The organism is Microbacterium sp. BR1 (assembly GCF_002812725.1).
Lineage (GTDB): Bacteria > Actinomycetota > Actinomycetes > Actinomycetales > Microbacteriaceae > Microbacterium.
Genome location: NZ_NMUN01000004.1, coordinates 1 through 113652, shown reverse-complemented (window position 1 = coordinate 113652; position 113652 = coordinate 1). Strand labels below are relative to the sequence as shown.

Below are 113652 nucleotides of genomic sequence, written 5' to 3'. Positions count from 1 at the left end.
CGAGCGGTACGAGCATCAGGATCTCGGAGCGCCCGGCCCGCTCGATCAGCTCGTGTCGCGCAGCCTCGCGCGCATCGTGCGCCTGAGCCTGCAGGACGTGTACGAGCGGGGCACCACGATCGAGCGCCGCGACGAGTTGATCGACGGCCCGAGAGAAGGCGGGAAGCTCGAGCCGACGCGACAGCGCCCCGAGCGACTCGCCGAGCGACGACCCGGTGCCGGCCTCGAGAACGACCCCGGCCAGTTCGCGCGACAACTCCCCGCTGCCGATCGATCCGACACGACGAAGCGCATCGAGCAGGCTCTCGCCCGCGGCGAGACACAACCCCAAGAACTCGAGCACCGGCGGGAGCTCCTCCTGGAGCCGCGCCCGCCGGGCCGCGGCGGCGCGCTGCAACAGAACATCGCACAGCACGACCCCCGCCAGCGCCGCGATAGCGGGCACGGCCACGACGACCGGGGTGAACCCCCCGGCGAGCGACACCCCGATCAGCACGACCGAGCCGACGAGCAGGCCACCGATGCCCCACGCCAACTGCCGCGCCCGGAATCCCTCGACGCCACCCGCACGACCGGCCTGCGCCAGCCTCCGCGCGATGGTCGCCGAACCGCCGAAGAGTGCCGCGAACCGGATGCCCGCTGCCGCGAAAGCACGTCCGATGGTCGGTGACGCCCAGGCATCCGTCGTCAGCCACGGGGTCATGCCCCGGGGATCCGTCACGTCGCGCACATACGGCGCGATGCGGCGCTCGAGCGGAAGCGCCCGCCACCGTGGCAACAGTGCGATCAGAAACCAGGCGCCCAGCCCGAACGCCGTGCCGAGCACGACCGCGAGCGCCAGGGAACTGAGCGGAGCGGCGCCGAACACTCCCGCGTTCATGCGAGCCACCGCCGCGGCTCGGGAAGTCGTCCCAGGCCGAGCATCAACCGGTAGGCCAGCAGCGAGACCAGCCCGCCGGCGACCACGAGCGCGATTCCCTCCGGACTCGCGTACGCGCGCGCCCCCTCGGGCCGCAACGACAGCAGCGCGAGGATGACCCAGGGCGCGACGACCCCGAGCAGGGCGGCGCCGCGAATCCACGACTGCCGCGCCTCGACCTCGGCTCGCAAGGCCGCATCGGCGCGGACCGCCGTCGACAGTGCCCGCAGCACCCCGGGCAGCTCGGTCCCGCCGACGTGCCGCGCCATCCGGAGCGTCTCGACGATGCGGTCGGCGATCGGGTCGGCGAGCAGGGCCTTGAGGCGCAGCGCGCTCGAGTCGAAGTGCCCGGACGCCGCCATGTCGCGCGCAAACGTCGCGAACGCGGGACGCAAGAGCGGCGGCGCCGAGACCGCGAGATTCGCGACGGCATCGGGCAACGACATGCCCGCCCGGACAGCCGAGATGAGGTGGTCGCAGACGTCCGACCACAGCCCCCGACGCGAGCGGATGAGTTGGGTGCGCCGACCCCGCAGCCACAGCACCGGCGCCACCCCACCGAACAGCGCCGCACAGACGGCGAGGATCGGCACCCCGAGCAGCAGCCAGGCGAGCGCCGCACCGATGGCCGCCAACAGCAGCGACACGGCGACGACGACGCGTGGTCGCACGTGCGACATGCCCGTCTCCTCGAGCAAGCGAGACAGGGCGCTCGACCCGGCACGCGCTCCCGCGCCCTCCGGTGGCTCGGGGCGCTTGGGCCACAACCACGGCGCGATGGCGAACAGCAGGCCCGCGGCGAGCACCCCACCCCAGAGGAAGGTCACGTATCGCCCCCGACCCGCTCGACCTCGATCGCTCCCCCGACGATGCGCCCGGTCGTCGCGGCGATCTCACTCACCCGACGGCGTCCGTCGGCATCGCGGGAGCAGTGCACGACGAGGTCGACGCCCGCGGCGATCGCGGGCAGGACGAAGGATGAATCGATGTTCCGGCCTGCCAGGAGGGGCAGAGCGGCGAGTTTGGCCAGCGCATCCTTCGCGGTGTTCGCGTGAATCGATGCCATGCCGGGCACACCGGTGTTGAGGGCCAGCACGAGGTCGAGCGCCTCGGCGTCACGCACCTCGCCGACGACCAGACGGTCGGGCCGCATGCGCAGCGCCTCTTTCACGAGGCGCCGAAGCGACACCTCGCCCGTGCCCTCGAGGCTCGGCTGCCGACCCTGCAGCGCGACGATGTCGGGCGCATCGACGCCGAGCTCGAACGTCTCCTCCACCGTGACGACACGGTGATCCGCGGGGCACGCGGCGATCAGGGCCGCGAGCAGCGTGGTCTTGCCCGCGTGGGTAGGACCCGAGACCAGGATGCTTCGACCGGCACCGACCGCCCCGCGCAGCAGATCGGCATCGGCGTGACGGAGCGACCCGAGCCCGACGAGCGCGTCGAGGTCGCGGTAGGCCGGCGTGAACTTGCGGATGTTCACGGACCAATGCCGGCGGGTGATGTCGGGGATCACGACGTGGACCCGCGAGCCATCCGGCAGCGATGCGTCGACGAACGGCTGACTCAGGTCGACGCGCCGACCGGTCGGGTGCAGCATCCGTTCGACCAGGTCGCGCACCTGCTCGTCGGTCAGGCGGACCGCAATCCGCTCCGAGACACCGGCCCGGGCCACGAAGATCCGGTCGGGCGCGTTGATCCAGACCTCTTCGACCCCCGGATCGTCGAGGTATGGCTGCAGCGGCCCGAACCCCGTGACCTGAGCCAGCGCGCCGCGCACGCACGCCGCCTCGTCCTCGACGAGCGGTAGGCCCCGGGCCAGGGCGACATCGTTGTGCCTGCGTACCTCGGCGAGCGCGAACCGATGTGCGGCCGCAGGATCGAGGGCCGGATCGATCCGCTCCGCCCGCAATCGATCCCGCACCCGCGCCGCCACGACCTGCTCTGGAGACGCATCGATGGATGCCATCGCGGCAGGAAGAGCGGGGCCGCGATGGGCGGAATCGAGGGCGGACGGCACCAGGGCATCCTCGCAAGATGCCCGCGGAGGCATCCGGAATTATCCACAGGCGGCCGACGGCACGTCGAGCGCGACGCCTGGGGGTATTGGGATGACCTATATAGCAGGTCGGCAAAGGTCGTTTGCTCTCGGCACCCCTGCGACCTAGCGTCCACAGTGACATCCACAGTGAGACAACGGAAGGACGTCACCCGCGATGCACAAAGCCATGCAACTCGACCATCCCGCTCCCCTCTCCACGCGTCCCCTGGCATGGCGCGATGTCGCCACGCCGGCTCCCGGCCCCGGCGAGCTGCTGATCCGGGTGGCCGCCTGCGGCGTATGCCGTTCCAATCTGCACATGATCGTCGGCGACTGGGCCGGCGCCGGGCTGCCCGCGATCTCGCCGATCGTGCCGGGGCATGAAGTGACCGGCACGGTCGCCGAAGTCGGGCCCGATGTCGAGGGGTTCGCGCCCGGAGACCGGGTCGGAGTGCAGCCGCTCTGGTGGACCTGCGAGGAGTGCGAGTACTGCACGTCGGGCCGAGAGCAGTACTGCCTGCGTCGGCGCATCACCGGCGAGATGGTCGACGGCGGCTACGCCGAATACATGATCTCGACGGCAGCGCACACGTACCGCGTCCCGCCGGAGTTGGACCTCGTGGCGGCCGCACCGCTCTTCTGCCCGGGGATCACGGCCTACGGCGCGATCTCGCGGCTGGACCTGAAACCCGGAAGCAAGCTCGCCGTGTTCGGTCTGGGCGGCGTCGGCCATATGGCGGTGCAGTTCGCGCGACTCGCCGGCGCCGAGGTCACCGCGGTCGCGCGCGGCCTCGACCACCTCGAGGTCGCGCGTGAGCTCGGCGCAGAGCACGTCGTCGATGCGTCACAGGTGGATCCGGCGAGTCAGCTGGCCGGGACGATGGACGCGGCGGTCATCTTCGCGCCATCCGACACCGTCGCGCAGCAGGCGCTGGCCTCCGTCAAACGCGGCGGGACCGTCGTGCTCGGGGTCATCGCCTCGTTCGGCACGATCACCTTCGCCGAGGGCAAGACGATCATCGAGTCGATGCTCGGATCCCGTGCGCAGATGAACGAGGTGCTCGCCCTCGCGGCGGCCGGTGAAGTCCGTACGGTCATCGATGCATTCCCGCTGGCCGACGCCGAGAGCGTGCTCGATCGGCTCGCGGCCGGCTCGCTCCGCTCGCGTGCCGTCCTTCGGGCCTGAACCGCATTCTGCTCAGCCCGCCGACAGCCGATCGGTCAGGGCCGTGATCTGCGCCGAACCGAACGTGATTCCCGGGAACCAGTCGGGCAGCACGATCCGTCCCTCGGCGATGGCCGTATCGAGAAGCCTGTTCATCGTGTCCTTGCCCGCGGTGAGTTCGTAGGTCGCGACATGCGTCGCGTGCGGGGGCAGCAGCGGGTCGACCAGCGATGCCAGCGCTTTCCAACGATGCGCGGCCGCCAACTCCCCGATCTCGACGTTCTCGCGCACGTGCTCGTGGTACCAGGCCTCGAACTCGGCCGTTGAGATTCCCTCCGGCGGGGCGCTGAACACCAGGTACAGACTGTCGGCATCGAGAGTGTGTGCCGAACGAACCTCGTCGATCGCCGCGAGGTCGTATACGGCGAACCGGGTGCGCGCGATGAAGTCCGGGCGTTCGCCCCGTGCGACGACCGCATCCATCAGCTCCAGGGTCTCCGCGTGGTCGCCGTCGACTTCGTAGAGTCCGCAGTACGTGTACACCGTCGGGGATGTCTTGCCCGCTCCGACGCTCGGCTGCAGGGCGTAGAGACGACCCGACGCGACGCCCTCGACGCGGAGCAGGGCATCCATCTCCCCCTCATGCCACGCCTCGAAGTCGGCGGGATCGACCTCCTCCGGGGGAAGCGCGAACACCGCTCGCAGGGGGTTCCATGTGCTCGACATCATCTGTCTCCTTCGACGAGATCTGGGGTGCGGATGCGACCCACCAGGCGTGAGCGCACCGTCCATCGGCATCCGCACCGCCAAGTCACAGGGTGCTGGCTGTGCGCCCCGGGAGCAAAGAGCGAAACCTGTTGTCCTGCTTTTGCTCCGCAAATGGCTGCCCCGGCGATTCCGCACATCGCGGGCAGAGGGCGCCTAACGCAGGATGAGCGGATTGAGGTTGACTCCGTTCGCACCCGGCACCGCGAGGGGGGCCAACACCAGCGCTCCCGCGACCCGCGTGCCGGGTCCGATCTCTGATCGCAGCCGTGCGAAATCGCAGTTGTCCACGAGCGGAAGGCCTATCGCCCACCCGAGGATATGGGCGGAAGCGTGCGCCTCCTTCGCGTCACGCGAGTCCAACATGTCCCAGGCGAGAATCGACACGGGGTGGTCAGCGATCCATCGTGCCGCAGATTCCGCCAGTCCCCCGCCCGCGTCCTCGTCCGTCCCGGGCCCTCCCAACAGATGACCGACGTGCGCCTCGAAGCGGTCGCGTCCCATGTCGACGCAGAGCGCATCACCGGGTTCTACGCGCACCCCGGCCCCCTCGAGCGCCTCTTCGATGTCCGACCCGGTGACGGGGCGGTCGGCCCAGGCCGTGCCCCGCAGAGTCGGGATGTCCACGTACAGGGCCCGCGCGAGGATGCCCGAATCCCCCAGGGTGTCCACGCCGCCCTGGTCGCGCGAGTTCACATAGCGCCCGCCGTAGAACGTCCCGCCGACCGCGACATGGTTCAGCGCGTCGAGATGGGTGTTCTGCAGCCCGTGCGGATCGAGCCGGAGGTGCGACAGCCCCCACCCCAGACCGTCCGGGCTTTCGACGTACTCGGACCTGTGGTCGAACGTGGGGTTTTCGGGTGTGGTGTTGAAATCGTCGGCACGCACCGGGCGCGCCAGGCTGATCGTTCGCCCCGACACGATGCATGCCGCGGCCCGGGCCGCGGCGGCATCATCCAGCAGGTTGAGCGTGCCGCGCGCGTTCGCCGCGCCATAGCGGCGGTTGCGCGAGGCCTCCAGCACCCAGTCGGGAACGATCGCTGAGCGCGAGATCTCTTCGTCGTGATCCATCGCGCCACCATACTGTGCACGAAGAAAACTGTGTGTGCGGTGCATACCACTCTTCGACAGGTCGACGCGAACCGCGGGGATGACAGACTGCCGGGGTGCAAGAGATTCGCTACACGATTCGACAACTGCAGCATTTCGTCGCGGTGGCGGATGCCGGATCCATCAGCCGTGCGGTGGAGCTGACCCACACCTCGCAGCCCGGGATCTCCCTCTCTGTTTCGGAGCTCGAGCGCGGAATCGGCGTCAAGCTCTTCGTCCGACAGCGCACGAAGGGAATGTCCCTCACGCCGGCCGGCACCGACTTCCTGAGGTTCGCGCGCGAACTGCTCTCTGCGGCAGAGATGCTCCAGACACGCATGGATACCGAGAAGGGCAGCTTGAGCGGGAGGCTCCCCATCGGATGCTATTTCACTCTCGAAGCCATGCTGTTGACTCCGTTGATCGCCGGCTTCCACGACGAGGCACCCGGCATCGCCCTGGACGTGCAGGACGGCACGCAGCCCGAGCTCGAGCGAGGCCTGCGAGAGGGCGCGACCGAGCTCGCGATCCTCTACGACGACCATCTCGCCACCGATCTGACCAGCATCGTCATCGATATCGTCCGACCGTACGTGCTGCTGCCGCCCGATCACCGATTCGCGCAGGACGATCAGGTGAGCCTCGTCGACCTGGCGGACGAGCCCATGATCCTCTTCGATAGCGCGCCGAGCAGTCAGAACTGGGAATCCGCGCTTTCGCGCATCGGCATCGAGCCTCGCGTCACGATGCGCACGCGCAATTTCGAGTTCGTGCGCTGCCTGGTCGGGCGCGGACTCGGCTACGGCTTCCTCATGCAGCGCCCCGTCACGGATGTGACCTATGAGGGCACGAGAGTGGTTCCCAAGTCGATCCAGGAGCCCATGCCGACGACATCTGTCGTGCTCGCGTATCTACGGGGCGCACCGCTCTCGCCGCGCGCCCAGCGTTTCATCGAGTTCGCTGTGCAGGAACGCTCCGAGACCCTGCTCCAAGCACACGGCGAGTCCGCCCGGCGACGACCCCCGATCACCAGCGCGTGATCGGGCTCCCGCGGCGCCGATAAGGAAAGCAAAGGTCCCTGTTCAGTAACGCCGTGTTGATGGGGCCCACCGGCCTGATGCAGTCTGAACGCACACCCCATCCCGATGGGGCGAGGGCATCGCCCTCCGGAGTCGCAGATGATTCCGGAGAGCGGCGCGACAACCTCTTTCACCGGAGTCGAAGCTGACTCCGGACGACGCGATGGCGCGCTGCTTGCGTGCGTCACGGAAGGTTTGGAATGACGATGAACCCAGCTCGTGCCACCGGCCCCGGTTCCATGCCGACGCGCTTCGCCACCACCGGCCGGATCACGGCATGACGTCGGTGGCGACCGGCGTCGACCGGAGGCTGCTGCTCAGCACGCAGTCGCTCCGCAAGGCGTTCGGGCAGACCAAGGCGCTCACCGACTGCACGTTCCGACTCGCCGCGGGCGAGGTGCATGCGATAGCGGGCGAGAACGGCTCGGGAAAGAGCACACTGGTGAAGATCCTCAGCGGCGTGCACCAGCCCGACTCCGGTGATATCGACTCGGACGGGACCGCCGTCCGAGGTTTCCGGAGCCCGCGGGCCTCGCAGGAACGCGGCATCGTCACCGTCTTCCAGGAGATCCTGGTCGCCCCCGCGCGCTCGGTGCTCGACAACATCTGGCTCGGGGCGGAGACACCCATCCGCGCGGGGATCTCGTCCGCCGAGAAGAAGGCGACCGCCTCGATGTGGGTCGAGCGGCTGCTCGGCACCTCGATCGATCTGTCGATGCCCGCCGAGGACCTCTCGCTGAGCGATCGACAGGCGTGCTGCATCGCCCGGGCGCTCGTGCGCAATCCGCGGGTGCTCATCCTCGACGAGGCGACCTCGGCACTGGACGTCGGTACCCGCGACCGCCTCTTCGAGATCGTGCGCGAACTCGCCGCCCGGGGCACGGGGGTGGTGCTGATCACGCACCGCATGGACGAGATCGAGGCTATCGGCGATCGCATCACGGTCATGCGATCGGGCGCCACCGTCGGCACCTTCGAGCGCGGAGACTGGCGCCCGAGCCAGGTCGTAGCCCTCATGTCGGGCACGGGTGAACGCGAGCAACGGGAGCGCGCCCGCGATCGGGCTCGCCACCTCGGACCCGTGCTCCTGCGGGCGAAGCAGCTACGGCTCCGCGCCGGAGGGGAGCCGTTCGACGTCGAGATCCGGGCCGGCGAACTCGTCGGCCTCGCGGGGCTCGAGGGCCACGGGCAGGAGGCGTTTCTGGAGGCGTTGCGCGGAACGGGTCCCGCGCGCGGCGATGTCGAACGCATCATCGGCGAGAAGACATCCCCGATCCGCTCGATCTCGGATGCCTCGAATAACGGCGTCGCCTACGTTCCTCGCGAACGCGGCCGCGAATCGATGTTCGGCTGGATGTCGATCCGCGAGAACTTCGGCATGCCGACCCTCGACAAGGACACGGTCGGGGGCTGGCTGCGACCGGCCTCCACATCTCGACGACTGGATCACTACGTCCGGCGCATGGGGATCGTGCTGGGCGATCCCGAAGACCGCATCACGACGCTCAGCGGTGGAAACGCCCAGAAGGTCGTCATCGCACGGTGGCTCGCGGCAGAGCCGAAGGTGCTCCTCCTCAACGACCCGACACGCGGCATCGACGTCAACGCGAAACGAGACCTCTACGAGCTGCTGACAACCCTGGTGACCGCAGGCTTGGCGGTCGTGATGCTCTCGACGGACGTCGACGAACATGTCGACCTGATGGACCGCGTGCTGGTGTTCCGCGAGGGCGAACTCTATCGGGAGATGCCCGCGGCGGAGCTGTCCCGGAGCGCCCTGGTCTCGGCGTACTTCGCGGATCCGGAAGAAATGCAGGGGGGCGCCCGATCATGACCGACACCATCCTGACCACGTCCCGGGCGGGTCGCCGAGGATTCAGCGTCCGTGACTTCCTGCGCCGCAACAGTTACGTCATCGCGCTGCTGCTCGCGGTGATCCTGCTGGTGGCGAACCTGATCATCCAGCCGAACTTCGGCTGGGTCCAGCAGCTCGCGACATTCGCCCCGCTCGCAATCGCCGCTATGGCGAGCACCCCCTCGATCATCAGCGGTCGCGGCGGATTCGATCTGTCGATATCGCCGCTGATGACCTTCTGCTCGGCCGTGTTCATCATCGTCCTCGTGCCGAACGGCCTCGGCGGCATCGAAGCCGTCCCCCTCGTGCTGCTCGTCGGAGCAGTCATGGGCGGGATAAATGGACTGCTCATCGTGCTCCTGCGCGTTCCGCCGATGGTGGTCACGCTGGCGATGTATTTCGTCCTCATCGGCGTGAATCTCAAGTTCATCCCGAACCCCGTCAGCATGACGGGGAGCTGGGTCTCGAGTCTCTCCGGAATGGTCGGCCCGATTCCCGGCGGGCTCATCATGATCTCCATCCCGCTGCTCATCTGGGGCGCTATCGGGTTCATCCCCTACAAGAGGATGCTCTACGCGGTCGGCAGCGACGACGCCGCCGCGTTCGCGAGCGGAGTGAACGTCGCGTTCGTCCGGCTGATGGCTTACGTCTTCGGGGGCCTCTTCGCGGCGATCGGATCGTTCGCCCTGGTCGCGCTCGTCAGCTCTGCGGACGCGGGGCAGTCCTCGTCGTACACCCTGGTCGCCGTCGCCGCCGTCGCGCTCGGCGGGACCTCGCTCGTCGGCGGGCGTGGCGGTGTGCTCGGCTCGCTGCTCGGCGCGGCCGTCATCTACTTGCTGCAGAGTCTGCTGCGCGGGCTGGACGTCAACCCCACCTGGCTGCAGCTGCTCTACGGCGTCGTGCTCATCCTTGCCGTCGTGCTCGGCGCGCAACTGACTCGCAAGAAGAAGGAATCCGCATGAGCTCCTCCATCGCACCAGCGTCGCGAACCGCCTCGCCCGGATTCTCGGGCACGCTCAGACGGGCCGCAGCGATCCAACGCCGATTCCCTGTGCTGCAGGTGCTTGCGCTCATCATCGTCTATGTCGTCGGTGCCGTCACACTCGACGGATTCTTCAGCTTCCCCGCCCTGCAGTCCATCCTCGTGCTGGCGGCGCTCGCGGGATTGGCATCCGTCGGACAGACGCTGCTGATCATCATGGGCGGATTCGATCTGTCGGTATCGGGTTTCATCGTCGCCGGCGCACTCTCGGTCACGAGTCTCAGTTCGATCTACAACGTCGACGTGGGGGTGGCACTGGGCATCACGGTGATCGCCGCGACCCTGCTCGGCGGCGCAGCCGGTCAGATCTGTCATCGACTCAGCATTCCGCCCCTGGTCGTCACACTCGGTACGGGCGCGATCGCTCTCGGTGCCATGCAGATTCAGACCGGCGGAGCCCTCGCGGGCAGCGCACCTCAGTGGCTCTCGATGCTGTCTTCGCCGATCCAGTCCACGTTCGGCATCCCCTTCCCGCCGGTGGTCGTGATCTGGGTCGTCGTGATCATCGCCGTCGCACTGTTCCTGCACCGCACGGTACCCGGTCGGCACATCCTCGCCACCGGCGCCAATCCCCTGGCGGCAGAGAACTCGCTCGTGAAGACGCGGACGGTGTGGACCCTCGTGTTCGCGTTCAGCGCCGTGGCGTCCGTCCTCGTGGGCGTCCTGCTCGCGGGGTTCTCCGGCAGCGTCGACTCGACGCTCGGCAACCCTTACCTGTTCCAGTCCGTCGCGACCGTGGTCGTCGGGGGCACGGTGTTCGGCGGTCCTGGCGACTACACCCGTACGGTCATCGGCACGTTGTTCCTGTCGGTCCTCATGATCGTGCTCATCGGGCACGGAGCCGACACGGCCGACCAGCAGCTGCTCTACGGCATCATCATCCTCCTCGCCGTGACCCTGTACGGACGCGAGCGACGAATCCGAGATCTCGTCTGAACTCGACCCATCCCGATCCCCTCGAAAGCTGCACGCAGCTTTCGTTGCACAACAAACAAGAGAAAGAGAGACAACGGTGTCCTATCAGAAGTCCATCTCGCGTCGACAGACGCGGGCACTACGTCCGGCCGCTCTCGTGGCCATCGCCGGCGTCGCCGTGCTCCTCGCCGGGTGCGGCTCGGGCGGCGCGACGGTCGGGAGCAGCAGTGCTCCCACGAGTTCCGGAATGGCCAGCGAGTGCGGCGAAGTGCCCAACATCCCGCCCAACTTCGTCGACGGCGCCGACGCGGAGCTCACCGACGCCACGAAGGAGCTGTTCAGCGGCTACCCGGGTCCCGTGCGTGTGAGCCCCTACGCGGACATGGAGGCCAAGCCCGGACCGTGGCGCATCGGGTTCAGCTCGTTCGCGCCCAACTCCGCGTGGGTCACCAACCTGTTCCAGGGCATGGAGGATGCGTTCCAGAAGGCCAAAGAGCTCGGTCTCGTGGAAGGCGAGCTGGAGATGAGCATCCTGCCGGACGCCGCGACGCAGACTCCCGCCGACCAGATCGCCGGGTTCCAATCGCTGGTGCGCGACGGCGTCGACGGCGTCATCATGCTTCCGATTGCCGCGGACCCGCTTGCACCCGCGCTCACGGAGGCCGGCGAGGCGGGCATCCCCACGGTCATCATGGGCAACACCAGTCCGTCCGAGTACGCCATCTCGGCCAACCCGCTCAACATCGCGGGCGGCACCGCCGAAACGATCAAGGCCCTCGGCGGCAAGGGTGACATCGTGGTGGTTCGCGGCATGCAGGGCGCCGCCGCCGAGACCTACGGTTACGACCAGATCAAGACGATGATCGATGCGTGCCCCGACCTCAACATCATCGGTGAGATCAACGGCAACTGGAACAACGCGACGACGAAGACGGCGATGCAGCAGTTCCTCGTCTCACACCCGGGCCAGATCGACGGGGTCCTGCAGAACGGCATCATGGCCCAGGGCGTCATCCAGGCATTCGAGCAGGTCGGACGCGACGTGCCCATCGTGAACATGGTCGGCGGCCAGGCAGGCGACCTCTCGTACTTCGCCGACCACCTCGACGAGGGCTACGTCACGGGCGGAAGCGCGTACAACGGCAACCAGCAGGCATGGGCCGCGATGCGGATCCTCCTGAACACACTGGCCGGAAACGGCCCCAAGGTGACGGACATCCCGATCCAGGTGCCCGTGGTCACAAAGGACAACGTCAAGTCGCTCGTGCCCGAGGGCGCAACGCTGAACGACCTCGGGGACCCGCTCGGCTCGCCGAACGACTTCGCCCCGCAGTCGTACCTCGACCAGTTCTTCACCACGACGGGTGGCCCCGGCAAGGACCTCGTCGAGTAGCTCGACGGTGCCGGCGGGTGTCGCCGGACGCGATCGCCGAGATCGCTCCGGCGGCACCCATCTGCTCGGCACCGGCCGCGCTCGCTCAGACATCACCGAAGGAAGACATACCCATGACCGCAATGCACATCAGCGAGAGCTTGCACCACCTGATCGACTCCGACGCCGAGTTCGAACAGCTCGCCGACGGATTCGTCTTCTCCGAGGGACCCGCGTGGAACGACGTCACCGACGAGCTGATCTTTCACGACATTCCAGGCGACGCGCGGTGGCGTTGGACGCAGGCGCGCGGCGCGGAGCTCCTGGAGTCGCCGGATTTCAAGGGCAACGGCGCCGTGTTCGAGCCCGGCGGCGGACTCCTCGTCTGCGAGCAGGTCACGAGCTCCCTCGTGCGCATCTTTCCCGACGGTCGGCGGGAGATCCCGGCGTTCCACTATCGAGGCAAGTACCTGAACAGTCCGAACGACGTCGTCACGCACTCGGACGGAAGCATCTACTTCACCGATCCCAACTACGGCCGCTGGCCGGTGGCCGTCGGTGTCGGGCGCGAATGCGAGCTCGACTTCCAGGGGGTCTTCCGCGTGCCCCCCGGTGGCGGGCCCGTTCAACTGGTCGTCGAACCGGGCGAGTTCGAGCAGCCCAACGGCCTGTGCTTCTCACCGGACGAGAAGACCATGTACATCAACGACCGCACGAATCTGAAGGCGTTCGACGTCGCCACCGACGGCGCGCTGGTGCGCGGGCGCATCGTCTGCGAGGACATGGGGAGCACCGGGATACCCGGCACGGGCAATCCCGACGGGATGAAGACCGACGAGCTCGGAAACGTCTGGTGCACTGCTCGCGACGGGATCTGGATCTTCTCACCCGAGGAAGAACTGCTGGGCATCCTCCCCACCCCGGAGGTCGCGGGAAACCTGGTCTGGGGTGGTGCCGACCTCCGGACCCTGTTCGTCACCATGACGACGAAGCTGTACCGGGTGCAGACGAAGGTCGCGTCGTGTCGACTGCCGTATCACCGACCGGATCGGTGGGACTCGTGAGCGCGACGTCGCAGACCGAGGCGCGAATCGGGCGTCTCGAGGATCTCGTCGAGATCCGCGCGCTGGTGTTCCGGTACCGAGAACACCTCGACCGACGGGACATGGCGGCCTATGCGGCTCTGTTCGCCGCCGACGGCATCTGGTCCGGACGGACGGGCACCGCCCGGACACCGGGCGGCATTCGGGCGATGCTCGAGGAGCGGCTCGCTCCCAATCCGCCCGCACCCGGGCGCACAACCGTCCACTTCGTCACAGAGCCCGTGATCGTGCTCGACGGCGACACCGCGACGGGCGAATGCCTCTGGACCTTGCTGGGGCGCAGCTCGGACGACACTCCCGAGATCATCCTGCTGGGTCACTACGAGGATGAATACGTCCGCGAAGACGGCGCCTGGAAGTTCGCCAAGCGTACGGCGCACGTGGATGTGCCGCGGTGAACCGCGGGAACGCAGAGCGATCGTCGATGGACGCCGAGACGCGTGCTCGACGACTCGAGGACATCGAGCAGATCCGACGACTGACCGCCGCGTACAAGCAGGCGCTGGACGGCAAGGACGTCGTGGCCTACGCGGAGTTGTTCGCCGAGGCCGGCACCCTCTGGTGCACGCCCGAGCTGCAGGCCACGGGGCGGGCAGCGATTCGCGCTCTGGTGGACGGCATGAGCGGTAATCTGCTGACGAACGAGGTCGGCTCCGACTTCCACGCCACGGCGAACGCGCTCATCGAGGTCGACGGTGACCGCGGGACCGGTACCTCGACGTGGCTGTATTTCACCGTCAGCGCCGACGGTGACCCTCGGCTCACCAAGATCGGCCACTACGACGACCACTACATCCGTGAGGACGGGTGCTGGCGCTTCCACCGGCGCGACGCGATCACCGATATCCCATTCGAGTGACCGCTCACGCGCGGCACGCCAACACGAGAAAGAGGAGGACCGCCAGTTGAGTCCGCTCATCAACGACCCGGCGACGTTCGTCGCCGAATCCCTCCGCGGGTTCTGCTCCGCTCATGCCGATCGTGTGGCGCCCGCGCCGGGCGGGGTGGTCAGGCGCGTGCGAAGGCCCGGAAAGGTGGCCATCGTCGCGGGCGGCGGATCGGGGCACTATCCCGCATTCGCCGGCTGGGTGGGGCGCGGTTTCGTCGATGCAGCCGTCTGCGGCAACATCTTCTCCTCCCCCTCCGAGAAGCAGATCCTGGACGTCGTCCGGCTTGCCGACGAAGGGGGCGGGATCCTCTTCGTCCCGATCAACTACGCGGGCGACATCCTCCATTTCGGCGGCGCACAAGACAAACTCCTGATGAGTGGTGTCGACGCGCGCACCGTCGTCGTCGCGGACGACATCGCGTCCGGGACGCCGGATGCACCGGAGGGGCGCCGGGGCATCGCCGGCAGTCTGATCGTCCTCAAGATCGTCGGCGCCGCCGCAGAGCGCGGAGGCGGACTCGACGAGGCGGAGCGTGTCGCGAAGTCAGCCGTGAAGGCGACGAGGACATTCGGAGTCGCCTTCTCGGGATGCACCCTCCCGGGCGCCCCGGCTCCTCTGTTCACCGTCCCGGTCGGCCGCATGGCAGTCGGGATGGGCATTCACGGAGAACCGGGGATCGCCGAGCAGGACATCGGAACGGCGGCGGAAGTCGCGGATGTCCTGATCGACGGTTTGCTCGCGGAACGCCCCGCAAAGGTCGGTCAGCGGCTTGCGGTGGTCGTCAACGGACTCGGCACGACGAAGTACGACGAACTGAATCTGGTGTTCGCCCGCGTGCGTCAGCGTCTCGAGGAAGCCGGGATGAAGCTCGTGGCTCCGCTCGTCGGCGAGTACATGACGAGCCTCGACATGGCGGGACTCTCGGTGAGCATCACCTATCTGGATACCGAGCTCGAGGATCTGTGGCTCGACCCCGTTGACTCGGTCGCACTCGCTCGGCCGCTGCTCGACCCCGAAGCGGGTCGGGAGCCCGACTACCCGATCGACCAGCGTCTCGACTCCGGCGTCGCCGCCGGCACGACGGAGTCGAACCGATCGGCGCGCGACATCGTGCATCGACTGAGCACAGCCTCCGCCGCCATCGAACTCGCCGCGGACGAACTCGGTCGCCTCGACGCGATCGCGGGCGACGGCGACCACGGAATCGGGATGGTCGCCGGTGTCAAGGGTGCGCTGGCGGCGGCGCGGCGCGCCGTCGATGCCGGGGCGGGTGCCGGAACGGCGCTGCGGCTCGCGGGCGAGCGTTGGTCGGCGGTCGCCGGCGGGACATCCGGCGCGCTGTGGGGGGCGGGGCTGGTCGCCGCCGGCGCCGTGGTCGGCGACACGGAAGCGCCCAGCTCGACGACCGTCGGGGCCGCCGTCAGTGCGTTCGCCGTCGCCATCGTCGCACGCGGAGGGGCAGAGCCGGGCGACAAGACCATGGTGGATGCAATCGTGCCGTTCGTCGCAACGCTGCGGGAGCGGATCGACGAGGGTGAGAACGTCCACAGCGCGTGGGGGGCGGCGGCTGCGGCAGCGACCCGGGCAGCCCGAGACAGCGCTGCTCTGTCACCGCGAAAAGGTCGGGCGCGCATTCACGGAGCGCGATCGGTCGGAACACCGGATGCGGGCGCGACGTCTTTCGCGCTGCTGGCTGAGGCCGCTGTATCGGCGCGATAGGAATCGGTCACTCGGGGACGAGCCGTGAACCCCCGCGCCACCTCATGAGCGGCGACGGATGCCGGGACGCGTCCAAGCCGTGACGCCGGCGTCGCGCCGCAGAACGCCCAGGCACGCGAGCGTGAGGGCGAGCTGAGCTATCCCCGTGCCGATGTAGAGCGTCTGCAGCAGCGAAAACACCGGCACCAACGCGACCTCGACATAGATCCAGATCACCATGCCGAACCCCGCGACCGCGTTCGCGAACATAGCGTAGGGACGACGCAACAACAGCAGAACGAACGCCAAGCCCTGCGTCCCGCCCACCACGACCAACAGGATCAGGCCGACGCTCACATAGGTGAACACGCTGTCTTCGATCCACCAGGTCGGCATGCCGAGCGACCACGGCGTCATCAAACCGATCCCACCGACCACCGCCGAAAGCGCGTTGAATCCCGAGACGACCAACAGCAGGATGCGCCACAACCGAGATGTGTCCATGGCCCGACGCTATGCGGTGTTCCCGAACGCGAGTACGGCCGAAGGTCCCGTCCCCCTCGACGCACTCCGATCACGCGAAGCCGAGGAGCGGTGGCAGGGCGAGCACGACGAACGCCGCCCACACGGCGAACACGGGCAGGTACGACGTCTGCCAGCGCACCAGGCGCGACACGGGTGCGCGCCCGATCAGCAGCCGAATCGACAGCCAGGCCGTTACCGCCAGGTTGACGATCAGCAGCGCGTTCAGACCGATCGCGGCGACGCGGTTGGGTGTCAGCCCGAGGTCGCCGATCCGGGCGACGAGCGAGCCGAACACCAGAGCATCCAATACCAGTGCCGCGACGACGGTGACCAGACGGATGACGTCCATCGCACCCGCGCGCGCCGTTTCGGGTCGAGCCGACAGGCCATACAGAACCAGGCCGAGCACGACCAGCAGCAGCGCGTCGAACCCCGTCAGCAGCTCGCGGTCGAACTCGCGACCGATGCCGGCAACGGCATACAGCACCACGGCCACCCCGAGCATCGCGGCGAACAGGGGCGTGAAGATCGCCGTCAGCACGGGTGCGATGTTCTCGATCACGCTCTTCTTGGCCTCGACGAGCCAGGCCGCGACGATCACCGCCGCCGCGCCGCCGGAGGGCAGCGTCCACTTCTCCAGCCCGCTGATCGATTCGGGCGCGATCGGCGAGATCACCAGCACCGTCAGCCCGATCAGCACGCCGCCCCCGAGCGCGATCAGGACGAGGTAGATCGCCCACTCCCCCGTGAACCGGATGAAGTCCATTCGCCGAGCACTCGATCGCCACTCCGCACTGACATAGGCGGCGCCGACGACGAACCACAGAACGACGGGCAGGTGTATCGCTATCAGGGTCGCGGTCGCCGACGAATCGTCGAAGGGGAACACGTTCACGCCGATCGCGAGGACCGCCACGATCGCGCCGATGACGAGAGCCCGCCCGCGCGTCATCCCCCGCGTCCAGGCGAGGTACCCGGCCAGCACCGGCAGCACGAACAGGCTGACGTTCCGCGGGAACCACGACGCCATGCCGCCGCCGCTCTCTGCCGCGACCCGGCCCACCTGGATCGATACGGCAGCGAGCAGCGCGAACGCGATCATCACGGACAGCGGATGCTTCGACCGCCCGTCGCCCGCATCCGCCTCCGGTGCGAGCACCAGGTGCTTCCACAGCCGGTCGCCATGCTCCCGGGCGAACTCGGCGGTCAGACGATCCGCCGCACCGAGGCGTTTGAGCGCGATCAAGAATGCCTCGTCCTCGCTCAGGCCCGACGCGGTGAGGTCCTCCGCCTGATCGCGCAGGTGCTCCTCGAGCTCATCGAGGTCCGCGGCGTCGATCACCCGGCCACGCGCGAGCGACGCGCGCCACTGTTGCACACCCTCGTCCAGCGCACCCACGTCAGGCCCCCGCCATGGCGATGTCGCCCGGTGTGCGGCCCGCGAGCCCGCCCGGAGCGGCGATACCCCAGATGCCGCTCAGCGTGCGGGTGGCGGTCGCCCACTGTCGGCGCTGCTCGACGAGCTGTGCACGACCGGCATCCGTGATCCGGTAGTTGCGGCGTCGGCGTCCCTCGGGCGACACGCCCCACTCGGCCTCGACGTGCCCGAGCCGGTCGAGCCGGTGCAGCAGCGGGTACAGCATGCCGTCCGTCCATTCCAGCTCACCCCCCGACAGCTCGCGGACACGTTTCAGGATCGCGTAGCCATAGCTGTCTCCGTCGCTCAGGATCGCGAGCACCAGCGGGGCCGCCATCGCGGCGACCAGATCTTTGTCGATGTTCATGAGGCCTCCTACCCTCGAAGCACTATACATTGCTGTGCTATGCATGTGGTTCTACGTATCCCGGTCGCCCCTTCCCAGGAACCTGCCGCCCGGGCCGGTAGACTGTTCGGACCCGCGGGAGTGGTGGAATTGGCAGACACGCAGGATTTAGGTTCCTGTGCTTTCGGGCGTGTGGGTTCAAGTCCCACCTTCCGCACTGGGCCGATTCTTCACATCTTCGTGAGGTCGGCGACCCGCCCCAGAACGACGGGAAAGTAACTCGTGCAGCCTGCAGCCCTCATCCCCTGGCTCGACCCCGCGGCGATCATCGACTGGGCGGGCCCTTGGTCACTCGTCGTGGTGTGCTTCATCGTCTTCGCCGAGACGGGCCTGCTGATCGGGTTCCTCCTGCCGGGCGACACCCTTCTCGTCATCGCGGGGCTGCTCTCGCACTCGACGGCTGTCGCACCCAACGGTGTCTTCGGCCTGTCGGTGTGGTGGGTGGCCCTGCTGATCGGCCTGTCCGCGTTCGTCGGTGGTGAAGTCGGGTACTTCATCGGGCACAAGGCGGGTCCCGCCGTGTTCGAACGCAAGGAATCCGGCCTGTTCAGCGTCAAGAACGTCGAGCGCACCAACGCCTTCTTCGAGCGCTTCGGCGGAATCACGATCATCCTGGCGCGCTTCGTGCCGATCGTGCGCACCTTCGCGCCGGTCGCGGCGGGCGTCGGCCACATGCACAAGGGCAAGTACACGCTCTACAACCTGATCGGCGCCATCCTCTGGGGTTTCGGGCTGACGATGTTCGGCTACGTCATCGGATTCATTCCGTTCGTGCGCGACCTCGTGACCGAGTACATCGACGTCATTCTGCTCATCGCCGTGGGCGGCACCGCGCTCGTCACCGCCTACCACTACTTCAGTGAGCGCCGGAAGGCCAAGAAGGCCGCCGCGGCGGGCGAGGATGTCGTCACGGATGCCGTCGAAGCACAGGAACTCGTACTCGAGCCCGAGGTGTTCGACAAGGCCCCCGAGATCGGCCACCACGACACCGACGGCCACCCGCGCCCCGGCGCCTGACGCGCGTCCGCGCCTGGCGCACCCGGCGAGACCGGGTCAGGACGCTCTCGCGGACTTCTTCTTCGCCGCCGGCTTCTCGGCGGGTTTCGACGGAGACTTCTTGGCCGGAGCATCCTTCTTCGCCCCACCGTCCCCGCGCGCGGCACGTGACCTCTCGACGCTGGCACGCAGCGCATCCATCAGGTCGATGACCTCGCCACCCTTCTCCTCGGACTCCTGCTCCCCGAAGGTCGCCGCGGTGTCGAGCGTGTCGCCCTGCTCGATTTTCGCCTCGATCAGGGTCTTCAACTCGCGCTGGTAGTCGTCGACGAACTCGTCCGGCCGGAAGTCGTCGGCGAAACTGTCGACGAGGCTGGCCGACAGCTCGAGCTCCTTGGCAGAGATCTTCACGGGCTCATCGAGCGCAGGGAACGACGCCTCGCGAACCTCGTCGGCCCACAGCAACGTCTGCAGCACGAGCACTTCGCCCCGGACTCGGAGTGCCGCGAGCCGGGTCTTCTGCCGCAACGTGAACCGCACGATCGCCGTGCGGTCGGTCTCTTCCAGCGTCCGCCGCAGCAGCACGTAGGCCTTGGGCGACGACGAATCGGGCTCGAGGAAGTACGAGCGGTCGAGCATGATCGGATCGACCTGATCCGAGGGCACGAACTCGACGACTTCGATCTCGCGACTGCGCTCGGAGGGCAGCGAAGCGATGTCGTCCTTCGTCAGCACCACGGTGTGCTCGCCGTCGTCGTAGGCGCGGTCGATGTCGGCGTACGGCACGACCTCGCCGTCGATCTCGCAGATGCGCTGGTACCGGATGCGTCCGCCATCCTTCGCGTGCACCTGGTGCAGCGACACGTCGTGGTCCTCGGTCGCGGCGTAGACCTTGACGGGCACGTTGACGAGGCCGAACGCGACGGCACCCTTCCAGATCGCTCTCATGGCACCAGTCAACCCGTTCCGCTGTCGCAAATCGACCCCTTGACTCGGGCCCGGCATCGATGTGCGACAGCGGAGAAACTCGGGAGTGCACGGGTACCCTGAGCGCATGGCCGGGGAGCAGGTGGTGCGCGTTGCGGGGCGTCGCCTGCGCGTGTCGAACCTCGACAAGGTGCTCTACCCCGCCACGGGCACGACCAAGGGCGAGGTCATCGCGTATTACACGCGGATTGCGCCCTTCCTCATTCCGCACGTCACCGGGCGACCCGTGACCCGCAAGCGGTGGCCGGATGGCGTGGGCACGGCGGAGCATCCCGAGTCCTCGTTCTTCGCGAAAGACCTGGAGGCCGGAGCCCCCGACTGGGTGCGGCGCACCCGCATCGAGCACTCGGGCGGGCCGAAGGACTACCCGCTCGTCGGCGATGTCGCGACGCTCGTGTACCTCGCGCAGGTCGCGAGCCTCGAGCTGCACGTTCCCCAATGGCGCTTCACGGCGGACGGTGCCCGCGGCAACCCCGATCGGCTGGTGCTCGACCTCGATCCCGGTCCGGGCGTCGGGCTCGCCGCGTGTGCGGAGGTCGCGCGCTGGTGCCGCGACATCCTCGGCGGGATGGGCTGGGACGCCTACCCCGTCACGAGCGGCAGCAAGGGCATCCACCTGTACGCGCCCCTCGACGGCGCCCAGACGAGCGACCAGATCTCGGCATTCGCGAAAGAACTCGCGCGTGCGGTCGAGGCCGATCATCCCGACCTCGTCGTCAGCGCGATGAGCAGGGCCGCGCGCCCCGGCCGCGTCTTCATCGACTGGAGCCAGAACAACGCCGCCAAGACGACGATCGCGCCCTACTCGCTGCGCGGACGTCCTCACCCGACGGTCGCCGCGCCCCGCACGTGGGCCGAACTCGATGACCCGAACCTGGCGCACCTCGAGTTCGCCGAGGTTCTCGAGAGGGTGGAATCGGATGGCGACCCACTCGCCGCACTCGGCTTCCACGCCGGGGGGCGCTCCGCGGACGACGGACCCCTCGCCGTCTACATCGCAAAACGCGAGGCGGGCAAGACCCCCGAACCGGTGCCGTCCAATGCACTCGGGGCGTCCGACGCCTCCGGCGAGCGCCCGCGCTTCGTCATCCAGGAGCACCACGCGAGCCGCCTGCACTGGGATCTGCGCCTCGAGCGCGACGGCGTGCTCGCCAGTTGGGCGGTCCCCCGCGGCATCCCGCCGACCGCCGCCCGCAACAACCTGGCCGTCCAGACCGAGGACCACCCGATCGAATACCTCGAGTTCGAGGGCACCATCCCCGCGGGCGAGTACGGCGCGGGCTCGATGACGATCTGGGACGACGGCCGCTACGACCTCGAGAAGTGGCGCGACGACGAGATCATCGCAACTCTCGAGGGGCGCCCCGGCGGACCCCTCGGAAGGGTCCGGATCGCGCTCATCCGCACGAACGGCAACGGTGAGAAGTCGACCTGGCTGCTGCACCGCATGAAGACGGATGCCTCGGGTGCGCCGCAGCCGGACGGTCGGGCCGTCGTGCCCCTGGACGAGGTCGACGACGAGGCGCCGCACGCGTCGGACGGACACGGGGACGCAGACGCCGTCACAGAGCGGGAGAGCTCGGCCGACGAGCCCGCCGCGCGGGAGGCGCCCACGCCGTCCGCGACCCGCGCGAGCTCCGACATCCCGCCCGGCGAACGGTTCAGCCCGATGCTCGCGACGGGATCCACGCCCGGTCTGGCCGCGGCGGCGATCCGCCGCTGGTCGGCGCGCGGGGGCGCCGCGCCCTGGGTCGAGTTCAAGTGGGACGGCATCCGCGCCCTCGGCGTGTGGGACGGCGCGACGTTGCGCCTGATCGGTCGCCGCGGCACCGACATCACGTCGCGGTACCCCGAGATCACCGCCGAATCGCTCGGCCTGCCACCGGTACCCGCGGTGCTCGACGGCGAACTCGTCGCCCTCGACGACTCCGGACGCCCCAGCTTCTCGCTGCTGCAGAACCGCATGAACCTCGTGAAGGCGAACGAGATCGCCGCGGAGGCCCGCCGCACCCGCGTGACCTTCTACGTGTTCGACCTGATCGAGCACGACGGAGCGGATATTGCGACCCTCCCCCTACGCGAACGCCGCTCGCTGCTCGACCGCGTCGTCGCGGAAGCCCGGCCGCCCCTGTCGGCACCGCCGGTCTTCGACGACCTCGACGCGGCACTCGCGACGGCGCGCGAGTTCGGGCTGGAGGGCGTGATGGTGAAGGATCCCGCGTCGGCGTATCGCCGAGGCATCCGCACGGAATCGTGGCTCAAGGTCAAGCTCACACGGACGCAGGAAGTCGTGATCGGCGCCATCCGTCCCGGCCGGGGTGGCCGGAGTGGGTCGATCGGGTCGTTGCTGCTCGGCGTGCCGGGCCCGGACGGTCTGCAGTACGTGGGGCGGGTGGGGACGGGCTTCAGCGACGCGACTCTCACGCGCCTCGCCGACGCGCTCAGTCCGTTGCGGTCGGACACGAATCCGTTCGTGGGCGTTCCGGCGGCGGATGCCTCGGACGCCCTGTGGGTGCGGCCGGAGCTCGTCGCCGAGGTGGAGTTCGCCGAGTGGACACGCGATGGTTCGCTGCGTCACGCCCGCTGGCGCGGCCTGCGCCCCGACAAGACCCCCGCAGATGTGGTGCGGGAGGCCTGACACACCACCGATTCGGGGTGAGAAGAGGACTTCGGCACCGGATGAGGATGATCGAGCCCCGATGTTCCTCCCCCGGCGCCTAAGTCCTCGGTGGGGGTGCGACTGCGTAGCGCCCGGCGGTGTGACCGGGCTCCGTCAGGCGTGCGCCGCTGTGTCGCGGTCGGCGTAGCCCGCGGGCTCGAACTGGAACGTCGAATGCGCGACGTCGAAGTGGTCGGCCAGGCACGACTGCAGGCTCGCGAGAAGCTCGGCCGCTCCCCCGTGCTCGAGCACGTCGGCGTCCACGACGACGTGGGCGGTGAACACCGGGGCTCCGCGGGTCAGCTGCCAGACGTGCACGTCGTGGACGTCCGCGACTCCCGGCGCACCCAGAATGTGATTGCGGATCTCGGCGATGTGCGTGCCCTGCGGCGCCGATTCCGACAGCACCGAGAACACCTCGCGCAGCAGCCCGATCGCTCGGGGCACGATCATCGCGGCGATCAGCAGCGACGCGATCGCATCGGCCTGCACCCACCCCGAGACGACGATGACGATCGCGGCCACGATGACGGCGGCGGATCCGAGCAGATCGCCCATCACCTCGAGATACGCCCCGCGCACGTTGATGCTGCTGCGCTGCGCCGAGCTCAGCAGCCACAGCGCCACGGCGTTCGCCACCAGGCCGACGATCGCGATGACGAGCATCACGCCGCCCTCGACCTCGGCGTCACCCGGTGCCATCAGTCGCCCAACGCCCTCGATTGCGATCCAGACGGACAGGACGATCAGGACGGCCGCGTTGATCAGCGCGCCGAACACCTCGGCACGCTGATAACCGTATGTCCGGCGATCATCCGCCGGCCGCGACGCAACGGCGTTGGCGACGAGCGCGATGACGAGCGCCGCCGTGTCCGTGAACATGTGTGCCGCATCGGCGAGCAGGGCCAGCGATCCGCTCAGCACACCACCGGCGATCTGCACGACCATGACGGTCGCGGTGAGCGCGAGCGACATCGCCAAGAGTCGACGGTTCGAGGCGTTGCGGATGCCTCCCCCGGCCGGCGCGTGATCGTGCATGCCTCCAGGCTAGGCCCGAGATTGCACCGTTCCGCGCCATTTCGCCTAGCCGGGAATGACTCCGATTCTCATACGCTCGCGCCTCGCCGGATCTCAGACCGAGAGGGTCGACAGCAGCGGCACGAGCGCCAAGAACGCGCGAGCCCGGTGCGATGCCGCATTCTTCTCGGCGGGTGAGAACTCCGCGGCCGAGCGCTCGGCGCCCGACGGCTGCCCGTCCGGGACGAAGATCGGGTCGTAGCCGAATCCGTTCTCACCCGACGGGGCGGAAGCGAGGCGCCCCGACCACCGACCCTCGACCACGTGCTCGGCGGCCGCTTCCCCGTCTTCCGCGGGCACGACGAGCGCGATCGTCGAGATGAACTGCGCGGTTCGGTGCGGATCCGCGACGTCCGAGAGTTGGTCGAGCAACAGGGTGAGGTTGGCCGAGGCATCCTTCGCGTGTCCCGCCCAGTAGGCGGAGAACACCCCCGGCGAACCGCCCAGGACGTCGACGCAGATCCCCGAATCGTCGGCGAGTGCCGGCAACCCGGTATGCGCCGCCGCCGCGCGGGCCTTGATCAGAGCGTTCTGCGCGAACGTCACACCGTCCTCGACGGGCTCGGGTCCGTCGTAACCGATGACCTCGAGGTCGGGACGCGTCTCGCGGACGATCGCGCCGAACTCCTCGACCTTGTGCGGGTTGTGCGTGGCGAGCACGATGCGCCGTGACATCCGCTACTCCGCCGTCGATCCCGCGAGCGCGGCGAGCTGGTGCTCGCGCAGCGATGCGCACCCGGCCACTCCGAGGTCGAGCAGGGCATCGAGCTCGCGCTTGTCGAACGGCGCGCCCTCGGCCGTCCCCTGCACCTCGACGAAGAGGCCCCGCCCCGTCACGACGACGTTCATGTCGGTGTCGGCGCGGACATCCTCGACGTACGCCAGGTCGAGCATCGGCTCGCCGTCGATGATGCCGACCGAGACGGCCGCGACCGAGTCGTGCAGGGGCTGCGAGCGCTGCGCGATGAAGCTCTTGCGCTTGCCCCACTCGATCGCGTCGGCGAGGGCGACGTACGCGCCCGTGATCGCGGCCGTGCGGGTGCCGCCGTCGGCCTGCAGCACGTCGCAGTCGATCACGATCGTGTTCTCGCCCAGTGCCTTGGTGTCGACGACCGAGCGCAGCGCGCGGCCGATCAGGCGCGAGATCTCGTGCGTGCGCCCGCCGATCTTGCCCTTGACGCTCTCACGGTCGTTGCGGCTGTTCGTCGCACGCGGCAGCATCGCGTACTCGGCCGTGACCCAGCCCTTGCCCTTGCCGACGAGCCAGCGCGGCACGCCGTTCGTGAACGAGGCCGTGCAGAGGACCCTGGTGCCGCCGAACGAGATGAGCGCCGAACCCTCGGCGTGGGCGCTCCAGCCGCGCTCGATCGTGATGGGACGCAGCTCTGCGGGGGTGCGCCCGTCGGCGCGCGCGATCTCGGTCATGTCTGTCTCGTTTCGTTCGGAGAGTATGGGTGAGTTGCGGGGTCGTCAACCGACCGACGGCAGGTCGATCGCGCCCGTGTGCACGAGCTGAACGGATCGCACCTCACGACCCATCAGCCGGTTCGCGAGGTCGATGAAGGCCTCCGGTGATCCGCCCGTCGCCTCGTAGACGTGCGTCCCGGGCTGGTCGGACGAGGTCAGCAGGTCACGGGTCACGAGCTGGCGGTAGACGTCGTTGGCCGTCTCGTCATCGCTCGCCACGAGCGAGACATCCGGTCCCATGACGTAGCTGATCGCTCCCTTGAGGAACGGGTAGTGCGTGCAGCCGAGCACGAGCGTGTCGATGCCCGCGTGCCGGAGCGGTGCGAGATACCCCTCGGCGATCTCGAGCAGCTCGGGCGAGCCGGTCACGCCCCGCTCGACGAAGTCGACGAACGCCGGGCACGCCTGCGCGAAGACCGTCAGGGCGTCGTTGAGTTCGAGCATGTCCTGGTAGGCGCCCGAGCCGATCGTGCCCTCGGTGCCGATCACGCCGATACGTCCGTTGCGCGTCGTCGCGATCGCGGTGCGGACGGCGGGACGGATGACCTCGACGACGGGCACGTCGTAGCGCTCCCGGGCATCGCCCAAGACGGCCGCCGAGGCCGTGTTGCACGCGATCACGAGCATCTTCACGCCCTGGTCGACGAGCGAGTCGAGCACCTCGAGAGAGTAGCGCCGCACATCGGCGATCGGCTTCGGGCCGTAGGGCGAGTGCAGGGTGTCGCCGATGTAGACGAGGGATTCGCGGGGCAGCTGATCGCCGATCGCACGTGCCACCGTGAGCCCACCGACGCCGGAGTCGAAGATTCCGATCGGCGCGTCGTTCATGGTTCCCCAGCCTACCCGGGGCGGATGCTCGCGGCCCGCGTCGGTAGAGTGACCGGATGACCGACCCGGCCAGCGGCCACAGCAGCGCCCTATACACCGATCGCTACGAGCTCACGATGGTGGGTGCCGCGCTTCGCGACGGAACCGCCCGCCTCCCCTGCGTCTTCGAGGTGTTCGCGCGCCGTCTGCCGGGTGGGCGACGCTACGGGGTGGTGGCCGGTACCGGGCGGCTGCTCGGGCTGCTGCGCGACTTCCGCTTCGGCGACGACGAGCTGGCGTTCCTCCGCGATGAGCGGATCGTGGATGCCGAGACACTCGCGTTCCTCGAGACCTATCGGTTCCGCGGTTCGATCTCGGGCTACCGCGAGGGCGAGCTGTACTTCCCCGGCTCGCCCGTGCTGACCGTCGAGGGCACCTTCGCGGACGCGGTCGTGCTCGAGACCCTCGCGCTGAGCGTCCTCAACCACGACTCGGCGATCGCGACCGCGGCGGCCCGCATGTCGACGGCCGCGGGCTCGCGCCCCCTGGCTGAGATGGGTTCGCGTCGCGCGGGCGAAGAGTCGGCCATCGCGGCGGCCCGCGCCGCCTACATCGCGGGATTCTCGGCGACGAGCAACCTCGAGGCCGGCCGCCGCTGGCAGGTCCCCACGATGGGCACCGCCGCGCACGCCTGGACCCTCCTGCACGACACCGAAGAACAAGCCTTCCGTGCCCAGGTCGACGCGCTGGGCCCGAGCACGACGCTGCTCGTCGACACCTACGACATCCGCCGCGGGGTCGAGACCGCGATCCGCGTCGCGGGCACGGAGCTCGGCGGCATCCGCATCGACTCCGGAGACCTCCCCATCGTCGCGACCGACGTGCGTGCTCAGCTCGACGCGCTCGGCGCGACCCGGACCCGCATAACCGTGACGAGCGACCTCGACGAGTACGCCATCGCGGCCCTCGCCGCCTCTCCCGTCGACGCCTACGGTGTCGGCACCTCGGTCGTCACGGGCTCTGGCGTGCCCACCGCGGGTATGGTCTACAAGCTCGTGGCACGACAGGACGCGTCGGGCACCTGGATCCCGGTGGCGAAGGCGTCTTCCGCCAAGGCGTCCATCGGCGGCCGCAAGTCCGCCTATCGCACCGTCGAGCACGCCGTGTCGACGAGCGAGCTCGTCATCGCCGATGGAGCTTCCGCCGAGGGAACTTCCGCCGATGGATCGGATGCCTCGGCATCCGTCCCCTCCGGTGCCCGCGCCCTGCAGGTCCCGCTCGTCGTCGCCGGCGAGATCGACACCGCCGCGGAGGGGCCGGAGGGCACCCGTGCCGCCCGCACCCATCACGCCCGGGTCCGCGCCGAACTGCCGCTCCAGGCGCTCGCGCTGAGCAAGTCCGATCCGGCGATCCCGACCGTCATGGTCGGGCGCTAGCTCGATCAGGTCTGCAGCGACTCGTAGATCTCTTTGCACGACGGGCACACGGGGAACTTCTCGGGGTCGCGACCCGGAGTCCACTTCTTGCCGCACAGCGCCCGCACCGGCTTGCCCGTCAGAGCCGACTCGAGGATCTTCTCCTTCTTGACGTAGTGAGAGAAGCGCTCGTGGTCGCCGGGTTCGACGTTCTCTTCTCGTGTGAGCTCTTCGAGCTCACGTTCGAGGGTGGCAAGGCCGCCTTGGTCTGGGGAATCGAGAGGCGTGCTCATGGCTGGTCAGTCTATCGGCGCCAGGCGGCTCGGGGCCCGTCTCAGGCGGTCTCGGCCAGTTCGAGCAGACGGCCGCCGCGACGGCGGAAGAGGGCGCCGCCGATGGCCACCCCGATCACGAAGACGCCGAGTCCGATCCCGAGGCCGAGCCCCAGCGCCAACATCGTCGCTTCCTCGGCGCCCGCCACGGATCTCCAGGTCCAGAGCAGAGCCGGAGCGCTCACGACGATGGATCCGAGCAGTACCGCTCCCTGGGCGATGACGCCCGACGAGCCCGTGCGCTGCGGCTGCCGGAAGGGATTGTCACCCGGACGCGTCACGGCGTACGGTGCGACAACGGAAGCAATGCTCGACAGCCCGAGGCCCGACAGATACAGCGAGGCGCCCGCCCCGATCATGGCCGGGAACACGTCCCAGCTGCCGTGCAGCGCGACCGAGAACACGAGCGCGATGGCCAGCACCGGCGTCGCGAAGAGCAGGATCGGCGCGAGACGTCCGACGCGATCCGCGATGCCGTGCACGTTCGATGCGACGTGCATCCACACGGCGGTCGAGTCGTACGCGACATCGTCGTGCGGCAGCCAGCCGAGGAACAGCGCCGCGAGAAGCACCGGGATGAGGATGGCGATCTCGAGCGGCACACCCGCCACGAGCAGCGGCACGATCGAGATGGCCGCCGCGACCGGCACGATGACCACGTTCATCAGATACCGACGGTCGTGCAGCCAATAGATCATGCTGCGTGCCGCGATGGCACCCCCGGGCGTGCCCGGCATGACGCCGAACCAGCCGAGCCCGGCGTGATCATGGGCGGGGGTGGAGCGGATCGCACCCGAGACCAGCCGCTGCGCCAGCCAGGCCCACGAGAGCCACAGCACGACGAGGGTGGCGACCGCGATGGCGAGCGCAACGGGCGCGTTCGCGTTCGGATCGCCGATCGCCCAGGCGGCGCCGAACGGAGTGAGCGCCAGCACCTCGGCGACCGAGCCGACGGGCGAAGCAAGAGGATCCGAGGATGTCGCGTAGTAGACGCCGACCGGCACGGCACCGACCAGGGCACCCAGCGCGAACAGGCCGACGAGCGACCTGCCGCGTCCCTCGCGGACGGCGATCGCGGCAAGAGCGAAACCCACCCGGCCGGCGAAGGTGCAGGTCAGAACCCCGAGAACGGCGCCCACGATGGCGAGTGCCGGGCTCGCACCGTGCCCCGCCCAGACGACCACGCCGCTCACGGCGAAGACGACGACGAGCGCCAGCGGAGCGCTGATGAGCGAAGCGATCGACAGTGTCGCGATGAGCCCGCGCGGGGCCAGGCCGAAGACCGCGAAGCGGCGGGGATCCAGCGGGTCGGGCGCCCCGGTCAACGCCGGTGCGAGCGCAAAGGCCAGCACGAGGGCGGATCCCGTCCACACCATGACCGTCCCGGTGCGGTCGGGCGAAGCGCCGGACAGCGACAGGATGCCGAGGCATCCGATGATTCCGAGCGCCACCAGCGCGACGAGGCCGGCGACCGCGCGCACGACGTGTGACGAATCGCCGCGCAGCGCGCCGACCAGGAGCGCTGCCCTCAGTCGGAGAACGTGTGCAACCACTCGAGACCTTCCGCATCGTCGACGCCGCCGGAGAGTTCGACGAAGCGCTGCTCGAGCGTCATCTCGCCGCGCACCTCGTCGACCGTGCCCGTTGCCAGCACCTCACCCTCGACCAGGACCGCGACCCGCGTGCACACGCGCTCGACGAGCGCCATGCCGTGGCTCGAGAGCACCACCGTTCCGCCGTGCGCGACATACGTCTCGAGGATGTCGAGGATGACCTGGGACGACGCGGGATCCAGCGATTCGAAGGGCTCATCGAGCACGAGCACGCGGGGCGAATGGATCATCGCGCCCGCCAGCATCACCTTCTTGGTCATGCCCGCCGAGTAGTCCGACACGACGCGACCGAGCGCGTCGACCAGGTCGAACGCACGCGCGAGGTCGCTGATCCGGGACTGCACGACCGAGGACGACAGTCCGCGCAGGACGCCGTAGTAATACAGCAGCTGGCGTCCGGTCAGTCGATCGAACGTCCGCAGGCGGTCCGGCAGAACCCCGATGAGTCTTTTCGCCCGCGACGGATCGGTCGCGGCGTCGACGCCGCAGACCTCGATCGTTCCGCTGTCCGGGCGCAGGAGACCGGCGATCATCGAGAGCGTCGTCGTCTTTCCGGCGCCGTTGGGCCCGACCAGACCGAAGAACGAACCCGCGGGGATCGTCAGGTCGATCGCGTCGACGGCGCGCGTGTCTCCGAACTCCTTCACGACCCCGCGGAGGGCGAGCGCCGGCGCGGCTGACCCCGTCTCGCTCTCGAGGGTCTCGGCGAGGACGTCCGGATCGACGATGGCGAGCGCCGGCGCGGCTGACCCCGTCTCGCTCTCGAGGGTCTCGGCGAGGACGTCCGGATCGACGATGGCGAGCGACTCTTCGTGGCCGATGTCTTCCCTGACGGTCTCATCCGCGATTTCTTCGACGACGGGGTCGTCGACGAAGGGCCCGTCAAGGACAGGGCCGTCAAGGACAGGGTCGTCAACGACAGGGCCGTCAACGACGGAAACATCAGCGACGGTCTGGTCTTCGGCGGGATCGTCTTCGTGAGGCTCTTCGACAGCGGTGTCGTCAACCACGGTGACGGATGCTCCGTTCTCCGCGATCGCGGGCTGCTCGTCGTCCGCGGAATCTCCGGCCGGAGCCGCGTCAGCCTCGGGCTCCGGAAGGAAAAGCGGAGGGAGGGGCGGACGGGGAGGAAGCGCGGCCTTCCCGTCGGACGGCGCCTCGATGTCGACCGCTCCCTCGGGCGACTCCCCAGGAGCAGCCGCCGGGAGAGGCGGAGGCGGGCCGGGGACGGCCACGGGAGGCGTCCGCGTCGCAGCGCTCGGGGCGTTCTTCGCGGTGCGGGGCGCGGCGGGCTTGCGGGGCGTCGACGCGGCGGTTCGCGACACTGCGGCCTTACGGGGCGCTCGCGGAGTCGTCGGCTTGGCCGTGGGGCGCGGCGGCTTCGGCGGTACGTCGGTGACCGCAGCATCCGGTCCCTCCGGCGACTCCCGGGGTGACGCGGAATCGCCGGCCCCCGCGGTCGGACGCTGTGGGCGCGGGGCGCGGGGCGCGCGAGGTCGCGGCGGCGCCTTGGGCGGTGCGGTGGGGGCTCGCTGAGGCTCGGCGGGGGAAGTCGCGGACTCGTCGGAAGGATCCCGCGGGTCAGGCGTCGGAGCGGTCACCGCCCCAACGTATCAACCAACCGGACCGAGACCCGGGGGACGTGCCGGGCATTCACAGGCAACGGTGATCCGCATCACGAAAAGACAACGACGGCAATGCGGTCCTGCGGCTTCCCAGGGTCGATCTGTAGCATGGCCGAAGCACAAAGGCGTGTCGCGCACCTGAATCGACGGTGAACGCACACGAACTTCTGGAGCATCATGAGCCTACGAATTGTCATCCTCGCAGCCGGTATGGGGTCGCGACTCGGTCGCGCCCTGCCCAAGCCGCTCACCGAACTGAGCGACGGCCGGTCGATCATGCGTCAGCAGCACGACAACGTTCGGAGTGCATTCGGCGATGACGCCCGCATCACGACGGTCGTCGGCTACCGCGCCGAGACCATCGTCGAGGCTTTCCCCGACGTCGACTACGTCTACAACGACCGCTACGACCAGACGAACACGTCCAAGTCGCTGCTGCGTGCGCTCGAGAAGACCGGTCGCGGCGGCGTGCTCTGGATGAACGGCGATGTCGTCTTCGACCCGCGCGTGCTCGGTCGCGCGATCGAACTCATCGAGCGCGACCAGTCCTTCGTGTCCGTCAACACCGCAAAGGTCAGCGACGAAGAGGTCAAGTACACCGTCACGGCCGAGGGCTACATCAAGGAGCTCTCGAAGACGGTTCGGGGCGGCATCGGCGAGGCCGTGGGCATCAACTACATCTCCGCGGCCGACAAGAAGGCATTCGTCCACCAGCTGGGACGAGTCGACGACCAGGACTACTTCGAACGCGGCCTCGAGTTCGCGATCATCGAGAACGGGCTTCTCGTCGAGCCCCTCGACATCTCCGACCTGTACGCCGTCGAGGTGGACTTCGCCGAAGACCTCGAGCGCGCCAACCTGTTCGTCTGACCGGCGCGCATCCAGCGCGTCCTCAGCCCCCGCGGATAGGCTCGCGCGGATGGCCGACAAGGTACACAGGATCCACTCCCTGCCGGGCGACGCGCCCTGGCAAGGGGGTCTTCCGCCCGTGGGTTCGGAAGAGCACCCCCGCATCGTCCGCGCCCTCGACCGTGTTCTGGCGATTCAGCGCCCGCTCGTCGTTGCACACATCCGCAGCATCCGGCTGAGGCATCCGAATGCCGCGACCGCTGACATCGTGCGCATGCTGGAACGCCGCTATCTCGCCGCCGTCACCACGGGCGGAGCGGCCGTCGGCGCCACCGCCGTCGTCCCGGGAATCGGCACCGGAGTGACGCTCGCACTGTCGGGTGTCGAGACGATCGGATTCCTCGAGTCGACCACGCTGTTCGCGCAGTCGGTGGCCGAGGTCCACGGCATCGCGATCGAGGACCCCGATCGTGCCCGCGCGCTGGTGCTCACCCTCATGCTCGGCAAAGAAGGCGTCGACCTGGTCGCCCAGCTCGCGGGTCAAGCCGCGGGCAAGGGCGCGGCACGCCCGGCCTACTGGGGGGAACTCGTCACCAAGACCCTGCCGCGCGCCGCCGTCGGCCCCCTCGTCGATCGACTGAAGACCGTGTTCGTCCACCAGTTCGCGGCGAAGGCCGGGGCATCGTGGGTCGGCAAGGCGCTGCCCTTCGGAATCGGGGCGGCCGTGGGCGGCGCGGGCAACAACATCCTGGGGCGTCGCGTGCTCGTCGGTTCGCGCCGGGCCTTCGGCGTCCCTCCCCTCGAGCTGCCGGCGGATCTCGAGCCGAAGCCGGGCGCCCGGCGCGTCGAGCACTCGACGATCGTCGGCGCGTCACGTCTCGGCGGCGCGGTCGCGGGTGCCGTGAGCGGGGTCGTGGGAAGCGCCGCACGCGGCGCCGGGTCGGCCGGCCGCAGGGTTGCGGGCACCGTCGGCCGCATCATGCCCCGACCGAACAAGGCCATCGACGAGAAGAAGTCGGCGCCCGATGGCGCACTCCCGGGAGCGGACACAGGCACAGGCCCACGCACAGGCACAGGCACTGACTCGCCCGCAGGCACAGGCACAGGTACAGGCCCACACTCGCCCGCAGACACAGGCACACCCGCAAATACAGGTACAGGCACAGGCTCGCCCGCAGACACAGGCTCGCGCGCGGACCCAGGCGCGTAGGCGTAAGCCCGCGCATCCATCCTCCCCCGCGCCCGTCGCGGAACGCTGTCCACCGACACTCGTCGGCTCGCGCTGATCCGTGCCCGCGCTGTCCGCGCTCGACCCTAACGTGCCTCGCATGCTGACACCCCTGATCCCCCGTGGCGCCCGGTCCCGAGAGCGCGCCTACCTCGTGCCCTGGCACGTCGAGCGACTGCACGACAGCCACAGCCTCGTCTCAAATGCCGGTGCGACGCCGCTCGACGTCGTGCGGGTATTCGTCCATATCGGATCCGATCACGGCGGCGCCAGACGCATCGAAACCCACCTGTGGGGAGGCATGATGCCCGGTGAAAGCGCCGAACTCTGCCTCTGCGCACTCGACCCGGACGACTGCATCGTCACGGTCGCGTGGTTCCGACCTCACGACGGGCGCGAGTACGTCTGGCGGTACGCCCCCTGAGCGCGCCGGCACGGCGCGGGTCAGTCGTCGAGTTCGGCCTCGTCGACGTCCTCAGGATCGCCGGCGGCGACGGAGCGGGCGTGCCAGGTCTCCCAGTCATCCATGAGTCGCGCGATAGCCGCGCGGAACGTTGCGGTCGGCGCTCCGGGACTCACATCCCCGAAGTAGTGCTCGACCCAATATCCGAGCCGCGCGGCGACGTCCGGGTCGCCCGCGACGCGCTCGAGCTCGGTCACGAACCCGGCCGGGGCGTCGGCGTGCAACCACTCGCAGGCCGCGAGATAGCCGCCGGTGTCGACGGATGCCTCGGGGTCGACCGGCCTCGTGATCAGCAGTGGGCGGCCGGCGGCCAAGCGGTCATAGACCATCGCCGAGATGTCGACGACCGCGATGTCGGCAGCCGACAGCTGCCAGCCGAGTTCGGGCCGATCGTCGTAGACGTGGTGCGCGCCGGCATCCCGCGCGTTGGCGGCCGCGATCGCCGCGATGATGCGCCGGTTCGCCGCGCCGTACTCCGGATCGATGACGCCGCTCCGCGGGTGCGGCCGGTAGATCACGCGGTGACGACCTGTGGCGAGAAGCTCCGAGACGAGGCGTTCGCCGTGGGTGCGGATCGAACCGTAATGGGCCGACGGCCGATCGCCCTCCCATGTCGGCGCGTACAGCACGACGGCGCGATCGTCCGGCGCGTAGGGCAGCTCGCCGGAGTAGTAGTCGGCCTGCGGACGACCGATCGGGACGGTACGCCGGTCGAAGTCGTAGTCCCAGAGAACCCGCGACAACCTCTCGCGCGCCGCGGTGCCCGCGATGAAGGCGTAGTCGTACGCCTTGAACTGGTTCGTCGTCATGTACATCTTGTCGGACTCGCCGTGGTTGATGAACACGTGCCAGCGGTGCCCGTATCGGAACATCTGGAAGTTGCGGGTGTTCTGGTTGACGTAGAGCACGATGCGGATGTCCTGGCCGACCACGAACTCCTCGAGCTTGCGCACGGAGGGCACGTACGCGACGGGCAGCGCACCGTCGGCGAGGATCGCCCGTGCCCCGGTCGCGGACCGCGACAGCACGACGACCGGCCAGGTGGACGCCAGCTCGGCGAGCGGACGGTACCACTGCCTGATCTGGTACATGTTCACATCGCCGTCGGCGAAGTAGACCGCGATGCGGAAGTGATGCGGCGGGTGCGGCGGCGCCTTTTCGATCTCGTGCACGACCGCCCGATGGGCCGTCCGATTCGCCAGGGCGCGTCGCGCCAATGCGGCGAGCTTGCGACCATCCGAAACGAGACCCATCCGTCCACCCTACCCAGCGGGTACTCGGGTCCACGGCGGGCCTCATGACATGATCGACGGGTGCATCAGGACGAACGCGGAGTGGTCGAGAGGACGGATCGAGACGCGTCGGCCGTCCCAGCGGGCTCCGGTGTGTCGTTCGTGATGCCGGTGCTGAACGAACGCCGTTATCTCGAGCGTGCCGTGCAGACCGTGCTCGACCAGGATGTCGACGGGCCGACCGAGCTGGTTCTCGCGCTGGGGCCGTCGACCGATGGAACGACCGAGCTCGCCCGAGAGCTGGCCGCGCGCGACGCCCGCATCACCCTCGTCGACAACCCCGCCGCCGACATCCCGATCGGGCTGAACGCCGCGATCCGCGCGAGCACCCTACCGACCGTCGTCCGCGTCGATGCGCACTCCGAGCTCGCGCCCGATTACACGCGCCGGGCCCTGGAGACACTCGAGCGCACGCGTGCCGCGAATGTCGGAGGCGTGATGCACGCCTCCGGGCGGACCCCGTTCCAGCGTGCGGTCGCGCGCGCCTACAACTCCCCCATCGGCCTCGGGGGCGGTGCGTATCACGGCGGAACCCGCGAGGGTGAGGCCGAGTCCGCGTACCTCGGCGTGCTGCGCCGGTCGGTGCTCGACGAGGTGGGGTTGTTCGATGAGAGCATCCGACGCGGCGAGGACTGGGAACTGAACCTGCGGATCCGAGCGGCCGGGTACCGCGTCTGGTTCGACCCGACGCTCGCTGTGACGTACTGGCCGCGCGAGAGCTGGGTGCGGCTCGCCCGGCAGTTCCGGGCGACCGGCGCGTGGCGCGGCGAGCTGGTCCGGCGCTACGGCAGGCGCAACTCACTGCGTTTCTTCGCGCCCCCGGTGCTCGTGATCGACGTCGCGCTCAGCATCGTCGTCGCCGTACTGCAGGTCACGGGTGTCCTGAGCGGGTGGCCGGGCCTCATCGCATCCGCCGTATACGTGCCAGTCGCCGCGTACGCGGTGCTCATCGTCGCGGTTGCGGTGGGGCGCGGCGGAGGAAAAGGATGGCGCGACAAGCTGTGGACGCTCGCCGTGTTGCCCACCATGCACCTGGCCTGGGGATTCGGCTTCATCGTCGGTCTCGTGCGGGGCGCGCACGAGACGGTCGACACCTCGCGTCTCGGCGACCGCAACACTCCGCTGCCCTAGCTGTTCTGACCTCGACCGTTGTTGATTCGGTCGAGGTCAGCACACCTAGCGCATGCTGCTACACCCGTTCCGAGGCAGGCAGGGCACAGCCCGGTCGCAGCGGGTCGCTTCGGCAGACCCGGTGATCCGGGCGCGGCACCTGGTCGCCGAGACGGGCTCAGTGACCGGGCATGGCACAGCGGGTCACTCCGACGGGCGCAGCGCCCCATGCCTAGAAGGGTGGTGGGTCGGTGTTGGGGGTGAAGTGGACGGCGGGTGGGGGTTTGTCGATGTAGACGTGCCCACCCGGTGAGGTCCATCGAGGACTCCGCCGCCGAGTTGTCGGACGGTCCAGCCTGTTTCGCCTTTCAGGGTGTGGTGTCTCTTGCAGAGGCACGCGAGGTTGCAGGCATCCGTGGGCCCACCCAATGCGTAGTCGTGGGTGTGGTCGCGGTCGCACCGGTGGGCGGGTTGCCGGCACCCGGGGAACCGGCAGTGCTGATCCCTAGCGCGCAGGAACCGTTTCATGTCCGCCGACGGTGTGTATCGGTCGACCGCGAGAACACACCCGGTGATCGGGTCGGCGAGGACCCGTTCCCACCCCGTCGCGTGGCCAGCGAGTTGCCGGGCGGTGGCGGGGTCGATCGGGCACCGCCCGGCCAGCCCCGCGGGCTCATCGGTCACTCCGGCCAACGCGAGAGCGGGAACGGTGACGTTCACGATCCCCCGGATCGCACCCAACCCGCCGAAGCCGTCCGACAGTCCGGCACCGGTTTCGACGGTCGGCGTGGTGGTGAGCAGCATGTCCGCGACCAGGTCCGCACGAATCTGATCCACCGTCCTCACATCACCCGGGTCGGCGTTCTTGATCGCCTTTGCTTGTTGTGTGATCCGGTCGTGCATCGCATGCGCCAACACCGCGGGCTGCACAGAGGTGAACTCCGCCATCCCGTCCCCGAGGTCCCGCACACACGCACCCCGCGACGCACGCGCCTCCCGGTGACGCTCCGCCAACGACCTCGGCTGCAACGACTCCGCCAATCGCGCCAACGCCGACCCGAGCCGCCCCGGTGTCGTCCCCTCCGCCCGGGCCAACGCCGCAGCCTCGAACTCCGACCGCGCCTCCGCATCCACAAGCGGCAGTCCGTGTTCCATGATCACCGCAACATGCCCCGCACCGATACGCCCCGCATCCCACGCGTCGAACGTCGCGGGAAACGCCTCGGCCAACACCGCGGCATCGTTCATGCGGCGCTGCACCGTCCGGTCCGACATGTTCGCCGCGACACCCAACTCCGCCGCCAACGCCCGCACCGGCAACTCCGCCTCACGCGACGAGACCGACACCAACTCCGCAACCCGCCGCATCCCGAGGTCCGCCGCATCCGCCAACACCCGCGCCTGCGCCGCCTGCGCCCGCGCCACCGCCCGGGACGCCTCCGCGAACCGCACCGCCAGGTCACGCGCGGCACATCAACATCCTCATCGGATGCGACACGCATGTTCGAATGCATGTTCGAAACTCTACGGACGACCACCGACATCCGACGCCCGAAAAGCACCGAAATCACGCCAAGACCGAGCGCGAAAGATGAGAGTTCCCACATCTGACGATGCCCAAGCATCGCGGCTGCTCAGCCCCGGTCGACGAAGCCCTGGTCGAGAATCCGGGCGACGACCCGCTCTGCAGCGCGCCCGTCCTCCCGGGCGGTGAACTTCCGCCGCCACGCCCCGTAACGCGTCGCATAGGTCGAGGTCGTCGACGGGTCCTCGATCGCCCCGACGAGATCGTCGAAGGTGCGGACGACCGGTCCCGGCGCGTGCGCCTCGAGATCGAAATAGAACCCGCGCAGCTCCCCGCGGAAGTGCTCGAGGTCGGGCACGAAGAAGTACATCGGCTTCGCCGTGACCGCGAAGTCGAACATCAGCGACGAGTAGTCGGTGATCAGGGCATCGGCCGCGAGCAGCAAGCGCGAGACATCCGGATACCGCGTGACGTCGATGACCCGCGTCCCGGCGGCGTCGCGCCCCGCCTGAATGGTCCGCGAGTGGCCGCGCACCAGGACGAACGCGCCCGTGCGGCGCGCCAGCTCGGCGGGATCGAAGAAGTCGACCATCTGCTCACGGTCATCGCGCCAGGTGGGGGCATAGAGCAGCACGCGTTCGCCTTCCGCGATGCCGAGCTGCGCCCGGACGGCCGCCCCGTCACCCGTCGTGAGGACGTCGTTGCGGGGGTACCCCTCGACCCACACCGGACGGGTGAGAAAGGCATAGGCCTTCCTCATGATGTTCTCGCTGTAGGGATTCGGGGCCAGGAGCACGTTCCAGCGCCGTGACTCCCGCACGACAGCCACGGCGCGACGGGGGTCGAAGCCGGGCCGGTGCAAAGCCAGGCGCTTCAACGGCGTACCGTGCCACGTCTGCAGGACGTGCTGTCCGGGGCGTCGCGCGTAGGCTCGGCGCAACCAGTCGTTGACGACGAGCAGACGTGCCGAGCCGCGGGTACGCCACCACTCGGGGCTGCCCTCGACGACCGGAATCGCCCCGTCGGGTACGGCTACCGAGAGATCGACAACGCTCCAGTACCGGACCACCCCCGGTGCGACACGAGCGAGCTCACGATCAATCGCGAGCGGGTTGCAGCTCGCCGAGCGCCCGTAGAAGCTCTCGAAGAACACCGCATTCTCGAGCGGGGCGGTACGTCCGACGTACCTGCGCGCGAGCGCGTCCTGTCCGGCCCCGGAGTCGTAGGCGGGGTCGACCGGCGGGCCGATCACGAGCGCCCCCTGCTCGCCGTCGAGGGTCGCGCGCAGGCCCGTCAGGATCTCGAGCGGCAGCGAATCCACCACGAGGGAGTCGTCCGCGGCGTCGGGGGTCGCGCGGATGCGAAGGCCATACGTGCCGCTCGGCAGCGGGAGCTCGGGACCGCCCCACCGGGCAGTCGTGAGGCGAATCCGGGCCTTCCAGGTCTTGCCGCCGCCCGTCACGACCGCGTCGACGCGCGCTCGGGGCCCCTCCAGCCACACCGCATCGGGCCGGGGTCCGGTGCCCTGCACGAGCAGTTCGTCGGTTTCGTCGCTCGTGAATCGCGCGGAGGTCATGCTGTGCTCTCTCGGTGCTCGGGGACCCGGCCTCGCAGGCGGGCCCCGTTCAGGATCGCACGGTAGACCCGCGCGGTGTTCTTGCCGTCCCGGTAGCTGTGCATGCGCTCGCTGAGCGCCAGCGAGCGCTCGATGCGCTCGTCGCGCGCTCGCGGGTCGGTGAGGACCGCGTCCAGTTGGTCGATCGTGTCGTCCCACGTGACGCCGGCATCGGGGCCCGCGACATCCGTGAATCGACCGTAGAATCCGCGTCGACGCCCGTACGCATCCACATCGGGTGCGAGATACAGCACCGGAAGAGGGACGAGCGAGGCATCGAACGCCATCGACGAGTAATCCGTGATGAGCGCGGTGAGAGCGGGCAACACGGGCGTCGCGTCGCGCAACCGGGCACTGCCGAGCGGATGCACCCGGTCGGTCTCGAACGGCGGTTCGTAGTCGCCCGCCCCGAGGGGGTGGGAACGCACGAGCAGCACGGCATCGCGAGTCTCCAGCGTCTCGACCAGACGGTGCCACTGGGCGGGTGTCGGGATGGCGGGGTCGGGCTCGCCATCACGCCACGTCGGGGCGTACAGCACGAGGCGGGAGCCCCCGAGAGATGTCAGGCCCGCCCCGGCGAGGGCGTCACGGGCGCGCTCGCGACGCTCATCCGGCGTTCCCGCCGAGAGCACATCGACACGCGGCTCGCCGGTGACGGGTACACGCGAGTCGTTCAGGCCGAAGGCGGACTCCAGCCGCCCACGTACGAGCGGGGACGCCGCCGGCAGCAGGTCGATCTGGCGCGCCGTGGCGCGGTACATCGTTCCGAGCGCGCGACGCAGCAGGCGCGATCCGGGAAGGATGCTGCTGCGGAGCGTCTCGGGAGAGTCGAGGCCGATGCGCTTGAGCGGAATCCCGTGCCAGAGCTGGGCGACGAACGCGCCCGACACCGCGTAGCGGTTGACGTCTCCGAACCCGTGTGTGACGACCACCACACGGGCGCGCGCCGTGCGCCAGAATCCGCGCCACGACATCCGCCTGGCGTGCGGGATGCCGAGGGCCGAGGCATCCGCGGCCTCACGATCCGATCCCGTGAGCCACACCGCCGGACGTCCGTCCGCCGCGACCCGGTGCCAGAGTGCGAGGGCCCCGTCACCGATACCCGCTCCGCAGCCGAAGACCCACTCGTCCCGCGAACGGGGAACGACGAGCGTCGCGAGCCGACCGGCCAGATACAGGGGGATGCGAGCGAGCTTGGCTGCGTTGCCGGCACCGAACGAGAAGGACGCCACGATCCCCTTTCCGCAGGCGAGCCTACCCGGTGGCCCCCGCGGAGCGGAGGATCGACGAGCAGAGCACAGCGCGACGCCCCCGACACCTCTTCACGACAGAGGGTGCCAGGGGCGTCGCGTGCTCAGTGCGCGTGCTCAGTGCTCGTTCACCCGAGTGAACCCAGGGTCACGTCCACGCTCTGCGTCTTGCCGTCGCGGACGAACGTCACGCTCGCGTCGCTTCCGGCCGCAGCCGCACGCACCTGCGCGGTCAGGTCCACCGCACTCGCGATCGGCACGCCGTTGAACGCCGTGACGATGTCGCCCTTCTTCATGCCCGCCGATGCGGCCGCGCCGCCATCGGTCACGCCGTCGATGTACGCGCCCGAGATCGCGGCGCCCTCGACCGAACTCGCCGGAAGGACCGTGGCCCCGAGCAGTCCGTGTGTGGCCTTGCCGTCCGCGATGATCTCGCCGGTCACCCGCTCGACGACGTTCGACGGGATCGAGAAGCCGACACCGATCGAACCCGCCTGCCCCGAGGCGGATCCTGCGGATGCGATCGCCACGTTGATGCCGATGAGTTTGCCTTCGCCGTCGACGAGCGCGCCGCCCGAGTTGCCGGGATTGATCGCCGCGTCGGTCTGGATGACCGCGATGCTGATCTTGCCCGCCGAGCGCCCCTGCTGACCCTGCTGGCCCGGGATGTCGAACTGGAACGGGCCCTGCTGGCCCGGTCCCTGCTCGTCGCCCTGCTCGTCCTCGTCCGCGCCGCCGCCCTTCGGAGCCGCGGACGAAGCGATCTCGATGCTCCGGTTCAGCGCACTCACGATTCCGGTCGTGACGGTGTTCGAGAGCCCCAGAGGAGCACCGATCGCAACCGTCGCGTCACCCACGTTCAGGTCGGACGAATCGGCGAACTCGATCGGGGTCAGCCCCGAAGCATCCTTCAGCTTGATGACGGCGAGGTCGTAGGTGGGATCCGTGCCGACGATCTCGGCGTCGTAGATCTTGCCGTCCGACGTCGTCACCCGGACGGTCGCGTCACCCGTCGCACCATCGAGGGTGACGACGTGCGTGTTCGTCGCCACGTAGCCGTCCTTGCTCAGGATGACACCGGAGCCGCTGCCGCCGGACCCGCCGCCCGACACCTGAATCGTGACGACGCTCGGCAGCACCTTGGCCGAGATCGCGGTCGTGGCGTTGACCTTGTCGGGGTTGTTGACGGTGACGGCCGAGCCGCCCTGAACGACCGTGGTCGAGGGCGCAGCCCACAGTTGCGTGCCGGCGTACGCGCCGCCGAGGCCCGCGGCCCCGCCGACGAGCGCCGCGGCGACGATGAAGCCCGCGACGCGGGCCGCCCCGGACTTCTTCTGCGCGGGCTGGGGGGCCGCAGCGACGGGCGCGGGACCGAGCGGAAGCGTGGGCTGGCTGCCGGTCGGGTGGGCGCCATAGGCCGCCGTTGCTGCCGGGCCGAAGGCCTGTCCGCCGGCGGGGGCGCCGACGTAGGCGGGCGCACCGGTCGGCGCTCCGGGGCTGTAGGGCTGCTGCGCACCCGGGAGCGGCGGCACGGGCGGATAGCCGTTGTGCGCGGACGCTGCGGGCGGAGTGTGCGGGGGCGCTGATGCCGTCTGCTCCTGCGGGGGCGCTGCGTCGTTCACCGGTGTCGCGTCGTTCACCGGTGTCGCGTCGTTCACCGGTGTCGCGTCGTTCGCGGGCATAGCGTCGTTCGCGGGCACAGCGTCGTTCGCGGGCACAGCGTCGTTGGTCGGCGCTGCCCCATTGCTGGGCGTTGCGTCGCCGTTCGGCTGCGCGGCGTCGTCGGTGGGGCTGGTGCCCTGGGTGTCGGTCATCGGTGCTCCTTCGTCCAAATCCCCTTCACTGTGCTCCCGCATCCTGTGCGTTGCTTATGACGCCACCGCATTTCGGCTATGCGAACGTGCTGGCCTAGCCTGGAGGGCGGCGCCCGCACACGGCGTCTACCGAGGAGGCGCGGATGTCCGAGCTCAGGGGCGCATGGCTGCGGACCGCCGCAGGGGCGGGACTGCTCGGCCCAGACGGCTCGGTCGCACAGACGATCTTCGCCGAGATGACGGCGCTCGCGACACGCACCGGCGCCATCAACCTGGGTCAGGGGTTTCCCGACGAGGACGGGCCCGCCGAGGTGATCGAGGCCGCGCGCGAGGCCATCGCCCAGGGCGTGAACCAGTACCCGCCGGGCCGGGGCATGCCCGACCTGCGGCACGCGATCGCCGAGCACCAGCAGCGCTTCTACGGGCTGCACCTCGATTCGGAGCGCGATGTTCTCGTGACGGCCGGGGCGACCGAGGCGATCGCGGCGGCCCTGCTGGCGCTGGTCGACTCCCCCGACGACGAGGTAGTCGTCTTCGAGCCGTACTACGACTCGTACGCCGCGTGCGTGGCCCTGACCGGGGCCCGGCTCGTGTCCGTGCCGTTGCGGTGGCCGGACTTCCAGCCCGACCTCGACGAGGTCGAGCGTGCCGTCACCGACCGTACCCGGGTCATCCTGATCAACAACCCCCACAACCCGACCGGGGCCGTTTTCGAGACGCCGGTACTGCGACGCATCGTCGAACTCGCCGAACGCCATGACGCGATCATCGTCGCCGACGAGGTCTACGAGCACCTGACCTTCGGGGTCGCGCACGTTCCGCTGGCCACCTTGCCCGGCGGCTGGGAACGAACCCTCACGATCTCGTCCGCGGGCAAGACGTTCTCGACGACGGGATGGAAGATCGGCTGGGCGACCGGCCCCGCGCCGCTGGTCACGGCCGTGAACACCGTCAAGCAGTTCCTGACCTACGCGAACGGAGCGCCCTTCCAGCCGGCCATCGCGACGGGTCTGCGGCTGCACGACGCCTTCTTCCAAGAAATCGCCGCGACGCTCGCCAACAAGCGCGACATCCTGGGCGCGGGGTTGCGCGCCGCCGGATTCGCCGTCTCGGAGCCCCGCGGTTCGTATTTCACCGTCGCGGATGCCGCGCCGTTGGGAGTCACGGATGCGGCGGCCTTCTGCCGCGAACTGCCCGAGCTCGCCGGGGTCGTCGGCGTCCCCGTGTCGGCCTTCGTGACGGCGGAGCGTCAGAACGAATACGCGACGCTCGTGCGGTTCGCGGCGTGCAAGCGCGTCGAGGTGCTCGAGGACGCTGCCGAACGGCTGGCAGCGCTCTCCCGCTGACCGGTAGTCGTCAGCGGGGTTCGACGCGGAACCGCCGGAGCGCCAGTGCCGGGTTCGTCCGACGCACGCGTTCGACCGCGGCACGCTCGACGAATCCCACGGCGACATCCGTTCCGGTGCCGACGGCCGCGATCTCGACGCCCTGCGGGTCGATCAGGGCGCTGTGTCCGACGCCGAGGGGCGGCGGATGATCCGCTGCGGCGACGTAGAGCGTGTTCTCGATCGCCCGGGCCTGCAGCAGCGTCCGCCAGTGGTGTTCCTTGAGCGGCCCGCGGACCCACTCGGCCGGCACGAGTACGACATCCGCTCCCGCGTCCGCGAGGAGTCGCGTGACCTCCGGAAAGCGCAGGTCGTAACAGGTCTGCAGCGCGAACCGCACACCGTCGCACTCGAAGGTCTGGGGCTCGACAATCTCGCCGGCCTCGACCCAGTCCGACTCACGCTGGCCGAACGCGTCGTACAGGTGCAGCTTGCGGTAGAGCGCGAGCACTCCCCCGCTGTCCACGGCGACCACGGTGTTCCGGACGCGCCGTTCGTCGTCCGCACGCTCGACCATGCCTGCGACGATGCAGACCTCGTATCGGGCAGCGAGGGCGATGAGCGCGGTCACGAAGGGTCCGTCGACGGCTTCGGCGTTCGCGGCGAGCGAGTCGTCGAACGGATCGACGAAGTAGCTCGAGTACTCCGGGAACAGCACGAGCCTCGCCCCACGGGCCACGGCGGTTTCGACCAGTTCGGCCATGGATTCGAGGTTCACCGCGCGAGAGGCGGTGGGCGCGAACTGCGCCACCGCCACGCCCACGCCCGCCTCGACGGTCGATCCGGTCACGCGGGCCCCTCACCGCGGCTGCGCCAGATCAGCGGCACGACGAGCCAGAGCACCACGATCAGCGCCCCGAGAGACAGTCCGGCGATCAGCGCCGCGTCCCGATCCAGAACGACATCGAAGACGAACGCGACGACACCGACCAGCAAGATCGACACCGTCGCGAGAGCGGTGATGAGCGCCGCATGGCCGTACGTCACGATGAGCCGCTTCTCACGACGACGGAAGAGGAAGCGGTGCAGCGCGACGGGCGCGAGGGCGATGATGGCGCTGAGCGCCGAGGCCACGACCAGAAAGAGGTAGAACGTGCGCTGCCCGTCATCGAGATCGGCGAAAGCCGGCTGGAACGCCAGGGCGAGCAGAAAACCGGTCAGGATCTGGGTGCCGGTCTGCAGAACACGGAGCTCCTGCAGGACCTCGATCCAGTTCCGGTCATACCGCTCGGAGGGTGTCTCGTGCCGCCCGTCGTGGGCGCTTTCCGCGGGATCAGGATCGCCGGATGCTCCGTTTCGCGCTCCGTGCGCGATCCCCTCGGCGTCGACCATCTCCCCATCCTGACGTGCCCCGCGATGCGCGGCAAGCCGCACGGCAAGCGACACCGAAAAGCAGAGAGTCCCGGATGCCATGACGGCTTCCGGGACTCTCTTTTTGTTGCGGGGGCAGGATTTGAACCTACGACCTCTGGGTTATGAGCCCAGCGAGCTACCGAGCTGCTCCACCCCGCGGCACAAGAATCGAGCTTAGCATGCGATCTCGGAGTGGTCGAATCGGGGCCACCTCGGACGCCGATCAGGACCGGGGCTCGAGACGACCGACGCCGTAGCGGCGCTCGGGCGGGACATCCGTCGCGGCACACAAAGCGACCCACACCTCGCGCGGGTCGACACCCGCGGCGATCGCCGCAGCAGCGGTGCGCCCACCGAGCGCATCCAGGCCGAGATCAGCCGTCACGACGGCACCATAAGCGGCGCCGAATTCATCCTCGACGGCGCGTTCGAATTCGCTTCGACGCATCCGGGGGTCAGCGCAACGACAGCTCGGCGTCGACGGACGCCACGAGGTCGTCGGGAACGACATCCGGGAAGGTCTGCAGACCCTCCATGACCGAGATGCGGTCGCCGACCTCGCGCATGATCGTCGAAATGGGCACGTCGAGGGCTTCGGCCACCGAAGCGAGGATCTCGCTCGAGGCCTCTTTCTGCCCACGCTCGACCTCGCTGAGGTACCCGAGCGCAACGCTCGCCTTGCCGGCGACCTGACGGAGGGTCTGACCCTTCTGCAGACGGAAGTCCCGAAGGACGTCCCCGATCTCTTGACGAACCAGGATCATGATGCCCCCTCCTCACTGTCCTCGCTGTGTCCCACCGAGTGGGCCACAATACAACACCGAATGGTGCCAATCTAATGCCCTCCGCTATGCGAAGGCTGGGAATCACCGAATGTAACGGAGACGAAACACGTCCTATTCCCCAGCCGCGCCCGCCTCGCGCGTTTGCCTCACACGGCGAGGAGGGCGCTCAACGCCTGGCGGACGGTCTCGGCGCGGATCGCGTCGCGGTCGCCCCCGAGTCGCAGCGTGAGAACGCTCGACCCGCCCGGCGCACTCACGCCGACGTAGACGGTGCCGACCGGCTGCCCGTCGGGCGAGTCGGGCCCGGCGATGCCGGTCGTGGCGATTCCGACGTCGGCGTCGCGCCCATCCACCACAACGGCGTGACGAACACCCTCCGCCATCTGCCGTGCGACCTCGGGATGCACGGCGCCGTGCTCGGCGAGCAGTGTGGCATCGACGCCCAGGAGCGAGTGCTTGAGCGGGGTCGCATAGGCGACGATCGCGCCGACGACCGTCGCGGATGCTCCGGGCACCGAGATGAGTGCCGCCGCGAGCATCCCGCCCGTGAGCGATTCCGCGACGCCGAGCGTCCAGCCACGCCGTTGCAGGTGTTCGAGGGCCGCCGAGGCATCCGTGCGCCCGCTCTCGGTCACGGTCGGGAGGCTCGCGAACGACGGGCACCGCGAATCTCGGTCACGACGTAGTCGATCCCGCTCGCGATGGTCAGGATGACGGCGATCCACATCGTCACGATGTTCACCCAGACGATCCAGTCCCCCACGACCGACGCCAGGGGCAGCAGGGCGAGCGACAGCGCGACGGATTGGGCGAGCGTCTTGAGCTTGCCCATCCACGCGGCGGCGACCACGTGGTCGCTTGCGACGACCAGGCGGTGCACCGTGATGCCGACCTCGCGGATCAGCACGACGATCGTGACCCACCACGGCAGCTCGAGCAGGATCGACAGACCGATGAAAGCGAAGCCCGTCAGCACCTTGTCGGCGATCGGGTCGAGCAGCTTGCCGAGGTCCGTGACGATCTCGTAGCGCCGCGCGATGTACCCGTCGATACCGTCCGTCGCGATCGCGACGATGAACAGCACCGCGGCCCACCAGCGCAGCGGGCCATCCGCGCCACCGTCGGCGAGCAGCATCCACAGGAAGACGGGGGCGCACAGGATCCGCGCGATCGTGATCGCGTTGGGCAGCTGCCGAGGAACGGCCATCAGTCGCGCCCCGTCAAGCCCCAGGCGTCCTCGTCGCCACCCTCGGCTTCGACGACCGGCAGGCCGTCGTACTGGGCGGCGAGCGAGTCGGCGACCGCGTCGGTGCCGTAGCGCGAGTCCGGCTCGTACCCGGCGGCCGGAGCCGGGGCCGCGACCGGAGCAGAAGCCGAAGCCGCGGGAGCGGAAGGCGCCGCCGGGGCAGCGGGCGCCACGTCACCGCGCAGCATTCCCAGCACCTCGGGCAGCTGTTCCGCGGTTACCAGCACATCGCGGGCCTTGGAGCCTTCCGACGGTCCCACGATCTCGCGCGCCTCGAGCAGGTCCATCAGGCGTCCGGCCTTCGCGAACCCGACCCGGAGCTTGCGCTGCAGCATCGAGGTCGACCCGAACTGGGTCGAGACGATCAGCTCGGCCGCCGCGAGCAGCAGCTCGAGGTCGTCGCCGATGTCGGCGTCGATCTCTTTCTTCTCGGCGACCGCCGCGACATCCGCCCGGTATTCCGGGCGCGCCTGTCCGGTGACGTACGCCACGACCGTCTCGATCTCGCGCTCGCTGACCCACGCGCCCTGCACGCGGATCGCCTTCGAGGCCCCCATCGGCAGGAAGAGTCCGTCGCCCTGACCGATCAGGCGGTCGGCGCCGGGCTGGTCCAGGATGACGCGGGAGTCGGTCACGCTCGTCACCGCGAACGCGAGGCGGGAGGGCACGTTGGCCTTGATCAGACCCGTGACGACATCGACGCTCGGGCGCTGGGTCGCGAGCACCAGGTGGATGCCCGAGGCCCGGGCGAGCTGTGTGATGCGGACGATCGAGTCCTCGACGTCGCGCGGGGCGACCATCATGAGGTCGGCGAGCTCGTCGACGACGACGAGCAGGTACGGGTACGGCTTGAGCACACGCTCACTGCCCGCGGGCAGCTGGATCTCGTTCGCCACGACGGCCTTGTTGAAGTCGTCGATGTGACGGAAGCCGAACGACGCGAGGTCGTCGTACCGCATGTCCATCTCCTTCACGACCCACTGCAGCGCCTCGGCGGCCTTCTTGGGGTTCGTGATGATGGGCGTGATCAGGTGCGGCACACCCGCGTACGACGTCAGCTCGACGCGCTTCGGGTCGATCAGCACCATACGCACCTCGGACGGCTTGGCGCGCATCAGCAGGCTGGTGATCATCGAGTTCACGAAGCTCGACTTACCCGAACCGGTCGAACCGGCGACGAGCAGGTGGGGCATCTTGGCCAGGTTCGCGACGACGAATCCGCCGCCGACATCCTTGCCGACGCCGATCGTCATGGGATGCGTCGACTGTTGCGCGTTGCCCGAGCGAAGCACATCGCCGAGCGTCACGATCTCGCGGTCGGCGTTCGGGATCTCCACGCCGATCGCGCTCTTGCCGGGGATCGGCGCGAGGATGCGGACCTCGTTCGAGGCCACGGCGTAGGCGATGTTGTTGGTCAGGGCCGTGATGCGCTCGACCTTGACTCCCGGGCCGAGCTCGATCTCGTACTGCGTCACCGTCGGGCCGCGCGAGAAGCCCGTGACCCGAGCATCCACGCCGAACTGACGCAGCACCTCGGTCAGCGAGCGCACGACCTCGTCGTTCGCGGCCGATCGCGCCTTCGCGGGTGTGCCCGCCGCGAGGGCGCTGACGGACGGCAGGCGATAGGGCGTCGCGGGGCGGTTGCCGGCGAGCGCCCCGTCCGTGCCGAGCCCCGAGAGCCCCGGCAGCACGCCGTCGTCGATGGGGTCGGCGGAGTCGTCGTGGATCGAGGTGCCGTGGATCGAGGTGCCGTGCTGGCGCGCGGCCTCGGCGGCACGCTCGGCATCGGCGAGCAGGTTCGGGTCGATGACCTCGGTGAGCGCGTCCGGCGAGAACACCGGTGCGGGTGGGACGGGCGGTGCGGTGGCGATGGCCTGCTCGAAACCGCCGTGGGTCGAACCCGGCGTCAGCAACTCGGTGAGGTCCTGCGAACTCAGGCCACCCTCGGGGTCTTCCTCGCGGCCGGTCTTGTTCCTGCGCCACCACGGCGTGCTCGGGTCTTCGGCCTCGGCCGCCGTCTCGGGCTGCCCCGCGGCGGTCTCGGTGCGGGCGTGCTCGCCGAACATCCAGGCGTACAGGTCCCCCAGACGCGAACCGATGCGGTTCGGCGGCGTCTTCGTGATGATCAGGATGCTCAGCAGTGCGACGAGCACGAGAACGATCCACGCGCCGATGGGTGTCAGCGCGAGGGCGAGGGGCTCGGCGACCATCCAGCCGAACAATCCGCCCGAACTGCTGAGCACCGGAAGACCCTGGCTCGGCACGGGACGGTCGCCGGCGAGATGACAGAACCCCGCGCCGGTGAGCACGAGCATGCCGAAACCGATCCCGATGCGTCCGTTGTCATGGACGCTCGCCGGGTGACGGAACAGCCATCCGGCCAGGATCAGCACGAGGACCGGCAGAACGAACGCGAGCCGACCGAGCATCCCCCCGACCGTGTAGTCCGAGATCGTCCGGGCGACACCGGTGCCGATGAAGAACCATTCGATGACACCGCCGAGGATCGCCAGCAACACGAGCAGGAATGGGAAACCATCCCGGCGCTGATCCTTCTCGAGCGTCTCGGGACCGAAAGCGCGGAACAGCCCCCCGACGCCGTGCGCGAGCCCCATCCAGGCACGCGCGACCGCCGGCGGCCTCACGGGCTCGTCGTCGTAGCGCTTGGGTGCGGGCGCGGGCTTTCGCGCGCGCGTCGTGGTGCCCTTAGCGGGCGCGCGGCCGCTCTTGGTCGGGCTGGTGCTCCTGGCCATTCCCCCACGGTACGACTGCACGACGACGTTCGCCCGCAGCGACGCGGCTCGGGCTCAGCCCCGGCTCAGCTCGAACTCAACGGAGTCGCTTGACCATGGTGTCGCGACCGACGCCCGGCTGCGTCACCGCGAACCCCTCGGAACGGTAGAAAACAGCGGCGAAGTTGCCGCGCTCGACATTCAGACTCAGCCGAGCGAAACCCGCCCGGGCCGCCTGCGTCGTGAGCTGCTTCAGCAGCGTCCGTCCCACCCCGTGTGCGCGCCAGATCGGGCGCACGCCGATGATCATCTCGGGAACCCCCGTGCCCACATGGGCGAAAGCGGGATCGGTGCGCGGAAGCATCCGGTACCAGGCGGCGCCGATCGGCGAACCCTGTGGGTCCAGCGCGACGAATCCGGCGTCGCTCGGACGCATCCATCCCGCGACGAACCGGCCGTGTTCTGGTGTGGCCAGAATCTGATGCCGTGGACGCGCGCCGCCCGCGCGCCAATTCACGGCCTCCACGACCATGTCCGCGAGGAATCCGCCATCCGCCTGTGCGGCGGGACGGATGCTGAACGACGCGGGCATGCGGCGAGTGTAGCGGCGCACGAGCGCAGGCGGACACACCGAGACAGGCACAGGTCGGTCAGATCCGCCCGGCTCGGTGCGAGCGCCCGATCCGGTGCGCTCCCGCCGGTGCTACGCCTCGATGACGAGGGGCACGATCATGGGTCGGCGGCGCAGCGACTGGCTGACCCACCGACCGATCGTGCGGCGCACGATCTGCGACAGGGCATGGGTGTCGCGGACGCCCGACTGGGCGGCATCCGCGAGAGCCGCCGCGATCTTCGGCTTGACGCTGTCGAAGACCCTGTCGTCCTCCGCGAAGCCGCGCGCGTGGATCTCTGGTCCCGTGATGATCTTCCCGGTCGCGGCGTCGACGACGACGATGACCGAGATGAACCCCTCTTCGCCGAGGATCCGGCGATCCTTGAGGTCGGCATCCGTGATCTCACCGACGGTCGAGCCGTCGACGTACACGAACCCGATGTCGAGTTGGCCGACGACGGATGCGACGCCGTCGCGCAGATCGATGACCGTGCCGTTCTCGGCGAGGAACGTGCGCTCGACCGGAACGCCGCTGTCTTGCGCGATGCGGGCGTTGGCGGTCAGGTGCCGGTACTCGCCGTGGATCGGCAGCACGTTCTTCGGCTGCAGGATGTTGTAGCAGTAGAGCAGCTCACCCGCGGCGGCGTGGCCCGAGACGTGCACCTTCGCGTTGCCCTTGTGCACGACGTTCGCGCCGAGCTTGGTCAGCCCGTCGATCACGCGGTAGACCGCGTTCTCGTTGCCGGGGATCAGGCTCGACGCGAGGATCACGGTGTCGCCCGGACCGGGCTCGATCTCGTGGTCGAGGTTCGCCATGCGGCTGAGCACGGCCATCGGCTCGCCCTGCGAACCCGTCGACATGTAGACGATCTTGTCGTCGGGCAAATCTCGCGCCTTCTTGTAGTCGATCAGCACACCCTCGGGCACGCGGAGGTACCCCAGGTCGGACGCGATCGTCATGTTGCGCACCATGCTGCGCCCGAGGAACGCGACCCGACGCCCGTGGGCGGCCGCGGCATCCAGCACCTGCTGCACGCGGTGGACGTGGCTCGAGAAGCTCGCGACGACGACACGGCGCTTCGCCTTGCCGATCACCTGGTCGAGGACCGGCCCGATCGAGCTCTCGAGCGGCGTGAAGCCCGGGACATCCGCGTTCGTCGAATCGACGAGGAAGAGGTCGACGCCCTCTTCGCCGAGACGCGCGAAGGCGCGCAGGTCGGTCAGGCGGCCGTCGAGCGGCAGCTGGTCCATCTTGAAGTCGCCCGTGGCGAGCACCAGACCCGCGGGTGTGCGGATCGCGACGGCGAGCGCGTCGGGGATCGAGTGGTTCACCGCGATGAACTCGAGGTCGAACGGCCCGACCCTCTCGTGCTGCCCCTCGCGCACCGTGAGGCTGTAGGGGCGGATGCGGTGCTCTTTGAGCTTCGCCTCGATCAGGGCGAGCGTCAGGCCGGAGCCGATGATGGGGATGTCTCCCTTGAGCTTGAGGAGGTACGGCACCGCACCGATGTGGTCTTCGTGGCCGTGCGTGAGCACGAGGCCGACGATGTCGTCGAGGCGCGACTTGATGGGCTCGAAGTCCGGCAGGATCAGGTCGACGCCCGGCTGGTGCTCTTCGGGGAACAGCACGCCGCAGTCGACGACGAGGAGCTTGCCCTCGAACTCGAAGACGGTCATGTTGCGGCCGATCTCACCGAGGCCGCCGAGAGGGAAGACGCGCAGGGTGCCTTCTTGGAGGGCCGGCGGATCGTAGACGTTCGTGGGCATGCTGCCTCCAGGATGCGCCGAGGCATCCGATCGTGTGTTGTTGTGGTGTGCGCGGCCCGGTGAGGGGTCCGCGGCTGTGGTCTGTGGGTCCGCCCGGCTGGGCGGGTGGTGCCCGTCTCCTGGTCCCGCGGGTCGTGGAATACCGAGGCGGGCGAGCGGGAATCGTACCTAGCGGGTCGTACCGTGGATCTTCGGCAGGGCGCCGCCCGCGGCCGCGTTGCGGTCGGGGCGGAAGTTCGAGAAGTCGGCGCCGGCGACCTCGCGGACGAGGGCGAGCTCGTCCTCGATCGCCGCTGCCTCCCATTCCTCGGGACCGACGAGCGGCAGGCGCACGCGCGGGCTGCCGATGCGGCCGAGGCCGTGCAGGATGTACTTCGCCGCAACCGTGCCCGGCACGAGCGTCATGACGGCGCGAACCAGAGGCTCGAGCTGCTTGTGCGCGGCCGTCGCGGCGGCGAGGTCGCCACGGTTCACGGCGTCCACGATCGTCCGGTACGGGGTCGCGGTGATGTTCGCCGTGACACCGATGAGCCCCGAGGCCCCGATCGCCAGGTGCGGAAGCACGTTCGCGTCGTCGCCCGAGAAGTACATCAGGTCGGTCTGGTTGAGCACGCGGCTCACTTCGCTGAAGTCGCCCTTCGCATCCTTCACGGCGAGGATGTTCGGGTGCTTGGCGAGCCGCAGGATCGTCTCGTACTTGATCTCGACGCCGGTCCGGCCCGGGATGTCGTAGAGGATGACGGGCAGGTCCGTCGCGTCCGCGACGAGGCGGAAGTGCGTCAGGATGCCGGCCTGCGTCGGCTTGTTGTAGTACGGCGTGACGATCATGATGCCGTCGGCGCCGGCCTTCTCGCTCGCCTTGTAGAGCCCGATCGCGTGCGCGGTCTCGTTCGATCCGCCGCCCGTGATGATCTTGGCGCGACCGGCCGAGACGTCCTTGCCGACCTCGACGAGCCGGAGCTTCTCGGCATCCGTCAGCGTGCTGGTCTCACCGGTCGTGCCGGTGACGACGATGCCGTCGGCGCCCGCCGTGATGACGTCGTCGATGTGCTTCTCGACCGCGGGCCAGTCAACCTCGCCGTCGGCCGTCATCGGGGTGACGAGCGCGACCAGCACCTGACCGAAGGGATTGGCGGTGTGCGTCATGGTTCCTAGGTTATCGGGCCGCGGTGTCGTAAGCCCCCACCCCGGAGCGCGTGGACAGGTAGTTCATAGCTCCTTTGCGTACTCGGGGTCGTGCCGTCCCCGGGCGACCAGGACGAATCGGCCCCGAGATCAGCGTCCGCGCTCGCCCACCCGGGCGGCGAACGACGGCGGCACGAACCGCGTCAGAGCCACGAGCGCCTTGTAGAGCAGCGACGGCACCGACACGGCCTTGCCCCGGGCGATGTCGCGCAACGATTCCGAGACGACGTCGGATGCGTCGAGCCAGAGCGCCCCCGGCACCCCCTCGTCGCCGGGCGCGAGACCCATCCGCCCGTGAAAGCCGGTGTGCGTGAAGCCCGGGCACACCGCCGTGACGGTCACCCCGCGCGGCGCATACCGCCCGTTCGCCCACCGGCTGAAGCTGATCAGCCAGCCCTTGCAGGCGCCGTAGGTGGACCGCGGGATGAAGCCCGCGACCGAGGCGACATTGACGATCCGGCCGCTGCCGCGATCGAGCATGCCGGGGAGCGCCGCGTGCATGAGTCGCATCGGCACCTCGACGTGCAGGGCCAGGTGCCGCGCCTCATCCTCGATGTCGTTGCGCTCGAACGCGAGATCCAGCCCGAAACCGGCGTTGTTGACGAGCATCTCGATCGGTCGCGCCGTTTCGGAGAGGCGGGCCGTCACCCTGTCGCGCTGGCGCGGCTTGGTCAGATCCGCGGCGAGCACCTCGTACGAGATCCCGTGGGCGTGCGCGAGCTCAGCCCCCAGGCGCTCGAGCTCCCCGCGATCGCGGGCGACCAACACGAGGTTGGCACCGCGTGCGGCCAGTTGCCGCGCGTACTCGGCGCCCAGCCCCGAGCTGGCACCCGTGATCAGCGCCGTCTTGGCCATGTGACCTGCCCGCGTCTCAGGGCGCGACGCGGCCGTTGCCGTTGAACGATGCGTGCGTGAACGGCATCAGCTCCGCCCAGATGCGCTCCATCTGCTCGGCGACCATCTCGATCTCGCGCTGCGGGAACGACGGGAAGTGCGTGCCCTCGCGCTTGGTGCGCAGCGACAGGAAGTTCATCAACGCACGGGCGTTCATCGTCACGTACATCGACGAATACGTGTTGAGGGGCAGCACGATGCGGGCGACCTCGCGAGCAACGCCGGCATCGAGCATCCGCTGGTACGCCTCGAACGCGTGGACGGATGCCTCGCGCGTGACGGCATCGGTCAGCGCGGTCTGCTCGGGGGTTCCGGCGAGGAACTCGTAGGCGCCCGGCTTGCCGACCTGGATGAGGCGGCGGTCCGCGGCGGGGACGTAGAACACCGGGCGGAGCTCCCGGTAGCGACCCGACTCTTCGTTGTACGACGCGATGCGGTGCCGCATGAACTCGCGGAACACGAAGATCGGCGCTTGGACGTAGAAGGTCATCGAGTTGTGCTCGAAGGGCGAACCGTGGCGGTCGCGCATGAGGTAGTTGATCAGCCCGCGGTCGCGACCGGATGCTTCGGCGCCCGAGGCGGCCTCGTCGAGCGTCTGCTCACCCATGGTCGATACGCGCGCGGCGAACAGCACGTCGCTGTCGGAGGCGCTCGAACGCACGAGCTCGACGGTCATGTCGGAGCGGAACTCGACGGGGGGAACGGTGGACTCGGCGGAGGCAGCGGCATCGGTCACGCGCCCAGACTACCCGCGAGCATGCGTCCGTTTGTTACGGCGGAGCCGTCAAAAGTCGGACGAACGCGGCCGGCCCCGTCGTACACGCCTATCCTGGGTTGCTGTGACTCTCGTTGAAGCCCTGATCGGATTGGCCGTCCTCCTGACGGTCACCGTCGTCGCGGGCCTCGCCGTTCGCTGGAACCAGGGCCGAGCGCGCCACCACGTCCCACATGAGGTCGTGGAACCCGCCCGATTGGGCGCCGACGGCCTGGGCGACGTCGCCACGCTGCTGCAGTTCAGCACCGAGATGTGCTCGCGGTGCCCGGGCGTCCACCGCACGCTGTCATCGGTCGCCGATGCTCGGCCCGGGGTGCGGCACCTCGACGTCGACCTCACGCACCGCCCCGACATCGCCAAGCACTTCCACGTCCTGCAGACCCCCACCACGCTCATCCTGGATCGTGACGGCGTCGTGCAGACCCGTTTCGGCGGCGTTCCGCGGCGCGATGTCGTCGAGATGGAGCTGACGCGGCTCACCGGGGCGCAAACCGAGCCCGAAGCGGAGCCGGAACGTGTCTGATCGACCCGCCACGCCCGCGGGCATCGACCCACGCGGCCCGCGCTTCGCCGCATCCATCACCGCCTTCCTGCTGGCCGTCGCCGTCGTGCTCGGATTGACCGGGCTGTCGACGGCAACCGCTCAGAGCTTCGGATGGTTCGCCTACCAACCCCTCGCGGACGCGACCTTCGTCCCGGGTGCCGGATGGGCCGTCAGCATCGCGTCCGTCGCACAGCGCGCCCTCGACCCCGCGTTCCTGCTGCTGCTCGTGATCGCCCTCCTGTTCCTGTGGGGCGTCCTCTCGCCGCGCACGGCGCCGTGGGGTGTGCTGTTTCGGCGAGTCATCCGTCCGCGCCTGAAGCCGCCCACCGAGCTCGAAGATCCGCGCCCGCCGCGGTTCGCGCAGGGTGTCGGGCTGTTCGTCGTGACGATCGGGCTGATCCTGCACCTCGCCGGAGTCCCCTGGGCGCTGCCGATCGCGGCCGCCGCGGCGTTAATCGCCGCGTTCCTCAACGCCGTTTTCGGGCTCTGTCTCGGCTGCCAGCTGTACCTCGTGCTGCAGCGCGCGGGGATCGTCGGGCGCGCGCGCCCCGCGTTCTAACGCTTCGCGAGCGCCGATCTCTCGCATCCGACTTCGGGCACGGTCGACCCACGAACGGCTCCCCCGGATTAGGCTGACGGGAGAGCATCGTCGCCCCTCACGCGCGACGATGAAGCCGCGCACACCACCCCGGAGGATCCCCATGAGCGTTACGAGCGAAGCCAGCACCGCCTGGAAGGGCAGCCTGATGGACGGGTCCGGAACGGTCGCCCTCGACACGTCCGGCGCCGGAACGTTCGATGTCAACTGGAAGGCCCGCTCGCAGGGATCGTCGTCGGTCACCACGCCCGAAGAGCTCATCGCCGCGGCGCACTCCTCGTGCTTCAGCATGGCTCTCTCGCACGCGCTGAGCGAGAACGGCACCCCGCCCGAGAGCGTGGACACCACGGCATCCGTCACCTTCGTTCCGGGCACGGGCATCACGGGCAGCCACCTCAACGTCAATGCGGTCGTTCCCGGCCTGAGCGCCGAGGACTTCGCCCGCATCGCGCAGGACGCGAAGACGGGCTGCCCCGTCTCGCAGGCGCTCGCGGGCATCGAGATCACGCTCGAGGCAACGCTCGCCTGAGGCGGGCGGACCGGATGTCTCAGCGCGTCGTCATCGCGGGCGCGTCCGGCCTGATCGGCCGCGCCCTCACCGAGAGCCTTCTCGCCGACGGCACTGAGGTGACGACGCTCGTGCGGCGTGAGCCGACGGCACCGTCCGAGGTCGCGTGGCTGGGCGGCGCGCCGCTCGACCCGAGCGTCCTCGAGGACGCGACCGCGGTCGTCAACCTCAACGGGGCGAGCATCGGGCACATCCCGTGGACGCCGTCGTACAAGCGCACGCTGGTCTCTTCTCGACTCGAGGCGACGGGGGTGCTCGCGGATGCCCTCCGCGCCCTCGGCGACGCCGCTCCGGCCCTCGTATCGGCGAGCGCCGTCGGATTCTACGGCTCTGCCCCGGGGCGCGAGTTCCGTGAGGACGCCGGGCCCGGCGGGGGGTTCCTGAGCGACCTGTGCGTCGAGTGGGAGGCCGCCGCGCGGGGGGCCGGGTCGGCGCGCGTCGCGCTGCTGCGGACCGCGCCCGTCGTCCACCCCGAGAGCGTGCTGAAACCCCTCATCCTGCTGACCCGGTTCGGTCTGAGCGGCCCGATGGGCCGCGGGACCCAGGTATGGCCCTGGATCTCGCTCGTCGACGAGGTGCGCGCCATCCGTCACGTCATCGATGCGCAGCTCGAGGGACCCGTCAACCTGTCGGGGCCGACGCGGGCGACCGCGAACGACCTCGGTTTCGCCCTCGCCCGCCGCATGAACCGGCCGTACATCCTGCGGGCGCCCGCGTGGACCCTGCGGGCGGCGCTCGGGCGCGACATGGCCGATGCCGTGCTGCTCGTCGATGCGCACGTGGTACCCGCAGCGCTCGAGGCATCCGGTTTCACCTTCACGCACACCACCGTCGAGGAGGCGGTGGCGGCGGTGATCCCCGCGGCGCGCTGAACCCTCTGCGCGCCGTCGTCAGGTCGTGCTGCGGCGCTCGGCCGATTCGAGCTTGATCGCCTGCCGCACGGCTGACCGCGCGCGCCGTCTGTCTCCCGCGCCGTCGTAGGCCAGGCCGAGCCGGTACCAGGCGCGCCAATCATCGGGTGCGGACTCGACCGCCGCGCGATACCGCGGGAAGAGTGCCTCTGCCTCGTCGCGGTCGACGCGTCCGCTGGGACGCACCGACAACTGCTCTTCGGGCAGTGCACCCTCGCTCTCGAGACGTCGGCCGACGTTCTCGGCCCGAATGCCGAACCAGAGTTCGCGGCCGATCGCCCACGCCGCGATCGCCGGAAGGATGAACAGCGCGAGGCCCATGGTGATCCCGACCGGGTCGCCCGTCGTGAGCAGCAGGATCGCACGCTGAGAGACCAGCACCACGTACAGGACCAGCACCGCGGCCATGATGGCCACGCCGATGCGTGCGTTCACAGTCCGGTGACCCGAGCGACCTGCCCGGGCACGCCGCCGTCGTCGACGGGAGCCTCCGGCTCGTCACCGGGGAGGCGAATGCCGATGTCGATGAAGCGATCCAGACCCACGACGACCCCGCGCACGGTGCGGGCGGCGTCGAGGGCGATGCGGATGCCGGGGGCATATGCCAGCGCCGGATCGACCGTGTCGTGGACGATCTGCAGCGTCTCCCCCGGGCCCGACAGCAGCACCTCTTGGCGCGCGATCACGCCGGGCCGGCGGAGCGAGTGGACGGGGATGCTCGCGACGCGCTGGCCGCGGGCGCGCTGGTCGGTGTGCGGTGCCTCGACCGGGCCGACACTCTCGCGCGCTGCGGCCATGAGCTCGGCCGTGCGCACCGCGGTGCCGCTCGGCGAATCGACCTTGCGTTCATGGTGCGCCTCGACGATCTCGATCGAGGGGAAGAACGGAGCCGCGGCGGCCGCGAGCGCGGTGCCGATGACCGATCCGAGCGAGAAGTTCGGAATGAAGACGACTCCCGTACCCGCCGCCTCGACGAGCGGCCGGACCAGCGCGATGCGCTCCTGCGACCACCCCGAGGTGCCGACGAGGACGTTGATGCCGCGCTCGATGGCCGCGCGGACGACGTCGATCGACACGGCCGGGGACGAGACATCCACGACCAGGTCTGACCCGTCGATCTCGGAGATCTCGCTGCGGGAAGACAGAACGGCGACGACGTCGTAGCCCTCCGTCGCCTCGATGACCTCGCGCACGACGCCGCCGAGCCGACCTGTTCCGCCCACGATGGCTACGCGTGTCGTCATGAGCCCATCCTAGGTTCGGCTGCCGGGGTGGGCGGGACGCCGGGCCGAGGGGGCCGTGCCATCCGCACGGCCCGATGCCCGACACTCCGATCAGGCGCCCCGTTGCTCGGCGCGTCGGGCGAACCGTCGTGCGAACGGCACGGCATTGGGTCGGACCATGGACGGATGCCTCGACATAGGCTCGAAGTGTGGTGCGATTCATCGAGATGGCGGCGGATGCTCCGACCGCCCACGATCTGCTGACCGAGTACTTCGCGGCCCGGGCCGAGGCGTTCCCGGGCGGCGCATACCGGCCGACCTACCCCGATGCAGCGGTGTTCGTCGCCCCGGACGGCGTGTTCCTCGTGGTCGAGGACGAGGTCGCCGAGGCGGGTGTGCGTCCCACGGTCGGATGCGGAGGCATCCGGCGCGTCGCGGACGGCCCGGACGGGGTGCGATTCGAGGTCAAGCACCTGTACCTCGACCCATCGACGCGCGGCCGCGGGTGGGGGCGCCTGATGCTCGACGAGCTCGAGCGTCGGGCCCGCGCCTGGGGCGCCGCAGAGCTCGTGCTCGACACCCACCACACCCTCGCGGCGGCCGGGGGCCTGTATGCCTCGGCGGGATTCGAGGCGATCGAGCCCTACAACGACAACCCGAACGCGACCGTATGGCTGCGCAAGCGGCTCGACTCTTGATGGCGACCGGCTCAGGAACGCCTGTTGGGGCGCGTGGCTCAGGCATCGGGATCGTAGGCGGCGAAGTCGCCGACAACGCGGAAGGCCGGTCCGACCTCCTCCTGGAGATCTCTCAGGAGGGACTCCCCCTCGGCGATCCACTGACGTCCGATCTCAGGATCGGGCCACCTGACCTCGAACACCGGGTCCAGGACGTTCTGCCAGGTGTCGTTCCAGACCCGGAGCCGATACCGAAGCTCGGGTGAGATCGGAACAGCGCGACCGACGACTTCGCGGCGGCCCCACTCGGGGAACACGAGTATCGTCCGCGCTCGCGCTGGGTTCCCCTGTTCCACCGCGCAAATCTACAACGACGAGACGGCCCATCCGGTGGGTGCACCCGACTCGTGGTTGTCCGCCCTCCGCGCCGCACGGGCGGTGAGGGGCGCGGCTATCAGCATCGCGAAGAGAGCGCAGGCGGCGCCGATCCCAGCCCAGACCGGGAGACCGGCCGGGCCACTCGACGCCAATCCGAAGAGCACCCACACTGCGAGGAGAAGAAGTCCCCCGGCCACGACCCCGGCGCCGAGCATCCACCCGACGACGGTGCCGTAGGTCCTCCAGAACATCCCTCGACACTATTGGACGGAGAGTCGACGGGGTGCGACGGCAATGAGAGACCCGACGGCGCGAACGCACCTGCTGCGATCGCGCGGACCGAACGGCGAACGCCCGCGGCGGGATACGGCCACGCCGACGCCCCTCGCGCCAGGGCTCAGACCGGGTGGGTCTCGGGCAGCCCGGTCCGCAGTTCGAACGGCAGGTGCGCGAGGTCGTTGTGCGTGAGCAGCGTCCACGGCCGCCCCTGCTTCTGCGCGATCACCGTCAGGCCGCAGTGCGCCTGGTTGAGCGTCATCCAGCGCCACTCGGGCGCCCCGAGAACCTCGCGAACGAACCAGCTGATGACGAAGTTGTGCGTGATCACGAGCTCGTGCACCTCGCCGGTGCGACGGACGAGGAACTCGCTCACGGCATCCGCCATCTGAGCCCGTCCCGCCTCGATCTCGTCGTCGGTCACCGACCCGAAGAACGGCTCGTACACCCCGGGCGTCTCGGGTGACATACCCGAGGGGACGCAGTCGAAGAGCAACGACGAGGGTTGCGGGGTGATCGCCGGCATCCGCTCCGCCACCATGCGAGCCGTCTCGGTCGCCCGCAACAACGGTGAGTGCCAGACGGCGCTGAGGGGAATTCCGGACAGCCGATCGGCGATCAGGGATGCCTGACGCTGACCCCGCGGAGACAACGGGCCGTCGACGAGCCCGTGCTCTGCATCCTGGTGTTCGCCGTGTCGAACGAGGTAGATGAAATGCGTCATCCTCGCCCACTTCCGTCCCGACGGGCCCCGATGCCACGCCGCTTCCAGCCTATGTCACGAACGGCGTCACCGATGGCGTATGTCACGAAATGGTCTCGGGAGACCCGAAACCGGTGACTCACTGAGCAGCGCGGGACAGCTCGCCGAGGTGCGCGCGGCTCAGCTGGACGCCAACGCCCTGCGCGAGTTCTTCGACGTGTTCTGGTGCGTAGGCGTTGACGATCGGCGCGACCACCGTGCGCTGAGCGAGCAGCCAGGCGACCGCGACCGCGGCGTCGGGCACCGAGAGCTCGAGTGCGATGCCATCCAGCGCCTTCAGCACCCTCTGGCCGCGCCGGTTGAGATATGCCGCAACCTGCATACCACGCGCCGACAGACCGACACGGTCGCGGCTGCGGTGACGGCCGGACAGGAATCCGTGAGCCAGGGGATGCGAGGGCGTGACCGCGATGCCCTGCGCACCGGCGACGAGACGCAGGTCACCCTCGAAGGGCGAGCGGTGGACGACGTTGTAGTGCGCATCGAGCACCGTGAAGCGCGGGTAGCCGGCCGAGGCGAGAATCCGCGCCTCGACGAGACGCTCGGGCGTGAAGCCCGCAGCGCCCAGGTGCCGGACCTTGCCCGAGCCGATCAGCCACTCGGCCGTCGCGAGGGTCTCTTCGAGCGGGACGGATGCGTCGGCACCGTCGAGATAGACCACGTCGATGTGATCGGTCCCCAGACGCACGAGGGATGCCTCGACCGCACGCACCAGGTTGACCGGACCGAGACCGGGGTTGTCGGGGTGCGCGCCGACCCTCACGGACACGACCATCTGATCCCGCGCCTGGCGCGATGCCAGCCACTGCCCGATGATGTGCTCGCTGCGCCCCGCCGAGAACGAGTCGGCGGTGTGCAGAGCGTTACCGCCGAGCTCGACGTAGCGGTCGATGATGCGGTGACTGGTCGCCAGGTCGATGTTCCAGCCGAACTCCGCGCCCCCGAGCATCAGGGGGAAGATGTCGAGACCTGTCTCGCCGAGGGTGACACGCATGCCGTGTCCGATGCTCGGGCCGAGAACGGGGATGGGCGAAGAAGGATGCGGAGCGGGCGGCGAACCCTGCCCTGTCGACACATCGGTGCCGATGCCGAAAAAGCTCATGCTTCCACCCCCTCGCGCGCTACGTGCCACGAGTCGCGACCTTCATGCCTGTGTCGCGCCCCCCGACGCTTTCTTCGAGATTAGGGCAGGCCACCGACCGTGGCGCGCGTTCCGGTGACGAACCTATGAACTAGCCATAACGCTTTGGTCACGACACTGGGCGAAGCCCCCGCACCCGAGAAGGGGTACGGGGGCTTCTTCGATCCGATGCGGATCTGACCGGTGCGGGCCTCGACTAGACGGCAACCTCGGGCGCGCCTTCGGCGGCACCCTGGTCGGCTGCCTGATCGGCCGACTCTTCGACGACCGGCTCGAGCGACAGCTTGCCGCGGTCGTCGATCTTCGTGATCTTCACGAGGATCTTCTGACCGACGCTGAGTACGTCTTCGACGTTCTCGACACGCTTGCCACCGGCGAGCTTGCGGACCTCGCTGACGTGCAGCAGTCCGTCCTTGCCGGGCAGGAGCGAGATGAACGCACCGAAGGTTGCGATCTTGACGACGGTTCCGAGGAATTGCTCGCCGACCTCGGGGTTCGTCGGGTTGGCGATCGCGTTGACCTGCGCGCGAGCGGCCTCGGCCGACGGACCGTCGACGGCGCCGATGTACACGGTTCCGTCTTCCTCGATCGAGATCTGGGCGCCGGTCTCGTCCTGGATGGAGTTGATCGTCTTGCCCTTGGGCCCGATGAGCTCGCCGATCTTGTCGACCGGGATCTGCACGCTGATGACGCGGGGCGCGGTGGGCGCCATCTCGTCGGGAGCGTCGATCGTGGCGTTGATCAGGTCGAGGATGGCGAGACGCGCATCCTTGGCCTGCTGCAGCGCCGCGGTCAGAACCGAGGTCGGGATGCCGTCGAGCTTGGTGTCGAGCTGGATCGCCGTGACGAACTCGCTCGTACCGGCGACCTTGAAGTCCATGTCACCGAGCGCGTCTTCCGCGCCGAGGATGTCGGTCAGCGCGGCGTAGCGCGTCTGTCCGTCGACCTCGTCCGAGACCAGGCCCATCGCGATACCGGCGACCGGGGCGCGCAGGGGCACACCGGCGTTCAGCAGCGACAGGGTCGAGGCGCAGACCGAGCCCATCGACGTCGAGCCGTTCGAGGACAGCGCCTCGGAGACCTGACGGATGGCGTAGGGGAACTCTTCACGCGACGGCAGCACCGGCACGAGGGCGCGCTCGGCGAGGAAGCCGTGCCCGATCTCGCGGCGCTTCGGGCTTCCCACACGGCCGGTCTCACCGGTCGAGTACGGCGGGAAGTTGTAGTGGTGCATGTAGCGCTTGTGCGTGACGGGCGACAGCGAGTCGATCTGCTGCTCCATCTTGAGCATGTTCAGCGTGGTGACGCCCAGGATCTGGGTCTCGCCGCGCTGGAAGATCGCCGAACCGTGCACGCGCGGGATGACGTCGACCTGTGCGTCGAGCGCACGGATGTCGGCGAGCCCACGGCCGTCGATGCGGACACCGTCGGCGAGGATGCGTCCACGGACGATCTTCTTGGTGACGGACTTGTATGCGGCGGAGAACTCGAGCGTTGCGACGGCCTGGAGCTCGCCGGACTCGACGGCCGCGAGCAGCTCGCCCTTGACCCGGTCCTTGAGCTCGTCGTCGGCGGTCTGGCGCTCGACCTTGTCGGCGATCTGGTAGATGCCCACGAGCGGGTCGTAGGCGCGGTGCGCGACGAAGTCGTAGGTCTCTTGGCTGTAGGGCAGGAAGACCGGGTAGTTCGCGATCTCCTTGGCAGCCGTGTTCGCCAGCGTCTGCTGTGCGGAGACGAGCTCGCGCAGGAACGGCTTGGCGGCCTCGAGGCCCTCGGCCACGACGGCCTCGTTCGGCTTGACGGCGCCGCCCTTGATGAGGTTCCAGGAACCCTCGGTGGCCTCGGCCTCGACCATCATGATCGCGACCTCTCCGTCGGGCAGAACGCGTCCCGCGACGATGAGGTCGAAGACGGCCTCTTCGAGCTGCGTGACGGTCGGGAACGCGACCCACTGGTCGGCGTGCTCGCCGTGACCCGGGATGAGCGCGAGGCGAACGCCGGCGATCGGTCCGGAGAAGGGCAGGCCCGAGATCTGGGTGGACGCCGACGCCGCGTTGATCGCGAGCGCGTCGTAGAACTCACCCGGCGCGATCGAGAGCACCGTGATGACGATCTGGACTTCGTTGCGCAGGCCGTCGACGAACGACGGGCGCAGCGGCCGGTCGATCAGACGGCAGACGAGGATGGCCTCGGTGGAGGGGCGGCCCTCGCGGCGGAAGAACGAGCCGGGGATCTTGCCGGCGGCGTACGAGCGCTCTTCGACATCCACCGTCAGGGGGAAGAAGTCGAAGCCCTCGCGGGGGTGCTTTCCGGCGCTGGTGGCCGAGAGGAGCATGGTCTCGTTGTCGAGGTAAGCGGCAACGGCGCCCTGAGCCTGCTGCGCGAGGCGGCCGGTCTCGAAGCGGATGGTGCGGGTGCCGAAGCGGCCGTTATCGAGAACGGCCTCGGCGGATGTGATTTCAGGACCTTCCAAGAGGTCTCTCCTTCTTTGTTTCGACTCGCGCGCCCGTATGGCGCACGAGTGTGTGCGAAGAAGCAGGAACAGGCAGATATGGGCGCGCGGCGCGCAATACGCGATCTAGCCTGCGCTGGCCACCAGTAGAAATCCACCCGGCGCACACGCGACGAGGAGACCACCACAGGGGACCAGCTTTCTGCCGGCCTGCTCCAGGTGCACCGCGGTTCGCGATGCGTATGAAATTGTCTGATCACGCGACGAATGCCGCATTCTCACCCCTCACCCTAGCAGTCGTGGCCTGCGCGTCGCCCGCATGCCGTGCCTGCGGCGTAGGCTTCTCGCGCTACGGTGAGCGCGTGATCACACGTGCGAAGCGCCTGCTGGCGCCCCTGAGCACCCTCCTTCTCGCCGTGGTGCTCAGCACGGGGCTCGCCGCCTGCGCTCCGGGCCTCCCTGCCGCGGACGGCGAGGCGCCCGCACCATCAGCCACCCCGGCGAGCGACAGCGAAACGCTCGCGCTGCTGTTCATGCTCGACGCCGAGGCCGGCACCCTCACCCATTTCGACGGCGCGAACTACGTCCTCGAGCTCACCACCGCCGGCGAGCGGATGATCTGGTTCTCGGACCGCCCGGACCAGAAATCCGGATCTCTCGGCACCGACGAGTTCATCACCACCTGGCCCGCATTCGGATTCGACGAATCCCCACCCAACATCGGCTTCACCGCCAACGGCACCGCCGACGGCGTCTCCATCGTCGCCACCATGACCGAACCCTCCTACGACACCGCCACCGCCGTCTTCACCGCCAACCTCGAGATCCTCTTCGCCTCCCCCAACCACGCCCTCGAGCAAGGCCGAGACACCGCCTACACAGCAGAACAGCTCCCCACCACCCTCACCGACATCGCGATGTTCATCGATGACGCGGCGTTGACCACAACGACGGAGACCTGCGTGACCGACGCCAACGGCTTGACGAAGTGCGACCTGATCTACTCCCAGACGTTCATCCCGTTCGACTCCAGCTTCTGACAGACGCCACACTCCCCCGCAGGCGCGACCCCGCGTAGGCTGGCGGCCATGAGTACCGACGACACAGCGCCCGCCTCGGCATCCGACGATGTCAAGCGCAAGTTCAAGGAGGCGCTCGAGAAGAAGAACGCCCGCCACCGCCAGGGCGAGGCTCACCTGAACGGCGATTCCGCCATCCACGCCACCCAGGGACCCGCGTCGGTCAAGCGCGAGTTCCGACGCAAGAGCGGCTGAGAAGGAGCATCTGATGGTCTTTGAACCCACATTCGAGGAGATCGACGCCGACGCGGCGGCTCGCGACGCGGCTCTCTCGAACAGCGTGGACCCCGAGGCGGTCGTGGACGCGATGCACGCCATAGACCCCGAGGCGCCCGCAGACACGGCTGGCGCCGTTTCGGACGACGACCTGGATGCAGACCTCGAGGGCGAGGCGGACGCCGCACTCGCCACCGAGGTCAGCGCCGATGACCTACCCGCGTACGGCGAGGAGTGACGATGTCCGATCGACGAGAGCCCAACACCGGCGAAGAGCGCGACGCGGTCGCGATGGGCGACGCCCCGAACGACGAGGGAGAAGAGCTCACGGCCCTGCAGACCGCCGAACTCCGGCGTCAGCTCGAGCTGGAACTCGAACAGTACGAACAGGGCATGGAGGGCTGAGGCTCCTCATTCGGGTGAAGCCGGCCGTGCCGCCTCGACGGCGTCGACTCAGCGGAGCGCGTCCTCGATGATGTCGGCCAGCTCGGTCGGCTTCGACAGGAACGGCGAGTGGCTGGTGTCCATCCGCACCGCGGTCGATCCCGAGCGCGCAGCGAGAGCCTCCTGGGCGGGGAGCGGGAACACCGCATCCTGCTCGGTGACGACATAGGTCGTTTCCTTTTCGCGCCACGCGACCGTGGTGACCTCGTCGCTGAAGGCTGCGCTGCTCTGCGCCTTCAACCGTCCCACCGCTTCGGCAGCAGTCGCCTCGTCGACGTCGGCGAAGAAGAGGCCGGTTGCGGGCTCGGCATCCGTCCCCGCCGTCGCGAGCGGACCGTCGACGACCCACCACGAGGGCGCGACGCCGCCCACCGCGCCGAGAAGCGACTCCCCCTCGTCGAGGACGAAGGCCGCGACATAGACGATGTGGACGACGGAATCGGATGTCGCACCCTGCGTCGTGGGGCCGCCACCGTACGAATGGGCGACAACAGCGACCGGCCCCTCGATGTCATCGATCGCTCGCGCGATGGCATCCGCGTCATCCGTCATGTGGAGACCGCGCGGGTCGTCCGCGTGAACCGTCGGCAGGTCGACGGTGCGGACGTCCCAGCCCCGTGAGGCGAGCTCGGTCTGAAGGGGCGCCCAGGCCCACGAACCGTGCCAGGCACCGTGGACCAGCAGAAGTGTGGGGCGTTCGGTCATGGAGTACTCCGTCTTCGTTGTCGGGATGATGCCGCCGAGGGCGGGCGCGATTCGGGCGGCGCCGCTTGAGGCTCGGACATCTAGGGATCAAGATAGGCTCACGCGTCCACGCACACACTGGCGCGGAACGAAAGTCGATGGCGATGAGCGCAATCCCCGTGCCGCACGAGCCCGTGCCGGTCCTTGCCGCGTCGACCACGGATCAACGGGAGTCCGACAGGTTCGACAGTTTTCGCGACGCACTGTGCGATGTCTACCTCGGCATCCGTCCCGAGCGAACCTCCTCGGGGACGTTCGATGCCGACCTCCTCGCCTACGAGTGGGATGGCGCGATCCTCTCGCGGATGCGTGCCCCCGGCCACGAAGCCCGGCGCGACGCGGCTTCGCTCGCCCGGGTGCCGGACGGTGCGCTGTTCGTCAATGTCTCACCCAACTCGTCGTCACGGCTCCACCATCTCGACGAGACCTGGCGGATGCCCGCGGGAGCGCCGATCTTGATCGACAACTCGGCACCGTTCACCCTCCATCTCGACCCCCGGCGGCGATTCCGTCTGTACTCGCTCCGCGTGCCGCGCACATTCGCTGGCATCGAGCCCACCGGCCGCGACATCGCCGAACTGAACCGCCGCCTCGCCGCATCGGGAGAGGGCGCGCGGCTGGGCACGCAGTGCGCGCTGCTGACGGCGGAGTTCGACGCCGGGCGTTGGGAAGCGGCATCGGCCATGACACGAGCGGTCATCGCGATGCTCCGTGGCGCTCTCACCGGCGTGGACCCGGCGACGGATGCGCCGTCCCGGCTCGAGTCCGGCAAGCGCGCCGCATCGACGCGCATCCATGACGCGGACTTCGACGTGCACGAGTTCGCTCGATCCGTGAACGTGTCGGTCCGGACGATCCAGAACGATTTCCGTGCGGCGGGAGAGACGTTCCGGGACTGGTTGCTCGGGGCACGGCTGGACGCGGCTCGGGAACGTCTGCGCTCCCCCGCCTGGCAGGGACGATCGATCGAGGCCGTCGCGGTCGCATCCGGTTTTCGTGACGTCGCACACTTCCATCACGCGTTCCGAGCGCGGTTCGATGCGACGCCCGGGTCGCACCGGCCCTGACGCGTCGTGCGCTGACGGGTCGCGCGAGATGCCTCAGCTCGTCGGTGTGCGCCGACGCGCACGCCCGGGGAGCACGATGTAGTCGGAGTGCTTGGGGTCGAGCCCGTCGCCCGCGGTGCGTCCGCGCATCCGCCGCCACATCCACGGCAGCGCGTGCGCGGTGAGCCAGCGCCCCGCCAGCGCGGCCTCTTCGTCGTCGTGGAAGGACGCCTCGAGCGCCTCGAGCTGTTCCGCGTCGCGGATGCCGAGCACGTCCGCCGCCCGGTAGGCGAGCAGGCGATGACCCGCCGACCGCAGATGCACGCCGTCGTCTGCCCAGAGTTCGAGCTCGGAGATGCGCGGCAGCGCCTCGACATCGAGAAGCAGCGCGCCGGTCGCCCGTGCGATGCGGCGCAGCTCGGAGTTGTAGTGGGCGAAGCGACGCGCGAAAATCCGGGCGGCTCGGCGGTGCGGCAGGAACGGGGTCGCGAGCAGCACATCGCATCCGGCCTCGCGCAGCGTCCGCACGACGGCCTCGACCTCGGCGGCCAGTCGACTCGGGTCGGCACCCTGCTTGACGAGATCGTTGGCTCCGATGAGCACGGAGACGAGATCGGGGCGGAGTGCGAGCGCCGCGGGCAGCTGCCGCTCGACCACATCGCGCACGCGCTTGCTGCGAACAGCGAGGTTCGCGAACCGGAAGCCGGATGACCCGCCGGCGCCCGCCGAGGCGAGGAGCAGCGCGAGGCGGTCCGCCCATCCTCGGTACTGATCGGCCGGGGCGCGCGAGGCGTCGCAGAGCCCCTCCGTGATCGAGTCGCCAAGAGCGACGTAACGGCGCCAGCGGGGCGCCGCCGTCGTCGAGTCGGATGGCGCCGACGGCAGCTCGGGACGGGTGATGCCTCGCGCGAGCAGGGCGTCGTCGATGGGCCGCAGGGTGCGTGCCTCGTCGTAACGGTCGACCAGGTCGCGACACAGGGCCTCCCAGGTGCGGTGGCGCACCCCCTCGCGCGCGGCCACACCGAACGAACGACGCTTCGCCTCGTCGCCCGTGAGGTCGGCGACACGAGCCCGCAGGTCACGCAGGTCACCCGGTTCGTACAGCCACCCGTCGATGCTGCTGCGCACGAGGTCGACCGGGCCGCCGCGGCCCGTCGCAACGACGGGGATACCGCTCGCGTGTGCCTCTTGCACGGTCTGGCAGAAGGTCTCGCTCTCGCCCGGGTGCACGAAGACATCGAGGCTCGCGAGGGCTTCGGCCAGGTCGAGGCCGTCGAGGAATCCGGTGAAGACAGCGGTTGGGAGCGCGGCGCGCAGGCGTGCGCGATCGGGGCCGTCCCCGATGATCACGAGGCGGACTCCGGGTAGGTCCGTGACGGCACGCAGGTCCTCGACCTGTTTCTCGGCCGCGAGACGCCCCGCATATCCGACGAGGATCTCGTCCGGTGCGATCCGGCGCCGCCAGGCCTCGCTGCGGCGCTCGGGGGTGAACCTCTCGGCGTCGACGCCGCGTCCCCACGGCCGCAGCCGGTCGATGCCCAGTGCCTCGAGCTGCGCGATCGCCGCCGACGAAGGTGCCAGCGTCAGGGTCGCGCGACGGTGCAGCCGGGCGACATGACGCGCCACCAGCGGCGCGGCGCCGACGACGCCGTATTTCTCGGCGTAGGAGATGACATCCGTCTGATAGATCGCGACGGACGGCACCCGCAGGGCATCCGCCGCGGCGACCCCCTGCGAACCGAGCACGAACGGCGAGGCCAGGTGCACGACATCCGGGGCGAACTCGCGCAGCAGCCTCGTGAGGTACGCCGTGCGCGCGAAGACCACGCGTACGTCGGGATACGACGGCAGCGGCACGGATCGCAGCAGCTCGGTGCGCACATCCGTGAAGTCGGGCAGCATGGGTCGGGCGCCCGGTTGGACTCCGCCCGGGTGGGGGGCGATGACGAGGGTCTCGTGCCCCTCGCGGCGGAGGTGACGCAGCACCTGCGCGACCGAACCGGTCACGCCGTTCATGTGTGGCAGGGCGGATTCCGCCAGCAGGGCGACTCTCACACGTCCAGGGTGGGGCCCGCGGATCACCCCGACGCGCCGAAACCGCCCCGGGCACCGAGAGTTCACCGAGCGCACGCATCCGCGTCACCGAACGGATGCCGCCGCGTCGTGCACCGCCGGACGCCCCGCACAGGGCGGCGTTCGCTCGCCGTTCATCCGGCCTTGGTACCCACAGGGGGTGATTGACGACGTCCTCGCCGCCGTCGCCGCGAGCCCGTGGGCTCTCGTCGCGATGTTCGGGCTCGTGCTGGGCGACGCGTTCCTCGTCGTGATCCCGGGCGAGACCGCGGTCACGGCGCTGGCCGCGCTGAGCGTCGTGGCCGGGGATCCGTCCCTCGTCGCGATCATCGCCGTCGCCGCCGTCGCCGCGTTCCTCGGCGACACGGTCTGCTACCTCATCGGCCGTCGCGTGGGGCTCGAGAGATGGGCATGGATGCGCCGACCGCGCGTTGCGGTCTTGTTCTCGTGGGCGCGGGCCCGCCTCGAGCGCAGCACGGCCGCGATCGTGTTCACCGCGCGCTTCATCCCCTTCGCCCGCCTCGCCGTCAACCTCACGGCCGGTGCGGGCGGGGTCACGGCCCCGCGGTATCTGCCGCTCGCGGCGCTGGCCGCACTCGGCTGGGCGTGCTACCAGGCGCTCGTCGGCACCGTCGTCGCCACGCTGCTGCCCGGTGCGCCGGTGCTGGCGATCCTGGCCTCGATCGCGGTCGCACTGCTGCTGGGCGTGGCGCTCGACGCCGTGCTCGCCGCGCGCTGGCGTCGCACGCCCCGCGCCTGAGGACGGGTCGGGCCCGAGGCATCCCTCAGCTCCGTCCGCGCCCCCGGCCGAGCTGGAGCCGCCGACTACGCCGGTTACGCACGAGTCAGCCCCCTACACGTGCGATAGGGGGCTGACTCGGCGACGAGCAGCGCTCTCGGGAGGACTCGAGCGAGTCGCGCTACTCCCCCGCGAGGCCGCCGAGCAGATGGCCGAACGAGCGCCCCTCACCGAGGTAGTTGGCAGGGTCGAAGGGATCGGCCGACTCGGCCGTCTCGCGCCGTGCGAGCGCATCGGCGAGCTCACGGGCGGCCTTGTCGATGCGGTCGCCGAGCGGGGCGACGCCGTCGCCCTGTGCTCCCCAGTCGCTCGAGGCCGCGAACACGCCCGTCGAGATGGCATCCGCGTGCAGATACGCGAACAGGGGACGGATGGCGTAGTCGATCGCGAGCGAATGGCGCGGGGTGCCAGCGTTCGCCCCGATCAGCACCGGCTTTCCCGTCAGCGCGTCCGGGTCGAGCACGTCGATGAACGACTTGAACAGGCCCGAGTAGCTGGTCGAGAAGATCGGCGTGACGGTGATCAGCGCGTCCGACGAGACGACCGTGTTGATGGCCGCCTCGAGCGCGGGCGGAGCGAAGCCGGTCAGCAGGTTGTTCGTGATGTCGTGCGCGTAGTCGCGCAGCTCGATCGTGTCGACCGTGGCCTCGATCCCCCGCACCGCGAGCTCGCGGACCGTCGCCGAGGCGAGCCGGTCACCGAGCAGGCGTGTGGTCGACGGGTTCGAGAGCCCCGCGGTCACGACCGCGATCCGACGGGCGGTCATGTCAGACCCCCCGACGCGTCGCGGCGGCACCGAAGGACGACCCCGAAACGACGGGCTCGGACTTCTGCGCGGCGAGCTTGCCACCGGGCACCGGCAGAGCACCCGCTGCGGCGAGCGCGACACGAGCCGCGTGCGTCGGCGCATCCGGCACCTCGGCCGGACGGTTCTTCGCGAGCTCCTTGCGGAGCACGGGAACGACCTCGCCACCGAGGATGTCGAGCTGCTCGAGCACCGTCTTGACCGGGAGTCCCGCGTGATCGATCAGGAACAGCTGGCGCTGGTAGTCACCGAACAGGTCGCGCATGCCCGCGTAGCGGTCGATGACCTGCTGCGGCGAGCCGACGGTCAACGGCGTCATCTCCGAGAAGTCCTCGAGGCTCGGGCCGTGCCCGTAGACCGGCGCGTTGTCGAAGTAGGGGCGGAACTCGCGCACGGCATCCTGCGAGTTGGCGCGCATGAACACCTGGCCGCCGAGACCCACGATCGCCTGCGCCGCGGTGCCATGGCCGTAGTGCTCGAAGCGCTGGCGGTACAGCCCGATCAGGCGCTGGTAGTGCTCGGCCGGCCAGAAGATGTTGTTCGCGAAGAATCCGTCACCGTAGTAGGCCGCCTGCTCGGCGATCTCGGGCGTACGGATCGAGCCGTGCCAGACGAAGGGCGGGACGTCGTCCAACGGGCGGGGCGTCGACGTGAACCCCTGCAACGGGGTGCGGAACCGGCCCTCCCAGTCGACGACGTCCTCGCGCCACAGCTTGTGCAGCAGCGCGTAGTTCTCGATCGCGAGGGGAACGCCCTGACGGATGTCCTGACCGAACCACGGATAGACCGGACCGGTGTTGCCGCGCCCGAGCGTCAGGTCAACACGACCGCCCGCGAGGTGCTGGAGCATCGCGTAGTCCTCGGCGATCTTCACCGGGTCGTTCGTGGTGATGAGGGTCGTCGCGGTCGAGAGCAGGAGTCGCTCGGTCTGCGCGGCGATGTACCCGAGCGTGGTCGTCGGGGACGACGACCAGAACGGCGGGTTGTGGTGCTCGCCGAGGGCGAAGACGTCGAGCCCGACCTCTTCCGCGTGCTTGGCGATCGCGATCGTATTGCGGATCTTCTCCGCCTCGCTCGGGGTCGTGCCGGTCGTCGGGTCCTCGGTGATGTCGCTCACCGTGAAGATGCCGAACTGCACGGCAGGCCCTGCGGCGGGTGTTGTGGTGTTCACGTCCACGATCTTCTCCCTCTGCGTCCGGGTTGTCCGCGGCGCTTCTATTCAAGTGAATGTATCTCGTGTAACGCGCGTCCGTCCAGGTTATTCCCGGGGCGTCGCGAGCCCGCCGTCCGCCGCCCGCCCGACGCTCAGAGCGCGGCGGCGAACATCGCGAGCATGTCTCGCGTCAGCTGATGCGGCGTCGTCTCGCAGGGGCTGTGCCCCGTCGGGTACAGCCGAAGCTCGCCGCCGATCGCGCGCGCGTACTCGGCATGCTCTGTCGTGGGCCAGAGGTCGTGTTCGCCCACCGCAACGAGCTTGGGGATCGGCAGCGCTGCGACGGCTCTCGAGACATCCGGGGTCGTCATCATGAGGCCGACGATGTCGTTCACGCTGTCGCGCCGCGTCAACGCGAACCGCTCGCGCACGAAGGCGATCCGCCGGGGCGGCACGCGGTTGAGGTTGTTGCGGATCCCCCACAGCAGCAGGGCAGCACCCGTGCGCGGGGATGCGCCGGCGCTCAGCCGTCCGATGCGCTTCACGCCGCGGAACACCTGACCCGCCGCGGGGGGTGTCGACAGCAGGGTGAGGCTCGCGAAGAACTCCGACCGCTCGACCAGCACCTGCTGCGCCACGAGCCCCGCGAAGCTGTAGCCGAGTACGTGGACCGGCCCGGACTCATCGAAGCCGTCCTCGAGCGCCGCGATGAAGTCGTCGGCGAACAGGCGGTAGTCGTAGCGGGGTCGCGGCGGGTCGAGGTTCCACGGGCCGGCCTGCCACGACTCGTACTGACCCGCGAGGTCGATCGACTCGACGCGGTAGCCCGCGTCCGCGAGCAACGGGAACATGAGGACGAAGTCCTCCTTCGACCCGGTCACCCCGGGCAGGAGCAGAACACGGGGGCCGTCCTCCGGCCCGAGCCGCACCCGTGCGAGGGAGCCGCTCGGGGCCTCGAGCACGTCGCGTACCGTTCCCTCGGGGAACACGTGCCAATCCACATCGGGGATTGCTCGATCCCGACCGGGCGCGTCATCGATCACCGTCATGAACACCTCACCTCGACGCGACAATACCGGGACACAACCCGCGGCGTGGGTGCGCACCGCCAGGGTAGGGTGGCACGCCTATGAGCGACGCGAGCCCACGCCCCTCCAGCGCCGACGACGGCGCGGGCACGGGCGCGACCGCGAAGCCCCGTTCCCCCGGCGCGTCGAAGCGCGTTCCGTTCTGGGACAACGCCCGCTTCGCGTGCATCGTGCTGGTCGTCCTGGGTCATTCGGTGCAGCGGCTGACCTACGACTCCGACATCGCGCTCACGCTGTACTTGGTCATCTACGCGTTCCACATGCCCGCGTTTGCGATCATCTCGGGTTACTTCTCGAAGGCGGGAACACCGTCGCACCGGCAGATGGCGCGCGTCATCACCGACATCCTGGTCCCCTACGTGATCTTCGAGGGACTCTGGTCGCTGACGAAGTGGATCGTCGAGGGCGACGTCGCACCGGACCTCAGTCAGCCGTCGTGGACCCTCTGGTTCTTGCTCGCGCTCGGGATCTTCCGGCTCGTGCTGCCGTATCTGGCGCTGCTGCGCTGGCCCCTGCTCTGGGCCGTGCTCATCTCGATCGGCGCGGGCTACCTGCCGAACATCGACTCGACCTTCTCGCTCTCGCGCACGCTCGGGCTGCTGCCGTTCTTCACGCTCGGGTGGTGGCTGCGCGAACACGACATCGTGGATCGACTGCGGCTGCTGCGCTCCCGCTCGCCGCTCGTCGTGATCGGGGCGATCGCCGCCCTCGCTCTCGCGGCTTTCGTGGCGTGGTTCTACCTCGACGTGTGGGAGCGGATGAACCTGCGCACGTGGCTCTTCTACGACGACGCCTACGCCGACCTCGGTGGTACCCAGTGGTGGGCGGGTGGGGTGCGGCTCGCTCTCATGGTCGTGGCGCTCGTCCTGAGCGTGGCGTTCCTCGTGCTCGTGCCGCGGCGGAACACGTGGTGGACCCACTTCGGTCAGTACACGATGTACGTCTACCTGCTGCACTCGTTCGTGCTGTACCCGTTCCGCGAGTCCGGTGTGCTGCGCGACCTCGAACCGACCTGGCTGTGGCTCCCGATCGTGGTGGTCGTCTCGGTGCTGATCGCGCTGGGCCTCGCGACGGCGCCCGTGCGGCGCGTCTTCCGGCCCCTCGTCGAGCCGCGGCCGGGCTGGTTGTTCGCCGACCCCGCGCTCGCGGGGCGCGAGGGACGCCGGTCGGATCCCACCGGCTCGCGCCGAACGCCGCCCCCGCCGTCGCGCTAGCGAAAGCTCAGGCGAACAGCCCGGCGCCGACGAAGGATGCCGCAGAGGCCCCCGGCGGGACGGCCCAGATGCCCGACCCGACGTGGCGCACGTACTCGTTCATCGCGTCGGTCGACAGCGCGCGCTGGATCTTCACGAACTGCTCGGGCGAGCGCTGGTACGACAGGAAGAACAGGCCCGCGTCGAGGCGGCCGAGCTGGTTGTTGCCGTCCACGAAGTTGTACCCGCGACGCATGATCCGGACGCCGTCGTTGAGGGTCGGATGCGCCAGCCGCACATGACTCGCGGCGTCGATGGCCGTCCGGCCCGAGGCATCCGTCGCCCGGAAGTCGGGTTGTGTGAATTCGCCGCCGCCCGACAGCGGCGCCCCCTCGCCCTTGGACCGGCCGATGATGCGCTGCTGCTCCGACAGACGCACGCGGTCCCAGGACTCGATGATCATGGCGATCTTGCGCGCGACCAGGTACGAACCGCCCGCCATCCAGGCGGGTTCGTCGGATGCGCCGACCCAGACGTGCTCGTCGAGCCCCGCACGGTCGTTGGCCAGGATGTTGGCCGTGCCGTCCTTGAAGCCGAACAGATTGCGCGGCGTCGCCTGCGAGGTCGTGGTCATGGATGTGCGTCCGAAGCCGAGCTGCGACCAGCGGATACGGGCACGACCGAACGCGATGCGGCTGAGGTTGCGGATCGCGTGGACCGCGACCTGCGGGTCGTCGGCGCATGCCTGGATGCACAGATCCCCGTCGCTGAGCGCCGGGTCGAGGTCGTCGCCGAGGAACGCGGGCAGCCGCTCGAGCCCCGCGGGCCGACGCGCGGCGATGCCGTAGCGGTCGCCGTCCGCGTTCTGGAACAGGCTCGGGCCGACCCCGATCGTGATCGTGAGCGAGCTCGCGGGCAGCCCCAGAGCCTCACCGGTGTCGTCCGGCGGGGCCTCGGGCGAACCGCCGACCGAGCCGGACGCGCTGACGTCGAGACCCTGCGTCATGCGGGCAGCCGCATAGGACCAGTCCTGCAGCAGGCTGACCAGGTCGTCCCGGTTCGTGCGCGCCATCATGTCGAAGGCGGCGAAGTGCAGATGGTCCTGGACGGGCGTGGTGATTCCGGCCTGGTGCGCGCCGAAGAAGACGTGCACACCGTCCGTGCCGCCCGCGGCCGTGGCGCGCGAGATGGCCATGCCCCCGGCGACACCGCCCGCGGCACCGGCGGCCAGGCCCGCCGCCCCGGCTCCGAGCAGGCCGAGCAGGCCGCGGCGCGACAGGCCGGGTCGGGTGTCTTCGGGCAACGGCGATGCCGGGGCGCCCGCGGTGGGGGCCCCGGCATCCGTCCCGCCGACAGGCGGAGTCGTCTCGCTCACATCACTCCAGAACGGTCACCGTGAGCCGCGAAAGCGGCTCGGCGAGCGCGTTGATCAGGTCGGTGAACTCGCGCTTGTCTTCATCGGTCAGCTCACGGTAGTTCACAAAGCCCTCGGCGAGCGATCCGTGCTTGGCGAGGGATGCTTCGAGCGCCGCGTAACCCGCATCGATCTCGTCGACCAGGGCGGCGCCGGCATCACCCTTCGATGCCGCGAAGTCGCGCGCGAGCGAGAATGCCATCTTGGAACCCTCGACGTTGGCGGCGAAGTCCCACAGGTCGGTTCCCGACCACCAGTCCTCCTCGCCCGAGATCTTGCCCGTGGCGACCTCGTCGAGCAGCGCGATGGCACCGTTGCTGAGGCCCGCGACTCCCTGAGCGTCGAGCGCCTTCTGGAAGTCGTCCGAGTGCACGTAGGTGTCGAGCTCCTGGATGTCGGCGACGAGCTCGTCACCGAATGCGGCGCGCTCCTCGGGCGTCGACGGGGTCCAGTTCTGCCAGGCCGGGGTCTCGCCGTCGGCGTTCAGCGCGTCGAGCGCCGGAACCCAGAGGTCCTTCTCGATGCGGTGGAACCCGGTCCAGTCCAGTCCCTCGGCGACGGCGTCGACCTCACGGTAGTCGATGCGCGGGTCGAGGTCGCCGAGCGCCTCGGCGACGGGCTCGATGCGCTCGTAGAACGCGCGCACCTGCGGGAAGAGCGCGCGGGCCCTGTCGTCGTCTGCGGTCGCGTACGCGGTGGTGAACTCCTCGACCGCGGGGACGAGCTTCTCGACCTGGTCCTTCACGAACGCGGCGTACAGGTCGACGGCCTGCTGCTTCTGCTCGGCGTCCGGACCGTCGATCGCGACGGCGTCGCCCGAGACCGAGAATCCGGCGCGGCCCACTCCCTCGCCGACCATGCCCGGCTTGCAGAGCGTGAAGTACTCGCCCGGCTGTGCGACGACGGTCAGGGTGCGGGATGCTCCGGGGGCGATGTTCTCGACCTCGCCGACGATCCGCAGCCCGTCGTCCGCCAGCAGGTAGAACTCGGTGATCTGGTCGCCCTCGTTCTTCACGTCGAAGGCGAGCGTGCCGCTGGCGGCGGTCGCGGCCGAGACATCGCACCCGGCGTCGGTCGACGACACCGTGATCGCGTCGGCGGCGGCGACGTCCGCCTTCGCGACGCAGCCCGCGAGCGCCAGCGCGGCGACTGCGGCGATCGCCGTGGTGGTCAGGCTCTTCGTGATGATCCTGTGAGCGGTCATGGGGCTCCTTGTCGAATGGTGTCGGGTGACGGAGGGGATGTCTGAGCGGCGGGTGTCGCCGAATCCGCACGCACGAGTTCGGGCCGAGGTGCGGGCCGGTGGGCGCGCAGGTTGCGCACGAAGACGAAGGTCACGACCCCGACGTAGGCGATCCAGGCGAACACCTGCAGCCACGACATCTGCGGCGTGAAGCCGATGGTGGCCTGCAGGATCGCGGCGAGGGGGCCGCCGGGGGCGACGACGTCGCTCACGTCGAACGCCCAGCCGAAGGGAACGCCGGCCCAGCCGGTCGCGACGGCGCCCGTGGTGGGGTCGAGAGGCGCGAGCGCCGTGAAGGGGCCGGGCAGGACGCCCGCCTCCTGCAGGTCGTGGACGCCGTAGGCGAGCACGCCCGCGGCGACGACGATCAAGAACGCGCCCGTCCACGTGAAGAAGCGGCGCAGGTCGAGTCGCAGCATTCCGCGCGCGAGCAGCCAGCCGAGCACGACCGCGGCCAGCAAGCCCAGAAGGGCGCCGAGGAGCGCCTCGGGGGCGTTGCCGAACGACTGCACCATCGACCACAGCAGGAGCGTCGTCTCGACGCCCTCACGCGCGACCGAGACGAACCCGATGACGACGAGCCCCCACAGCGAGGCGGATGCGAGGGCTCGATCGACCCCGGCGTGGAGCGTGTTCTTGAGCGTTCGACCGGCCCGCTGCATCCAGAAGATCATCCAGGTGACCATGGCGACGGCGGTCAGCGAAAGCAGTCCGCCGATCAGTTCTTGCGCCACGGTCGTGAGGGCGTAGGCACCGAAGGTGAAGATGGCTCCGAGCGCGAGCGACAGTGCGACGGCCAGCCCGACACCGACCCACAGTCGGGGCAACACGTCCCGACGTCCGAGCTTCGACAGGTAGGCCACGAGGATGCCGACAACGAGGGCGGCTTCCAGGCCTTCACGCAGGCCGATCAGGAATGTGGCGAACACGGTGCTATCGCGCGGCTTTCGGGATTTTCGAGGGGGTCCAGAGTGCTTTCGAGGCATCCGGTTATGAGGTTAGGCAACCCTCACTCAGGGGACGATACTCCCGCAGGGTGACACTTCTCAAATCGGTGCCCGTCCGGGCCGCGAGCGGGCAGAACGAAGGCCCGCCCCACACCGTGGGACGGGCCTTCGAGAAAGCGATTGAACGCTGGTGCGACTTAGCGGCGGAGTCCGAGACGCTCGATCAACGACCGGTAACGGTTGATGTCGATGTCCTGGAGGTAGCCGAGCAGACGACGGCGCTGACCGACCATCAGGAACAGACCACGACGCGAGTGGTGGTCGTGCTTGTGCTCCTTCAGGTGCTCCGTGAGGTCCTTGATGCGCTGTGTCAGCATCGCGACCTGCACCTCGGGGGATCCGGTGTCACCGGGGTGCGTCGCGTACTCTTCGATGATCGCCTTCTTGGCTTCGAATTCAAGCGGCATAGAGGGGATCCCCTTTCTCTTCATTGCGCGGCGCCCATCGCCTGATGCGTGAGCTCTCTTTATCCGCGGCCGATCGAACGGCAACCTCCAGAGTCTACCAGCACAAGGGCGACCCGCGGATGCCTCGCCCCCGGCTAGCCTCGAGGGGTGCAGTTCACCGTCCGCGTCAAGCCCGGAAGCCGAAAGGGTCCTCTCGTCGAGGCATCCGGTGACGACCTGACGGTGTTCGTGCGCGAGCGTGCCGTCGACGGCGCCGCGAACGAGGGCGTCGTGCGCGCCCTCGCCGCGCACTTCGGCGTTGCCCCGCGTGACGTATCGATCCTGCGGGGTCACGCGGCACGCATCAAGCGCGTCGAGCTATCGGGCGTCGACGGGGTCGAGCTGTCGGGCATCGACAGAGTCGAGCGCGACAGGTGATGGCGCGGCTGCGCCGCGACCATTTCATCGACCTGCGCCCCCTGACGACCAGCCCCGCCTTCGCCCGGTTGTGGATCGGGTCGACGCTCGCCGGGCTCGGTGGGCAGCTGACGATCGTCGCGGTCATGCTCCACGTCTTCGAGCTGACGGGATCGACCCTCGCGGTCGCGATGATCGCCGTCGCGGGGCTCGTGCCCATGGTGCTCGCGGGGCTCTACGGTGGCATGCTCGCCGACTACTTCGACCGCCGCGCGGTCGCTTTGATCGCGGCATCCGTCACCTGGGTCTCGACGGTGCTGCTCGCCGTGCTCGCCTGGACCGGCAATGAGACGGTGGCCTGGTTGTTCGTGCTGTCGATCATCAACTCGTCCGCGAATTCGATCGTCTCGGCGACGAAATCGGCCATCACCCCACGACTCGTCGCCCGCGAACTGCTCCCCGCGGCCGCCGCGCTCAACGGCATCACGGTGGGCATCATGGTCATGGCCGGGCCCGCACTCGCGGGGGTGCTCGTCGCGTTCGTCGGCTATCGCTGGACGTACACGGTCGACGTCGTCCTGATGCTGACCCTGTTCCTCGGGCTCTGGACTCTCCCCCGCATCCGTCCCGAGGGTGTCACCGTGCGACCGGGTCTGCGCTCGCTCGCCGACGGGTGGGCGTTCCTGCGCCGGGCCCCGAACATCCGGCTCCAGTACATCCTCGACATCATCGCGATGACATTCGGAAATCCCCTGGCCCTCTTCCCCGCGATCGGGGCCGTGCTGCTCGGCGGCGGGCCCATCACGACGGGCGTCCTGACCGCGTCGGTCGCGGCGGGCGCGTTCTTCTCGAGCCTGTTCTCGGGGCCGATCGGGCGGGTCCGCAGGCAAGGTCTCGGTATCGAGCGGTCGATCCAGGTGTTCGGCGCCGCCACGGCCGCTTTCGGGGTCGTCCTCCTGCTCGGGGCGCTCGGCGTGTTCGCGCCCGCGGATCTGGGTGAGGATGTCGCGAACCTCCCCCTCATCGCGCTCGCGATCCTCCTGCTCGCGGTGACCGGCGCGGCCGACAACGTCAGTGCGATCTACCGCCAGACGATGATGCAGTCGGCCGTGCCGGATGCGATCCGCGGGCGCCTGCAGGGGGTCTTCATGGTGGTCGTGGCGGGCGGTCCGCGTCTCGGCGCCCTCTACGCGGGTACGCTCGCGACCGTCACCGCCCTGTGGTTCCCGCCGCTGATCGGGGGCCTCGTCGTCGTCGGACTGGTCGGGTTCCTCGCGCGCCGCAGCCCGGGGTTCCGCGCCTACGACGCCCTCGACCCGCAGCCCTGACAGCACTCGGAATCGACCGAGCGCGTTGCACGACCGCCGATCGTCGGCGGATTCCGGACGTGGCATCCGCGCACGGGCAGGGACGTCGGACGACAGGGCTAGAGTCACCGAATGAGCACCACCCCTCCCCCTCTCGAGCACCCCAGCGCGCCCCCGACCCGCATGCCGCGCTCGATCGCCGGGCCGTCGAGCGTGTGGGTCGCGGTGCAGTTCACGCTCACCGGCATCGTGTGGGGGTCGAGCTTCCTCTTCATGAAGGTCGCGCTCGAGGGGATGTCACCGGGGCAGGTCGCCTGGTCGCGCCTCGTGCTCGGGGCGATCACGCTCGGGATCTTCGTTGCGCTCCGCCGCGAACGGCTGCCTCGGGTGCCGCGCGTGTGGATGCACATGACCGTGCTGGCGATCACCTTCTGCGTGATCCCGTTCCTGCTCTTCTCGTGGGCGCAGCAGCACGTGACGTCGGGGCTCGCGAGCATCTACAACGCTACGACGCCGATCATGACGGCGATCATGGCTGGGCTTCTCTTCCGCGTCGAGCGACTCAAGGGCATGCAGATCGCCGGCATCGTCGTCGGCATCCTGGGCGTCATGGTGCTGATCGCGCCCTGGGAGGGTCTCGACCTCGACCAGAGCCTCGTCGCGCAGCTCGCGACCCTCGGGGCGACCGCCTGCTACGGGTTCAGCCTCGCGTACATGCGCAGGTTCGTCTCGAACTCGGGCATGAGTGCCCTGGTGTTCTCGTTCCTGAACATCGGGATCGCCGCGGTGATCATGCTCGCCCTGACCCCGGTCGTCGCACTCGGCGAGGTCGCGCTCGATCCGTGGATCGTCGCGAGCATCCTGCTGCTCGGATGCCTCGGCACCGGCGTCGCGTACATCTGGAACCAGAACGCCCTCCGCGCGTGGGGCCCGACGCGCGCGTCGACGGTGACCTATCTCACGCCGGTCGTCGGCGTCGCGCTCGGTCTGATCGTGCTCGGCGAGCCGCTCTCGTGGAACGAACCGGCGGGCGCGGTCGTCGTGTTCCTCGGCATCCTGCTCGCGCAGGACCGCCTGCGGCTGCACCGCCGCGCCTGACGCCCACCACGCACGAGCAACGAAAAAGGGACGGATGCCGGAGCATCCGTCCCTCCTTTCGCGCAGGTGAAGTCGCGACGCGATCAGACCGCGAGCGAACCCTGCAGGTCGAGCTCGATGGTGACGTCCTTGCCGACGAGCACGCCGCCGGTCTCGAGGGCGGCGTTCCACGTCAGACCGAAGTCCTCACGGTTGATGACGGTCTTGGCGGTCGCGCCCGCCTTGTAGTTGCCCCACGGGTCGGTGCCGAAGCCACCGAAATCGAAGTCGAACGTGACGGGCTTGGTGATGCCCTTGATCGTCAGGTTGCCGTCGACGAGGAAGTCGCCGTTCTCGATCCGGACGCCGGTCGAGCGGAACTCCATGGTCGGGTAGGTCTCGACGTCAAAGAAGTCGGCCGAGCGAAGGTGGTTGTCGCGCCCCTCGTCCTTGGTGTCGATCGACGCGACGTCGACCGTGGCCTCGACCGTGGCCTCGAGCGGGTTTTCGGGTGCGGTGAGGGTGGCCGCCTTGACGCCGAAGGTGCCGCGCACCTTCGAGATCATCATGTGGCGCACGCTGAACTGGACCTCGCTGTGCGAGGGGTCGAGGGTCCAGGTGCCCGCCTTGTAGCCGGGGAACTCGATCGCGGTCGTGGTGGAGTCGGTCATTGTGATCCTTCGGTTTTGGGGGCCGGTTCTCCGGCAGTACGGCGGGTGTAACGCGCGAGGACGTCCTGTATTCCCGTGAATGCAATTTTTTCTTGCGCGGATTCGGTTCGTCAAAACGTCCGCACACGACGACGGCGGGCTCGGCTACGCGCGCCGAACCCGCCGTGACGACGAGATGAGGTCAGCCGACCTTGATCAGGTCGATGACGAAGATGAGGGTCTTTCCGCCGAGGAAGTGTCCGCCGGCCGGACCGTAGGCGAGGTGCGGCGGGATGACCAGCTCGCGTCGGCCACCCTCTTTCATGCCGGGGATGCCGTCCTGCCACCCCTGGATCAGACCGCGGAGGGGGAACTGGATGCTCTCGCCCCGGCCCCATGACGAGTCGAACTCCTCACCCGAGTCGAACTCGACGCCCGCGTAGTGGACGGTCACGCTGTCACCGGGCTTGGCCTCGGCACCCTCTCCGACGATCAGGTCGCGGATCACGAGAGTCTCGGGCGCGGGCCCCTCGGGGGCATCGAAGGTGGGCTTTGTGCGGTCTGCAGTCATGAGACCATCCAACCCGACGGCCTACGCGGGGTCAAAGCCGACGCGAGCACTCTTGACACCTTCACAGGGCGGGGGCAGACTCGGGGTAGGCCAACTCAGCGCCCGGTAGACACGCAGGCATCGCCGCGGCACCGGGCGCTGAGTCATTTCCCGGGCACTGTCCGAGCCCTGTCCAGGCACTGGCCGGGCGCTGTCCAGGCACTGTCCGGGCGCTCCTCCCTGCCGTCCGCGGACGGCGAGCCTCGACCCGACGTTCAGATCGAGAGCAGCGACGCCCGCGCGGCCGCCGTGCGCTTCAGCAGCACCGTCTCGTCTTCCGCGGCCGCGGCATCCCGTCCCGAAATCGCGCGCTGGCGAGCAGCGGCGAGTGCGGTGGCGTCGGCTATGAAGGAGCGCATGATCGCAGAGCGGTCGGTCCGGAGGGTCTTCGCCCATCGCATCGCGTCGCGGCGTCCCGACGGCGTCGCGAGCATGTCGACCTCCTGCGCGGTGAACCAGCCGGCGGACGCGTACTCGGCCAGCCGGGCGTGCGTCAGGCGTGCTTCTTCGCGACGGAGCGCCAGGATGCCGATCATGAACCCGATGAACAGCGGCACCTGCAGCGTCAGGTAGAGCGCGAAGAAGTCGCCGAGCATCGCCGAGCCGTTCCAGAAGGCGTGGAGCGCGATGGCGCCCATCAGTCCCAGTCCGAGCGCCCCGACGGCACGTCCGCCCCTCGCACCGCGCCGAGCCGCGAGTCCCAGCGCGAAGCCCGTGACCGCGGTGAACATCGCGTGCGCGAAGGGCGACAGGATGCCCCGGACGAAGAACGTCCCGGTCAGGTCTTCCGCACCCCCGTCCAGGTAGCTGATCGCGAAGTACTGGATGTTCTCGGTGAAGGCGAAGCCCGCTCCGACGAGCGCGCCGTACACGATGCCGTCCACGGGGCCGTCGATGGCGTGACGCGCGGTGAAGAAGATCAGCAGCAGCCCGAGCGCCTTCGCGACCTCTTCGACGACCGGCGCCTGCACGACGTTCGAAAAGAGATCGCGCGCGACGGAGTCGCTGTTGCCGATCAGCAACGTGACGCCGAGGTCCGCGAGCAGCGCGATGCCCACCGAGGCGACCGCACCCCACGCGATGGCGAAGACGACGAGCCCGCGGGGTTCGGGCTCCCACCGGTCGATGATCCTGACGGCGATCAGCACCACGGCGAACGGAACGAGCGCGACGATCATCCCGATGATGGATGCGCCCGGGCCGAGGAAGGTCAGGAAGTAGCCGACGAGCGCGACCAGCAGGACGGCCAGCAGCGCGAACAGCCAGATCGATGCACGCCGCCCCCTGCTCGGCGACGCGGGAACGGACTCGACGGAGGCGAAGACCGGCACGGGTGAGGGCGGAATGTAGGCGCCCGCGGCGTGCGGCGGCTGTTCGAGCGGCGACGCGAACGCGGGGGCGGGCGGAACGGATCCCGCCGAGCGTGGCGAACCGGGGCCGTCGGGCCAGGGCGGGGGCGCATAGGTCACCCGGCCAGCTTATGGCGGCCCTCCGCGGTCGACGGGCCGCTACGGCATGCGGCCGTCGCGGGCGGGTAGCGTGGGAGGGTGCGTTTTGCCCATATCGTGCCCTCCGGGGCGAGCTCCCCCGTCCTTGCCGTTATCGACGGCGAGGACGCGATCGCCGTCCCCGACCTCGTTCCGGACGGCCCCGCCGACCTCCAGACCCTGATCGAATCGGGCGAGGAAGGGCTGAGCCGGGTGCGCCGTGCCGTGGCGGCGCTGACGAGCGAGGCGGCGGACGCGGTGCCGAGGCATCCGCTCTCGAGCGTCGGATTCGCGTCCGCGTCGAACCGCCCGCCGCTGATCCTGGCCATCGGGCTGAACTACACGGCGCACTCGAGCGAGCTGGGGCTCAAGACGGACGCCGCTCCCACGGTGTTCAGCCTCTGGCCGAACTCGCTGACGGGCCACGAGCGCACGACGGCGTGGCCGCGATCGCTCAGCGAGGCCGTGGACTACGAGGCCGAACTGGGTGTGATCATCGGCGCTCCCGCCCGCGACGTCTCACCCGAGGATGCCCTCGATCACGTCTGGGGATACACGGTCGTCAACGACATCACCGCGCGCGACATCCAGTTCTCCGAAGCGCAGTGGTCGCGTTGCAAGTCGTTCGACGGATTCACCCCGACCGGCCCGTTCGTCGTGACGGCGGACGAGATCCCCGACCCGCAGAACCTGCACATCTGGGCCGTCGTCGACGGGCACATGGTTCAGGACGGTTCGACCAGCCAGATGGTCCGCACGGTGGCGACTCTCATCTCGCACCTCTCGGGTACGACGACGCTGCTGCCCGGCACGCTGATCTCGACCGGCAGCCCGGGCGGTGCCGGCTATTCGCGCGACCCGCAGATCTTCCTGCGCGACCGCTCGACCGTGACGGTCGGAGTCGACGGGATCGGCGAACTGACGACGCACTGCCGCATCATCGACTGACGCGCACGATCGATCCACCGGTCGTTGAGCGAGGCGGGAAGCGCGAGACGAGACGACGCCCGCTCCGCCGTCCTGCGTCCGCTCAACGACCGGACGGCGAGTCCTAGCCGCAGGTGATCGTGACGCCGTTGTCGAGCGTCCAGGTGCCCGGGCCGAGGTCGGCGCACTGGCGCAGCAGCTCGGCCGCGCCCGCGGCGAAGATGCTGACGAGGACGATCGCGACGATGATGCCGACAACGGTGAGGACCGCTCCGACGATGATCGCCCACACCGCGGGGGTGTTCTTGTGCCCGGCCTTGCGGCTCTGCACGAGCGCCACGATTCCGAGGATCAGGCCGATGATGTTCGCGAAGAACGCGACGATCAGGGCGACGATGCCGAGCGTCTTGCCCGGGACGGGGGCTCCGGGTGCCGCTCCGGCGGGTGCCGGGGGCGCGGAGGGGTAGGTGGGCGGCGGCGGGGTGTGGTCCGCGGGTGCGTTGGCGTCGGTCATGAGAAATCCTCTCGTCGGTACGGCCTCGAACCTATCGGTTCTCTATGAACACCGGCAACGGCGCGCGTTCATTCATCCGCAACCTGATGTCAGAGATCTTCGGCGGCGACGACGATCGGGATCGCGGCGGTGACGGCCTCGAGTCCCGACAGGCGCGCGGGCGACAGCTGCTTGGCGACCTCTTCCGCCGACATCAATCCCGCCTCGACGACCAAATCGCCGACATTCCGCCCGGTGAGCAGCGCCGCCTTGGCGAGCGCCGCGGATGCCGCATACCCGATGAACGGTGTGAGAGCCGTGACGACCCCGACCGACGACCCGACCATCGCACCGAGCCGATCGCGGTTCGCCGTTATGCCGTCGACGCAGTTGACCCGCAGGGTCCACATGGCCTGACGCATCCACGTGATCGACTGGAAGATCGAGTGCGCGATGACGGGTTCGAACGCGTTCAGTTGCAGCTGTCCGCCTTCGACGGCCATCGTGACCGTGACATCCGCTCCGGCGACCGCGAAGGCCACCTGGTTGACGACCTCGGGGATGACGGGATTCACCTTGCCGGGCATGATGCTGGACCCGGCCTGCCTCGCGGGCAGGTTGATCTCGCCGAACCCCGCCTGCGGTCCCGAGGACAGCAGCCGCAGATCGTTGCAGATCTTCGAGAGCTTGATGGCATTGCGTTTGAGCGACGCCGAGAACGACATGAACGAGCCGGTGTCGCTCGTCGATTCGACCAGGTCCGCCGCGGTCTCGAGCGGCAGCCCCGAGATATGGCTGAGCTGCCGAACGACCGACTGCGCGTAACTGCGGTGCGCGGTGATACCCGTGCCGATCGCGGTCGCGCCCATGTTGATCTCTGTCAGCAGGTGGGCGTTCTCGCGCAGACGGTGGTAGTCCTCGCCGAGCGTCGTGGCGAAGCCGTGGAACTCCTGCCCGAGCGTCATCGGCACGGCATCCTGCAGCTGCGTGCGTCCGACCTTGAGCACGTCGCGGAACTCCGTGGCCTTGGCGAGGAAAGACCTGCGCAGCAGGTCGAGCTCGTCGAGCAGACTGACCAGCGCCAGGCTCAACCCCACCTTGATGGCGGTCGGATAGACGTCGTTGGTGGACTGGCTGCGATTCGTGTGATCGATCGGCGACAGGAACGCGTAGTCGCCCTTGGATCTTCCCGCCAGCTCGAGCGCCACGTTGGTGATGACCTCGTTGGCGTTCATGTTGGTCGACGTGCCCGCGCCGCCCTGGATGACCCCGACCACGAACTGGTCGTGAAACTCACCGTCGATGATGCGCTGTGCCGCACGGTCGATCAGCTCGGCCCTCTCGGCGTCCAATACGCCGATCTCGCGGTTGGCTCGCGCGGACGCCTGCTTGACCATCGCCAGCGCACGCACCAGCTCGGGATACACCGAGATGGGCCGCTTGGCGATCGGGAAGTTCTCGAGCGCGCGGGCGGTATGGATGCCCCAATACGCGTCGATGGGGATCTCGAGGGTTCCGAGGGAGTCGGATTCGGTGCGGGTGGCCGACGTTGCGTCCACGTCGATGTGGGAGGCCATGTGGGTGTCCTTGTGGGTCGATCACGGCGGATAGAGGTGCCCCGAGCCTAACGCGCCGCGCCCCCCGCCCGTCGTGGCGCCGCCGGCAGAGGATTCCGGCGCGGCCGGAGGACTCTGCGCCCGAGAAAGCCCTCCTCCGGCGCAGAAGTCCTCCGCCGACGCGAGCCGACGCTCCTCGAATCAGCGATTCAACGGCGACATGTCGGCGTACCGGTCGCCGACGGGGGCGCCCACGTCGCCGAGCGCCGCGATCTGCTCCGGCGAGAGCACCACCGCATCCGCCGCGACGTTCTCCTCGAGCGCCACGATGCGACGCGTCCCCGGGATGGGGGCGATGTCGTCGCCCTGGGCGAGCAGCCAGGCCAGTGCGACCTGAGCGGGCGTCGCACCGACATCCTGCGCGACCGCTTCGACCCTCTCGACGATCGCGAGGTTCGCGCTCAGGGCGTCGCCGGCGAAACGCGGGTTGGAGCGGCGGAAGTCGCTCTCGTCGAGCTGGTCGAGCGAGCGGATCGCCCCGGTCAAGAAGCCTCGTCCGAGCGGCGAATACGGCACGAATCCGATGCCGAGTTCGCGGACGGTGGGCAGGATCTCGGCCTCGGGATCGCGCGTCCAGAGCGAGTACTCGGTCTGGAGCGCGGTCACGGGATGCACCGCGTGCGCGCGCCGGATCGTGGGGGGCGCCGCCTCCGACAGCCCGTAGTGCAGGATCTTGCCCTCGGTGATCAGCTCGGCGAGGGCACCGACCGTCTCTTCTATGGGGGTCGCGGGGTCCATGCGGTGCTGGTAGTACAAGTCGATGTGGTCCGTGCCGAGTCGGCGCAGCGACCCCTCGACCGAGAGCCGGACGTTCGCGGCGCTCCCGTCGAGCCCGCCCGTGTCATCGACCGTGTGCCGGATCGTGCCGAACTTGGTCGCGATCACGACCTCGTCGCGTCGGCCCGCGATCGCCCGGGCCAGGAGCTCTTCGTTCAGGTACGGGCCGTAGATCTCCGCCGTGTCGAGGAACGTGACTCCGAGCTCGAGGGCGCGGTGAATGGTGCGGATCGCGCCCTCATCGTCGCGGGCCGCGCCGGTGTAGAACGCGCTCATGCCCATGAGGCCGAGGCCGATCCGGCCGATGACCGGTCCATCCGTTCCCAGCGTGATCTTCTTCATGCGTTGGCTCCTCTTTCTTCGTAGATGGCGATCTTGATATCGATGGCGGCGAGGCTCGCCGAGATGTCGTCGAGCTGGTTCAGCACGGCGACGCGGTGCCGCACGAGCAGTTCGCGGCGCGCGTCGACCGTCTCGTCACCGCGCCGGACCAACTCGGTGTACTCGCGGATCGTCGTAATGGGCATGCCGGTCGACCGCAGCCTCGTCAGAAACTGAACCCAGGCGATGTCGGCGTCGCCGTAGCGACGGTGCGACGACGACGCACGCTCGACCGGATCGAGCATGAGCCCCGCACGTTCGTAGTAGCGCAGAGTGTGCGTCGAGAGTCCCGTCGCGGCCGCCGCATCCGAGATCGCGACGCCGTCCCGGTTGGGTGCCGGTTCGTGAGTGAGGGTCATGCCCCCACGCTAGAACTTCGAGCGCACTCGAAGTCAAGCGCTCGGAGCGGCTCCTCGATCGGGCTTGCGCGAGAAGACTTCGAGGCGCTCGGTGGGGGTGAGCCGGGACATCCGCTCGTACCACTCCGGGGCGAAGTAATCACCCTCGGCCGCACCCGAGACAGGTACGACGGAGTGCGTGATCGTGTCGTCGTAGACGTGCACGAGGTGGAACGACTGCCCGGCGTCCATGCCATTGACCGACAGCGCGGGGCGGGCGATGTCCATCGTGTAGCACGTGGCCGCCGCGACGCTCACGGGGACGCCGGCGAAGGTTCCGCTCGTCGAGTAGTGCAGATGACCGGCGAGAATCGCGCGCACGTCGCTTCCCGAGATGACCGCGGCGAGGCGCTCCTGTCGCTGCAGCTCGAGGATCCCGAAGAGCGGCACATGGCTCGGCAGCGGGGGGTGGTGCAGCGCGAGGATCGTGCCGAGCGGCGCCGGATCGGCGAGCCTGTCGCCCAACCAGTCGAGTTGCGCGTCGTCCAGATCGCCGTGATGCCAGCCCGGCACGCTCGTATCGAGGGCGAGCAGGCGCAGCCCCCCGAGATCCCACTCCCCCAGCACCGGATCCTCGCTCGGTTCGAGCCCGAGCAGACCGCTGCGGAGCGCCGGGCGTTCGTCGTGGTTTCCCGCGACCCAGGCCACGGGGCATCCCCACTCCCGCGCCACGGGCTCGATGATGGCGAGGAGCCGCGCGTAGGCGTCGGCTTCGCCGAGGTCGGTCAGGTCACCCGTGAACACGAGCGCATCGGGCGTGAGGCCGAGCTCGACGACCCGGTCCATCGTTCGGCGAAGGTTCGCTTCGGTGTCGTAGCGGCCGCCGAGTGGCACGTTTCCGGCGAGCAGGTGGGTATCGCTCACGTGGATGATCGTGCGCTTCGCGGGCGGGTACTGCCCGAAGGCGACGGAGGTCTCGGTCACCCGCCCAGCCTATGTCGAGGTTCGGACGCGACAAGGCGATATGCCGCCCACGAGAGGTCGCAACATGCCGCGCTCGACAAGTAGCCACGGCATGTTGCGTCCTCTCGATAGGGGCCCCGTGCAATCCGATCGCCCGTCCGCGGCGAATACGGGAGTGCGGGCCAGGGCGGTGCGCGGGGCGGAGACGATCATGGCGAACCCGAACAGGGTGAAGCGACCGGGGACCAAGCGGTTCCTCGCGTGGGCGGCGCTCGCCGGGGTCGTCAGCGCGGCGGTGTTCCTCGCCATCGCCGAGCTTCTCGCGCTGCTGTTCGCTCGCGGAGGGTCGCCCCTGCTCGCGGTCGGGTCGTTCGTGATCGACATCGTGCCGCAGCCCTTCAAGGAGTTCGCGATCGCGACGTTCGGCGAATACGACAAGATCGCGCTCCTCGTGGGCCTCGGCCTCGCCGTGCTGATCGCCTCGGCGATCGCGGGCATCCTCGAACTCGTCCGCCCTCCCCTCGGCGCGATCGCCCTGGGCATAGCGGGCGTCCTGTCCGTCGCCGCCGTCGTGACGCGCGCGGGAGCCACAGCGCTGTCGTGGATCCCCTCGGTCGCCGGCGCCGTCGCGGGCGCCGCGTTGGTCGTCGTTCTGGGACGGATGCTCCGCGCCTGGCGTTCTGGTGTGAACGCCTCGTCCGGCTCGACGTCGGGAGCCGCGGCGGGCGTGGCTCGACGCCGCTTCCTGCTGATCGGCGGCATCGCGGCCGCGGGTGCGGTGGTCGTGGGTATCGGCTCGCGAGTAGCCGGGGCCACGACATCCTCGATCGCGGCGATCCGGCGCGGGCTGAACCTTCCCGCGCCCCGCACGACCGTGACGGTTCCCGCGGGCGCCGAACTCGACATCCCGGGCATCTCGCCCCTCTACACACCCAACGCGGACTTCTACCGCGTCGACACCGCGCTGACGGTGCCGAGCGTCGATCCCGGGACCTGGCGCCTGAGCGTCGTGGGCATGGTCGACACCCCCCTGGAGCTGACGTTCGACGACCTGGTCGGGATGGGCCTGGACGAGTACTCCGTGACCCTCACCTGCGTGTCCAACGAGGTCGGCGGGGACCTCGTCGGCACCGCGAAATGGTGGGGCGTGCCGATCCGCGACGTCCTGCGCGCAGCCGGGCCCGCCGCGGGGGCGGACATGGTGCTCTCGCGCAGCGTGGACGGATTCACCGCGAGCACACCGCTCGAATCGCTGACGGACGACGGGCTCGACGCGATCCTCGCCGTGGCGATGAACGGCGAGGCCCTCCCCCTCGAGCACGGCTTTCCGGTGCGGATGGTCGTGCCCGGGCTGTATGGCTACGTGTCGGCGACGAAGTGGCTCACAGAGCTGAAGGTCACGACCTTCGCGGACGACGAGGCCTACTGGACGCCCCGCGGATACAGCGCCCAGGCGCCGATCAAGATGTCGTCGCGCATCGACACGCCCCGGCCCGGCAACCCGGTCGCCGCGGGACGCGTCCCCATCGCGGGTGTCGCGTGGGCGCAGACGGTCGGCATCGACCGCGTCGAAGTGTCGATCGACGACGGCGACTGGCAGGTCGCGACGCTCTCGACCGCGGTCGGCGTCGACACGTGGGTGCAGTGGTTCGTCGACTGGGATGCGACTCCGGGCACGCACTACGTCACGGTACGCGCGGTGAACGCCGCGGGCGAGACTCAGACGCAGGAGCGCGCCCCGATCGCCCCCGACGGCTCGAGCGGATGGCAGCGCACCCTCGTCACCGTGACGTAGCGCGGGCCCGCTCGGACCGAATGCCTGACCCCTCCCCGGCCACGAAACGCGGCATCGGACCGCCTCCCACGCGCATCGACTGCCACGCGAGCGGCGTCGACGCCCTGCCCGGATGCCTCGGCTAACGTGGGTCCGTGACCCACGACGCCTCGACCACCGAGAACGACCGACCCCAGACATCCGCCCCCTCGGCGCCGCACGTGCCGCACAGCCGCGAGTTCCACGGCGACGTCGTGGAGGATCCGTACGAGTGGATGCGCGCGAAGGACGACGGGGCCGTCATCGCCCACCTCGAGGCCGAGAACGCCTATACGGCCGAGCGCACGGCGCACCTCGCGGGGTTGCGCGAACGCATCTTCGGTGAGATCAAGGAGCGCACGCTCGAGACCGACCTGTCCGTTCCGTCACGCCGCGGCGCGTGGTGGTACTACGGGCGCACGATCGAGGGCAAGCAATACGGCGTGCAGTGCCGCGCTCCCCTGGCATCGCCGGATGACTGGACCCCGCCGCAACTGACGCCCGGCGAAGCCGTACCCGGCGAACAGGTGCTGCTCGACGCCAACGTCGAGGCCGAGGGCAACGAGTTCTTCTCGCTCGGATCGTTCGACGTGTCGGACGACGGACGCCTCATGCTCTTCGGCGTCGACGTGGCGGGCGACGAGCGGTACACGATCCGCGTGCGCGACCTCGAGACCGGAGCCGAGCACGGCGACGAGATCCCCGGAACCTCCTCCGGCGCGGAGTTCTCGCCCGACGGCGCGTCGATCATCTACTCGACCGTCGACGACGCCTGGCGCCCCGACACCCTCTGGCGCCACGTGGTCGGCACGCCGGTCGCGGACGACGTCAAGCTCTTCCACGAGCCCGACGAGCGCTACTGGCTGGGCGGCGGCTTCACCCGCAGCGAGAAGTTCCTCGTCATCGGGCTCGGTTCGTCGATCACGTCCGAGGTCTGGCTGGTGCCCGCGGACGACCTGACCGCCGAACCGCGCGTCGTCTGGCCGCGCCGCGAGGGCATCGAGTACTCGGTTGACCACGCGATCGTCGACGGTGCCGACCAGCTGTACATCCTGCACAACGAGGATGCCCTGGACTTCGAACTGGTCCGGGTCCCGGCGTCCGACCCCGCGGGCGATCGCACCATCGTGCGCCCGCACACTCCCGGCATCCGTCTGCTCGATGTGGATTGCTTCCGCGACTTCGCGACGATCGAGTACCGGCGCGAGGGCCTCGCCCGCATCGGCCTGCTCGATTACGCGACCGGCGACGTCGACGAGCTCGCGTTCGATGAACCGATATACGCGGCGGGCTTCGGCGGCAATCGCGAGTGGGCCCCGCCCATGTTGCGCCTGGGCTACGACTCGTTCGTCACCCCGAACACCGTCTACGACTACCGCCTTGCCGACGGCGAACTGCTGCTGCGCAAGCGCCAGCCGGTGCTGGGCGGGTACGAGGCATCCGATTACGAGCAGGCGCGGGTGTGGGCGACGACGCAGGACGGCACGCAGGTTCCGATGTCGCTCGTCTGGAAGCGCTCGTTCGGCGACGCGGGGATCGCACCCCGCCCGCTGCACCTGTACGGCTACGGCTCGTACGAGCACTCGATCGAGCCGCGTTTCTCGGTCGCGCGCCTGTCGGAGCTCGACCGCGGCGTCGTGTTCGCGGTCGCGCACGTGCGCGGCGGCGGCGAGATGGGTCGGCAGTGGTATGAGGACGGCAAGCTCGCGCAGAAGCGCAACACCTTCACCGACTTCGTCGACTGCGCCCTGCACCTGATCGACGCCGGCTACACCTCGCCCGACCGCCTCGTCGCCGAGGGCGGGTCGGCGGGCGGGCTGCTCATGGGAGCGGTGGCGAACCTGGCGCCCGAGTTGTTCGCCGGTGTGCTGGCAGACGTTCCGTTCGTCGACGCTCTGACGACGATCCTCGACCCCTCGCTGCCGTTGACCGTCATCGAGTGGGATGAGTGGGGCGATCCGCTCCACGACCCCGACGTCTACGCGTACATGAAGTCGTACTCGCCGTATGAGAACGTGCGCGAGGGCGTGACCTATCCCCGGATCCTGGCCGTGACATCGCTCAACGACACGCGCGTGCTGTACGTCGAACCGGCGAAGTGGGTTGCACGGCTGCGCGAGGTGGGCGCGGATGCGCTGCTGAAGTGCGAGATGGTCGCCGGACATGGCGGAGTCTCGGGGCGCTACAACGCCTGGCGCGAGCGGGCGTTCGAGCTCGCCTGGCTGCTCGATGTGCTGGGCGTCGCCGACGCGACCTGACTGCCGCGTCGCTCCCGGCGGCGGCAACCCCCACCCCCGGACCGTGTCCCACCCCCGGACCGTGTCCCACTTCCGATGACCCATGTCCCACTTCGGCGCGGTATATGCGCCGCATACCGCACCGAAGTGGGACACCCCATCCGTGGGGCCGGGCCCTCGAGACGGCACCGACGCGGGCTCACGCGCCCTCGTGCCAGCCGGCACGGATGAGCGCACCCCGCACCCGCTCCACGGCCCGCCACGCTCCGTTCCGCATATGGACATTGAGGATGCGCACGTGCTCCCAACCCTGCTCCCGAATGCTGTCCCAGCGGTCGGCGTCCTTCGCGAACTGGCGCCGGTCGGTCTCGTGCACACGGCCGTCATACTCGGGACAGACACCCCACCGGGGATAGGCGAGATCGAGTTCGGCCACCGGCCTCCCGCCGTCGTCACACAAGACCCAGTTGATCTCGGGCTCGGGCAGCCCCGCACGCGTCAGCGCCAAGCGCAGCCGTGTCTCGCGAGGCGAACGCACGCCGCTGCGCACCTCGACCAATGCACGACGAAGGATGCCTCGCCGTACGTCGCCCATCACCTCGATCTCTTCACGCAGCTGCTCCGAGGTGGCCAACGGCCGCGCGCCCGACAGCAGGTAGTCCGCGGCGGCGATGAGATCATCGAGCGCCCAGAGCGACCCGACCTGGCGCCAGGCACGCACGGGGGCCTCGATCGGAAGGCCACCACGGCTCAGGATCACCGCCGATTGCCGCGCCTGAAGGCGATGACCGACCACGCCGGGGATGCGGGGTTCGCGACTCGGGCGATGCGCTGCCACGTGCAGGCGCGGACGATACGGCCATTCCGGCAGGTCAAGTCCCGTGTTGTGGTGTCAATCCGGCTGCTTCCTTGATGGGTGAGGGTCAGGCGGTGAGGAACAGGTCGGGGCGCTCAGGCTCGGCGTGGTCTTGGAGTGTGTGGACGAGTTTGCGCATGGAGATGTCGGAGAGGTAGCGGCGTTCACCGTATTGCCATTCCTCGTGCTGCTCCTGCAGGACGGCGCCGATGAGGCGGGTGACGGAGTCGCGGTCGGGGAAGATCTGCACGACGTCGGCGCGGCGTTTGATCTCACGGTTGAGGCGCTCGATCGGGTTGTTGGACCAGACCTTCTGCCAATGCTCACGCGGGAGCGGCGCGAATCCGGTGAGGTCTGCTTCGGCAGCATTGAGCATGTCTGCGATCTCCGGGAACGACCCGCGGAGGGACGTGGAGACCTGGTGATACTGGGCGATCACGGCCTCGGGGGTGGTCTGCGCGAAGATCGTCGAGATCAGCGCGTTGACGGGCTTGGAGCGTGCCGATCCGAGCTTCTGGGTGACGTTACGAGCGAAGTGGACGCGGCATCTCTGCCAGCCCGATCCGGGGAGGATCGCTTTGACGGCGGCTTTGATGCCGGCGTGAGCGTCGGACGTGACGAGGGTCACGCCGAGCGGGTCTGTGTCGGTGGAGACTTTCAGACCGCGGTCGCGGAGGGAGCGGAGGAACTCGGTCCAGAAGTCCGTCGTCTCCGCGTCGCCGAGAGCCATCCCGAGGATCTCCCGACGGCCGTCGCCGCTGACCCCGGTCGCGACGATGAGGGCTTGGGAGAGAACCCGGCCACGGTGGCGCACGTCGAGGTAGGTGGCGTCCAGGAACAGGTACGGGAACCAGGTGTGATCGAGCCGGCGGTGCAGAAACTCGTGCACCACCTCATCGATCTCGGAGCAGATGCGGGAGACGGTGGACCGGCTGATGCCGGTGTCGTTGCCCAGCGCGCGGACGAGCTGGTCGACCTTGCGGGTGGAGACTCCGTCGATCCAGGCCTGGCAGATCACCGCGTAGAGCGCCTTGTCGACACGGCGGCGTGGGCTGAGCAGGCTCGGGAAGAACGACCCCTCCCGCAGCTTCGGAATCTGAATGTCGACCTCCCCCGCGGGCGTGGCGAGCGTCTTCGCGCGAGCACCGTTGCGACGCGTGGTGCGCTCCGCCGTGCGTTCGTAACGGGCCGCGCCGATCTTCGCGGTCGCTTCCGCGTCAACAAGGTCCTGCAGCCCCGCCTGCAGCATCCGACGGAACACGTCGGAATGGGCGAGGTCAGGATCGGCGAGGACTTCTGCGATCAGGGTCGTCAAGGCAGACTGATTCTGGGTCATCGTGGGATCTCTTCTTTGCTTCTTGGCGGAAACAACTGGTCATCCCACGATGGCCCTCCTACGTCAACGACGACGAGAACCCCGCAGGAATTGACACCAAGCTACGAGACGCACCCTTCCGGCATCGGCACGCCCGCCGCCTCGAGCGCGGTCTCGTGGCTGAAGAACTGCCAGCCTGCGAGCCGCGGCGCATACTGTGCGGCGATCTCGAGCGACGACGCCGGGACGGGTAGCGACCGCGACGTTCTCAGCCCGCGATGCGGCGACCGGAGGTCGCTGCGGGAGAGCCGTGCGGCGTTCACGCCCATCGCTCGCGCCTCAGACACTCGGAACACCGGAGGAAGATCGCTGGGAAGAGGCTCGGGTCGTCGCATCCGCCCAGCGTCCTGGACTTCGAGCCACGACCCGACCGGCCACCACCTGGCCGCGGACTCTCATCGACCACGCGCGGTTGTGGAGGATGCACCCGTACATCCGCTATCCCGGACTGCCGGCCGCTCGCTCAGGGTGTGCGTGTCCCACTTTCAACCGCTGCGCGAGGCGCAGAACGGTCGAGAGTGGGACACTCACCCGCGAAAGTGGGACATCAACAGCACGAGGAGGGCCGCGCGACGACCCGACGGGTCAGCCGAAGAGCGCCGCGGCCTCTTCGTAGCGGTAGAGCGGCACCGTGTTGAGCTCGCCCAGGGCGTCCGCGAACGGCACGCGCACGATGTCCGTGCCCTTCAGCGACACCATCTGACCCCATGCCTCGGCCACCACGGCATCGGCGGCGTGCAGCCCGAGCCGCGTCGCCAGCACCCGGTCGAAGCCGGAGGGCGAGCCGCCGCGCTGGATGTGTCCCAGCACCGTAGCCCGCGTCTCGATGCCGGTGATCCGCTCGATCTCGGGTGCGATGACCTCGCCGATTCCGCCGAGCCGCGGGCGGTTGAACGCGTCGAGACCCTTGTCGCTGAAGGCCTCGTCCATGTCCTTGAGCTTGAAGCCCTCCGAGACCACGACCAGCGGCGCGCGGCCCCGGTCGTGCGCCTTCGAGACGAGCTCGCAGATGTCGTCCATCGACATCGGGACCTCGGGGATCAGGATGGCGTGGGCCCCGGCCGCGATACCCGCGTGCAGTGCGATCCAGCCCACGTGTCGCCCCATGACCTCGGCGACCATGCACCGCTGGTGCGAGTCGCCCGTCGTCCGCAGCCGGTCCATCGCCTCGGAGGCGATGTTCACGGCGGTGTCGAACCCGAACGAGTAGTCCGTGGCCAGCAGGTCGTTGTCGATCGTCTTCGGCACGCCGATGACGTTGATGCCGTCCTTGGACAGGCGGTCGGCCGCGGCGAGCGTGCCCTCGCCACCGATCGCGATGATGCCGTCGATCCGATGCCCGTAGAGGGTCTTCGCGATGTTCTCGGCGCCACCCCGGGGCCCCTCGTAGGGGTTCGTCCGCGAGGTGCCGAGGATCGTTCCGCCGACCTTCGACAGGCCCTTCACCTCGTGGCGGGTCAGGGGGAAGAAGTCCCCGTCGACCACGCCGCGCCATCCGTCACGGATGCCGACGAACTCGAGGTCGTACGCGGTCGTGCCCTTCAGCACGACGCCGCGGATGACCGCGTTGAGCCCGGGGCAGTCGCCGCCGCTGGTCAGGATGCCGATCTTCATGTGTGATCCTTGCGTTTCGGGAGGGGGATCCGGCGACGCTGCCCCCGTCACACTATCGCCGGATGCCCCGACCTGCCACACGCCCGACAGCGGGCCCGCGGCATCCGGTACCGGAATCCGCTATTCGCCGCCGAGCGCCCGCCGGGTGAGATGCATGAGGGCGCTGAGCTGGACGGAATCGCTCGAGGCCGGATCGACCGCTTCGCCGTCGAGAGCACGCAGGGACAGCCCCTGCTTCGAGTCGATCAGCTCGGCGATCTTCGTGTCGATCGTGTGCGCGGCGATGATGCGCCATGCCGTGACCGGTTCGCCCTGTCCGATGCGGTGCACGCGGTCGATCGCCTGCGTCTGCTCGGCCGCGGTCCAGCTGAGCTCGGCGAGCACGACGTTCGACGCGGCCTGCAGGTTGAGTCCGACACCGGCGGCCGTCAGCGAACACACCGCGATACCGACGGCGGGGTCGTTGTTGAACGCGTCGATCCCGTCCTGTCGACTCGCGGTCGTCTGGTCGCCGCGAATCGAGATCGTCTTCAACCCCGCCGACGCGAAATGCGCCTCGGCGGCATCCATGACATCGATGTGCTTGGCGAAGAACACGACCTTGCCCACCGCGCGCTGCAGCTGCACGGCGTAGTCGGCCGCGAGGTGCGCCTTCGCCTGACCGATCTTGCGGACCATCGTGAAGACGTTCTCGGACCCGGCACCGGCGGCCTTGGACTCATCGAGCTCGTTCTGCGCCACGAGCCGGACGATGTCGGCGTCGATGTCGTCACCGAGAGGGCTGCCCATGCCAGCGCCCATGCCGCGGTCGCCGCGCGCCGTGACGATGCGGCGGTACCGATCGGCGAGGCGTTGACCGAGCTCGCGCTCGGCGTCCCGGATCGAGCGCCCGAATTCGTCGTCGAGCTCGACCGGCAGATCGGCGATGAGCTTGTCGGGCAGGTCGGCCGCGACATCCTTCTTCTTGCGACGGACGATGCCCATCGAGATGACGGCCTCGCGCGCCTCGGGATAGAAGGCCTTGTCCGCCGGAGTCATGCCCGTCGCGTCGAGCTTCTCCATCAGCTCGGGACCGGGCTTCTCGCCGTTGGTCCAGCCCAGGAAGCGCCAGATCGCGTCGAAGTCCTCGACGTCGTTGATGAGCGGCGTGCCCGTGAGCGCCATGAGCAACGGGTTGCCACCGGGCGTCATCTCGCGGATGCGTCCCGCCAGCGTCAGCACGTTCTGCGAACGCTGCGACGAGAGGTTCTTGATGAAGTGCGCCTCGTCCACGACCATGCCGCGCAGCCCGATCGAGCTGAGCCACGCGAGGTGGCGATCGAGGATTTCGTAGTTGACGATGAAGATGTCGGCGAAGGCGTCGAGCGTCGCGCCATCACCCTGGATGACCGTCGCGCGGCGATGCGGTGTCCACCGCTCGACCTCGCGAGCCCAGTTCATCTTGACGACGTTCGGCACGACCGCGAGCAGCGGGTAGGCGCTGGCGACGGATGCCGCGAGGAGCGACTGCGCTGTCTTGCCCAGACCCGGCTCATCCGCGAGCAGGAATGTGCGGTGACCATCGCGGACCGACTCGAGAAAGCGCGACTGGTGCGCCATGATCTCGCGCCCCTTGGGCGAAAGCCGGTCGAACTCGGGAACGGGAGGCAGCTCCATCGACGCGGCACCGCCCCCGGCACCCGTCTCGAACGCCTTGTACAGCGGGCCCATCAGTTCCCAGCCGTCGAGCCGACGACGCGGGCTCTCGCGCCGCACCGGGCGATCCAGGTCGGGCGCGAGGAAGGGGTTGGCGAGCTGACGCGCCTCGATGGCGGGCGGCACGACCTGCTTCTCGGCGAGCGCGGGCGGCACCACAGGTGCGAGCACGGGAGCCGCATCCGTGATGATGAGTTCATCCGGTGCCAGCTCGGCACCCGATTCCAGCAGCCAGTCGCGGCGCATGCGCCGGGCGACCGGCGACGTCGCCTGGTCGACTTCGAGCAGCTGAATGAGCGAGGTGTCGCGCGCGGCGGTCTTCGCGAGGATGGTCGCGACTCCGTCGAGGCGCTTGAGCGACTCGGAGCGCACCGCATCCGGAACCGTGACGTCTGTCTTCACCCGGGCGCGCTCTTCGCGCACCAGGAATGCGATGACCTGGAATTTGACGCGGTTGGTCGGTCCCAGCTTGCCGCGCTGGGCCTTCGCCTCGACCTCGCGCACCTTGCGCGCGAGGATCGGGATCAGGGGCGCGTCGTCGTCGCGACGTGCGGACGACTGTTTGCGACGCCTGTGCAGCTGTGACTGTGCCGTGCTCGGCATGCTCCTCCTGAGCGTGTGCACCGGGTGAACCGGTGTGATCTCCAACCGTGTGGCCGGCGAACTGATGAAACCCCGTGGGCGGCTGGTGGGCCGTGACAGACACGGGCGAGAAAAGCGGGGGCGTTGCGTGAAGCGGATGCCTCGGCGCGAACGACGCAGCGCCATTCCTCCCGCATATTCTACGGCATCCGGGGCACTCCTCGTGCCCGCGACGCGTCGGCCGCGTCTCGTCAGCCCCAGAGCGCCGCGTCAGCCCCAGAGCGCGGCGTCAGCCCCAGAGCGTTGCGACGATGTCCTCGGTGTAGCCCTGAGGACCGAAGTTGATCCACCGCGTGGACACCCAGCCGTTCGCGCGCAGATAGTGGGTCTCTCCGAACGAGTTCTCTCCGTCACTCTGCTGCGCCCGGCACACGGTCCCATCCGCGAGATCCTCGCACGCGAAGCCTCGATCGGGAAGCGATTCCAATACCGCCCGAGCCTGTGCCTCGTCGACGATCGTGACGTTCGTCGCCAGCCCGTATGACGACGGCAGACCCCACGAGCACCGAAGCGTCTGCACTCCCGAGCCGAGCACCTCGAGCGCCTCGACGATCTCGGTCGATTCCATCGTCACGCCCGGGTCGTTCAGGGGCGGATTCCCGGACTCCAGAACCGACAGCATCGCGGCGGAGTAGATGTCCTCGCATCGCACGGGGATGGAGATGTCCGCCGCGGGCTCGGTGCTGGGCGAAGGCGAAGCCGACGCCCCGGGTGTCTCGCCGAGCGTCGTGATCTCGGGCGTCGGGTCTCCCGTGCTGGTCGGCTCCGGTTGCGGCGTGGCCGAGCATCCCGCGAGCACCGCCGAACTCCCGAGCACCACGGCCAGCAGGCCTCGACGCAGCAGCGACGCGGATCGGTCGGGGTGCATGGCATCCTCTCGGCACAGGGACTCCCCCTAACCTACCGTCGCCGCGCGCCTGCCCGTGCCGCCGGTCCGCGCGTGCGAATGACGACCAGCGAACGCGTCGTCTCAGCGAGCCGAGCGCAGCCGCAGGCTGTTCAGCACGACGAACACGCTCGAGAACGCCATCGCCAGGCCCGAGATCATCGGGTTGAGCAGGCCCAGGGCAGCGAGCGGGATCGCCGCGACGTTGTAGCCGAAGGCCCAGAACAGGTTGCCGCGAATCGTCCGCATCGTGCGTCGAGCAAGGCTCAGCGCCGTCACGATCGACTCGGGATCGTTGCGGACGAGCGTGATATCGCTCGCGTGCATCGCCGCATCCGTTCCGCCCCCCATCGCGATGCCGAGGTCGGCAGCGGCGAGCGCCGCCGCGTCGTTCACCCCATCCCCGACCATCGCCACCCGGCGTCCGCTGGCACGACGGCGCTCGACCTCTGCCAGCTTGCCCTCGGGCAGCACTCCGGCAACGACCTCGCCGATGCCCACGGCGGCGGCCACCGTGCGCGCGGCGTCGGGCCCATCACCCGTGAGCAGCACGACCTCGATCCCCTGCTCGGTCAGGCTCGCGACGGTCCGCACCGCACCCTCGCGCACCTCGTCGCCGACGGCGAAGACCGCACGAGCGGCGAGCTCTCCGGATGAACCCGTCCATCCCACGACGATGACCGAGCTGCCGTCCTCGCGGCGGAGGGCGGCATCGAGATCGGCGGGCAACGCACCGGTCTGCTCGAGAGCGAAAGCGGCGCTGCCGGCAAAGGCGGGCACGCCGTCGACGAGGCCGGTCACGCCCCGGCCCGCATGGCTGCGGAAGTCCGCGAGCCGGGCGGCTTCGCCCGTCCCCGCCCGCGCCTCGTCGTGTGTCACGATGGCGCGCGCGATCGGATGCTCCGACCCGGCTTCGAGCGCTGCGGCGACCCGCACGGCCTGGGCCCGAAGCGCCGTCTCGTCCGGGAGCTCGGTCTCGTCCCGGCGGATGCCCTCGCGGGCGGGTCGGGTGACGACGACCTCGCGCACCGTCATCGCGCCGGTCGTGAGCGTGCCCGTCTTGTCGATGAGCACGGTGTCGATGCGGTTCGCCGACTCGATGGCCTCGGGTCCGGTGATCAGCACGCCCAGCTGCGCGCCGCGCCCGGTTCCCACGAGGATCGCGACGGGCGTCGCGAGGCCGAGCGCGCAGGGGCAGGCGATGATCAGCACAGCGACCGCCGCCGTGAATCCAGCGGCCAGAGGCTGACCGAGCGCGACCCACGCGATGAGCGTCAGGAGGGCGAGCCCGATCACGATCGGCACGAAGATGCCCGAGATCCGGTCTGCCAGGCGCTGCACGCGACTCTTGCCCGCCTGGGCGTCTTCGACGAGGCGCGCGATGTGCGCCAAGCGGGTGTCGGCACCCACCGAGACCGCGCGGACGAGCAGGCGCCCGTCGACCGCGACCGTGCCGCCGGTCACCTCTCCCCCCGCACCGGCCTCGACCGGCACGGCCTCACCCGTGAGCATCGACGCATCCACGGCCGCGCGGCCCTCAACGACGATGCCGTCCGTCGCGATCGTCTCTCCCGGACGCACGACGAACCTGTCGTCGACGCGCAGACGCTCGACGGGGATCCGCTCGCCACCCTCGAGCTCGACATCCTTCGCCCCGAGGTCCATGAGCGAGCGCAGTGCGGCCCCGGCGCGGCGCCGCGAGCGTTGCTCGATGTACCGACCGAGCAACAGGAAGACGGTGACCGCCGCCGCGACCTCGAAGTAGACGAGCGCGGTTGCGTCGTGCACGGGGCCGAAGAGCACCACCTCGTGCCGCAGCCCGATCTGCCCCGCGCTGCCGAAGAACAGCGCCCACACGCTCCACACGTAGGCCGCCATCGTGCCGAGGGTGATCAGGGTGTCCATCGTGGCCGTTCCGTGACGTGCCGCGGCGAACGCGGCGCGGTGGAAGGGCCATCCTCCCCAGAACACGATCGGCGTCGCGAGGACGAGCGACACCCACTGCCAACCGGCGAACTGCCACGCCGGGACCATCCCGAGCACGACGACCGGCAGCGCGAGCGCGGCACTGACGATCAGCCGCGTCGCCAGCCGGGTGCGGCCGGGGATGTCTTCCACATCGTGCTGGTGTCCGCCGTGCTCGTGTTCGTGCACGGAGGGCTCGTGGTCACGGTCAGCACCCTCATCACCGGTGCCGGGGGCGTCGTGGGCGTGCCCGCGCTCAGGGCTCGCATGGCGCTCGGGACGAACCCGCGCGGTGTATCCGGCTTCCGCCACCGCCGCGACGAGCCGCGCATCGTCGACGTCCGCGGGCACCTGGACACGCGCCGACTCGGTTGCCAAGTTCACGGATGCCGAAACCCCCTCGACCTTCTCGAGGCGCTTCTCGACGCGCGCAACGCAACTGGCGCACGTCATTCCCTCGATGTCGAGGGTCGCCTCACGGGAGGGCGTCGGAGTCGCGGCGGTCATGCTCGGCCCGCGAGCGCGTAGCCGGCCTCGCCCACGGCGGCCGCCAGTCGCGGTTCGGGGATCTCGTCGATCGACTCGACGGCAACGGTCGCCGCCGACAGGTCCACGGTCGCCGTCTCGACGCCGGCAAGGTCCGAAACCTCGTGCTCGACCGATCGGGCACAGTGGCCGCAGGTCATTCCCTCGACACGGTAGGTGCGAATCGTCATACGGATGCCTCCTCGCCCGCCATCTTCGACGGTGCACTGTTCGACAACCAGGATACCCCCCTGGGGTATTCCCGCGGTGGATCAGGAAGACGCCAACCAGGTCGACAACGTCCCGGGCCGATCCGTCACGATGCCATCGACGCCGATGTCGACGGCATCGCGCCACTCCCGATCCTCGTTGAACGTGTAGACGACGACGCGGATGCCCGAGGCATGCAGTTCGTCGACGATCTCGGGGCGCGCGATCACCGCGCTTCCCTTCACGAGCACGCCGCGCACCCCGAGCGAACGTGCCGCGTCCACGACATCCGCGGGAAGTGCGCGCAGGATGGCGAGCCGGGAGATGACGTCGGACTCGCGCGCCACCAGGGCCAGGGTCCGGGCATCGAAACTCGCCGCGGCGACCCGGCGCTCCAGACCCCGCGCGTCGATCTCGGCGACGAGATGCCCGACCGCGACCGGCGTCCACTCCCCCTTCAACTCGATCACCGCGCGGGTCGGGGATGCCGCGAGCAGATCGAGGAATTCCTCGACCAACGGCACCGGGGTTCCCGCGAAAGCCGGGCCGAACCACCCGCCGGCGTCCAGGGCTCGAACCTCCGCCAGCGAGAGTTGCGAGAGGCGGCCGAATCCGTTCGTGGTCCGATCGACCGTGGCGTCGTGCATCAGGACGGCCGCACCATCGACGGTGAGCGCGACATCGACCTCGACGTAGTCGAATCCGGCGGCGATCGCGGCCCGGATCGCCGGAAGTGTGTTCTCCGGCGCGCTGCCTGCGTCACCCCGGTGGCTCGCGACGAACGCCGCCTGACCGGGGTCTCGTGTGGCCCCCATCAGTTCGTGGGCCGAAACGGGCGCGGGCGAAGCGCCGAGGAACGCGACCGTCAGGCTCGCGGCGGCGAGCACGGCGACAACGATCAGCGGGCCGACGCCGCGAGTGGCAGCGCGCCCGTCGGCGACGGCTTCGGGCATCGTCGGCCTTTCGAGACGGTCGCGTCTCCGTCGACGCGTGAGCCCACTGTAGACCCCGCCGTTACCTATTCGTTACACCTCGTCGCGATCCCCTGTCCGGGGCTGCCCCAACCAGCGGCGCCGCGTACGCTGGAAGCATGCCCCTCGACATCACCGAGGCCGCGCTGGCGGCCACTCTCGACCACGCGATCCTCAAGCCCGACTTCACACGCGCCGACGTCGACGCCGAGCTCGAGACGGCGGCCCTGTGGCGCGTATTCAGCGTGTGCGTCCGCCCCTCCGACATCCCGTACGCCGTCGCACGGCTCGAGGGCACCGGCGTCGCCGTCGGCACCGTCATCGGCTTTCCTCACGGCACGACGTCGACCGCGGCGAAGGTCGCCGAGGCTCGTCAGGCGATCGCGGACGGCGCGACCGAGCTCGACATGGTCGTGAACATCGGATGGCTGCGGTCCGGCTTCGACGCCGAGGTCACCGCCGATATCGCCGCGGTGGTCGAAGCGGCCGGCGGCCTGATCACCAAGGTCATCCTCGAGACGTCGCTGCTCGACGACGAGCAGATCGCCCGGGGCAGCCGCCTGACCGAGGCGGGTGGTGCCGACTTCGTCAAGACCTCCACGGGTTTCGCGGGCGGCGGCGCGACCGTCCCCCACGTCGAGCTGATGCGTGCGAGCGTCGGGCCCGGTGTTCAGGTCAAGGCATCCGGCGGTGTTCGCGGACTCGACACCGCGCTCGAGATGCTCGCGGCCGGTGCGACGCGGCTCGGCACGAGCGCCAGCGCGACGATCCTCGGCGAGCTCCGTGCGCGTCTGAGCGGCGACGAGACCAGCGCCGCGATCGACGAGTCGTCGTACTGACGGCGTGACCGAGCAGCGCTGACGGATTCAGCCGGGGAGCGTGGCGCTGACGGGCGCCCGTCAGGCCCGACGGGACATGTCCGGGGCCACGGGAGCGGTCAACAGGATCTCGCGGGCCCGCTCGACGTCGTCCGCCATCTGGACTTTGAGCGCCTCGATCCCGGCGAAGGCGGACATTCCGCGGAGGCGTGCGACGAACTGCACCTCGACGATATGCCCGTACAGGTCGAGGTCGGTCTCGTCGAGCACGTACGCCTCGACCTGGCGGCGGTGGACGTCGTCGAAGGTCGGGTTGTCCCCCACCGAAATGGCGGCCGGGTACCGCACACGCGTGCCCGGGGCGCTCGCGGCGACGCCGTCGATGAGCCAGCCCGCGTAGATCCCGTCGCCCGGAACCAGCCCCTCGGTCGCCGGCTCGAGATTCGCGGTCGGATATCCGAGCTCACGCCCGCGCTTGGCGCCGTGAACGACCTCGCCCCACACCGCGGGCGGTCGACCGAGCAGCTTCGCGGCGGCCGCGACATCCCCATCCGCGAGGAGCTCGCGAATCCACGTCGACGAGACACGACGCCCGGCCGGAGAACTGCGCACGTCGGGGATCTCGTCGACGCCGAAGCCGTACTTCTCGCCGAGACGCCGCAGCAGCGCCGCATCGCCCGCGCCCCCGCGTCCGAACCGGAAATCTTCACCGACCAGCACCAGTCGGGCGTGCAACGACTCGACGAGAACGCGGCGCACGAAGTCCTCGGGCTCTTCCGAGGCCAGGCTCTCATCGAACGCGAGCATGAGCGTCGCGTCGATTCCCGTCATCGACAGCAGGGCGGCCTTCTGATGGGCTTCGACGAGCGCAGGCGGACGCTTCTGCGGGTTGAGGAGCGCGAGCGGATGCCGATCGAACGTCACGATCGCGGACCGAGCACCGATACCCGCGGCATCCACGAGCATCTTCTGGATGATCGCGCGATGACCGGCGTGGACGCCGTCGAACTTGCCGATCGCCACGACGGAGGGCCCGAAGTCATCGGGTACCTCGTCCGGGGAGTGGAAGAGGATCATCGCCGCGCCTCGGTGGCGGGCGCTTCGGATTCGACCTCGGCCTGAACGTCGGCCTGTGCCGCGGGCGGATGAGTCCGCAGCCACCACAGGCCCACGAACGGCAGCACGAGCGGGATGAAGAGATAGCCGTAGCCGAATACGGACCAGACCGTGGGGTGGTGGAAGACGTCGGGGATCACGAGGCTGAGCGTTCCGACGATCAGGACACCCAGCAGCTCGAACGTGATGGCGATCCACGCCACGACGTACCAGCGGCGCGTCCCGGCGAAGACGAGCGCGAGCGTCGCCAGCACGTAGACGGCGGCCGCGAGGGCCGAGAGCGAGTACGCGATGGGGGCTTCGTCGAAGCGTTGCGCGATCTGCACGAACGAGCGGCCGAGGGCGGCGAGCGCCATGATGGCGTACACCGCGACCAGCACACGTCCGATGCCGGTCATCCGTCGGCGCGCAGAAGAACTCATATCCCGACAATCCTACGGCGATCCGACCTCGCCGAGAGGCGCCCGATGTCGAGCCGCGGGCACCCGCGGCGCTCAGCCGATCGGCGCGGTCCAGATGACGTGCATGCGCCAGACCATGACCGCGATGGAGAGGGCGACGACACCCATGATCACGGTGCTCCAGCGACTGCGCTCCACGAGCGCCCACGCCACCCCGGCGGCGGGCAGAAGGACCGCGGATACGAGATAGACCCAGAACTCCAACGCGCTCCCGGCCGGCGGATTGCCGACGAAAGGAGCGACGATCGCGACGACGACCTGCACGATGAGCAACAGCTCGATCAGCGCGAGCGAGCCGACGGTCCCATCGCTGGGCCGACGTCCCGCAAGCCCGGCGATCAGGCAGAAGAGCCCGGCTGCGACGGCGACGACGACCTGCGCGATCGTGAGCCACAGGATCATCGGTCTCCCCCATCGTCCACCACGGCGGGCACGTCGCGCGCGGCTCCGGTCGGCAGATTCATCAGGCTCTTCAGGTCGTCTCCGCGGCGGCCGACGACGCCGATGAGTTCGCCCGCGGGGTCGATGGCAGCCGCGTGTTCGCCGACGATGCGCCCGGCCGCTCCGGTCAAGCGCTGCCCGTGACGCAGTGCGGATGCCTCGGCATCCGTGACCCGGATACCCCCGAGCACGCGCACCGCGACATCGGCGGACGAGAGCAGAGGTTCTGTCGCGATCGCGTCGGGACCCACGGCATCCGCGATCCCGAACGGTCCGACGCGGGTGCGACGAAGAGCCGTGAGGTGCCCCCCGACCCCGAGTGCCGAGCCGAGATCGCGCGCGAGCGCGCGAATGTAGGTGCCGCTCGAGCAGTCCACGACGACGTCCACGTCGACGCTGCCCGTGCCGGTCCCGTCGTCCGTGCGCCGGATGTCGAGCACCTCGAAGCGCGAGACGGTCACCTCGCGCGACGCGAGCACGACCTCCTCGCCCGCACGGGCGAGGTCATAGGCGCGGCGTCCGCCGATCTTGATGGCCGACACCGTACTCGGGACCTGAGAGATGCGTCCGGTGAGAGCGGCGATCGGGGCCTGGATGGCCGCGGCGTCGACCGCGGCGAGCACCCGTGGGTCGGCACGCGAGACGATCTCGCCATCCGAGTCATCCGAGTCCGTCGCCGCGCCGAGCCGGATCGTCGCCTCGTAGGTCTTGTCGAGTCCGACGAGATAGGTCAGCAGGCGCGTCGCCGAGTCCACCCCCAGCAGGAGCAGCCCGGTCGCGAGCGGGTCGAGCGTGCCCGCGTGGCCGATCTTGCGGGTGCCGAGCGCCTTCCGGGCGCGTGATACGACATCGTGGCTCGTCATGCCTCCCGGCTTGTCGACGAGCAGGATGCCGGGTCCGTGCGGGCTGGCCATCAGCAGAAATCGGCGTACAGGCGCCGCGGATGCTCGGGGTCGGTGTTGTCGACGATCACGGACGCGGCGCGCGACGGCGCCGACTCGCGCCGATACAGTTCCTGCCCAGCACGGTGACGGTGGTTGGCGGGTGCGGCGGGATCGGGGTCGGAGCCGTCGCGCAGGGCCATGCGCCGCGTCGCGACATCGACCGGCACCTCGAGCCACACCGACCAGTGCCAGAGTCCCCGCAGGGTGGGGCGGTGCAGGAAGATGCCGTCGATGATGAGCACGGCGTCCTCGGGACCCGTCACCCAGCGCGCCTCGGCGGGAACGTCCCGGTCGACATCCCAGGCGGCGAGTTGGAACCCGGTCGAGGGCATCGTGGCGCCCTCGCGGAACGGGTCGATGAGCACGCGCCGGAGCGTCGCCTCGTCGTACGAGTCGAGGTAGAAACCCTCCGGCGAGTCCCGTCCGCGGGCGTACCGCTCGGCACGGGGCCGGTGAAAGCCGTCGATCGAGGCACGGAAGACGGATGTCCCGTCTTCCGCGAACACGTCGGCGAGTCCGTCCGCGAAGACGGTCTTGCCGGCACCGTCGATACCGTCCACCGCGATGAGCACGCGCCCGGCCCGGTATGACCGCCGCACCTCGTCACGGAGCTCCCGCAGCAGAGTCGTACGGGGCGTGACGGGCAGGCGCATCCCCCCAGCCTACGACCCGCACATCCCCCTCACCCGTGAGCGCGAGACTTCACCCGTGTCACGTTTTACGCACCGAAACAGGACATAGGTGAAGTCTCGCGCTCGGGGACGGACGGGGTGCGGGGAACATAGGGTGGAACCCGTGCCCGCATTCGTCCGTCCCGACGCGGCGGCGGAGGTCGGGTGGGTGCCTGAGCTCATCGATTGGTACGCCGCGACCGCGCGCGAGCTGCCCTGGCGGCGCACCGGTTTCGGAGCGTGGGGTGTGCTCGTCAGCGAGTTCATGCTGCAGCAGACCCCGGTCAACCGCGTCGTACCGCACCTCGAGGCATGGCTCGAGCGCTGGCCGACTCCGGCGGCGTTGGCGGCGGATGCTCCGGCCGAAGCCGTACGACAGTGGGCGAACCTCGGCTATCCGCGTCGCGCCCTCTGGCTGCACCGGGCGGCGAGTGAGATCACCGAACGCCACGGCGGGGTCGTCCCGGCGGACGTCGAGGCACTGCTCGCACTCACCGGGATCGGCGACTACACCGCACGCGCCGTCGCGGTGTTCGCCTACGGTCTGCGCGAGCCCGTCGTCGACACCAACACCCGCCGCGTCCTCGCTCGGGTGGTCGCCGGACGTTCGCAGCCCGGACCCGCGCATCGGCGGGACCTCGACGACATGCGCGCCGTCCTCCCCGTCGACGTCGGGCGCTCCACGATCGTGAACGCCGCCGCGATGGAACTCGGCGCGGTGGTGTGCACCGCGCGCTCACCCCGCTGCGATTCGTGCCCGATCGCGCGTTCCTGTGCCTGGCGCGCCGCGGGATATCCCGACACCGGCGATACCCGCCCGCGTCAGGCGCGCTACGAGGGCAGCGACCGCCAGACGCGCGGGGCGATTCTGCGCGCGCTACGCCATGCGGACGGTCCGGTCGTGCTCGAGAGCATCATCGCGGACTGGCCGGATGCGTCGCAGCGTCACCGTGCGATCGACTCCCTCATCGCGGATGGCCTGGCCGAGGCATCCGACGGCCTGCTGCGCCTACCGGGCGCGTGACCGCGGAGGTCAGTCGCCGGTCTCGTCCGCTTCCGTTTCGATTCCCTCTTCGTCGGCCTCGATCTCGGCCTCGTCGAGCTCGCGCGGCTTGACATAGGGGTCGGCGTCGCCCGCGTACGTCGCTGATGCCGCGATCCCGGCCACCGCGGCATCGCGCTCGCGGGCCTCGCGCAGGAGAGCAGAGATGGCGTCCGCGTTCTCGGGCAGGGCGTCCTGGATGAACTCGAGCGACGGCGTCAACCGCGTGTTGAGGTGCTTGCCCATTTCGGAGCGCAGCATCCCGGTCGCCGAGGCGAGCGCCTTGGCGCTGTCGGCGCGCTCTTCCTCGGAGCCGAGGACCGTGTAGAAGACGCTCGCGTGCTGCAGGTCGCCCGTCACACGGACATCGGTGATGGTGACGAACCCGAGACGGGGGTCGCGCAGACCCTTCTCGAGGCGCTCCGCCAGCACGACCTTGATGCGGTCGGCGAGTCGTGCCGCTCTCTCACTGCCCATGTTCCTGCTTCTTTCTCTTCACAAAAACCTCGCCGTGCGGAGAATGACCACCGACGAACGACGGAGGTTCCGGGTGCCGGTGGCGTAAGCATCGGGGTAGGGCCCCGCTCTGCTGAAGCCACCGGCATCCGGAACCGAAGCCGATGTGGGTGCGGACGACATCCGCGTCCGCACCCGAGGAGAAGATCAGCCGCGCGGCTTCTCCACCATTTCCGTCGTCTCGATCTCGTCACCGATCTGGATGTCGTTGAACTTGCCGAGCCCGATACCGGCCTCGTAGTCCGTGCGCACCTCGGTGACGTCGTCCTTGAAGCGACGCAGCGACTCGATGGCGAGACCATCGGCGATGACGACGCCGTCGCGGATGACGCGAGCCTTGGCGTTTCGGGTGATGGTTCCGCTGCGGACGATGACACCGGCGATGTTCCCGAACTTGGAGGAGCGGAACACCTCGCGGATCTCGGCCACACCCGACTGCTTCTCTTCGAACTCCGGCTTGAGCATGCCCGTGAGGGACTGCTCGACGTCGTCGATCGCGTTGTAGATGACGGAGTAGAACCGCACGTCGACACCCTCACGAGCCGCGCGCTCGCGCGCCTTCGCGTCGGGCCGGACGTTGAACCCGATGACGATCGCGTTATCGATCGTCGCGAGGTTGATGTCGGACTCGGTGACCGCACCGACACCACGGTGGATGATGCGCAGCTGCACCGAGTCGTCGACCTCGATCTTGAGGAGCGACTCTTCGAGCGCCTCGACGGCACCCGAGACGTCACCCTTGATGATGAGGTTGAGCGATTCGACCTTGCCCTCTTGCAGCGCACGGGTGAAGTCCTCGAGCGAGATGCGCTTGCGCGCCTTCGCCAGGGCGGCATTGCGCTCGGCAGCCTCACGCTTCTCGGCGATCTGGCGGGCCAGGCGATCCTCGTCGGTCACGATGAACGTGTCACCGGCGCGCGGCACGGAGTTCAGACCCTGCACCTGCACGGGACGCGACGGGAAGGCCTCGAGCACGGGCTCACCGTTCTCGTCCGCCATCGCACGCACGCGGCCGTAGGCCGTGCCCGCCACGATCGCATCTCCGACCCGGAGCGTTCCGGACTGGATGAGGACGGTGGCGACCGAACCGCGGCCCTTGTCGAGCTTGGCTTCGATCGCGACACCACGTGCGGCCTTGTTCGGGTTCGCCGTGAGGTCGAGACCCGCGTCTGCCGTCAGGAGCACCGCATCGAGCAGCTCCTGGATGTTCAGGCCCTTGGTGGCCGAAACATCCACGAACATCACGTCTCCGCCGTACTCCTCGGCGACGAGCCCGTACTCGGTCAACTGCTGACGAACCTTCGCCGGGTTGGCGTCGGGCTTGTCGACCTTGTTGACGGCAACGACGATCGGCACGTTCGCCGACTGCGCGTGGTTCAGGGCCTCGACCGTCTGCGGCATGATGCCGTCGTCGGCCGCGACCACGAGGATCGCGAGGTCCGTCACCTGCGCACCACGTGCACGCATGGCGGTGAACGCCTCGTGACCCGGGGTGTCGATGAAGGTGATGGCACGCTCGATGCCCTCGTGCTCGGTCCACACCTGGTAGGCACCGATGTGCTGCGTGATGCCGCCCGCCTCGCCGGCGACGACGTTGGCGTTGCGGATCGCGTCGAGGAGCCGGGTCTTACCGTGATCGACGTGACCCATGACGGTGACGACCGGGGGCCGGATCTCGAGGTCGTCCTCGTTCTCGTCCTCGAGCTCCTGATCGAGGTCGAGACCGAAGCTCTCGAGGAGCTCCTTGTCTTCGTCCTCGGGCGAGACCATCTGGATCTTGTAGCCGAGCTCTTCGCCGAGGACCTCGAACGTGGCCTCGTCGAGCGACTCGGTCGCGGTCGCCATCTCACCCAGGTTGAACAGGATGGTGACGAGCGTGCCCGGCTGCACGGTGTAGCCGGTGATGTTCTCGATCTTGTCGGCGAAGTCCGAGATCGATGCACCTCGGCGCATCCGGATCGTCTCGCCATTACCGCGCGAGACGTTGACGCCACCGACGACCGGGGCATCCCTCATCTCGAATTCCTGGCGCTTCGCCCTGCGCGACTTGCGCTGCTTGGACTTGCCGCCGCCCTTACCGAACGCGCCTGCCGTACCACCACCGGGACCGCGGCCACGACCGCCACCACCGCCGGGGCGACCGGGGAAGCCGCCGCCGGGCGCACCCGCACCGGGAGCACCGGGACGGAACCCGCCACCACCGGCACCGCCGGGACGGCCGGGGCCGCCGGGACGCTGCTGGAACGGCGCGCCGCCGGGACGACCGGGTCCGCCGGGACGACCGGGCCCGCCGGGACGCGGTGCACCGAGGCGCGGGGCGCCGGGACGCGGCGCCTGCGGGCGCGGGATGTTGCCGGGCGTCGGGGACGGGCGCTGGCCCATTCCCTGCGCGCTGGCGAAGGGGTTGTTGCCCGGGCGCGGGCCGGCGGGACGCTGTCCCATGCCCTGAG

At 69.3% G+C, this 113652-nt stretch carries 111 protein-coding genes and 2 tRNA genes (1 of these 113 only partly in view); 39 read left to right on the top strand and 74 right to left on the bottom strand.

All coding sequences use genetic code 11. From position 1 onward, the window contains the following. The 3 genes in view from CGU35_RS04800 to CGU35_RS04790 are tightly spaced (each overlapping or abutting the next) and all read right to left on the bottom strand, a layout consistent with a single transcriptional unit that may run on beyond the window. Nucleotides 1-880 carry the 5' portion of a type II secretion system F family protein gene (locus CGU35_RS04800; protein WP_100811278.1) on the bottom strand. 77 nt of this gene lie to the left of the window's left edge, so 880 of the gene's 957 nt are visible here — the first part of the coding sequence; the start codon lies at nucleotides 878-880; its stop codon lies beyond the left edge, outside the window. Further along, a complete protein-coding gene (locus tag CGU35_RS04795; RefSeq protein ID WP_100810488.1) occupies nucleotides 877-1746 on the bottom strand; it encodes a type II secretion system F family protein in 870 nt (289 codons plus the stop codon). Before CGU35_RS04795 ends, CGU35_RS04800 begins: the two co-directional genes overlap by 4 nt. Continuing rightward, nucleotides 1743-2888 carry a CpaF family protein gene (locus tag CGU35_RS04790; protein ID WP_100811277.1) on the bottom strand — a complete coding sequence of 382 codons (1146 nt, stop codon included), beginning with the start codon at nucleotides 2886-2888 and terminating at the stop codon, nucleotides 1743-1745. Before CGU35_RS04790 ends, CGU35_RS04795 begins: the two co-directional genes overlap by 4 nt. Before the next feature lie 247 nt (nucleotides 2889-3135). Here CGU35_RS04790 and CGU35_RS04785 point away from each other — a divergent pair, with 247 nt between their 5' ends. After that, nucleotides 3136-4146, top strand: a complete 1011-nt coding sequence (locus CGU35_RS04785; RefSeq protein ID WP_100810487.1) for an alcohol dehydrogenase catalytic domain-containing protein — start codon at nucleotides 3136-3138, stop codon at nucleotides 4144-4146. Nucleotides 4147-4158: 12 nt separating this feature from the next. On the opposite strand, the gene CGU35_RS04780 is transcribed toward CGU35_RS04785, so the two are convergent. Both CGU35_RS04780 and CGU35_RS04775 read right to left on the bottom strand, forming a co-directional pair. Next, nucleotides 4159-4854 carry a hypothetical protein gene (locus tag CGU35_RS04780; protein WP_100810486.1) on the bottom strand — a complete coding sequence of 232 codons (696 nt, stop codon included), beginning with the start codon at nucleotides 4852-4854 and terminating at the stop codon, nucleotides 4159-4161. A gap of 192 nt (nucleotides 4855-5046) precedes the next feature. Continuing rightward, nucleotides 5047-5961, bottom strand: a complete 915-nt coding sequence (locus CGU35_RS04775; protein WP_157813893.1) for a cyclase family protein — start codon at nucleotides 5959-5961, stop codon at nucleotides 5047-5049. 95 nt (nucleotides 5962-6056) lie between these two features. On the opposite strand from CGU35_RS04775, the gene CGU35_RS04770 reads away from it, so the two are divergent. The 9 genes from CGU35_RS04770 to CGU35_RS04730 all read left to right on the top strand — a co-directional run bounded on the left by CGU35_RS04770 (nucleotide 6057) and on the right by CGU35_RS04730 (nucleotide 15954). Continuing rightward, nucleotides 6057-7019, top strand: coding sequence for a LysR substrate-binding domain-containing protein (locus CGU35_RS04770; RefSeq protein ID WP_100810484.1), 963 nt, complete (start codon nucleotides 6057-6059; stop codon nucleotides 7017-7019). Between the two features lie 316 nt (nucleotides 7020-7335). Then, nucleotides 7336-8892 (top strand): sugar ABC transporter ATP-binding protein, encoded by a 1557-nt coding sequence (locus CGU35_RS04765; protein ID WP_181003408.1) that lies wholly within the window; start codon nucleotides 7336-7338, stop codon nucleotides 8890-8892. Then, entirely contained in the window at nucleotides 8889-9875 is a 987-nt protein-coding gene (locus tag CGU35_RS04760) for an ABC transporter permease (protein WP_100810482.1), read from the top strand. Before CGU35_RS04765 ends, CGU35_RS04760 begins: the two co-directional genes overlap by 4 nt. Further along, nucleotides 9872-10891 carry an ABC transporter permease gene (locus CGU35_RS04755; protein WP_100810481.1) on the top strand — a complete coding sequence of 340 codons (1020 nt, stop codon included), beginning with the start codon at nucleotides 9872-9874 and terminating at the stop codon, nucleotides 10889-10891. Before CGU35_RS04760 ends, CGU35_RS04755 begins: the two co-directional genes overlap by 4 nt. A 76-nt stretch (nucleotides 10892-10967) precedes the next feature. Next, nucleotides 10968-12263 carry a substrate-binding domain-containing protein gene (locus CGU35_RS04750; protein WP_100810480.1) on the top strand — a complete coding sequence of 432 codons (1296 nt, stop codon included), beginning with the start codon at nucleotides 10968-10970 and terminating at the stop codon, nucleotides 12261-12263. A 113-nt stretch (nucleotides 12264-12376) separates the two neighbouring features. Then, entirely contained in the window at nucleotides 12377-13306 is a 930-nt protein-coding gene (locus CGU35_RS04745) for an SMP-30/gluconolactonase/LRE family protein (RefSeq protein WP_157813892.1), read from the top strand. Further along, a complete protein-coding gene (locus CGU35_RS04740) occupies nucleotides 13264-13743 on the top strand; it encodes a nuclear transport factor 2 family protein (RefSeq protein WP_157813891.1) in 480 nt (159 codons plus the stop codon). Before CGU35_RS04745 ends, CGU35_RS04740 begins: the two co-directional genes overlap by 43 nt. A 26-nt stretch (nucleotides 13744-13769) precedes the next feature. Continuing rightward, nucleotides 13770-14204 (top strand): nuclear transport factor 2 family protein, encoded by a 435-nt coding sequence (locus tag CGU35_RS04735; protein ID WP_146048034.1) that lies wholly within the window; start codon nucleotides 13770-13772, stop codon nucleotides 14202-14204. Nucleotides 14205-14250: 46 nt separating this feature from the next. Further along, complete coding sequence (locus CGU35_RS04730; protein ID WP_100810476.1) at nucleotides 14251-15954, top strand: dihydroxyacetone kinase family protein; 1704 nt, start codon at nucleotides 14251-14253, stop codon at nucleotides 15952-15954. Nucleotides 15955-15996: 42 nt separating this feature from the next. Here CGU35_RS04730 and CGU35_RS04725 read toward each other — a convergent pair whose 3' ends face one another. From CGU35_RS04725 to CGU35_RS04715, 3 genes are all read right to left on the bottom strand, one after another. Further along, nucleotides 15997-16437: a hypothetical protein gene (locus CGU35_RS04725; RefSeq protein WP_103663177.1), complete on the bottom strand. Its 441-nt coding sequence runs from the start codon at nucleotides 16435-16437 to the stop codon at nucleotides 15997-15999. A 70-nt stretch (nucleotides 16438-16507) separates the two neighbouring features. Beyond that, nucleotides 16508-17857: a permease prefix domain 1-containing protein gene (locus CGU35_RS04720; protein ID WP_100810474.1), complete on the bottom strand. Its 1350-nt coding sequence runs from the start codon at nucleotides 17855-17857 to the stop codon at nucleotides 16508-16510. A 1-nt stretch (nucleotide 17858) separates the two neighbouring features. After that, entirely contained in the window at nucleotides 17859-18242 is a 384-nt protein-coding gene (locus CGU35_RS04715; protein ID WP_100810473.1) for a PadR family transcriptional regulator, read from the bottom strand. Nucleotides 18243-18356: 114 nt separating this feature from the next. Between CGU35_RS04715 and CGU35_RS04710 the strand changes: the two genes are divergently transcribed. After that, nucleotides 18357-18438: transfer RNA gene (locus CGU35_RS04710), tRNA-Leu, on the top strand. Nucleotides 18439-18503: 65 nt separating this feature from the next. Next, on the top strand, nucleotides 18504-19298 hold the full coding sequence (locus CGU35_RS04705) for a DedA family protein (protein ID WP_100810472.1): 795 nt from the start codon (nucleotides 18504-18506) through the stop codon (nucleotides 19296-19298). A 36-nt stretch (nucleotides 19299-19334) separates the two neighbouring features. On the opposite strand, the gene ku is transcribed toward CGU35_RS04705, so the two are convergent. After that, on the bottom strand, nucleotides 19335-20225 hold the full coding sequence (gene ku, locus CGU35_RS04700; protein WP_100810471.1) for a non-homologous end joining protein Ku: 891 nt from the start codon (nucleotides 20223-20225) through the stop codon (nucleotides 19335-19337). A 106-nt stretch (nucleotides 20226-20331) separates the two neighbouring features. Between ku and CGU35_RS04695 the strand changes: the two genes are divergently transcribed. Next, nucleotides 20332-22902 (top strand): ATP-dependent DNA ligase, encoded by a 2571-nt coding sequence (locus CGU35_RS04695; protein WP_100810470.1) that lies wholly within the window; start codon nucleotides 20332-20334, stop codon nucleotides 22900-22902. 135 nt (nucleotides 22903-23037) lie between these two features. On the opposite strand, the gene CGU35_RS04690 is transcribed toward CGU35_RS04695, so the two are convergent. The 4 genes from CGU35_RS04690 to murI form a co-directional block, all read right to left on the bottom strand. Beyond that, nucleotides 23038-23961, bottom strand: coding sequence for a cation diffusion facilitator family transporter (locus CGU35_RS04690; RefSeq protein WP_100810469.1), 924 nt, complete (start codon nucleotides 23959-23961; stop codon nucleotides 23038-23040). Nucleotides 23962-24054: 93 nt separating this feature from the next. Next, nucleotides 24055-24675: an RdgB/HAM1 family non-canonical purine NTP pyrophosphatase gene (gene rdgB, locus CGU35_RS04685; RefSeq protein ID WP_100810468.1), complete on the bottom strand. Its 621-nt coding sequence runs from the start codon at nucleotides 24673-24675 to the stop codon at nucleotides 24055-24057. A 3-nt stretch (nucleotides 24676-24678) separates the two neighbouring features. Further along, nucleotides 24679-25425, bottom strand: a complete 747-nt coding sequence (gene rph / locus CGU35_RS04680) for a ribonuclease PH (protein ID WP_100810467.1) — start codon at nucleotides 25423-25425, stop codon at nucleotides 24679-24681. 45 nt (nucleotides 25426-25470) lie between these two features. After that, entirely contained in the window at nucleotides 25471-26295 is an 825-nt protein-coding gene (murI, locus tag CGU35_RS04675) for a glutamate racemase (protein WP_100810466.1), read from the bottom strand. Between the two features lie 56 nt (nucleotides 26296-26351). On the opposite strand from murI, the gene CGU35_RS04670 reads away from it, so the two are divergent. Continuing rightward, nucleotides 26352-27710 (top strand): nicotinate phosphoribosyltransferase, encoded by a 1359-nt coding sequence (locus tag CGU35_RS04670; protein ID WP_100810465.1) that lies wholly within the window; start codon nucleotides 26352-26354, stop codon nucleotides 27708-27710. Nucleotides 27711-27715: 5 nt separating this feature from the next. Here CGU35_RS04670 and CGU35_RS04665 read toward each other — a convergent pair whose 3' ends face one another. Genes CGU35_RS04665 through CGU35_RS04655 form a run of 3 tightly spaced genes read right to left on the bottom strand, consistent with a single transcriptional unit; the run spans nucleotide 27716 to nucleotide 30644 of the window. After that, nucleotides 27716-27982 (bottom strand): DUF3039 domain-containing protein, encoded by a 267-nt coding sequence (locus tag CGU35_RS04665; protein WP_100810464.1) that lies wholly within the window; start codon nucleotides 27980-27982, stop codon nucleotides 27716-27718. A 41-nt stretch (nucleotides 27983-28023) separates the two neighbouring features. Next, complete coding sequence (locus CGU35_RS04660; RefSeq protein WP_100810463.1) at nucleotides 28024-29574, bottom strand: hypothetical protein; 1551 nt, start codon at nucleotides 29572-29574, stop codon at nucleotides 28024-28026. Then, nucleotides 29550-30644, bottom strand: a complete 1095-nt coding sequence (locus CGU35_RS04655) for an ABC transporter ATP-binding protein (RefSeq protein WP_232711151.1) — start codon at nucleotides 30642-30644, stop codon at nucleotides 29550-29552. Before CGU35_RS04655 ends, CGU35_RS04660 begins: the two co-directional genes overlap by 25 nt. 792 nt (nucleotides 30645-31436) lie before the next feature. On the opposite strand from CGU35_RS04655, the gene CGU35_RS04650 reads away from it, so the two are divergent. The 3 genes from CGU35_RS04650 (at nucleotide 31437) to CGU35_RS04640 (ending at nucleotide 33760) form a co-directional block, all read left to right on the top strand. Next, complete coding sequence (locus CGU35_RS04650; protein WP_100810461.1) at nucleotides 31437-32129, top strand: phosphocholine cytidylyltransferase family protein; 693 nt, start codon at nucleotides 31437-31439, stop codon at nucleotides 32127-32129. Between the two features lie 49 nt (nucleotides 32130-32178). Next, nucleotides 32179-33318, top strand: a complete 1140-nt coding sequence (locus tag CGU35_RS04645; protein WP_232711150.1) for a hypothetical protein — start codon at nucleotides 32179-32181, stop codon at nucleotides 33316-33318. 118 nt (nucleotides 33319-33436) lie between these two features. Next, entirely contained in the window at nucleotides 33437-33760 is a 324-nt protein-coding gene (locus tag CGU35_RS04640; protein WP_100811276.1) for a hypothetical protein, read from the top strand. Nucleotides 33761-33780: 20 nt separating this feature from the next. Here CGU35_RS04640 and CGU35_RS04635 read toward each other — a convergent pair whose 3' ends face one another. Continuing rightward, nucleotides 33781-35052 carry a CDP-glycerol glycerophosphotransferase family protein gene (locus CGU35_RS04635; RefSeq protein ID WP_100810460.1) on the bottom strand — a complete coding sequence of 424 codons (1272 nt, stop codon included), beginning with the start codon at nucleotides 35050-35052 and terminating at the stop codon, nucleotides 33781-33783. A gap of 144 nt (nucleotides 35053-35196) precedes the next feature. Here CGU35_RS04635 and CGU35_RS04630 point away from each other — a divergent pair, with 144 nt between their 5' ends. Beyond that, on the top strand, nucleotides 35197-36222 hold the full coding sequence (locus tag CGU35_RS04630; protein WP_100811275.1) for a glycosyltransferase: 1026 nt from the start codon (nucleotides 35197-35199) through the stop codon (nucleotides 36220-36222). 183 nt (nucleotides 36223-36405) lie between these two features. Here the strand turns inward: CGU35_RS04630 and CGU35_RS04625 are convergent, their stop codons facing one another. The 4 genes from CGU35_RS04625 to CGU35_RS04610 form a co-directional block, all read right to left on the bottom strand. Continuing rightward, complete coding sequence (locus CGU35_RS04625; protein WP_157813890.1) at nucleotides 36406-37626, bottom strand: HNH endonuclease signature motif containing protein; 1221 nt, start codon at nucleotides 37624-37626, stop codon at nucleotides 36406-36408. Nucleotides 37627-37835: 209 nt separating this feature from the next. Further along, nucleotides 37836-39302: a CDP-glycerol glycerophosphotransferase family protein gene (locus CGU35_RS04620; protein ID WP_100810458.1), complete on the bottom strand. Its 1467-nt coding sequence runs from the start codon at nucleotides 39300-39302 to the stop codon at nucleotides 37836-37838. Further along, nucleotides 39299-40573, bottom strand: a complete 1275-nt coding sequence (locus tag CGU35_RS04615; RefSeq protein WP_100810457.1) for a CDP-glycerol glycerophosphotransferase family protein — start codon at nucleotides 40571-40573, stop codon at nucleotides 39299-39301. Before CGU35_RS04615 ends, CGU35_RS04620 begins: the two co-directional genes overlap by 4 nt. Before the next feature lie 146 nt (nucleotides 40574-40719). Further along, nucleotides 40720-42405, bottom strand: a complete 1686-nt coding sequence (locus tag CGU35_RS04610; RefSeq protein ID WP_100810456.1) for a S1C family serine protease — start codon at nucleotides 42403-42405, stop codon at nucleotides 40720-40722. Nucleotides 42406-42548: 143 nt separating this feature from the next. Here CGU35_RS04610 and CGU35_RS04605 point away from each other — a divergent pair, with 143 nt between their 5' ends. Then, a complete protein-coding gene (locus CGU35_RS04605) occupies nucleotides 42549-43751 on the top strand; it encodes an aminotransferase class I/II-fold pyridoxal phosphate-dependent enzyme (protein WP_100810455.1) in 1203 nt (400 codons plus the stop codon). Between the two features lie 10 nt (nucleotides 43752-43761). Here the strand turns inward: CGU35_RS04605 and CGU35_RS04600 are convergent, their stop codons facing one another. The 13 genes from CGU35_RS04600 to thyX all read right to left on the bottom strand — a co-directional run bounded on the left by CGU35_RS04600 (nucleotide 43762) and on the right by thyX (nucleotide 55041). Continuing rightward, on the bottom strand, nucleotides 43762-44580 hold the full coding sequence (locus CGU35_RS04600; RefSeq protein WP_100810454.1) for a carbon-nitrogen hydrolase family protein: 819 nt from the start codon (nucleotides 44578-44580) through the stop codon (nucleotides 43762-43764). Continuing rightward, nucleotides 44577-45122: a DUF6328 family protein gene (locus CGU35_RS04595; RefSeq protein ID WP_219811470.1), complete on the bottom strand. Its 546-nt coding sequence runs from the start codon at nucleotides 45120-45122 to the stop codon at nucleotides 44577-44579. The genes CGU35_RS04600 and CGU35_RS04595 overlap by 4 nt, the downstream gene beginning before the upstream one ends. A gap of 106 nt (nucleotides 45123-45228) precedes the next feature. Beyond that, nucleotides 45229-45302: transfer RNA gene (locus CGU35_RS04590), tRNA-Met, on the bottom strand. A gap of 64 nt (nucleotides 45303-45366) precedes the next feature. Then, a complete protein-coding gene (locus tag CGU35_RS04585) occupies nucleotides 45367-45591 on the bottom strand; it encodes a DUF3046 domain-containing protein (RefSeq protein WP_100810453.1) in 225 nt (74 codons plus the stop codon). Between the two features lie 7 nt (nucleotides 45592-45598). Beyond that, nucleotides 45599-45907, bottom strand: coding sequence for a helix-turn-helix domain-containing protein (locus CGU35_RS04580; protein ID WP_036297033.1), 309 nt, complete (start codon nucleotides 45905-45907; stop codon nucleotides 45599-45601). Between the two features lie 167 nt (nucleotides 45908-46074). Further along, entirely contained in the window at nucleotides 46075-46563 is a 489-nt protein-coding gene (locus tag CGU35_RS04575; protein ID WP_100810452.1) for a CinA family protein, read from the bottom strand. After that, entirely contained in the window at nucleotides 46560-47135 is a 576-nt protein-coding gene (gene pgsA / locus CGU35_RS04570; protein ID WP_100810451.1) for a CDP-diacylglycerol--glycerol-3-phosphate 3-phosphatidyltransferase, read from the bottom strand. Before pgsA ends, CGU35_RS04575 begins: the two co-directional genes overlap by 4 nt. Continuing rightward, entirely contained in the window at nucleotides 47135-49927 is a 2793-nt protein-coding gene (locus CGU35_RS04565; RefSeq protein ID WP_100810450.1) for an FtsK/SpoIIIE family DNA translocase, read from the bottom strand. Before CGU35_RS04565 ends, pgsA begins: the two co-directional genes overlap by 1 nt. Before the next feature lie 76 nt (nucleotides 49928-50003). Then, nucleotides 50004-50498 carry a GNAT family N-acetyltransferase gene (locus CGU35_RS04560; protein WP_100810449.1) on the bottom strand — a complete coding sequence of 165 codons (495 nt, stop codon included), beginning with the start codon at nucleotides 50496-50498 and terminating at the stop codon, nucleotides 50004-50006. Nucleotides 50499-50609: 111 nt separating this feature from the next. Continuing rightward, nucleotides 50610-52286, bottom strand: a complete 1677-nt coding sequence (locus tag CGU35_RS04555) for a ribonuclease J (protein ID WP_100810448.1) — start codon at nucleotides 52284-52286, stop codon at nucleotides 50610-50612. Between the two features lie 168 nt (nucleotides 52287-52454). After that, entirely contained in the window at nucleotides 52455-53432 is a 978-nt protein-coding gene (gene dapA, locus CGU35_RS04550; protein WP_100810447.1) for a 4-hydroxy-tetrahydrodipicolinate synthase, read from the bottom strand. 129 nt (nucleotides 53433-53561) lie between these two features. Beyond that, nucleotides 53562-54326, bottom strand: a complete 765-nt coding sequence (locus CGU35_RS04545) for an SDR family NAD(P)-dependent oxidoreductase (protein ID WP_100810446.1) — start codon at nucleotides 54324-54326, stop codon at nucleotides 53562-53564. A 16-nt stretch (nucleotides 54327-54342) separates the two neighbouring features. Then, on the bottom strand, nucleotides 54343-55041 hold the full coding sequence (thyX, locus tag CGU35_RS04540; protein ID WP_100811273.1) for an FAD-dependent thymidylate synthase: 699 nt from the start codon (nucleotides 55039-55041) through the stop codon (nucleotides 54343-54345). A gap of 163 nt (nucleotides 55042-55204) precedes the next feature. Between thyX and CGU35_RS04535 the strand changes: the two genes are divergently transcribed. From CGU35_RS04535 to CGU35_RS04520, 4 genes are all read left to right on the top strand, one after another. Beyond that, nucleotides 55205-55663, top strand: a complete 459-nt coding sequence (locus CGU35_RS04535; RefSeq protein WP_100810445.1) for a thioredoxin family protein — start codon at nucleotides 55205-55207, stop codon at nucleotides 55661-55663. Continuing rightward, nucleotides 55656-56243, top strand: coding sequence for a DUF4395 domain-containing protein (locus CGU35_RS04530; protein WP_100810444.1), 588 nt, complete (start codon nucleotides 55656-55658; stop codon nucleotides 56241-56243). Before CGU35_RS04535 ends, CGU35_RS04530 begins: the two co-directional genes overlap by 8 nt. Nucleotides 56244-56385: 142 nt before the next feature. After that, nucleotides 56386-56811, top strand: a complete 426-nt coding sequence (locus tag CGU35_RS04525) for an OsmC family peroxiredoxin (RefSeq protein WP_100810443.1) — start codon at nucleotides 56386-56388, stop codon at nucleotides 56809-56811. Nucleotides 56812-56825: 14 nt separating this feature from the next. Further along, the gene (locus CGU35_RS04520) at nucleotides 56826-57722 is read left to right on the top strand and encodes a TIGR01777 family oxidoreductase (RefSeq protein ID WP_100810442.1); all 897 of its coding nucleotides are present in this window, start codon (nucleotides 56826-56828) and stop codon (nucleotides 57720-57722) included. An 18-nt stretch (nucleotides 57723-57740) separates the two neighbouring features. Here the strand turns inward: CGU35_RS04520 and CGU35_RS04515 are convergent, their stop codons facing one another. After that, nucleotides 57741-58196 carry a hypothetical protein gene (locus CGU35_RS04515; protein WP_100810441.1) on the bottom strand — a complete coding sequence of 152 codons (456 nt, stop codon included), beginning with the start codon at nucleotides 58194-58196 and terminating at the stop codon, nucleotides 57741-57743. Continuing rightward, nucleotides 58193-59005, bottom strand: a complete 813-nt coding sequence (gene dapB, locus CGU35_RS04510; RefSeq protein WP_100810440.1) for a 4-hydroxy-tetrahydrodipicolinate reductase — start codon at nucleotides 59003-59005, stop codon at nucleotides 58193-58195. Before dapB ends, CGU35_RS04515 begins: the two co-directional genes overlap by 4 nt. A gap of 188 nt (nucleotides 59006-59193) precedes the next feature. Between dapB and CGU35_RS04505 the strand changes: the two genes are divergently transcribed. Further along, nucleotides 59194-59682, top strand: coding sequence for a GNAT family N-acetyltransferase (locus CGU35_RS04505; protein ID WP_308455395.1), 489 nt, complete (start codon nucleotides 59194-59196; stop codon nucleotides 59680-59682). A gap of 38 nt (nucleotides 59683-59720) precedes the next feature. On the opposite strand, the gene CGU35_RS04500 is transcribed toward CGU35_RS04505, so the two are convergent. From CGU35_RS04500 to CGU35_RS04480, 5 genes are all read right to left on the bottom strand, one after another. Continuing rightward, nucleotides 59721-60017 carry a hypothetical protein gene (locus CGU35_RS04500; protein ID WP_146048035.1) on the bottom strand — a complete coding sequence of 99 codons (297 nt, stop codon included), beginning with the start codon at nucleotides 60015-60017 and terminating at the stop codon, nucleotides 59721-59723. Nucleotides 60018-60026: 9 nt separating this feature from the next. Then, the gene (locus CGU35_RS04495) at nucleotides 60027-60290 is read right to left on the bottom strand and encodes a hypothetical protein (protein ID WP_100810438.1); all 264 of its coding nucleotides are present in this window, start codon (nucleotides 60288-60290) and stop codon (nucleotides 60027-60029) included. A gap of 146 nt (nucleotides 60291-60436) precedes the next feature. Beyond that, nucleotides 60437-61039 (bottom strand): histidine phosphatase family protein, encoded by a 603-nt coding sequence (locus CGU35_RS04490; RefSeq protein ID WP_100810437.1) that lies wholly within the window; start codon nucleotides 61037-61039, stop codon nucleotides 60437-60439. Between the two features lie 118 nt (nucleotides 61040-61157). Further along, on the bottom strand, nucleotides 61158-62180 hold the full coding sequence (locus CGU35_RS04485; protein ID WP_100810436.1) for an aldo/keto reductase: 1023 nt from the start codon (nucleotides 62178-62180) through the stop codon (nucleotides 61158-61160). A gap of 235 nt (nucleotides 62181-62415) precedes the next feature. After that, the gene (locus CGU35_RS04480; RefSeq protein WP_100810435.1) at nucleotides 62416-64692 is read right to left on the bottom strand and encodes a polyribonucleotide nucleotidyltransferase; all 2277 of its coding nucleotides are present in this window, start codon (nucleotides 64690-64692) and stop codon (nucleotides 62416-62418) included. Between the two features lie 341 nt (nucleotides 64693-65033). On the opposite strand from CGU35_RS04480, the gene CGU35_RS04475 reads away from it, so the two are divergent. Genes CGU35_RS04475 through CGU35_RS18090 form a run of 4 tightly spaced genes read left to right on the top strand, consistent with a single transcriptional unit; the run spans nucleotide 65034 to nucleotide 66371 of the window. After that, nucleotides 65034-65711, top strand: a complete 678-nt coding sequence (locus CGU35_RS04475) for a hypothetical protein (protein WP_100810434.1) — start codon at nucleotides 65034-65036, stop codon at nucleotides 65709-65711. Nucleotides 65712-65759: 48 nt separating this feature from the next. Further along, nucleotides 65760-65945, top strand: a complete 186-nt coding sequence (locus CGU35_RS04470) for a DUF5302 domain-containing protein (protein ID WP_100810433.1) — start codon at nucleotides 65760-65762, stop codon at nucleotides 65943-65945. A gap of 13 nt (nucleotides 65946-65958) precedes the next feature. Next, nucleotides 65959-66204, top strand: a complete 246-nt coding sequence (locus tag CGU35_RS04465) for a hypothetical protein (protein WP_100810432.1) — start codon at nucleotides 65959-65961, stop codon at nucleotides 66202-66204. Between the two features lie 2 nt (nucleotides 66205-66206). Then, nucleotides 66207-66371 (top strand): hypothetical protein, encoded by a 165-nt coding sequence (locus tag CGU35_RS18090; protein WP_157813889.1) that lies wholly within the window; start codon nucleotides 66207-66209, stop codon nucleotides 66369-66371. Between the two features lie 48 nt (nucleotides 66372-66419). On the opposite strand, the gene CGU35_RS04460 is transcribed toward CGU35_RS18090, so the two are convergent. After that, nucleotides 66420-67115, bottom strand: a complete 696-nt coding sequence (locus CGU35_RS04460; RefSeq protein ID WP_100810431.1) for an alpha/beta fold hydrolase — start codon at nucleotides 67113-67115, stop codon at nucleotides 66420-66422. 143 nt (nucleotides 67116-67258) lie between these two features. Between CGU35_RS04460 and CGU35_RS04455 the strand changes: the two genes are divergently transcribed. After that, nucleotides 67259-68221, top strand: a complete 963-nt coding sequence (locus CGU35_RS04455) for a helix-turn-helix transcriptional regulator (protein WP_181003410.1) — start codon at nucleotides 67259-67261, stop codon at nucleotides 68219-68221. A gap of 33 nt (nucleotides 68222-68254) precedes the next feature. Here CGU35_RS04455 and CGU35_RS04450 read toward each other — a convergent pair whose 3' ends face one another. Beyond that, entirely contained in the window at nucleotides 68255-70255 is a 2001-nt protein-coding gene (locus CGU35_RS04450; RefSeq protein ID WP_100810429.1) for a GDSL-type esterase/lipase family protein, read from the bottom strand. Nucleotides 70256-70433: 178 nt separating this feature from the next. Between CGU35_RS04450 and CGU35_RS04445 the strand changes: the two genes are divergently transcribed. Next, nucleotides 70434-71033 (top strand): DedA family protein, encoded by a 600-nt coding sequence (locus CGU35_RS04445; protein ID WP_100810428.1) that lies wholly within the window; start codon nucleotides 70434-70436, stop codon nucleotides 71031-71033. Between the two features lie 160 nt (nucleotides 71034-71193). On the opposite strand, the gene CGU35_RS04440 is transcribed toward CGU35_RS04445, so the two are convergent. From CGU35_RS04440 to CGU35_RS04430, 3 genes are all read right to left on the bottom strand, one after another. Continuing rightward, nucleotides 71194-71838, bottom strand: a complete 645-nt coding sequence (locus CGU35_RS04440; protein WP_100811271.1) for an FMN reductase — start codon at nucleotides 71836-71838, stop codon at nucleotides 71194-71196. 1 nt (nucleotide 71839) lies between these two features. After that, nucleotides 71840-73015 carry an LLM class flavin-dependent oxidoreductase gene (locus tag CGU35_RS04435; protein WP_100810427.1) on the bottom strand — a complete coding sequence of 392 codons (1176 nt, stop codon included), beginning with the start codon at nucleotides 73013-73015 and terminating at the stop codon, nucleotides 71840-71842. Nucleotides 73016-73182: 167 nt separating this feature from the next. After that, nucleotides 73183-74079 (bottom strand): alpha/beta fold hydrolase, encoded by an 897-nt coding sequence (locus CGU35_RS04430; protein ID WP_100811270.1) that lies wholly within the window; start codon nucleotides 74077-74079, stop codon nucleotides 73183-73185. 80 nt (nucleotides 74080-74159) lie between these two features. On the opposite strand from CGU35_RS04430, the gene CGU35_RS04425 reads away from it, so the two are divergent. Then, nucleotides 74160-75332: an acyltransferase family protein gene (locus tag CGU35_RS04425; RefSeq protein WP_100810426.1), complete on the top strand. Its 1173-nt coding sequence runs from the start codon at nucleotides 74160-74162 to the stop codon at nucleotides 75330-75332. Between the two features lie 7 nt (nucleotides 75333-75339). Here CGU35_RS04425 and efeB read toward each other — a convergent pair whose 3' ends face one another. The 4 genes from efeB to rpsO form a co-directional block, all read right to left on the bottom strand. Continuing rightward, nucleotides 75340-76614 carry an iron uptake transporter deferrochelatase/peroxidase subunit gene (gene efeB, locus CGU35_RS04420; RefSeq protein ID WP_100811269.1) on the bottom strand — a complete coding sequence of 425 codons (1275 nt, stop codon included), beginning with the start codon at nucleotides 76612-76614 and terminating at the stop codon, nucleotides 75340-75342. Nucleotides 76615-76687: 73 nt separating this feature from the next. Next, nucleotides 76688-77929 (bottom strand): iron uptake system protein EfeO, encoded by a 1242-nt coding sequence (efeO, locus tag CGU35_RS04415; RefSeq protein WP_100810425.1) that lies wholly within the window; start codon nucleotides 77927-77929, stop codon nucleotides 76688-76690. Continuing rightward, complete coding sequence (gene efeU, locus CGU35_RS04410; RefSeq protein ID WP_100810424.1) at nucleotides 77926-78897, bottom strand: iron uptake transporter permease EfeU; 972 nt, start codon at nucleotides 78895-78897, stop codon at nucleotides 77926-77928. The genes efeO and efeU overlap by 4 nt, the downstream gene beginning before the upstream one ends. Before the next feature lie 215 nt (nucleotides 78898-79112). Further along, nucleotides 79113-79382: a 30S ribosomal protein S15 gene (gene rpsO, locus CGU35_RS04405; RefSeq protein WP_100810423.1), complete on the bottom strand. Its 270-nt coding sequence runs from the start codon at nucleotides 79380-79382 to the stop codon at nucleotides 79113-79115. 147 nt (nucleotides 79383-79529) lie between these two features. Here rpsO and CGU35_RS04400 point away from each other — a divergent pair, with 147 nt between their 5' ends. The 3 genes from CGU35_RS04400 to CGU35_RS04390 all read left to right on the top strand — a co-directional run bounded on the left by CGU35_RS04400 (nucleotide 79530) and on the right by CGU35_RS04390 (nucleotide 82183). Beyond that, nucleotides 79530-79799 carry a DUF167 domain-containing protein gene (locus tag CGU35_RS04400; protein WP_100810422.1) on the top strand — a complete coding sequence of 90 codons (270 nt, stop codon included), beginning with the start codon at nucleotides 79530-79532 and terminating at the stop codon, nucleotides 79797-79799. After that, a complete protein-coding gene (locus CGU35_RS04395) occupies nucleotides 79799-81106 on the top strand; it encodes an MFS transporter (protein ID WP_100810421.1) in 1308 nt (435 codons plus the stop codon). Before CGU35_RS04400 ends, CGU35_RS04395 begins: the two co-directional genes overlap by 1 nt. A gap of 162 nt (nucleotides 81107-81268) precedes the next feature. Further along, on the top strand, nucleotides 81269-82183 hold the full coding sequence (locus tag CGU35_RS04390) for a DMT family transporter (protein WP_232711219.1): 915 nt from the start codon (nucleotides 81269-81271) through the stop codon (nucleotides 82181-82183). Between the two features lie 83 nt (nucleotides 82184-82266). On the opposite strand, the gene CGU35_RS04385 is transcribed toward CGU35_RS04390, so the two are convergent. From CGU35_RS04385 to CGU35_RS04375, 3 genes are all read right to left on the bottom strand, one after another. Beyond that, complete coding sequence (locus CGU35_RS04385; protein ID WP_100810419.1) at nucleotides 82267-82833, bottom strand: YceI family protein; 567 nt, start codon at nucleotides 82831-82833, stop codon at nucleotides 82267-82269. 181 nt (nucleotides 82834-83014) lie between these two features. Continuing rightward, entirely contained in the window at nucleotides 83015-83383 is a 369-nt protein-coding gene (locus CGU35_RS04380) for an FKBP-type peptidyl-prolyl cis-trans isomerase (RefSeq protein ID WP_100810418.1), read from the bottom strand. A 254-nt stretch (nucleotides 83384-83637) separates the two neighbouring features. Further along, nucleotides 83638-84891, bottom strand: coding sequence for a PrsW family intramembrane metalloprotease (locus tag CGU35_RS04375; RefSeq protein WP_100810417.1), 1254 nt, complete (start codon nucleotides 84889-84891; stop codon nucleotides 83638-83640). Between the two features lie 78 nt (nucleotides 84892-84969). Between CGU35_RS04375 and CGU35_RS04370 the strand changes: the two genes are divergently transcribed. Beyond that, on the top strand, nucleotides 84970-85857 hold the full coding sequence (locus tag CGU35_RS04370; protein ID WP_100810416.1) for a fumarylacetoacetate hydrolase family protein: 888 nt from the start codon (nucleotides 84970-84972) through the stop codon (nucleotides 85855-85857). Between the two features lie 103 nt (nucleotides 85858-85960). Here CGU35_RS04370 and CGU35_RS04365 read toward each other — a convergent pair whose 3' ends face one another. From CGU35_RS04365 to CGU35_RS04345, 5 genes are all read right to left on the bottom strand, one after another. After that, the gene (locus tag CGU35_RS04365; RefSeq protein ID WP_100810415.1) at nucleotides 85961-86350 is read right to left on the bottom strand and encodes a hypothetical protein; all 390 of its coding nucleotides are present in this window, start codon (nucleotides 86348-86350) and stop codon (nucleotides 85961-85963) included. Nucleotides 86351-86439: 89 nt separating this feature from the next. After that, entirely contained in the window at nucleotides 86440-87906 is a 1467-nt protein-coding gene (locus tag CGU35_RS04360; protein ID WP_100810414.1) for an aspartate ammonia-lyase, read from the bottom strand. Between the two features lie 180 nt (nucleotides 87907-88086). Then, nucleotides 88087-89064: an aldo/keto reductase gene (locus CGU35_RS04355; protein ID WP_100810413.1), complete on the bottom strand. Its 978-nt coding sequence runs from the start codon at nucleotides 89062-89064 to the stop codon at nucleotides 88087-88089. After that, entirely contained in the window at nucleotides 89061-89462 is a 402-nt protein-coding gene (locus CGU35_RS04350; RefSeq protein ID WP_100810412.1) for a MerR family transcriptional regulator, read from the bottom strand. The genes CGU35_RS04355 and CGU35_RS04350 overlap by 4 nt, the downstream gene beginning before the upstream one ends. A 33-nt stretch (nucleotides 89463-89495) precedes the next feature. Beyond that, entirely contained in the window at nucleotides 89496-90425 is a 930-nt protein-coding gene (locus CGU35_RS04345; RefSeq protein WP_100810411.1) for a phosphodiesterase, read from the bottom strand. A 190-nt stretch (nucleotides 90426-90615) separates the two neighbouring features. Between CGU35_RS04345 and CGU35_RS04340 the strand changes: the two genes are divergently transcribed. Both CGU35_RS04340 and CGU35_RS04335 read left to right on the top strand, forming a co-directional pair. Next, nucleotides 90616-92199, top strand: coding sequence for a molybdopterin-dependent oxidoreductase (locus CGU35_RS04340; protein ID WP_100810410.1), 1584 nt, complete (start codon nucleotides 90616-90618; stop codon nucleotides 92197-92199). Nucleotides 92200-92333: 134 nt separating this feature from the next. Further along, on the top strand, nucleotides 92334-94475 hold the full coding sequence (locus CGU35_RS04335) for a S9 family peptidase (RefSeq protein ID WP_332870751.1): 2142 nt from the start codon (nucleotides 92334-92336) through the stop codon (nucleotides 94473-94475). Between the two features lie 178 nt (nucleotides 94476-94653). On the opposite strand, the gene CGU35_RS04330 is transcribed toward CGU35_RS04335, so the two are convergent. The 9 genes from CGU35_RS04330 to CGU35_RS04290 form a co-directional block, all read right to left on the bottom strand. Next, nucleotides 94654-95292, bottom strand: coding sequence for a hypothetical protein (locus CGU35_RS04330; protein WP_100810409.1), 639 nt, complete (start codon nucleotides 95290-95292; stop codon nucleotides 94654-94656). Between the two features lie 85 nt (nucleotides 95293-95377). Continuing rightward, nucleotides 95378-96646, bottom strand: a complete 1269-nt coding sequence (locus CGU35_RS04325) for an IS256 family transposase (protein WP_100809674.1) — start codon at nucleotides 96644-96646, stop codon at nucleotides 95378-95380. Between the two features lie 101 nt (nucleotides 96647-96747). Next, nucleotides 96748-96954, bottom strand: a complete 207-nt coding sequence (locus CGU35_RS04320) for a hypothetical protein (protein WP_100810408.1) — start codon at nucleotides 96952-96954, stop codon at nucleotides 96748-96750. Nucleotides 96955-97270: 316 nt separating this feature from the next. Continuing rightward, complete coding sequence (locus CGU35_RS04315; RefSeq protein ID WP_100810407.1) at nucleotides 97271-98299, bottom strand: ATP-dependent 6-phosphofructokinase; 1029 nt, start codon at nucleotides 98297-98299, stop codon at nucleotides 97271-97273. Between the two features lie 120 nt (nucleotides 98300-98419). Further along, complete coding sequence (locus CGU35_RS04310) at nucleotides 98420-100597, bottom strand: DEAD/DEAH box helicase (protein WP_100810406.1); 2178 nt, start codon at nucleotides 100595-100597, stop codon at nucleotides 98420-98422. Nucleotides 100598-100865: 268 nt separating this feature from the next. Beyond that, entirely contained in the window at nucleotides 100866-101504 is a 639-nt protein-coding gene (locus CGU35_RS04305) for a hypothetical protein (RefSeq protein ID WP_100810405.1), read from the bottom strand. A 102-nt stretch (nucleotides 101505-101606) separates the two neighbouring features. After that, the gene (locus CGU35_RS04300) at nucleotides 101607-103994 is read right to left on the bottom strand and encodes a heavy metal translocating P-type ATPase (protein ID WP_100810404.1); all 2388 of its coding nucleotides are present in this window, start codon (nucleotides 103992-103994) and stop codon (nucleotides 101607-101609) included. Then, nucleotides 103991-104203, bottom strand: coding sequence for a heavy-metal-associated domain-containing protein (locus CGU35_RS04295; RefSeq protein WP_100810403.1), 213 nt, complete (start codon nucleotides 104201-104203; stop codon nucleotides 103991-103993). The genes CGU35_RS04300 and CGU35_RS04295 overlap by 4 nt, the downstream gene beginning before the upstream one ends. An 81-nt stretch (nucleotides 104204-104284) precedes the next feature. Next, the gene (locus tag CGU35_RS04290) at nucleotides 104285-105175 is read right to left on the bottom strand and encodes a glycerophosphodiester phosphodiesterase (protein WP_100810402.1); all 891 of its coding nucleotides are present in this window, start codon (nucleotides 105173-105175) and stop codon (nucleotides 104285-104287) included. A gap of 137 nt (nucleotides 105176-105312) precedes the next feature. Here CGU35_RS04290 and deoC point away from each other — a divergent pair, with 137 nt between their 5' ends. Further along, complete coding sequence (deoC, locus tag CGU35_RS04285) at nucleotides 105313-106032, top strand: deoxyribose-phosphate aldolase (protein WP_100810401.1); 720 nt, start codon at nucleotides 105313-105315, stop codon at nucleotides 106030-106032. A gap of 60 nt (nucleotides 106033-106092) precedes the next feature. Here the strand turns inward: deoC and CGU35_RS04280 are convergent, their stop codons facing one another. The 5 genes from CGU35_RS04280 to CGU35_RS04260 form a co-directional block, all read right to left on the bottom strand. Then, nucleotides 106093-107088, bottom strand: coding sequence for a bifunctional riboflavin kinase/FAD synthetase (locus CGU35_RS04280; protein ID WP_100810400.1), 996 nt, complete (start codon nucleotides 107086-107088; stop codon nucleotides 106093-106095). Beyond that, nucleotides 107085-107549 carry a hypothetical protein gene (locus CGU35_RS04275; RefSeq protein WP_100810399.1) on the bottom strand — a complete coding sequence of 155 codons (465 nt, stop codon included), beginning with the start codon at nucleotides 107547-107549 and terminating at the stop codon, nucleotides 107085-107087. Before CGU35_RS04275 ends, CGU35_RS04280 begins: the two co-directional genes overlap by 4 nt. A 72-nt stretch (nucleotides 107550-107621) precedes the next feature. Then, nucleotides 107622-107990, bottom strand: a complete 369-nt coding sequence (locus tag CGU35_RS04270) for a hypothetical protein (protein ID WP_100810398.1) — start codon at nucleotides 107988-107990, stop codon at nucleotides 107622-107624. Continuing rightward, on the bottom strand, nucleotides 107987-108943 hold the full coding sequence (gene truB / locus CGU35_RS04265) for a tRNA pseudouridine(55) synthase TruB (RefSeq protein WP_100810397.1): 957 nt from the start codon (nucleotides 108941-108943) through the stop codon (nucleotides 107987-107989). The genes CGU35_RS04270 and truB overlap by 4 nt, the downstream gene beginning before the upstream one ends. Continuing rightward, a complete protein-coding gene (locus tag CGU35_RS04260) occupies nucleotides 108943-109626 on the bottom strand; it encodes a uridine kinase (RefSeq protein WP_100810396.1) in 684 nt (227 codons plus the stop codon). Before CGU35_RS04260 ends, truB begins: the two co-directional genes overlap by 1 nt. Before the next feature lie 142 nt (nucleotides 109627-109768). Here CGU35_RS04260 and CGU35_RS04255 point away from each other — a divergent pair, with 142 nt between their 5' ends. Further along, on the top strand, nucleotides 109769-110668 hold the full coding sequence (locus tag CGU35_RS04255) for an A/G-specific adenine glycosylase (protein WP_181003411.1): 900 nt from the start codon (nucleotides 109769-109771) through the stop codon (nucleotides 110666-110668). A gap of 9 nt (nucleotides 110669-110677) precedes the next feature. Here CGU35_RS04255 and rbfA read toward each other — a convergent pair whose 3' ends face one another. Together rbfA and infB are read right to left on the bottom strand one after the other, a co-directional pair. After that, nucleotides 110678-111163 (bottom strand): 30S ribosome-binding factor RbfA, encoded by a 486-nt coding sequence (gene rbfA / locus CGU35_RS04250; RefSeq protein WP_100810395.1) that lies wholly within the window; start codon nucleotides 111161-111163, stop codon nucleotides 110678-110680. 186 nt (nucleotides 111164-111349) lie between these two features. Continuing rightward, nucleotides 111350-113652 (bottom strand): translation initiation factor IF-2 (gene infB, locus CGU35_RS04245; RefSeq protein WP_100810394.1); only part of this gene is annotated, 2303 nt, incomplete at its 5' end.

Bases quoted from the DNA above. Each gene is read 5' to 3' on its own strand.
- CGU35_RS04790 (WP_100811277.1), bottom strand. From the start codon at position 2,888: ATGGCATCCATCGATGCGTCTCCAGAGCAGGTCGTGGCGGCGCGGGTG.
- CGU35_RS04785 (WP_100810487.1), top strand. From the start codon at position 3,136: ATGCACAAAGCCATGCAACTCGACCATCCCGCTCCCCTCTCCACGCGT.
- CGU35_RS04780 (WP_100810486.1), bottom strand. From the start codon at position 4,854: ATGATGTCGAGCACATGGAACCCCCTGCGAGCGGTGTTCGCGCTTCCC.
- CGU35_RS04775 (WP_157813893.1), bottom strand. From the start codon at position 5,961: ATGGATCACGACGAAGAGATCTCGCGCTCAGCGATCGTTCCCGACTGG.
- CGU35_RS04765 (WP_181003408.1), top strand. From the start codon at position 7,336: ATGACGTCGGTGGCGACCGGCGTCGACCGGAGGCTGCTGCTCAGCACG.
- CGU35_RS04760 (WP_100810482.1), top strand. From the start codon at position 8,889: ATGACCGACACCATCCTGACCACGTCCCGGGCGGGTCGCCGAGGATTC.
- CGU35_RS04755 (WP_100810481.1), top strand. From the start codon at position 9,872: ATGAGCTCCTCCATCGCACCAGCGTCGCGAACCGCCTCGCCCGGATTC.
- CGU35_RS04745 (WP_157813892.1), top strand. From the start codon at position 12,377: ATGACCGCAATGCACATCAGCGAGAGCTTGCACCACCTGATCGACTCC.
- CGU35_RS04735 (WP_146048034.1), top strand. From the start codon at position 13,770: ATGGACGCCGAGACGCGTGCTCGACGACTCGAGGACATCGAGCAGATC.
- CGU35_RS04725 (WP_103663177.1), bottom strand. From the start codon at position 16,437: ATGGACACATCTCGGTTGTGGCGCATCCTGCTGTTGGTCGTCTCGGGA.
- CGU35_RS04715 (WP_100810473.1), bottom strand. From the start codon at position 18,242: ATGAACATCGACAAAGATCTGGTCGCCGCGATGGCGGCCCCGCTGGTG.
- ku (WP_100810471.1), bottom strand. From the start codon at position 20,225: ATGAGAGCGATCTGGAAGGGTGCCGTCGCGTTCGGCCTCGTCAACGTG.
- CGU35_RS04695 (WP_100810470.1), top strand. From the start codon at position 20,332: ATGGCCGGGGAGCAGGTGGTGCGCGTTGCGGGGCGTCGCCTGCGCGTG.
- CGU35_RS04690 (WP_100810469.1), bottom strand. From the start codon at position 23,961: ATGCACGATCACGCGCCGGCCGGGGGAGGCATCCGCAACGCCTCGAAC.
- rdgB (WP_100810468.1), bottom strand. From the start codon at position 24,675: ATGTCACGGCGCATCGTGCTCGCCACGCACAACCCGCACAAGGTCGAG.
- rph (WP_100810467.1), bottom strand. From the start codon at position 25,425: ATGACCGAGATCGCGCGCGCCGACGGGCGCACCCCCGCAGAGCTGCGT.
- murI (WP_100810466.1), bottom strand. From the start codon at position 26,295: ATGAACGACGCGCCGATCGGAATCTTCGACTCCGGCGTCGGTGGGCTC.
- CGU35_RS04670 (WP_100810465.1), top strand. From the start codon at position 26,352: ATGACCGACCCGGCCAGCGGCCACAGCAGCGCCCTATACACCGATCGC.
- CGU35_RS04665 (WP_100810464.1), bottom strand. From the start codon at position 27,982: ATGAGCACGCCTCTCGATTCCCCAGACCAAGGCGGCCTTGCCACCCTC.
- CGU35_RS04650 (WP_100810461.1), top strand. From the start codon at position 31,437: ATGAGCCTACGAATTGTCATCCTCGCAGCCGGTATGGGGTCGCGACTC.
- CGU35_RS04645 (WP_232711150.1), top strand. From the start codon at position 32,179: ATGGCCGACAAGGTACACAGGATCCACTCCCTGCCGGGCGACGCGCCC.
- CGU35_RS04640 (WP_100811276.1), top strand. From the start codon at position 33,437: ATGCTGACACCCCTGATCCCCCGTGGCGCCCGGTCCCGAGAGCGCGCC.
- CGU35_RS04635 (WP_100810460.1), bottom strand. From the start codon at position 35,052: ATGGGTCTCGTTTCGGATGGTCGCAAGCTCGCCGCATTGGCGCGACGC.
- CGU35_RS04630 (WP_100811275.1), top strand. From the start codon at position 35,197: ATGCCGGTGCTGAACGAACGCCGTTATCTCGAGCGTGCCGTGCAGACC.
- CGU35_RS04620 (WP_100810458.1), bottom strand. From the start codon at position 39,302: ATGACCTCCGCGCGATTCACGAGCGACGAAACCGACGAACTGCTCGTG.
- CGU35_RS04610 (WP_100810456.1), bottom strand. From the start codon at position 42,405: ATGACCGACACCCAGGGCACCAGCCCCACCGACGACGCCGCGCAGCCG.
- CGU35_RS04605 (WP_100810455.1), top strand. From the start codon at position 42,549: ATGTCCGAGCTCAGGGGCGCATGGCTGCGGACCGCCGCAGGGGCGGGA.
- CGU35_RS04595 (WP_219811470.1), bottom strand. From the start codon at position 45,122: ATGGTCGACGCCGAGGGGATCGCGCACGGAGCGCGAAACGGAGCATCC.
- CGU35_RS04585 (WP_100810453.1), bottom strand. From the start codon at position 45,591: ATGCGTCGAAGCGAATTCGAACGCGCCGTCGAGGATGAATTCGGCGCC.
- CGU35_RS04580 (WP_036297033.1), bottom strand. From the start codon at position 45,907: ATGATCCTGGTTCGTCAAGAGATCGGGGACGTCCTTCGGGACTTCCGT.
- pgsA (WP_100810451.1), bottom strand. From the start codon at position 47,135: ATGGCCGTTCCTCGGCAGCTGCCCAACGCGATCACGATCGCGCGGATC.
- CGU35_RS04565 (WP_100810450.1), bottom strand. From the start codon at position 49,927: ATGGCCAGGAGCACCAGCCCGACCAAGAGCGGCCGCGCGCCCGCTAAG.
- CGU35_RS04560 (WP_100810449.1), bottom strand. From the start codon at position 50,498: ATGCCCGCGTCGTTCAGCATCCGTCCCGCCGCACAGGCGGATGGCGGA.
- CGU35_RS04555 (WP_100810448.1), bottom strand. From the start codon at position 52,286: ATGCCCACGAACGTCTACGATCCGCCGGCCCTCCAAGAAGGCACCCTG.
- dapA (WP_100810447.1), bottom strand. From the start codon at position 53,432: ATGACGCACACCGCCAATCCCTTCGGTCAGGTGCTGGTCGCGCTCGTC.
- CGU35_RS04545 (WP_100810446.1), bottom strand. From the start codon at position 54,326: ATGGCCAAGACGGCGCTGATCACGGGTGCCAGCTCGGGGCTGGGCGCC.
- thyX (WP_100811273.1), bottom strand. From the start codon at position 55,041: ATGACCGTCGAGCTCGTGCGTTCGAGCGCCTCCGACAGCGACGTGCTG.
- CGU35_RS04525 (WP_100810443.1), top strand. From the start codon at position 56,386: ATGAGCGTTACGAGCGAAGCCAGCACCGCCTGGAAGGGCAGCCTGATG.
- CGU35_RS04520 (WP_100810442.1), top strand. From the start codon at position 56,826: ATGTCTCAGCGCGTCGTCATCGCGGGCGCGTCCGGCCTGATCGGCCGC.
- dapB (WP_100810440.1), bottom strand. From the start codon at position 59,005: ATGACGACACGCGTAGCCATCGTGGGCGGAACAGGTCGGCTCGGCGGC.
- CGU35_RS04495 (WP_100810438.1), bottom strand. From the start codon at position 60,290: ATGTTCTGGAGGACCTACGGCACCGTCGTCGGGTGGATGCTCGGCGCC.
- CGU35_RS04490 (WP_100810437.1), bottom strand. From the start codon at position 61,039: ATGACGCATTTCATCTACCTCGTTCGACACGGCGAACACCAGGATGCA.
- CGU35_RS04485 (WP_100810436.1), bottom strand. From the start codon at position 62,180: ATGAGCTTTTTCGGCATCGGCACCGATGTGTCGACAGGGCAGGGTTCG.
- CGU35_RS04470 (WP_100810433.1), top strand. From the start codon at position 65,760: ATGAGTACCGACGACACAGCGCCCGCCTCGGCATCCGACGATGTCAAG.
- CGU35_RS04465 (WP_100810432.1), top strand. From the start codon at position 65,959: ATGGTCTTTGAACCCACATTCGAGGAGATCGACGCCGACGCGGCGGCT.
- CGU35_RS18090 (WP_157813889.1), top strand. From the start codon at position 66,207: ATGTCCGATCGACGAGAGCCCAACACCGGCGAAGAGCGCGACGCGGTC.
- CGU35_RS04460 (WP_100810431.1), bottom strand. From the start codon at position 67,115: ATGACCGAACGCCCCACACTTCTGCTGGTCCACGGTGCCTGGCACGGT.
- CGU35_RS04455 (WP_181003410.1), top strand. From the start codon at position 67,259: ATGAGCGCAATCCCCGTGCCGCACGAGCCCGTGCCGGTCCTTGCCGCG.
- CGU35_RS04440 (WP_100811271.1), bottom strand. From the start codon at position 71,838: ATGACCGCCCGTCGGATCGCGGTCGTGACCGCGGGGCTCTCGAACCCG.
- CGU35_RS04430 (WP_100811270.1), bottom strand. From the start codon at position 74,079: ATGACGGTGATCGATGACGCGCCCGGTCGGGATCGAGCAATCCCCGAT.
- CGU35_RS04425 (WP_100810426.1), top strand. From the start codon at position 74,160: ATGAGCGACGCGAGCCCACGCCCCTCCAGCGCCGACGACGGCGCGGGC.
- efeO (WP_100810425.1), bottom strand. From the start codon at position 77,929: ATGACCGCTCACAGGATCATCACGAAGAGCCTGACCACCACGGCGATC.
- rpsO (WP_100810423.1), bottom strand. From the start codon at position 79,382: ATGCCGCTTGAATTCGAAGCCAAGAAGGCGATCATCGAAGAGTACGCG.
- CGU35_RS04395 (WP_100810421.1), top strand. From the start codon at position 79,799: ATGGCGCGGCTGCGCCGCGACCATTTCATCGACCTGCGCCCCCTGACG.
- CGU35_RS04390 (WP_232711219.1), top strand. From the start codon at position 81,269: ATGCCGCGCTCGATCGCCGGGCCGTCGAGCGTGTGGGTCGCGGTGCAG.
- CGU35_RS04385 (WP_100810419.1), bottom strand. From the start codon at position 82,833: ATGACCGACTCCACCACGACCGCGATCGAGTTCCCCGGCTACAAGGCG.
- CGU35_RS04380 (WP_100810418.1), bottom strand. From the start codon at position 83,383: ATGACTGCAGACCGCACAAAGCCCACCTTCGATGCCCCCGAGGGGCCC.
- CGU35_RS04365 (WP_100810415.1), bottom strand. From the start codon at position 86,350: ATGACCGACGCCAACGCACCCGCGGACCACACCCCGCCGCCGCCCACC.
- CGU35_RS04360 (WP_100810414.1), bottom strand. From the start codon at position 87,906: ATGGCCTCCCACATCGACGTGGACGCAACGTCGGCCACCCGCACCGAA.
- CGU35_RS04355 (WP_100810413.1), bottom strand. From the start codon at position 89,064: ATGAAGAAGATCACGCTGGGAACGGATGGACCGGTCATCGGCCGGATC.
- CGU35_RS04350 (WP_100810412.1), bottom strand. From the start codon at position 89,462: ATGACCCTCACTCACGAACCGGCACCCAACCGGGACGGCGTCGCGATC.
- CGU35_RS04340 (WP_100810410.1), top strand. From the start codon at position 90,616: ATGGCGAACCCGAACAGGGTGAAGCGACCGGGGACCAAGCGGTTCCTC.
- CGU35_RS04325 (WP_100809674.1), bottom strand. From the start codon at position 96,646: ATGACCCAGAATCAGTCTGCCTTGACGACCCTGATCGCAGAAGTCCTC.
- CGU35_RS04320 (WP_100810408.1), bottom strand. From the start codon at position 96,954: ATGGGCGTGAACGCCGCACGGCTCTCCCGCAGCGACCTCCGGTCGCCG.
- CGU35_RS04315 (WP_100810407.1), bottom strand. From the start codon at position 98,299: ATGAAGATCGGCATCCTGACCAGCGGCGGCGACTGCCCCGGGCTCAAC.
- CGU35_RS04310 (WP_100810406.1), bottom strand. From the start codon at position 100,597: ATGCCGAGCACGGCACAGTCACAGCTGCACAGGCGTCGCAAACAGTCG.
- CGU35_RS04305 (WP_100810405.1), bottom strand. From the start codon at position 101,504: ATGCACCCCGACCGATCCGCGTCGCTGCTGCGTCGAGGCCTGCTGGCC.
- CGU35_RS04300 (WP_100810404.1), bottom strand. From the start codon at position 103,994: ATGACCGCCGCGACTCCGACGCCCTCCCGTGAGGCGACCCTCGACATC.
- CGU35_RS04295 (WP_100810403.1), bottom strand. From the start codon at position 104,203: ATGACGATTCGCACCTACCGTGTCGAGGGAATGACCTGCGGCCACTGT.
- CGU35_RS04290 (WP_100810402.1), bottom strand. From the start codon at position 105,175: ATGCCCGAAGCCGTCGCCGACGGGCGCGCTGCCACTCGCGGCGTCGGC.
- deoC (WP_100810401.1), top strand. From the start codon at position 105,313: ATGCCCCTCGACATCACCGAGGCCGCGCTGGCGGCCACTCTCGACCAC.
- CGU35_RS04280 (WP_100810400.1), bottom strand. From the start codon at position 107,088: ATGATCCTCTTCCACTCCCCGGACGAGGTACCCGATGACTTCGGGCCC.
- CGU35_RS04275 (WP_100810399.1), bottom strand. From the start codon at position 107,549: ATGAGTTCTTCTGCGCGCCGACGGATGACCGGCATCGGACGTGTGCTG.
- CGU35_RS04270 (WP_100810398.1), bottom strand. From the start codon at position 107,990: ATGATCCTGTGGCTCACGATCGCGCAGGTCGTCGTCGCCGTCGCAGCC.
- truB (WP_100810397.1), bottom strand. From the start codon at position 108,943: ATGGCCAGCCCGCACGGACCCGGCATCCTGCTCGTCGACAAGCCGGGA.
- CGU35_RS04260 (WP_100810396.1), bottom strand. From the start codon at position 109,626: ATGCGCCTGCCCGTCACGCCCCGTACGACTCTGCTGCGGGAGCTCCGT.
- rbfA (WP_100810395.1), bottom strand. From the start codon at position 111,163: ATGGGCAGTGAGAGAGCGGCACGACTCGCCGACCGCATCAAGGTCGTG.